This window comes from Pseudomonas sp. TAA207, assembly GCF_001529285.1.
GTDB classification, from domain to species: Bacteria; Pseudomonadota; Gammaproteobacteria; order Pseudomonadales; family Pseudomonadaceae; genus Aquipseudomonas; species Aquipseudomonas weihenstephanensis.
In genome coordinates, this window is the sequence record NZ_LLWJ01000065.1 from 1 (window position 1) to 115,343 (window position 115,343).

The 115,343-nt window shown below is 58.9% G+C and carries 101 protein-coding genes, 1 tRNA gene and 1 pseudogene (1 of these 103 running past the window's edge); 60 read left to right on the forward strand and 43 right to left on the reverse strand.

All coding sequences use genetic code 11. The features are described 5' to 3' along the window. Positions 1–356: 356 nt before the first annotated feature. Positions 357–815, forward strand: a complete 459-nt coding sequence (locus tag AP059_RS11115) for an REP-associated tyrosine transposase (protein WP_059765239.1) — start codon at positions 357–359, stop codon at positions 813–815. Here AP059_RS11115 and AP059_RS11120 read toward each other — a convergent pair. The 6 genes from AP059_RS11120 to AP059_RS11145 all read right to left on the reverse strand — a co-directional run bounded on the left by AP059_RS11120 (position 812) and on the right by AP059_RS11145 (position 8,519). Next, positions 812–1,636, reverse strand: a complete 825-nt coding sequence (locus tag AP059_RS11120) for an ABC transporter permease (RefSeq protein ID WP_059765241.1) — start codon at positions 1,634–1,636, stop codon at positions 812–814. The genes AP059_RS11115 and AP059_RS11120 overlap by 4 nt on opposite strands. A 10-nt stretch (positions 1,637–1,646) precedes the next feature. Further along, a complete protein-coding gene (locus tag AP059_RS11125) occupies positions 1,647–2,894 on the reverse strand; it encodes an ABC transporter permease (protein WP_059765243.1) in 1,248 nt (415 codons plus the stop codon). Positions 2,895–2,962: 68 nt separating this feature from the next. After that, on the reverse strand, positions 2,963–4,003 hold the full coding sequence (locus AP059_RS11130) for an ABC transporter substrate-binding protein (RefSeq protein WP_059765244.1): 1,041 nt from the start codon (positions 4,001–4,003) through the stop codon (positions 2,963–2,965). Between the two features lie 34 nt (positions 4,004–4,037). Further along, complete coding sequence (locus AP059_RS11135; protein ID WP_059765246.1) at positions 4,038–5,162, reverse strand: ABC transporter ATP-binding protein; 1,125 nt, start codon at positions 5,160–5,162, stop codon at positions 4,038–4,040. Between the two features lie 314 nt (positions 5,163–5,476). Beyond that, entirely contained in the window at positions 5,477–6,106 is a 630-nt protein-coding gene (locus AP059_RS11140; protein WP_048364243.1) for a response regulator, read from the reverse strand. 19 nt (positions 6,107–6,125) lie between these two features. Next, positions 6,126–8,519 carry a PAS domain-containing sensor histidine kinase gene (locus AP059_RS11145; RefSeq protein ID WP_059765248.1) on the reverse strand — a complete coding sequence of 798 codons (2,394 nt, stop codon included), beginning with the start codon at positions 8,517–8,519 and terminating at the stop codon, positions 6,126–6,128. Positions 8,520–8,593: 74 nt separating this feature from the next. Between AP059_RS11145 and AP059_RS11150 the strand changes: the two genes are divergently transcribed. Further along, positions 8,594–9,592: an alpha/beta hydrolase family protein gene (locus AP059_RS11150; RefSeq protein WP_059765250.1), complete on the forward strand. Its 999-nt coding sequence runs from the start codon at positions 8,594–8,596 to the stop codon at positions 9,590–9,592. Positions 9,593–9,595: 3 nt separating this feature from the next. On the opposite strand, the gene AP059_RS11155 is transcribed toward AP059_RS11150, so the two are convergent. Genes AP059_RS11155 through AP059_RS11165 form a run of 3 tightly spaced genes read right to left on the reverse strand, consistent with a single transcriptional unit; the run spans position 9,596 to position 12,055 of the window. Further along, a complete protein-coding gene (locus AP059_RS11155) occupies positions 9,596–10,360 on the reverse strand; it encodes a TerB family tellurite resistance protein (protein WP_059765252.1) in 765 nt (254 codons plus the stop codon). A 1-nt stretch (position 10,361) separates the two neighbouring features. Further along, entirely contained in the window at positions 10,362–11,033 is a 672-nt protein-coding gene (gene murU, locus AP059_RS11160) for an N-acetylmuramate alpha-1-phosphate uridylyltransferase MurU (RefSeq protein WP_059765254.1), read from the reverse strand. Continuing rightward, a complete protein-coding gene (locus AP059_RS11165) occupies positions 11,030–12,055 on the reverse strand; it encodes an aminoglycoside phosphotransferase family protein (protein WP_059765256.1) in 1,026 nt (341 codons plus the stop codon). Before AP059_RS11165 ends, murU begins: the two co-directional genes overlap by 4 nt. 131 nt (positions 12,056–12,186) lie before the next feature. Between AP059_RS11165 and AP059_RS11170 the strand changes: the two genes are divergently transcribed. The 11 genes from AP059_RS11170 (at position 12,187) to AP059_RS11220 (ending at position 26,238) form a co-directional block, all read left to right on the forward strand. Further along, positions 12,187–14,937, forward strand: coding sequence for an LPS-assembly protein LptD (locus tag AP059_RS11170; RefSeq protein WP_059765259.1), 2,751 nt, complete (start codon positions 12,187–12,189; stop codon positions 14,935–14,937). After that, complete coding sequence (gene surA / locus AP059_RS11175) at positions 14,912–16,252, forward strand: peptidylprolyl isomerase SurA (RefSeq protein ID WP_059765260.1); 1,341 nt, start codon at positions 14,912–14,914, stop codon at positions 16,250–16,252. The genes AP059_RS11170 and surA overlap by 26 nt, the downstream gene beginning before the upstream one ends. After that, positions 16,249–17,238 carry a 4-hydroxythreonine-4-phosphate dehydrogenase PdxA gene (gene pdxA / locus AP059_RS11180; RefSeq protein WP_059765262.1) on the forward strand — a complete coding sequence of 330 codons (990 nt, stop codon included), beginning with the start codon at positions 16,249–16,251 and terminating at the stop codon, positions 17,236–17,238. Before surA ends, pdxA begins: the two co-directional genes overlap by 4 nt. Continuing rightward, entirely contained in the window at positions 17,235–18,053 is an 819-nt protein-coding gene (rsmA, locus tag AP059_RS11185) for a 16S rRNA (adenine(1518)-N(6)/adenine(1519)-N(6))-dimethyltransferase RsmA (protein WP_048364234.1), read from the forward strand. The genes pdxA and rsmA overlap by 4 nt, the downstream gene beginning before the upstream one ends. 115 nt (positions 18,054–18,168) lie before the next feature. After that, complete coding sequence (gene apaG / locus AP059_RS11190) at positions 18,169–18,546, forward strand: Co2+/Mg2+ efflux protein ApaG (RefSeq protein WP_059765265.1); 378 nt, start codon at positions 18,169–18,171, stop codon at positions 18,544–18,546. Continuing rightward, positions 18,546–19,430 (forward strand): symmetrical bis(5'-nucleosyl)-tetraphosphatase, encoded by an 885-nt coding sequence (locus AP059_RS11195; protein WP_059765267.1) that lies wholly within the window; start codon positions 18,546–18,548, stop codon positions 19,428–19,430. The genes apaG and AP059_RS11195 overlap by 1 nt, the downstream gene beginning before the upstream one ends. 20 nt (positions 19,431–19,450) lie before the next feature. Then, positions 19,451–19,780, forward strand: coding sequence for a thiosulfate sulfurtransferase GlpE (glpE, locus tag AP059_RS11200; RefSeq protein ID WP_059765269.1), 330 nt, complete (start codon positions 19,451–19,453; stop codon positions 19,778–19,780). Positions 19,781–20,079: 299 nt separating this feature from the next. After that, positions 20,080–22,002, forward strand: a complete 1,923-nt coding sequence (locus tag AP059_RS11205; protein WP_048364230.1) for a PrkA family serine protein kinase — start codon at positions 20,080–20,082, stop codon at positions 22,000–22,002. A gap of 112 nt (positions 22,003–22,114) precedes the next feature. Beyond that, positions 22,115–23,389, forward strand: coding sequence for a YeaH/YhbH family protein (locus tag AP059_RS11210; RefSeq protein ID WP_059765271.1), 1,275 nt, complete (start codon positions 22,115–22,117; stop codon positions 23,387–23,389). Next, on the forward strand, positions 23,386–24,948 hold the full coding sequence (locus tag AP059_RS11215; RefSeq protein WP_048364228.1) for a SpoVR family protein: 1,563 nt from the start codon (positions 23,386–23,388) through the stop codon (positions 24,946–24,948). Before AP059_RS11210 ends, AP059_RS11215 begins: the two co-directional genes overlap by 4 nt. 60 nt (positions 24,949–25,008) lie before the next feature. Further along, positions 25,009–26,238 (forward strand): multifunctional CCA addition/repair protein, encoded by a 1,230-nt coding sequence (locus AP059_RS11220; protein ID WP_059765273.1) that lies wholly within the window; start codon positions 25,009–25,011, stop codon positions 26,236–26,238. A gap of 112 nt (positions 26,239–26,350) precedes the next feature. Here AP059_RS11220 and folK read toward each other — a convergent pair whose 3' ends face one another. Continuing rightward, positions 26,351–26,884 carry a 2-amino-4-hydroxy-6-hydroxymethyldihydropteridine diphosphokinase gene (gene folK, locus AP059_RS11225; protein ID WP_059765275.1) on the reverse strand — a complete coding sequence of 178 codons (534 nt, stop codon included), beginning with the start codon at positions 26,882–26,884 and terminating at the stop codon, positions 26,351–26,353. Next, entirely contained in the window at positions 26,875–27,228 is a 354-nt protein-coding gene (gene folB, locus AP059_RS11230) for a dihydroneopterin aldolase (protein WP_048364225.1), read from the reverse strand. Before folB ends, folK begins: the two co-directional genes overlap by 10 nt. A 74-nt stretch (positions 27,229–27,302) precedes the next feature. Here folB and plsY point away from each other — a divergent pair, with 74 nt between their 5' ends. Continuing rightward, positions 27,303–27,872, forward strand: coding sequence for a glycerol-3-phosphate 1-O-acyltransferase PlsY (gene plsY, locus AP059_RS11235; RefSeq protein WP_059765277.1), 570 nt, complete (start codon positions 27,303–27,305; stop codon positions 27,870–27,872). Between the two features lie 52 nt (positions 27,873–27,924). Here plsY and tsaD read toward each other — a convergent pair whose 3' ends face one another. Beyond that, on the reverse strand, positions 27,925–28,950 hold the full coding sequence (gene tsaD / locus AP059_RS11240) for a tRNA (adenosine(37)-N6)-threonylcarbamoyltransferase complex transferase subunit TsaD (RefSeq protein ID WP_048364223.1): 1,026 nt from the start codon (positions 28,948–28,950) through the stop codon (positions 27,925–27,927). A gap of 198 nt (positions 28,951–29,148) precedes the next feature. On the opposite strand from tsaD, the gene rpsU reads away from it, so the two are divergent. The 18 genes and pseudogenes from rpsU (at position 29,149) to AP059_RS11325 (ending at position 50,794) form a co-directional block, all read left to right on the forward strand. After that, positions 29,149–29,364 (forward strand): 30S ribosomal protein S21, encoded by a 216-nt coding sequence (rpsU, locus tag AP059_RS11245; protein ID WP_002551877.1) that lies wholly within the window; start codon positions 29,149–29,151, stop codon positions 29,362–29,364. 473 nt (positions 29,365–29,837) lie between these two features. Continuing rightward, positions 29,838–31,787, forward strand: coding sequence for a DNA primase (gene dnaG, locus AP059_RS11250; protein ID WP_059765279.1), 1,950 nt, complete (start codon positions 29,838–29,840; stop codon positions 31,785–31,787). A 67-nt stretch (positions 31,788–31,854) separates the two neighbouring features. Continuing rightward, positions 31,855–33,702, forward strand: a complete 1,848-nt coding sequence (gene rpoD, locus AP059_RS11255; protein ID WP_059765282.1) for an RNA polymerase sigma factor RpoD — start codon at positions 31,855–31,857, stop codon at positions 33,700–33,702. Positions 33,703–33,835: 133 nt separating this feature from the next. Then, positions 33,836–37,207: a bifunctional diguanylate cyclase/phosphodiesterase gene (locus AP059_RS11260; RefSeq protein ID WP_059765285.1), complete on the forward strand. Its 3,372-nt coding sequence runs from the start codon at positions 33,836–33,838 to the stop codon at positions 37,205–37,207. A gap of 15 nt (positions 37,208–37,222) precedes the next feature. Continuing rightward, a tRNA-Ile gene (locus tag AP059_RS11265) sits at positions 37,223–37,299 on the forward strand. 177 nt (positions 37,300–37,476) lie between these two features. Next, positions 37,477–38,392 (forward strand): annotated as a pseudogene (locus AP059_RS11270) (hypothetical protein). 135 nt (positions 38,393–38,527) lie between these two features. Further along, positions 38,528–39,079 carry a hypothetical protein gene (locus tag AP059_RS11275; protein ID WP_059765287.1) on the forward strand — a complete coding sequence of 184 codons (552 nt, stop codon included), beginning with the start codon at positions 38,528–38,530 and terminating at the stop codon, positions 39,077–39,079. 3 nt (positions 39,080–39,082) lie between these two features. Then, a complete protein-coding gene (locus AP059_RS11280; protein WP_059765289.1) occupies positions 39,083–39,523 on the forward strand; it encodes a type II toxin-antitoxin system YafO family toxin in 441 nt (146 codons plus the stop codon). A 316-nt stretch (positions 39,524–39,839) separates the two neighbouring features. Continuing rightward, the gene (locus AP059_RS11285; protein ID WP_048364213.1) at positions 39,840–40,292 is read left to right on the forward strand and encodes an Lrp/AsnC family transcriptional regulator; all 453 of its coding nucleotides are present in this window, start codon (positions 39,840–39,842) and stop codon (positions 40,290–40,292) included. A gap of 171 nt (positions 40,293–40,463) precedes the next feature. Further along, positions 40,464–42,146, forward strand: coding sequence for a flavin monoamine oxidase family protein (locus tag AP059_RS11290; protein WP_059765291.1), 1,683 nt, complete (start codon positions 40,464–40,466; stop codon positions 42,144–42,146). Between the two features lie 71 nt (positions 42,147–42,217). Next, on the forward strand, positions 42,218–43,012 hold the full coding sequence (locus AP059_RS11295) for a carbon-nitrogen hydrolase family protein (protein ID WP_059765293.1): 795 nt from the start codon (positions 42,218–42,220) through the stop codon (positions 43,010–43,012). 48 nt (positions 43,013–43,060) lie between these two features. After that, the gene (gene pqqF, locus AP059_RS11300; protein ID WP_059765295.1) at positions 43,061–45,505 is read left to right on the forward strand and encodes a pyrroloquinoline quinone biosynthesis protein PqqF; all 2,445 of its coding nucleotides are present in this window, start codon (positions 43,061–43,063) and stop codon (positions 45,503–45,505) included. A 152-nt stretch (positions 45,506–45,657) separates the two neighbouring features. Further along, positions 45,658–45,732: a pyrroloquinoline quinone precursor peptide PqqA gene (gene pqqA / locus AP059_RS22005; RefSeq protein ID WP_082149419.1), complete on the forward strand. Its 75-nt coding sequence runs from the start codon at positions 45,658–45,660 to the stop codon at positions 45,730–45,732. Positions 45,733–45,818: 86 nt separating this feature from the next. Beyond that, complete coding sequence (pqqB, locus tag AP059_RS11305; protein WP_048364209.1) at positions 45,819–46,730, forward strand: pyrroloquinoline quinone biosynthesis protein PqqB; 912 nt, start codon at positions 45,819–45,821, stop codon at positions 46,728–46,730. A gap of 103 nt (positions 46,731–46,833) precedes the next feature. Further along, positions 46,834–47,586, forward strand: coding sequence for a pyrroloquinoline-quinone synthase PqqC (pqqC, locus tag AP059_RS11310; protein ID WP_059765297.1), 753 nt, complete (start codon positions 46,834–46,836; stop codon positions 47,584–47,586). Further along, positions 47,583–47,858, forward strand: a complete 276-nt coding sequence (gene pqqD / locus AP059_RS11315) for a pyrroloquinoline quinone biosynthesis peptide chaperone PqqD (protein WP_059765299.1) — start codon at positions 47,583–47,585, stop codon at positions 47,856–47,858. Before pqqC ends, pqqD begins: the two co-directional genes overlap by 4 nt. A gap of 7 nt (positions 47,859–47,865) precedes the next feature. Continuing rightward, a complete protein-coding gene (gene pqqE / locus AP059_RS11320; RefSeq protein WP_238938233.1) occupies positions 47,866–48,996 on the forward strand; it encodes a pyrroloquinoline quinone biosynthesis protein PqqE in 1,131 nt (376 codons plus the stop codon). Then, positions 48,962–50,794 (forward strand): S9 family peptidase, encoded by a 1,833-nt coding sequence (locus tag AP059_RS11325; RefSeq protein ID WP_059765301.1) that lies wholly within the window; start codon positions 48,962–48,964, stop codon positions 50,792–50,794. The genes pqqE and AP059_RS11325 overlap by 35 nt, the downstream gene beginning before the upstream one ends. Before the next feature lie 64 nt (positions 50,795–50,858). On the opposite strand, the gene AP059_RS22010 is transcribed toward AP059_RS11325, so the two are convergent. Beyond that, complete coding sequence (locus AP059_RS22010) at positions 50,859–51,017, reverse strand: YqaE/Pmp3 family membrane protein (RefSeq protein WP_048364204.1); 159 nt, start codon at positions 51,015–51,017, stop codon at positions 50,859–50,861. 177 nt (positions 51,018–51,194) lie between these two features. Next, entirely contained in the window at positions 51,195–52,478 is a 1,284-nt protein-coding gene (locus AP059_RS11330) for an aspartate aminotransferase family protein (RefSeq protein WP_059765303.1), read from the reverse strand. Between the two features lie 229 nt (positions 52,479–52,707). On the opposite strand from AP059_RS11330, the gene AP059_RS11335 reads away from it, so the two are divergent. Then, positions 52,708–53,607: a LysR family transcriptional regulator gene (locus AP059_RS11335; RefSeq protein WP_059765306.1), complete on the forward strand. Its 900-nt coding sequence runs from the start codon at positions 52,708–52,710 to the stop codon at positions 53,605–53,607. Positions 53,608–53,898: 291 nt separating this feature from the next. Here the strand turns inward: AP059_RS11335 and AP059_RS11340 are convergent, their stop codons facing one another. From AP059_RS11340 to AP059_RS11350, 3 genes are all read right to left on the reverse strand, one after another. Next, entirely contained in the window at positions 53,899–55,677 is a 1,779-nt protein-coding gene (locus tag AP059_RS11340; RefSeq protein ID WP_059765308.1) for an acyl-CoA dehydrogenase C-terminal domain-containing protein, read from the reverse strand. Positions 55,678–55,802: 125 nt separating this feature from the next. After that, complete coding sequence (locus AP059_RS11345) at positions 55,803–57,095, reverse strand: GGDEF domain-containing protein (RefSeq protein ID WP_059765310.1); 1,293 nt, start codon at positions 57,093–57,095, stop codon at positions 55,803–55,805. Between the two features lie 362 nt (positions 57,096–57,457). Next, a complete protein-coding gene (locus tag AP059_RS11350) occupies positions 57,458–59,263 on the reverse strand; it encodes a phenylacyl-CoA dehydrogenase (protein ID WP_048402172.1) in 1,806 nt (601 codons plus the stop codon). A gap of 30 nt (positions 59,264–59,293) precedes the next feature. Here AP059_RS11350 and AP059_RS11355 point away from each other — a divergent pair, with 30 nt between their 5' ends. After that, positions 59,294–59,500 carry a hypothetical protein gene (locus AP059_RS11355; protein WP_059765312.1) on the forward strand — a complete coding sequence of 69 codons (207 nt, stop codon included), beginning with the start codon at positions 59,294–59,296 and terminating at the stop codon, positions 59,498–59,500. Between the two features lie 27 nt (positions 59,501–59,527). Here AP059_RS11355 and AP059_RS11360 read toward each other — a convergent pair whose 3' ends face one another. The 6 genes from AP059_RS11360 to bioB all read right to left on the reverse strand — a co-directional run bounded on the left by AP059_RS11360 (position 59,528) and on the right by bioB (position 64,469). Further along, positions 59,528–59,824 (reverse strand): hypothetical protein, encoded by a 297-nt coding sequence (locus AP059_RS11360; RefSeq protein WP_048364307.1) that lies wholly within the window; start codon positions 59,822–59,824, stop codon positions 59,528–59,530. Positions 59,825–59,944: 120 nt separating this feature from the next. Beyond that, the gene (gene bioD, locus AP059_RS11365; RefSeq protein ID WP_059765313.1) at positions 59,945–60,625 is read right to left on the reverse strand and encodes a dethiobiotin synthase; all 681 of its coding nucleotides are present in this window, start codon (positions 60,623–60,625) and stop codon (positions 59,945–59,947) included. Beyond that, the gene (bioC, locus tag AP059_RS11370) at positions 60,622–61,422 is read right to left on the reverse strand and encodes a malonyl-ACP O-methyltransferase BioC (RefSeq protein ID WP_059765315.1); all 801 of its coding nucleotides are present in this window, start codon (positions 61,420–61,422) and stop codon (positions 60,622–60,624) included. The genes bioD and bioC overlap by 4 nt, the downstream gene beginning before the upstream one ends. Further along, entirely contained in the window at positions 61,415–62,134 is a 720-nt protein-coding gene (locus tag AP059_RS11375) for an alpha/beta fold hydrolase (protein ID WP_059765317.1), read from the reverse strand. The genes bioC and AP059_RS11375 overlap by 8 nt, the downstream gene beginning before the upstream one ends. Beyond that, positions 62,127–63,299: an 8-amino-7-oxononanoate synthase gene (bioF, locus tag AP059_RS11380; RefSeq protein ID WP_059765319.1), complete on the reverse strand. Its 1,173-nt coding sequence runs from the start codon at positions 63,297–63,299 to the stop codon at positions 62,127–62,129. Before bioF ends, AP059_RS11375 begins: the two co-directional genes overlap by 8 nt. Positions 63,300–63,413: 114 nt before the next feature. Next, positions 63,414–64,469, reverse strand: a complete 1,056-nt coding sequence (bioB, locus tag AP059_RS11385) for a biotin synthase BioB (protein WP_048364193.1) — start codon at positions 64,467–64,469, stop codon at positions 63,414–63,416. 87 nt (positions 64,470–64,556) lie between these two features. On the opposite strand from bioB, the gene AP059_RS11390 reads away from it, so the two are divergent. The 9 genes from AP059_RS11390 to AP059_RS11425 all read left to right on the forward strand — a co-directional run bounded on the left by AP059_RS11390 (position 64,557) and on the right by AP059_RS11425 (position 73,855). Further along, entirely contained in the window at positions 64,557–65,297 is a 741-nt protein-coding gene (locus AP059_RS11390; RefSeq protein WP_059765321.1) for a ComF family protein, read from the forward strand. 57 nt (positions 65,298–65,354) lie between these two features. Beyond that, positions 65,355–66,116 (forward strand): TOBE domain-containing protein, encoded by a 762-nt coding sequence (locus AP059_RS11395; protein WP_059765323.1) that lies wholly within the window; start codon positions 65,355–65,357, stop codon positions 66,114–66,116. A 120-nt stretch (positions 66,117–66,236) separates the two neighbouring features. Continuing rightward, a complete protein-coding gene (locus tag AP059_RS11400) occupies positions 66,237–66,761 on the forward strand; it encodes an RNA polymerase sigma factor (protein ID WP_165599929.1) in 525 nt (174 codons plus the stop codon). Then, complete coding sequence (locus AP059_RS11405) at positions 66,758–67,735, forward strand: FecR domain-containing protein (RefSeq protein WP_059765325.1); 978 nt, start codon at positions 66,758–66,760, stop codon at positions 67,733–67,735. Before AP059_RS11400 ends, AP059_RS11405 begins: the two co-directional genes overlap by 4 nt. A gap of 120 nt (positions 67,736–67,855) precedes the next feature. After that, positions 67,856–68,851, forward strand: a complete 996-nt coding sequence (locus tag AP059_RS11410; RefSeq protein ID WP_059765327.1) for an acyltransferase domain-containing protein — start codon at positions 67,856–67,858, stop codon at positions 68,849–68,851. Positions 68,852–69,277: 426 nt separating this feature from the next. After that, entirely contained in the window at positions 69,278–71,692 is a 2,415-nt protein-coding gene (locus AP059_RS11415; protein ID WP_059765329.1) for a TonB-dependent receptor, read from the forward strand. A gap of 173 nt (positions 71,693–71,865) precedes the next feature. Then, positions 71,866–72,978: a PepSY-associated TM helix domain-containing protein gene (locus AP059_RS11420; RefSeq protein ID WP_059765331.1), complete on the forward strand. Its 1,113-nt coding sequence runs from the start codon at positions 71,866–71,868 to the stop codon at positions 72,976–72,978. Next, a complete protein-coding gene (locus tag AP059_RS22470; protein ID WP_165599930.1) occupies positions 72,975–73,151 on the forward strand; it encodes a hypothetical protein in 177 nt (58 codons plus the stop codon). The genes AP059_RS11420 and AP059_RS22470 overlap by 4 nt, the downstream gene beginning before the upstream one ends. A gap of 77 nt (positions 73,152–73,228) precedes the next feature. Then, positions 73,229–73,855: a glutathione S-transferase family protein gene (locus tag AP059_RS11425; RefSeq protein ID WP_059765333.1), complete on the forward strand. Its 627-nt coding sequence runs from the start codon at positions 73,229–73,231 to the stop codon at positions 73,853–73,855. Here AP059_RS11425 and rloA2 read toward each other — a convergent pair. Then, positions 73,852–74,352, reverse strand: a complete 501-nt coding sequence (gene rloA2, locus AP059_RS11430) for a retropepsin-like aspartic peptidase RloA2 (protein ID WP_059765335.1) — start codon at positions 74,350–74,352, stop codon at positions 73,852–73,854. The genes AP059_RS11425 and rloA2 overlap by 4 nt on opposite strands. A 204-nt stretch (positions 74,353–74,556) precedes the next feature. Between rloA2 and AP059_RS11435 the strand changes: the two genes are divergently transcribed. Continuing rightward, positions 74,557–75,444 carry an acyltransferase gene (locus AP059_RS11435; RefSeq protein ID WP_048364185.1) on the forward strand — a complete coding sequence of 296 codons (888 nt, stop codon included), beginning with the start codon at positions 74,557–74,559 and terminating at the stop codon, positions 75,442–75,444. A gap of 2 nt (positions 75,445–75,446) precedes the next feature. Here AP059_RS11435 and AP059_RS11440 read toward each other — a convergent pair whose 3' ends face one another. Beyond that, a complete protein-coding gene (locus AP059_RS11440) occupies positions 75,447–76,004 on the reverse strand; it encodes a DUF2780 domain-containing protein (RefSeq protein ID WP_059765337.1) in 558 nt (185 codons plus the stop codon). A gap of 199 nt (positions 76,005–76,203) precedes the next feature. Between AP059_RS11440 and AP059_RS11445 the strand changes: the two genes are divergently transcribed. The 3 genes from AP059_RS11445 to AP059_RS11455 all read left to right on the forward strand — a co-directional run bounded on the left by AP059_RS11445 (position 76,204) and on the right by AP059_RS11455 (position 78,114). Beyond that, the gene (locus AP059_RS11445; protein ID WP_059766187.1) at positions 76,204–76,839 is read left to right on the forward strand and encodes a sigma-70 family RNA polymerase sigma factor; all 636 of its coding nucleotides are present in this window, start codon (positions 76,204–76,206) and stop codon (positions 76,837–76,839) included. Beyond that, complete coding sequence (locus AP059_RS11450) at positions 76,836–77,510, forward strand: anti-sigma factor (RefSeq protein WP_059765339.1); 675 nt, start codon at positions 76,836–76,838, stop codon at positions 77,508–77,510. The genes AP059_RS11445 and AP059_RS11450 overlap by 4 nt, the downstream gene beginning before the upstream one ends. 94 nt (positions 77,511–77,604) lie before the next feature. Then, positions 77,605–78,114: an anti-sigma factor domain-containing protein gene (locus AP059_RS11455; protein ID WP_059765341.1), complete on the forward strand. Its 510-nt coding sequence runs from the start codon at positions 77,605–77,607 to the stop codon at positions 78,112–78,114. A 45-nt stretch (positions 78,115–78,159) separates the two neighbouring features. Here AP059_RS11455 and fdhA read toward each other — a convergent pair whose 3' ends face one another. The 6 genes from fdhA to AP059_RS11485 all read right to left on the reverse strand — a co-directional run bounded on the left by fdhA (position 78,160) and on the right by AP059_RS11485 (position 85,678). After that, on the reverse strand, positions 78,160–79,356 hold the full coding sequence (gene fdhA, locus AP059_RS11460; protein ID WP_048364180.1) for a formaldehyde dehydrogenase, glutathione-independent: 1,197 nt from the start codon (positions 79,354–79,356) through the stop codon (positions 78,160–78,162). An 83-nt stretch (positions 79,357–79,439) separates the two neighbouring features. Beyond that, complete coding sequence (purU, locus tag AP059_RS11465; protein WP_048364179.1) at positions 79,440–80,297, reverse strand: formyltetrahydrofolate deformylase; 858 nt, start codon at positions 80,295–80,297, stop codon at positions 79,440–79,442. A gap of 83 nt (positions 80,298–80,380) precedes the next feature. Beyond that, complete coding sequence (locus tag AP059_RS11470) at positions 80,381–81,013, reverse strand: sarcosine oxidase subunit gamma (RefSeq protein WP_059765343.1); 633 nt, start codon at positions 81,011–81,013, stop codon at positions 80,381–80,383. 53 nt (positions 81,014–81,066) lie between these two features. Further along, positions 81,067–84,084, reverse strand: coding sequence for a sarcosine oxidase subunit alpha (locus AP059_RS11475; RefSeq protein WP_059765346.1), 3,018 nt, complete (start codon positions 84,082–84,084; stop codon positions 81,067–81,069). Further along, a complete protein-coding gene (locus AP059_RS11480) occupies positions 84,081–84,413 on the reverse strand; it encodes a sarcosine oxidase subunit delta (RefSeq protein WP_059765347.1) in 333 nt (110 codons plus the stop codon). The genes AP059_RS11475 and AP059_RS11480 overlap by 4 nt, the downstream gene beginning before the upstream one ends. Before the next feature lie 14 nt (positions 84,414–84,427). After that, a complete protein-coding gene (locus AP059_RS11485) occupies positions 84,428–85,678 on the reverse strand; it encodes a sarcosine oxidase subunit beta family protein (protein WP_059765350.1) in 1,251 nt (416 codons plus the stop codon). 233 nt (positions 85,679–85,911) lie between these two features. Here AP059_RS11485 and AP059_RS11490 point away from each other — a divergent pair, with 233 nt between their 5' ends. After that, positions 85,912–86,952, forward strand: coding sequence for a threonine aldolase family protein (locus AP059_RS11490; protein WP_059765352.1), 1,041 nt, complete (start codon positions 85,912–85,914; stop codon positions 86,950–86,952). Between the two features lie 53 nt (positions 86,953–87,005). Here the strand turns inward: AP059_RS11490 and AP059_RS11495 are convergent, their stop codons facing one another. Together AP059_RS11495 and AP059_RS11500 are read right to left on the reverse strand one after the other, a co-directional pair. Next, complete coding sequence (locus AP059_RS11495) at positions 87,006–87,308, reverse strand: cell division protein ZapA (protein ID WP_048364173.1); 303 nt, start codon at positions 87,306–87,308, stop codon at positions 87,006–87,008. Next, positions 87,305–87,535: a hypothetical protein gene (locus tag AP059_RS11500; protein WP_048364172.1), complete on the reverse strand. Its 231-nt coding sequence runs from the start codon at positions 87,533–87,535 to the stop codon at positions 87,305–87,307. The genes AP059_RS11495 and AP059_RS11500 overlap by 4 nt, the downstream gene beginning before the upstream one ends. Before the next feature lie 279 nt (positions 87,536–87,814). On the opposite strand from AP059_RS11500, the gene AP059_RS23240 reads away from it, so the two are divergent. Further along, positions 87,815–89,440, forward strand: a complete 1,626-nt coding sequence (locus tag AP059_RS23240; protein ID WP_059765354.1) for a methyl-accepting chemotaxis protein — start codon at positions 87,815–87,817, stop codon at positions 89,438–89,440. Between the two features lie 65 nt (positions 89,441–89,505). Here the strand turns inward: AP059_RS23240 and gbcB are convergent, their stop codons facing one another. Further along, the gene (gbcB, locus tag AP059_RS11510) at positions 89,506–90,606 is read right to left on the reverse strand and encodes a glycine-betaine demethylase subunit GbcB (RefSeq protein WP_059765356.1); all 1,101 of its coding nucleotides are present in this window, start codon (positions 90,604–90,606) and stop codon (positions 89,506–89,508) included. A 271-nt stretch (positions 90,607–90,877) separates the two neighbouring features. Here gbcB and gbcA point away from each other — a divergent pair, with 271 nt between their 5' ends. Then, a complete protein-coding gene (gbcA, locus tag AP059_RS11515; protein ID WP_059765358.1) occupies positions 90,878–92,170 on the forward strand; it encodes a glycine-betaine demethylase subunit GbcA in 1,293 nt (430 codons plus the stop codon). 448 nt (positions 92,171–92,618) lie between these two features. Here gbcA and etfB read toward each other — a convergent pair whose 3' ends face one another. The 6 genes from etfB to AP059_RS11545 form a co-directional block, all read right to left on the reverse strand. Further along, entirely contained in the window at positions 92,619–93,389 is a 771-nt protein-coding gene (gene etfB, locus AP059_RS11520) for an electron transfer flavoprotein subunit beta (protein ID WP_059765360.1), read from the reverse strand. Between the two features lie 73 nt (positions 93,390–93,462). Beyond that, positions 93,463–94,674: an electron transfer flavoprotein subunit alpha gene (gene etfA, locus AP059_RS11525; RefSeq protein ID WP_059765362.1), complete on the reverse strand. Its 1,212-nt coding sequence runs from the start codon at positions 94,672–94,674 to the stop codon at positions 93,463–93,465. Further along, entirely contained in the window at positions 94,671–96,614 is a 1,944-nt protein-coding gene (gene dgcB / locus AP059_RS11530; RefSeq protein WP_059765365.1) for a dimethylglycine demethylation protein DgcB, read from the reverse strand. The genes etfA and dgcB overlap by 4 nt, the downstream gene beginning before the upstream one ends. A 34-nt stretch (positions 96,615–96,648) precedes the next feature. Next, positions 96,649–98,709: a dimethylglycine demethylation protein DgcA gene (dgcA, locus tag AP059_RS11535; protein WP_059765367.1), complete on the reverse strand. Its 2,061-nt coding sequence runs from the start codon at positions 98,707–98,709 to the stop codon at positions 96,649–96,651. Positions 98,710–98,724: 15 nt separating this feature from the next. Beyond that, complete coding sequence (locus tag AP059_RS11540; protein WP_059766189.1) at positions 98,725–99,255, reverse strand: DUF5943 domain-containing protein; 531 nt, start codon at positions 99,253–99,255, stop codon at positions 98,725–98,727. 145 nt (positions 99,256–99,400) lie between these two features. Continuing rightward, the gene (locus tag AP059_RS11545) at positions 99,401–100,378 is read right to left on the reverse strand and encodes a dipeptidase (RefSeq protein ID WP_059765369.1); all 978 of its coding nucleotides are present in this window, start codon (positions 100,376–100,378) and stop codon (positions 99,401–99,403) included. 223 nt (positions 100,379–100,601) lie between these two features. Between AP059_RS11545 and AP059_RS11550 the strand changes: the two genes are divergently transcribed. Together AP059_RS11550 and AP059_RS11555 are read left to right on the forward strand one after the other, a co-directional pair. Next, positions 100,602–101,003: a lysozyme inhibitor LprI family protein gene (locus tag AP059_RS11550; protein WP_048364162.1), complete on the forward strand. Its 402-nt coding sequence runs from the start codon at positions 100,602–100,604 to the stop codon at positions 101,001–101,003. 59 nt (positions 101,004–101,062) lie between these two features. Further along, positions 101,063–101,482, forward strand: coding sequence for a DUF3010 family protein (locus tag AP059_RS11555; RefSeq protein WP_048402198.1), 420 nt, complete (start codon positions 101,063–101,065; stop codon positions 101,480–101,482). Here the strand turns inward: AP059_RS11555 and AP059_RS11560 are convergent. Next, the gene (locus AP059_RS11560) at positions 101,468–102,475 is read right to left on the reverse strand and encodes a hypothetical protein (RefSeq protein ID WP_059765372.1); all 1,008 of its coding nucleotides are present in this window, start codon (positions 102,473–102,475) and stop codon (positions 101,468–101,470) included. The two genes, AP059_RS11555 and AP059_RS11560, sit on opposite strands and share 15 nt — an antisense overlap. Positions 102,476–102,638: 163 nt before the next feature. Further along, a complete protein-coding gene (locus AP059_RS11565; RefSeq protein ID WP_059765374.1) occupies positions 102,639–103,742 on the reverse strand; it encodes a GlxA family transcriptional regulator in 1,104 nt (367 codons plus the stop codon). 593 nt (positions 103,743–104,335) lie between these two features. Between AP059_RS11565 and AP059_RS11570 the strand changes: the two genes are divergently transcribed. The 3 genes from AP059_RS11570 to choV all read left to right on the forward strand — a co-directional run bounded on the left by AP059_RS11570 (position 104,336) and on the right by choV (position 107,361). Further along, positions 104,336–105,283, forward strand: a complete 948-nt coding sequence (locus AP059_RS11570; RefSeq protein ID WP_059765376.1) for a choline ABC transporter substrate-binding protein — start codon at positions 104,336–104,338, stop codon at positions 105,281–105,283. 69 nt (positions 105,284–105,352) lie between these two features. After that, the gene (gene choW, locus AP059_RS11575; RefSeq protein ID WP_048364157.1) at positions 105,353–106,198 is read left to right on the forward strand and encodes a choline ABC transporter permease subunit; all 846 of its coding nucleotides are present in this window, start codon (positions 105,353–105,355) and stop codon (positions 106,196–106,198) included. Next, positions 106,195–107,361: a choline ABC transporter ATP-binding protein gene (gene choV / locus AP059_RS11580; RefSeq protein WP_059765379.1), complete on the forward strand. Its 1,167-nt coding sequence runs from the start codon at positions 106,195–106,197 to the stop codon at positions 107,359–107,361. The genes choW and choV overlap by 4 nt, the downstream gene beginning before the upstream one ends. A gap of 151 nt (positions 107,362–107,512) precedes the next feature. Here the strand turns inward: choV and AP059_RS11585 are convergent, their stop codons facing one another. Then, positions 107,513–109,468: a BCCT family transporter gene (locus AP059_RS11585; protein WP_256209831.1), complete on the reverse strand. Its 1,956-nt coding sequence runs from the start codon at positions 109,466–109,468 to the stop codon at positions 107,513–107,515. A 491-nt stretch (positions 109,469–109,959) separates the two neighbouring features. On the opposite strand from AP059_RS11585, the gene betI reads away from it, so the two are divergent. From betI to AP059_RS11610, 5 genes are all read left to right on the forward strand, one after another. Next, positions 109,960–110,553 carry a transcriptional regulator BetI gene (gene betI / locus AP059_RS11590; RefSeq protein WP_048364154.1) on the forward strand — a complete coding sequence of 198 codons (594 nt, stop codon included), beginning with the start codon at positions 109,960–109,962 and terminating at the stop codon, positions 110,551–110,553. A gap of 109 nt (positions 110,554–110,662) precedes the next feature. Beyond that, positions 110,663–112,135 carry a betaine-aldehyde dehydrogenase gene (gene betB / locus AP059_RS11595; protein ID WP_048402204.1) on the forward strand — a complete coding sequence of 491 codons (1,473 nt, stop codon included), beginning with the start codon at positions 110,663–110,665 and terminating at the stop codon, positions 112,133–112,135. Positions 112,136–112,257: 122 nt separating this feature from the next. Next, positions 112,258–113,961 carry a choline dehydrogenase gene (betA, locus tag AP059_RS11600; protein WP_048364152.1) on the forward strand — a complete coding sequence of 568 codons (1,704 nt, stop codon included), beginning with the start codon at positions 112,258–112,260 and terminating at the stop codon, positions 113,959–113,961. Between the two features lie 242 nt (positions 113,962–114,203). Then, positions 114,204–114,899, forward strand: coding sequence for an RraA family protein (locus AP059_RS11605; protein ID WP_048364151.1), 696 nt, complete (start codon positions 114,204–114,206; stop codon positions 114,897–114,899). A gap of 91 nt (positions 114,900–114,990) precedes the next feature. Then, on the forward strand, positions 114,991–115,343 hold the 5' portion of the coding sequence (locus AP059_RS11610) for a TldD/PmbA family protein (RefSeq protein ID WP_059765383.1). Its footprint extends 1,090 nt past the window's final position; only the first 353 of its 1,443 coding nucleotides appear in the window; the start codon lies at positions 114,991–114,993; the stop codon falls past the right edge of the window.

The window sequence follows — 115,343 nt, forward strand, 5'->3', positions numbered from 1 at the left end:
GCCTTGCGGCCGCTACGCGACCGATCGCAGCCTTCGGCAGCGACTACATAGGCATACGCGACGCTGTAGTCGCTGCCGAAAATAGCGAAGGGCTGCATGACGCACCTTTTAGTGAGCTAAACACGGTGGCGCGCATGTATACCGCGCGCCCCGACGCGCACACCGCCTTGCGGCCGCTACGCGACCGATCGCAGCCTTCGGCAGCGACTACATAGGCATGCGCGACGCTGTAGTCGCTGCCGAAGGCTGCGATAAGGCCCAACAGCTTCCTGCAATATCTTGCCAATAAAGGCACAAGGCGTTGCCTGATAACCCATCTAACTTTAGAAAACATCCCTCTTCACGAAGGCAAAGGAATGCCAAAATCCTACAACAGCAAACAACTACTCAAAGGCCGCTACTCCGAACCCGGCCGCATCTATATGCTCACTACCGTCACCGACCAACGACGCCCCGTATTCAGTGACTTCCATCTGGGCCGCCTGGTGGTCAACCAACTCCGACAAGCTCACGACGAAGGCATCGTCAACTCACTCGCCTGGGTCGTAATGCCTGATCACTGCCATTGGCTCGTAGAGTTACGCACAAAGTCGCTGGGTGAGTTGATGTGCCGAATAAAGTCGCGCAGCAGCGTCGCTGTCAATCTCGCCACCCAATCCACAAACCGGCTATGGCAAAAGGGCTATCACGACCGCGCCTTGCGCCGGGAAGATGATCTCAAGGCCGCCGCCCGCTACCTTATCCAAAACCCGATCCGCGCTCAGTTGACCTCGCGGATCGGCGATTACCCCCTGTGGGACGCCTGCTGGATTTAGACCTGTGCTGTACGCAATTTCTCACTGCGCCCGCGCAACCACTCCAGCGTCAGTAGCAACACGACAGAGAACGCAATCAGCAGCGTGGCCGCTGCGGCAATGGTGGGGCTGAGGTTTTCACGGATGCCGCTGAACATCTGGCGCGGCAACGTCGCTTGCTCCGGCCCGGCCAGAAACAGCGTCACCACCACTTCATCAAACGAGGTGGCAAAGGCAAAAAGAGCACCTGAGATCACGCCCGGCGCAATCAGCGGTAAAGTCACCCGGCGAAAAGCGGTCAGCGGCGAAGCGCCCAAGCTGGCCGCCGCCCGCACCAGGTTTTGGTTGAACCCCTGCAACGTCGCCGACACGGTAATGATCACAAACGGCACGCCCAGCACCGCATGCACCACGATCAACGAGAAGTAGCTGTTACCCAGCCCCAAGGGCGCGAAAAACAGGTAGCTGGCCACACCAATAATCACCACCGGCACCACCATCGGCGAGATCACCAGCGCCATGACCAGCGCCTTGCCGGGGAAGTCACCACGGGTCAGTCCAATCGCCGCCAACGTGCCAAACACCATTGCCAATACCGTGGCCGCCGGGGCCACGATCACACTGTTTTTCAATGCGCGCATCCACTCGGCCGAGGCGAAGAAGTCCTGATACCAATGCAGCGAAAAGCCCTGCAACGGGTAAACCAGAAAACTTCCGGAGTTAAACGACAACGGAATGATCACCAGCACCGGCAAGATCAAAAACAACAGAATCAGCCCACAAAGGATGCGCAAGCTGAAGAACCACACCCGTTCAACGGGGGACATGTAAGGGCTCAGCATGGCGGCCTCCTTAATTCAGACGCAGGCGGGTGGCACCCACCAGCCAGTTGTAAATCAGGTACAGCACCACCGTCGCCAGCAGCAGCAAACCGCCCAACGCCGTGGCCATGCCCCAGTTGATGCTGGTATTGGTGTAGAACGCCACGAAATAACTGACCATTTGATCGTTAGGGCTGCCCAGCAATGCGGGGGTGATGTAGTAGCCAATTGCGATGATGAACACCAGCAGGCAACCGGCACCGACACCGGCATACGTCTGTGGGAAATAAACGCGCCAGAAGCTGGCAAATGGATGACATCCCAGTGAGATCGCAGCCCGCATATAGGTCGGCGAAATACCCTTCATCACGCTGTAAATCGGCAAGATCATGAACGGTAATAGGATGTGCACCATCGAGATGTAGACCCCGGTGCGGTTAAACACCAACTCCAACGGTTTGTCGATGACGCCCATGCTCATCAGGGCACTGTTGATCAGCCCCCCAGATTGCAGCAAGACGATCCAGGCCGCGACGCGCACCAGCACCGAGGTCCAGAACGGCAGCAGCACCAGAATCATCAACAAGTTGCTTTGGCGCGCGGGCAAGTTGGCCAGCAGGTACGCCAAGGGGTATGCCAGCACCAGACAGATGCAGGTGATGACCAATCCCATCCAAAAGGTACGGGCAAAGATGTCCAGGTAAATCGCCTGATCCGGTGTAGCCGGAGCCACTTCGCCGAGGTCATCAATACGGTGATCGACCGCTGCCAGCAGGTAAAACGGGGTCACGCTTGAACTATTGCGCTTGATCGCCTGCCAATACGCCGGGTCGCCCCAACGCTCGTCGAGGGTTTCCAGTGCGTCTTTGTAAGATGCCGGCACCGCCTTGAACGGCAGCGCTTTGGCAGTTTTCATCAACAGGCTGCGGTAGCCAGCCAACTCCATGTTCAGACGTTTGGACAAATCGCCCAATACTTGATTCTTGCGTGCCTCGGCCAAGTCCTCGCTGAGCGCCAGATACACCGGCTCAGCCGGTAAACCTTTGCCATCCCAGCCGTGCACCGCTACCACGGTGCGAGGCAAGCCTTCGACCACTTCCGGGTTGCCGACACTTTTGTACAACAGCGCAGCAATCGGCACCAAAAACACCAGCAGCAGAAAGATCACCAACGGTGCAATCAACGCCTGCGCCTTCCAGCGATTCACACGCTCGGCATGCGCCAGGCGCTTCTTCAAGCCGGGGCTGGGGACTTCGTTCAAGGGGATGGCGAGGGCCATGGCGAACTCCGCAAATCTTTAAACAAGGGCGACACGCCCTGACCGGGCGCGTCGGGTATCAGCGCGGCTTACTTGGCAGCCCACGCGTTGAAACGTTGCTCCAGTTGCTCGCCGTTATCAGCCCAGAAGCTGACGTCGATCTGCATCTGATCCTTGATGTTTTCAGGCGCAGTCGGCATGTCGGCTTGCACCTCTTTAGGCAGCAGCGGCATGGCCTCTTTATTCGCCGGGCCATACGCGATGTTTTGCGAGTACACACTCTGCTGTTGAGCTTTAAGCGTGAACTGCATGAACTTTTTCGCAGCCTCAGCTTTGGCCGGGCTCAAACCTTTCGGGATGGCCCACGCGTCGAAGTCGTAAATGCCCCCGTTCCAGACGATCTTCAGGTTGCTTTCTTTTTGCACCGCAGCGATGCGGCCGTTGTACGCCGAACTCATCACCACATCACCCGAGGCCAGGTACTGCGGCGGCTGTGCACCGGCTTCCCACCACTGGATGCTCGGTTTCAACTCGTCGAGTTTTTTGAAGGCGCGGTTCTGACCGTCCTTGCTCGCCAGCACCGTGTACACATCTTTGGGCGCAACCCCGTCTGCCATCAGTGCAAATTCCAATGTGTACTTGGCACCTTTGCGCAGCCCGCGTTTGCCGGGAAAGGTTTTGGTGTCCCAGAAATCCGCCCAACTGGTCGGCGCGGTTTTCAGCTTGTCAGCGTTGTAAGCCATGACCGTGGACCATACGAAGAAGCCTGCGCCGCATGACTGAATGGCGCCAGACACGTACTGATCGGGATTACCAAACAGTGCCGGATCCAGTTGCTCAAACATGTCTTCGTCACAACCACGGGACAGTTCGGGCGATTCAACCTCAACCAAATCCCACGAGATGCTTTTGGTGTCGACCATCGCTTTGATCTTGGCCATTTCACCGTTGTACTCACCGGCGATGATTTTGCCGTTGGTGCTGGCTTCCCAGGGCGCGTAAAACGCTTTGACCTGAGCGGCCTTGTTCGCCCCGCCAAACGAGACCACGGTCAGGTCGGTGGCCGCCAGCGCATTGGCGGCGCACAACAGGCCCATACTCAGGACCGATAATTTCAGGGATTTATGCATGGTGTTCTCCACAGGGTTGGTGAAGCCGGGGCGATTAATTCGCCTCTAAGAGAGGGTCCAGCGCACGTACGTGTTCAACCTGCCAACCGAGTGGCACCACGTCCCCGACGGCCAGCGTCGGGTCCAGTTCGGCGATCGGCTGTTTCACAAAAAAATCGTTCTTGCCGCAAACTTCCAGGCGCACCCGCACGTGGTCGCCCAGGTAGATGAACTCTTCAACTCGCCCCGAGAAACGGTTCACGCAGGACTCACTGGCGCCGTTGAGGCTGATGCGCTCCGGGCGGATCGACAGGGTCACCGGATCGCCGGTGCGCCCCACATTCACCGCCAGCGCTTGCACCTTCTCACCGCGGCTCAGTTCGACCACGCAGCGCTCGCCGTCCTGACTGTGCAGGCGGCCATTGAGGCGGTTGTTTTCACCAATGAAATTGGCGACGAAGGTGTTTTTCGGCTCTTCGTAGAGGCTTCGCGGCGGGGCAATTTGCTGGATTTCACCTTGATGGAATACCGCCACCCGATCCGACATGGTCAGCGCTTCGCCCTGGTCGTGAGTCACGTAAACCACGGTCACACCGAGGCGCTGGTGCAGATGCTTGATCTCCATCTGCATGTGCTCGCGCAACTGCTTGTCCAGCGCGCCCAACGGCTCGTCCATCAGCACCAGCTGCGGTTCGAACACCAGCGCGCGCGCCAGTGCAACCCGCTGTTGCTGGCCGCCCGAAAGTTGCGCCGGGTAACGTTGGGCAAACGCATCGAGCTGCACCATGCTCAACACACGCTTGACCCGCTCACTGATATCCGTGCGATTGAGGCCGCGCACCGACAGCGGAAAGCCCAGGTTTTCGGCCACGGTCATGTGCGGGAACAGCGCGTAGTTTTGAAACACCATGCCAATGTCGCGCTTGTGCGGCGGCACATTATTGATCGAGCGGCCCGCCAACAGGATTTCACCCGCGGTGGGCGTTTCAAAGCCTGCGAGCATCATCAGGCTGGTGGTTTTGCCCGACCCTGAAGGCCCAAGCAAGGTCAGAAACTCGCCTTTACGAATGTCCAGATTGAGGTCTTTGACGATCAGGTTTTCGCCGTCATAGCTTTTTTGCACGCCACGAAAGCTGACCAAAATGTCATTCGACCCAGCGCTTGCACCGACCTCACTCATAGCCACACCTTTTGTTTTGGACTGCTGTAGCCCAAGACTAAAGAAGGCGCCAGCCCGCAGAAATCGGGGCGCAGGAGAGATTCACATGAGGCAGTTGGAAGATTAGGGGTAGGGCGTGCCCTACACAGATGTCGCGTTTAAGACAGTGAGACGCTTATGGCCAAGCACGATGGCAAATCAATGATACAAAACTGTCGTAATCAGACACGCCCCACTCGGTAGTCGCTGCCGAAGGCTGCGATGGGCTACGGCATTTAATGATCGTTCACTCTTATCGCAGCCTGCGCCAGCGACGACCGTTGCGGTTTCGTATTTCACACCAGCTTGTGTTCCATCGCGTACTTCACCAACTCAGCCAGCGAGGTGACGTTGAGTTTTTGCATCAAGCGCGCCTTGTGCGTACTGATGGTCTTGCTGCTCAAGGCCAGTTGCTGCGCGATGTCATTCACGTTTACGCCCTGCGCCAGTCGCTCGAATACTGAAAACTCCCGCTCCGACAACGACGCATGTAACGGCCGCGAATCAGTCAGGCCCACTTCAAACACCATGCGATCCGCCAACTCCGGGTCGATGTAACGCCCCCCTGCCGCCACTTTTCGAATCGCCGTGAGCAGCAACGCCGGATCACTGTCCTTGGTCGCATACCCCGCCGCACCAAATTTCAATGCCCGCGCCGCCATCTGCGCTTCGTCGTGCATCGACAACACCAAGATCGCGGGCGGGTTGTTCAAGGCACGTATTCGCGGGATCGCTTCCAGACCGTTGACACCGGGCATCGAAATATCCAGCAGCACCACTTCGCACGGCACATGACGCAAGGTTTCCAGCAATTGCTCGCCATTGCTCGCCTCCCCCACGACCAGCAGGTCCTTGGCCAGGCCGATCAATTGCTTGATGCCTTCACGCACGATGGTGTGGTCTTCCGCTACCAGTACACGAATCACAGGTATTTCCTCATCAAGGTCATTTCGACGGCTGAACCAGCGGCACCCGCACATTCAGGGTGGTGCCTTCGCCCGGCACACTGTGCAACGACAGCGTACCCCCCAACATCAATACACGTTCGCGCATGCCCACCAGCCCGAAAGAGGTTGGCCTGCCGGTGGCGGGAACAAACCCCAGGCCATCATCGCTGATAGTCAGGCACAGCGATTGTTGTTCAATGCTTAAGGTCAACTCAACGGTTTGCGCCTGAGCATGGCGCATCACGTTGGTCAGCGCCTCCTGCAAAATCCGGAACAGACCAACTTCCTTGGCAGCACTCAGCGGTGGCAAATGTTCAGGCACCTGCACCAGACACGGAATTTGCGTACGTGCTTCAAAGCGCTGCGCCTGCCATTCGATGGCAGAACTGATGCCCGCGTCCAGAATGGGCGGGCGCAAGGCCGTGGCCACATCACGCACCAACTGAAACAGCTGAGCGATGAGCTTTTTCATACTGTTCAGGCGTTCGCGCAGCCCGGGGTCGAGGTCGGCATACGCCAGCTCACACATGGACGTTTCGAGTTTGAGCACGGTCAACATCTGCCCCAGCTCGTCGTGCACTTCGCGGGCGATACGTGCTTTTTCTTCTTCACGCACACTCTCAAGGTGCGCCGACAGTTCACGCAATTGACCACGCGAACTGTCGAGCTCCAGTTCAATGCGCTTGCTTTCGCTGATATCCCACACAATGCCGTCCCACACCACGGTGCCATCGCCCAGCCGCCGGGTGATGGCCTTGATCTCGGCCCAGCGCTGCTGACCATCGCGCGTAACAATGCGACCTTGCCACGCCCAGTCGCTGTCGCTGTCCAGCGCCAGGTCCTGCACGCGGTGGTAATCCGCCTTGTCGTCGGGATGTACCAGGCTGCGCAAACCGACTTCGCGTTTACGTAACGTCGCGGGCGAGAAGCCGGCCAAACTCTCACTGCCTTCACTGATGTAGGGGAAGTCCAACTCACCCGTAAGCAGTGAGCGCTCCAGACGAAACACCAGCCCCGGCACATTGGCCGCGATGCCTTGCAAGCGTGCATCACTCTCTTGCAGCGCGGCCTGCACGCGACGGCGTTCAGTGATGTCATTGAGGTACACGACCAAGTACTCCGCCGCCTGAAAACGCAGGAAGCTGAGGGTAATGTCCGCCGGAAACGTGCTGCCGTCGGCACGCACACATTGGCTTTCAAAGCGCTGCGCGCCGTCTTCACTGGCCCGTGCGCGCTTCCACAAACCGAGCCAGCGGTCCATCGTCAGCCCCGGCTCAAAATCACTCAAGGGTCGCTCAAGGACCGCACCCTGCGCACACCCGAGCATGTGTTCGGCGGCCTGATTGGCATAGCGCACGTGACTGTCCCAATTGACCCACAGAATGCCGACCGGGCTTTGGTCGATTGAAAACTGGGTCAAGCGCAACGCTTCGGCGCTCGCGACACGCAGCGCGATGTCTTCGCGAGCACTGAGCAGCGCCCGTTCCAGCGCGGTTTGCTGACGCCGCTGCCAGTACACAATCGCCATGCACGCCAACAACACTGCACCGATCAACAGGCTCAGGTTTTGCCAAAAGCCGGGCGAAGGGCCCAGGTGGGGGTATTTGGGCTGCAACCAGCGGGCATGCAGTTGCTCCATGTCGCGTGCAGGTATCGCATGCAGCCCGCGTTCGACGATCCCGGCCAGCTGCGGCCAATCGCGTCGGGTCGCCACGCGTAACAATTGCGGCAAACCGATATCGCCCACCACCGCTAACCCGGCGAACTCCGGCTCAACCGACAAGCGACTGAGTTGCGCTTCATCAATCACGGCATAGGTCGCTTGCTGGCTGAGCAACAATTGCAACGCCTGACGCTCCAGCGGCACGCCTTGCAAATTGAGTCCTGGGTAGCTGCTGCGTAAAAACTCCGCCGTCGCACTGGGCATGCGCACCGCCACGCGAGTCTGGCTGTCGAGCCGCTCCAGATCGACCGCTCCGTTGCCGTTGCGCTCGCCTACCACCAACTGCGGCACCCGCATATACGGGTCGGAAAACAGCCACAGGCGCAACCCTGCCGGTGTTTGGGTCAGGCCCGGCACCAGATCAATCTCCCCGGCGCGGGCCGCTGCTTCAAGGTGCGCCAGATCCGGATAATTGCGCCAGCGCAACTCAACGTTCAACGCCTGCGCCAGCCACTTCATCAGCTCCACATTGGCCCCGGAGAGCTGTTGCAAACGCTGATCAAATTTGGCGTAGGGCGCTTGCAGCACCAGGCCGACCCGCAACTCCGGGTGCTGCGCCAGCCATTGTTGTTGCTCAACGCTCAACTGCGCCGCAGGCACGGGCGCTGCATGGCTCATCAAGGGCAGCCAGAACCAGCCGATAACCAACAGATAGCAAAAACGTGTCATCTGAACGCTCACACCCTGACAAATACTGATCAACCCTTTAGGCTGCCGGGATTACTTCTGGCCTGGAAAAACTGATGTCTTCTTACCGTCTGGCGCTGCCAGCCCTGTGCCTGTCGTTACTACTGCCCTTGGCATTACCGGTCTACGCTGCTGAGCCGCAGCCCGCTGCCGAGCCTGCACAACCTCAACCTGTTGAGCGTCAGCCCTTGCTCGAACGCAGCCAGGAAGACGCGACTGCGCTTGAACGACAGCTCCCGCAGCACGAACAGCAACAGCTGCAAGCGGGTGACGACACCTTCCTTGCGCTGTGGAAACCCGCTAACAGCAACGACCCCAGCGGTGCAGTGATTATCGTGCCCGGTGCAGGCGAAACCGCTGACTGGCCGCTGGCTATCAGCCCGCTGCGCAACAAACTGCCGGACGCCAACTGGGCCAGCCTGAGCCTGAGCTTGCCAGACCTGCAAAGCGAAGCCAGTCAGGCGCGCACCGTCGAACCCGAGAAATTACCTACGCCACAAGCGCCAGACAGTAGCAGCAAAGACGCCAGCACCACAGCCAAACCTATCGAACAGGCAGCCAGCGTCGGCACTGAAAACCCGGCGCCGGACGTCACGCCCCTCGCCACGCGTGAAGAGATGAACACCGCCGATGCCGAGCGCATCTTCGCCCGTATCGAGGCAAGCATTGCCTTCGCACAGCAGCAGAATGTGCGCAGCATCGTATTGTTGGGGCACGGCACGGGGGCGTATTGGGCAGCACGCTATGTGGCCGAAAAACAACCCGCAAATGTGTCAAAACTGGTGATGGTGGCCGCGCAGACACCGGCTCAGGCCCAGGCGGACTTGAGCCAAATGACCCCGACGCTCAAAGTCGCCTTGCTGGACGTCTTCTATAAAGACAACGCTTTGGCGCGCAAAGCGGCCCTGCAACGGCTGCAAGCCAGCAAGCGGGTGAATGGCGGAGAGTTTAAACAGGTGGCGTTAGCGGCTATTCCAGGCAACCGCGAAGCCGAGCAAGAACAGTTATTTCGCCGAATTCGCGGCTGGCTCAGCCCGCAGCCTGTGGATAAGTAACGCTCAAAACCCGCGACGCTGGCGGATCAACGTGTAAGCGTGATGCAGCTCGCGGGTCGTCTCGGTCGCCTCAAGCACTTGAGAGGGGCTTGCACCCGAGCCTGCCACCTTGTCCGGGTGATGACGGCTGAGCAAACGTCGATAGGCGCGCTTGATCTGCGCCGGATCACTCTGGTCGGTGACGCCCAACAGCGTGAGCGACTCTTGATACGTGCCGCCACGCGTTGCCAGCGGTCTTTTTGGGGCCTCGTAATCAGCGCCCAACGCTTGAATCTGTTGCGGGGTCCAGCCCAGCCAACGCCCCCAGCGCACAATCAACTCACGCTCCCGGGTGTCGACCCGGCCATCGGCAATGATCATCCGCCAGCACGCGCGCAAAACACCTTCTGCAGCATGGGGCTGTGACTTGAGGCGCCGCAAATAACCGCGCAATGACTCATTGCCGGACTTGCCACGATTGAAGGCGCCAATCGCCCGTTTCTGCGCAGGCGCGCTCATGTCGAGCAAACGCATCTCTTGGCGCGCCTGCTCAATGTGTTTATCCACCACTCGCCCACCGCTTTTGGCCAGACGACCGAGCAACACAAACAGCAGTTCGTCATTGCGCAGCACTGCACGTCCGCCCAGGCGTTCGCGCAGATGCGCCCAGCTGTGCAGTTGCAGACGCCGGTCCAGCGCCTGCCCCAGCAATGCACCGAGCATGGCCCCCGGAATACTGGCTATCAAAAAGCCACCTCCGGCTCCGATCAGAGTCCCTGGCCACAGCATATTAGTGAGCGCCCTTGATCAAGGTCTCAACCTCAGCCAAACGCTCATGCGTACCTACATCTACCCAATGCCCTAGCAAACGCTCTCCTGATACACGGCCGGCGGCCATGGCTGTACGTAATAACGGCGCCAACTTGAACGCGCCGCCCGTGCAGCCGCTGAACAACTGGGGGCTGAGTACGGCGATGCCGCTGTAGGTCAGCGTGGGCGCGTTCGGTTGTGCATCTTTGATCTGCGAGTCCATCAGGCAAAAATCACCTGTGGGGTGGTGCGCCGGGTTATCCACCAGCACCAAATGCGCAAGCCCGGCAAGCGGCTGGCGCAGGGCGCTAAAGTCATAGTCGGTCCAGATATCACCGTTCACCACCACAAACGGGTTATCGCCCAACAACGGCAATGCTTTAAAAATCCCGCCGCCGGTTTCCAAGGGTTCGCCTTCAGCGGAGTACTGAATGCTGACCCCCAACTGTGAACCATCACCCAAGTGATCTTCTATCTGCTGACCGAGCCAGGCGTGATTGATCACGATCTCGGTAAAACCTGCGGCGGCCAGCGCACGCAGGTGGTACTCGATCAGAGGCACACCGCCCGCACAAATCAGCGGTTTTGGCGTGTGCAGGGTCAAGGGGCGTAAACGCTCGCCTTTGCCCGCAGCCAGAATCATCGCCTTCATAGGGGCGCCTCGGCCGGCTGACGCAGGCTTACAAACAGCTCACCCAATTGCGCCAGTTCAGGACGGCGCGCCAGTACCGCTTCTATATAAGAGAAGAAGCGCGGCACATCCGCCAGGTAACGCGGCTTGCCGTCGCGGTGGCAAATACGCGCGAAGATACCGATCACCTTCAAATGGCGTTGCACGCCCATCAGGTCGCTGGCACGCAAAAAGTCCTGCAAGACCGGCTGCACGGGAATCGCCAAATGACGCGCGCTCTCCCAATAGTTGCTCAGCCACTGCAATACCCGCTCCTCTGGCCAACTGAGGAATGCATCCTTGAACAAGCAGGTGATGTCATAGGTCACCGGGCCATATACCGCGTCCTGGAAATCCAGCACGCCGGGGTTGGGGATGCTCAACATCAGATTGCGCGGCATAAAGTCGCGGTGCACCAGCACTTTGGGCTGTGCCAGGGCGCTGTCGATCAACAGATCGCTGACCTGCTGCCACAGCGCCTGCTGTTGCTCATCCAGCTCAATGCCCAAGTGACGGCGCACGTACCATTCAGGGAACAACTCCAGCTCGCGGCGCAGCAAGGCCACGTCATAGCTGGGCAGTGGCTCGGTCATTGGCAACTGCTGAAAGGCCAGCAGCGCTTCAATGGCGTCGTCGAACAGCTCATCGGCGTTATCTTCATTAATAACGTCAAGAAAGGTTTTATTGCCCAGGTCATTGAGCAAAAGAAACCCACGTTCGAGGTCCTGAGCAAAAATTTTCGGCACATTTATTTCGCTTGTGCGCAGTAATTCGGCGATATCGACGAAAGGTTTGCAGTTTTCCTGGGGGGGCGGAGCGTCCATGACGATAAAACTGCGACCCTCGGCCTCCCAGCGAAAATACCGCCGAAAGCTCGCATCGCTGCTGGCCGCAGTCAACGTGGCCGGGGGGACGAGGCCCCAGCCTTGATTTAAAAACAGGGCAGATAATTGCTCATCGAGCCAAACTTTCAGGTGTTGCAGGCGTACATCTTGGTCAGGCATTGCGTGGGTCTCCGACGGCCCTAGCCGTCAAGCGGGTCATGCTTTATTATCCAGCATCTTTTCCAGACCATCGAGAGGCGTGCGGTCCCCCACCGCGGGCTGATGGCACGCAGGAAGCCCGGACTAATAAGATGGCATTGAAATCCCCCGCGTTTCGTAAAAAATTTCCGTTGCTGGTAACCGGCAGTTTGCTGGCCATGCAACCTTTAGCTGCGCCATTCGCTGTTGCCGAGGAGCAGTATGACTGTTCCGTGTCGGCTTCGGGCGGCTGGGATTGCGCACCGAAAGCGACGACGGCTCAATTGCCGCCGCGCCCGGTTCACAGCGATGCATCGGTCGGCGCCAGTGGCGAGACGATCGAGCAAGTCGCCCAGACCCCGTTGGTGACAGAAGCCAAAGGCCGTGGTCTGAAAGCGCGCAGTGCCGACTACAGTCACCTTGACTGGGTGGAGCGCGACAAGCTGACCCCTGCACAACTGGCCGAAACCGGCCCGTATTGCTCGGGCGCTTACATCGAGCCAATCCGTCCGGGCATGAATGACCCGACCAGCAAAAGCGACTCCCCGACCTTTATCGGCGCCAAGGCTTCCCGCTACCAGCAGGAAGAGCAGATCGCGACGCTGGCCGGTGACGTTGTCATGCGTCAGGGCAGCATGCAGATCGAAGCCGACGAAGCCAGCCTGTATCAGGCTGAAAACCGGGGCGAGCTGAACGGCAAGGTCCGTCTGCGTGACAACGGTGCGTTGATTGTCGGCGATCACGCCGATGTTCAGCTCGACACCGGCGCAGCCAAGGTCGACAACGCTGAATACATCCTGCACAAGTCGCGCATTCGCGGCAGTGCGCTGTACGCCAAGCGCGGCGAAAACGCCATCATCCGCCTCAAGGATGGTACGTACACCACGTGCGAACCGAACAGCAATGCCTGGCAACTCAAGGGCAACAACATCACGTTGAACCCGGCCACCGGTTTCGGTACGGCCACCAACGTGACGTTGCGGGTTAAAGACATTCCGGTCTTCTACACCCCGTACATCTATTTCCCGATCGACGACCGCCGTCAGTCCGGTTTCCTGCCGCCGTCCTTCAGCAGCAGCACCGACACCGGCTTTATGCTCGTGACCCCGTACTACTTCAACCTGGCGCCGAACTACGACGCCACGTTGTACCCGCGCTACATGACCAAACGCGGCTTGTTGATGGAAGGCGAATTCCGCTACCTGACCGAGTCGAGCGAAGGTCAGTTTGGTGCCGCTTATCTGAACGACAAGGATGACAAGCGCAAAGACCAGACCGACTACAAAGACACCCGCTACATGCTCAACTGGCAGCACAAGGGTGGCCTGGATTCGCGCGTACTGACGCAGGTCGACTACACCAAGATCAGCGACCCGTATTACTTCCAGGACCTGCAAAGCGATCAGATCGGGGTTGAAAGCCGCGAATACGTGAACCAGCAAGGTTCGGTGACCTACCGTGGTGACACCTACAACGCCACACTGAATGCTCAGGCCTATCAAATGGCCACCGTTACCCAGATCACGCCGTACAACAAGTTGCCGCAAATCACCTTCAACGGTGCATTGCCGTACCACCCGGGCGGTCTGGACTTCAAATACGACACCGAGATTGTTCGCTTTGAGCGCAGCTTGGAAAACGGCGACTACACCAACGAAGACGGCACGGTCGCTAGCCGACTGGATACCCGTGTCGCAGGCTTGGCCCGCGCCAATGGTACGCGCCTGAACCTTGCGCCGAGCATGAGCTTGCCGATGACCGCGAGCTACGGCTACGTGACTCCATCGCTCAAGTACATGTACACCCAGTACGATCTTGATCTGGACACCAAAGGCAAACAGACCTTGCTGAAAGGGGAGCAATACAATAGCTCTCAAACCCGTAGCGTCCCGATCGCCAGTATCGACAGCGGCCTGTACTTCGACCGCAACACTCAATGGTTCGGCACAAACTATCGCCAAACCCTTGAGCCTCGTGCGTTCTACCTGTATGTGCCCGAGCGCGATCAAAGCGACATTCCAATCTTCGACACCAGCGAAAGCACGTTCAGCTACTCCTCGCTGTGGCGTGACAACCGCTTCACCGGTTCGGACCGCGTGGGTGACGAGAACAAACTGTCGCTGGGCCTAACCAGCCGCTGGATCGAAGACAACGGCTTTGAACGCCAACGCGTCAGCGTCGGCCAGGCCTACTACTTCAAGGACCGCAAAGTTCAGTTGCCGGGCATCTCCGACGACCGTAAGGACGCGACCTCCAACGTTTCCCCGTATGCACTGGAATACGCCTACCGCTTCAACCGCGACTGGCGTGCAACCGCTGACTACAACTGGGACCCGGAAACCCGCAGCCCGCGTTCTGGCAGCGCGATGATGCACTACCAGCCTGAAGACAACCCGAACAAGGTGGTCAACGCTGGCTTCCGCTATCGCAACGACCAGGTTCGCTACGACCAGTACACCGGTAAGTGGACCGTTGGCGGAGGCGATTACCTGTCTCCAGGCCAGCCTGGCTACATCAAGGATTACTACAAGATCAAGCAGCACGACTTCTCGGTGATCTGGCCGATCGTGCCGCAGTGGAACGTGATCAGCCGCTGGCAGTACGACTACAACCGCAACCGTACACTGGAAGCCTTCGGTGGTTTCGAGTACGACAACTGCTGCTGGAAACTTCGTCTGATCAACCGTTACTGGGTCTCCAACGACGAATACACCCAAGAAGCCCCTCAAAACGAGAAGGGCGACCATGGTCTCTTCCTTCAAATTGTGCTGAAAGGTCTCGGTGGCGTTGTTGGCACCAAAGTAGAGAGCTTCCTCGACAAAGGCATCCAAGGTTATCGTGAACGTGAAGATCAAGCTTTCTGAGTGTCTGCGCCCGCTAGTGCTGGGCGCGTTGTTCCTGGGTACCGCGGCTCACGCCGCGGTTCAGCCTCTGGATAAAGTTGTGGCCATCGTCGATAACGACGTGATCATGCAGAGCCAACTGGACCAACGCGTTCAGGAAGTTCAGAAGACCATCGCCAAGCGCGGTCAGGGCGTACCGCCTGCCAGCGTTCTGGATCAGCAAGTGCTGGAGCGCCTGATTGTCGAAAACCTGCAATTGCAGATCGGCGAGCGCTCGGGCATTCGCATCACCGATGAAGAGCTGAACCAGGCTGTGGGCACGATTGCCCAGCGCAACAACATGACCATTGACCAGTTCCGTCAGGCGCTGGCTCGTGATGGCCTGTCGTATGAAGATGCCCGTGACCAGATCCGTCGCGAGATGATCATCAGCCGTGTGCGTCAACGCCGTGTGGCCGAGCGCATTCAGGTGACCGATCAGGAAGTGCAAAACTTCCTCAAGTCCGATCTGGGCAAGATGCAAATGTCCGAAGAGTTCCAACTGGCCAACATCCTGATTCCAACGCCTGAAAGCGCGAATTCGGAAGCGATCCAGAACGCCTACAAACAAGCGGTTGATATCTACAACCAGCTGAAAAAAGGCGCTGACTTCGGCCAAATGGCAATCGCACGCTCGGGCAGCGATACCGCGCTGGAAGGTGGCGACATGGGCTGGCGTAAAGCGGCTCAACTGCCACCACCGTTCGACCGACTGTTGAGTGAAATGCCGGTGGGCGACATCACTGAGCCTATTCGCACGCCAGGCGGTTTCATCATCCTCAAACTCAATGCCAAACGTGGCGGTGAGTCTGTGGTGGTGGACGAGGTGCACGTGCGCCACATTCTGATCAAGCCAAGCGAAATCCGTACCGAAGCGCAGACGCAAGAGCTGATCAAAAGAATCCACGACCGTATCGAAGCGGGCGAAGATTTTGCGACCTTGGCTAAAACCTTCTCCGAAGATCCGGGTTCTGCGCTTAACGGCGGCGATCTGAACTGGGTTAACCCGGATTCGCTGGTGCCTGAGTTCCGCGCAGCCATGGCTGATACCCCGCAAGGCGTGTTGTCCAAGCCGTTTCAGACCCAATACGGCTGGCATGTACTGGAAGTGCTTGGCCGCCGCGCCACTGACAGCACGTCTCAAGCACGCGAACAACAGGCCATGAACGCCCTGCGTAACCGTAAGTACGACGAAGAGCTGCAAACCTGGCTGCGTCAGATCCGCGATGAAGCCTATGTAGAGATCAAACTGCCTGGCGCCACCTCGCAAGAGAACGCCGACCAGGCAACACAGTGAAAAACCCGCGTTTTGCACTGACACCCGGCGAACCGGCAGGCATAGGTCCAGACCTTTGCCTGCTACTCGCCTCGCAACACCAGCCACATCCCCTGATTGCCATCACCAGCTGCGACCTGCTCACTGAGCGGGCCGCGCAGCTGGGTGTGGCTGTCACCCTGCTGCCGGTCAGCCCCAGCCACTGGCCTGAGCATCCGGCGCCAGCAGGCAGTTTGTATGTTTGGGATACGCCTTTGCACGCCCCTGTCACGGCGGGCACTCTGGACCAGGCCAACGCAGCCTTTGTGCTGCACACCCTGACCCGCGCTGCCCAAGGCTGCCTCGATGGCGACTTTGCAGGCATGATCACCGCCCCGGTACACAAAGGCGTGATCAATGAGGCCGGCATTCCCTTCTGCGGCCATACCGAATTCCTCGCCGACCTGACCCGCACTGAACAAGTGGTGATGATGCTGGCCACCCGCGGACTTCGCGTGGCGCTGGTAACAACGCACTTGCCGCTGCGTCAGGTCGCCGATGCAATCACCCCCGAGCGACTGATGCGCGTTACGCGTATTTTGCACGCCGACCTGCAACACAAATTCGGCATCGCCCAACCGCGCATCCTGGTGTGCGGGCTCAACCCCCACGCTGGCGAGGGCGGACATTTGGGCCATGAAGAAATCGACATTATTGAACCCACCCTGGAGCTACTGCGCAGCGAGGGCATGGACCTGCGTGGCCCGCTGCCTGCTGACACTCTGTTTACCCCCAAATATCTGGAACACTGCGACGCAGTGCTGGCGATGTACCACGACCAAGGCCTGCCCGTGCTGAAATACAAAGGGTTTGGCGCCGCCGTCAACATCACCCTGGGCTTGCCGATTATCCGCACCTCCGTAGACCATGGCACTGCCCTGGACCTGGCGGGCAGCGGCAAGATCGACACCGGCAGCCTGCAAGTCGCCCTGGAAACCGCCTACCAGATGGCCGAGACCCGTATATGAACGAGCAATACCAACACAAGGCGCGCAAGCGTTTTGGCCAAAACTTCCTGCATGACGCCGGTGTTATCGACCGCATTCTGCGTGCCATCAATGCCAAGGCCTGCGACCGACTGCTGGAAATCGGCCCGGGCCAAGGCGCATTGACCGAAGGCATCCTCGACAGCGGCGGCCAGCTCGACGTTGTTGAACTCGACAAAGACCTGATCCCGATCCTGAACCAGCAGTTTGCCGGCATGAGCAACTTCACCCTGCACCAGGGTGACGCGCTGAAGTTCGACTTCAAAAGCCTCAACGCCGCACCGCGCACTCTGCGCGTAGTGGGCAACCTGCCGTACAACATCTCCACACCGCTGATTTTTCACCTGCTGAAAAACGCCGAGCTGATTCGCGACATGCACTTCATGCTGCAAAAAGAAGTGGTTGAGCGCATGGCCGCAGGGCCAGGCGGTGGTGACTGGGGTCGCTTGTCGATCATGGTTCAGTACCACTGCCGCGTCGAACATCTGTTCAACGTAGGGCCGGGCGCATTCAACCCGCCGCCTAAAGTTGATTCCGCGATTGTCCGCCTGGTGCCGCACGAAGTCCTTCCGCACCCGGCCAAAGACCATCGCCTGCTGGAACGCGTGGTTCGCGAAGCCTTTAATCAGCGTCGCAAAACCCTGCGCAACACCCTCAAAGCCTTGCTCAGCAACGCTGAAATCGAAGCCGCAGGTGTCGATGGCAGCAAGCGTCCTGAGCAACTCGACCTCGCCGCCTTTGTGCGCCTGGCTGACAAGCTCAGCGAACAACCGGTCGCAGCGCCCGCTGCCGACTGATTGAACGCGCAAAACGGGTACAGGCCACATCTGGCCTAGTACCCGTGTCTTGGCCTAGACTCAGGCATCAGTTTTATCCCAAGCTGTGTCTCCGCATTCAAGTAAGGCCTTCAGAATGTCTGATCCCCGCTATCAGGTCGACGTCAGCGTCGTCACCCGTTACTTGCCAGAACAATCCCAACCCGATCAGGATCGCTATGCCTTCGCCTATACCATCACGGTGAAGAACAACGGCTCTGTGCCTGCAAAATTATTGTCACGTCATTGGGTGATCACCGATGGCGATGGGCACGTCGAAGAAGTGCGTGGTGCAGGGGTCGTGGGCCTTCAACCGTTGATTCAATCCGGTGAAGAGCACACCTACAGCAGCGGTTCGGTCATCACGACCAAGGTCGGCACCATGCAAGGCAGTTACCTGATGCAGGCTGACGACTATGAGTTCAAAGCCACCATCGCGCCCTTCCGCCTCGCTGTACCCGGAGCGTTGCACTGATGACGGTGTATGCCGTTGGCGACCTGCAAGGCTGCCTGCAACCGCTTAAATGCCTGCTGGAGCGGGTTGCGTTCAACCCGACCACAGACACCCTCTGGCTGGTGGGCGACCTGGTCAATCGTGGCCCCGAGTCACTGGAGACCCTGCGTTATCTGTACCGCATGCGCGAATCGCTGGTGTGCGTGCTGGGCAACCATGACCTGCACCTGCTTGCAGTGGGCCACAATATTGAGCGCCTGAAAAAAGGCGACACGCTGCGCGAGATCCTTGACGCCCCGGATTGCGCCGAGCTGCTCAATTGGCTACGCCAACAGCCGCTCCTGCACTACGACCTGGTGCGCAATACCGCACTGGTCCATGCGGGCATTCCACCGCAGTGGAGCCTGAAAAAAGCCCTCAAGTACGCCAGCGAAGTGGAACATGCACTAAGGGATGACAACCTGCTGGGGCCTTTTCTCGACGGCATGTACGGCAACGAACCGGCCAAGTGGGACAACGACCTGACCGGCATCGCACGCCTGCGGGTGATTACCAACTACTTCACGCGCATGCGCTTTTGTACCCGCGACGGCAAACTCGACCTTAAAAGCAAAGAAGGCGTCGGCAGCGCCCCACCCGGTTACGCACCGTGGTTCAGTTACAAAGAACGTAAAACTCAAGACCTGAAGATCATCTTCGGGCATTGGGCCGCACTGGAAGGCCACTGCAAGGAGCCGGGGATTTTCGCCCTCGACACCGGTTGCGTCTGGGGCGGGGCCATGACCCTGCTCAATGTCGACACCGGCCAGCGTTTAAGCTGCGATTGCGACGACCTCCACCTTGCGGCCCCTGTCACGGCTCACCCCCCTTTCCAACCTTTGGGCGCAGCCCCCACGCGCCCGTAGTCAGGCCACAGGAATTTCCCATGACCGAATTCAAACGTATCCCGCCCCAGCAAGCCCAAACACTGCGCGAAAAGGGTGCCGTAGTGGTTGATGTCCGCGACCCGCAAGCCTTTGCCGCCCGACATATCACTGGCGCCAAACACCTGGATAACCATTCGCTGCACGACTTCATTACCAAAGCCGATCTAGACGCGCCACTGATCGTCGCCTGCTACCACGGCAACTCCAGCCAAAGTGCAGCGGCCTATCTGGTTGGCCAAGGCTTTAGCGAGGTGTACAGCCTGGACGGTGGCTTCGAACTATGGCTCACGACTTTTCCGCAAGAAACGTGCGAAGGATCTGCCGAATAATTTTTAATAAACGCCAAGCCCGCGTATTCAGTGGGCTGGCGCCCCGCCAGACCAACGGTCTAACGCAACAAATCACGCATCTCGCCTTGACCTCTCCCATAACCAACTATCCTTTAGCTCAGGCCATCCGAATCTGGGGAGAGCCGGTACACCGGCGTATGGATCATCAGTAGTAACTTCAAAGGGTTAGCCCCTTTGATGGTGTCCTGGGGGGTACACAGCGACTGCAACGTTGCTGCATGCCAGCACTCGAACTGACCGATCAATCGCCGGCTCCACGTATCGAGCGAGGTGACGTCATGAGTATTTTTAGCCACTTCCAACAACGCTTTGAATCCACACGCCAAGAAGAGCTCACGCTCCAGGAATACCTTGAGCTGTGCAAAAACGACAAAAGCGCTTACGCCTCTGCCGCCGAAAGGCTGCTGCTGGCCATCGGTGAACCGGAACTGCTGGACACCTCGACCAACTCTCGCCTGTCGCGAATCTTCTCCAACAAAGTGATTCGCCGTTATCCGGCCTTTGCTGACTTCCATGGAATGGAAGAATGCATTGAACAGATCGTCTCGTATTTCCGCCACGCCGCCCAAGGGCTGGAAGAAAAGAAACAAATCCTCTACCTGCTCGGCCCGGTGGGCGGCGGCAAGTCCTCGCTGGCCGAAAAGCTCAAACAGCTGATCGAGAAGGTGCCGTTCTATGCCATTAAAGGCTCGCCCGTATTCGAGTCACCACTGGGGCTGTTCAACGCCACCGAAGATGGCGCCATCCTTGAAGAAGACTTCGGGATTTCCAAGCGCTACCTGAGCACCATCATGTCGCCGTGGGCCACCAAACGGCTGGCCGAGTTTGGCGGTGACATCAGCCAGTTTCGCGTGGTCAAGCTCTATCCCTCCATCCTCAACCAGATCGCGGTGGCAAAAACCGAGCCGGGTGATGAGAACAACCAGGACATTTCTGCGCTGGTGGGCAAGGTTGATATCCGCAAACTCGAAGAATTCCCACAGAACGACGCCGATGCTTACAGCTACTCGGGCGCACTGTGCCGGGCCAACCAGGGCCTGATGGAGTTCGTCGAAATGTTTAAAGCGCCGATCAAGGTGCTGCACCCGCTGCTTACCGCCACTCAAGAAGGTAACTACAACAGCACCGAAGGGCTGGGGGCGATTCCGTTTACCGGAGTCTTGCTGGCGCACTCCAACGAGTCGGAGTGGCACACCTTCCGCAACAACAAAAACAACGAAGCGTTTATCGACCGGATTTACATCGTCAAAGTGCCGTACTGCCTGCGCGTCAGCGACGAAGTCAAAATCTACGACAAATTGCTCTTCAACAGCTCGCTGGCCAAAGCCCACTGCGCGCCTGACACCCTGAAGATGCTCGCTCAGTTCACCGTACTGTCACGCCTCAAAGAGCCGGAAAACTCCAATATCTACTCCAAGATGCGCGTGTATGACGGTGAAAACCTCAAAGACACCGATCCGAAAGCCAAATCCATTCAGGAGTACCGCGATACAGCCGGCGTAGACGAAGGCATGAACGGCCTGTCGACCCGCTTTGCCTTCAAGATCCTGTCCAAGGTGTTCAACTTCGACCCGCACGAAATTGCCGCCAACCCGGTGCACCTGCTGTATGTGCTCGAACAGCAGATCGAGCAGGAACAGTTCCAGCCTGAAACCCGCGAACGTTATCTGCGGTTCCTGAAAGAGTACCTGGCACCACGCTATATCGAGTTCATCGGCAAAGAGATCCAGACCGCGTACCTGGAATCCTACAGCGAATACGGACAGAACATCTTCGACCGCTACGTGCTTTACGCAGACTTCTGGATTCAGGATCAGGAGTACCGCGATCCCGAAACCGGCGAAATCCTCAACCGCGTGGCGCTCAACGAGGAGCTGGAAAAAATCGAAAAACCGGCCGGTATCAGCAACCCGAAAGATTTCCGCAACGAAATCGTCAACTTCGTGTTGCGCGCCCGTGCCAACAACAACGGCAAAAATCCGACCTGGCTCAGCTACGAAAAACTGCGGGTCGTGATCGAGAAGAAAATGTTCTCCAACACTGAAGACCTGCTACCGGTCATCAGCTTCAACGCCAAGGCGAGCAAAGAGGATCAACAGAAACACAACGACTTTGTGACCCGAATGGTCGAACGCGGCTACACCGACAAACAAGTACGACTGCTCTCCGAGTGGTACCTGCGGGTCAGAAAATCGCAGTGATGCAGCGCCAGGCACCCAGCAGCAGGCTGCACGTAAAAAGCGCATAAGCCCCACACCGGGAGCGCTTCAACTTGCAGCTTGCCGCTCCCCCTTGAAGCTGCCCGGAGGGCTTATGAGCTATGTGATCGATCGACGCCTCAACGGCAAGAACAAGAGCACGGTAAACCGCCAGCGTTTCCTGCGCCGCTATCGCGACCACATTAAAAAGGCCGTCGAAGAAGCGGTCGGTCGGCGCTCCATTACGGACATGGAGCATGGCGAACAAATCAGCATTCCAGGCCGCGATATCGACGAGCCGGTGCTCCATCATGGCCGTGGCGGCAAGCAAACCGTCGTCCACCCCGGCAACAAGGAGTTCACCAGCGGCGAACATATCCAGCGCCCGCAAGGCGGCTCAGGCGGTGGCGGCGGGCCTGGCAAGGCGGGCAACTCCGGCGAAGGCATGGATGAGTTCGTGTTCCAGATCACACAGGAAGAGTTCCTCGAATTCATGTTCGAAGACCTCGAACTGCCCAACCTGGTCAAGCGCAACCTGACCGGCACTGACACCTTCAAAACCGTACGCGCGGGCATCAGCAATGAGGGCAACCCGTCCCGCATCAACATCATTCGCACCCTGCGCTCAGCCCACGCGCGGCGTATCGCGCTGACGGGCAGCAGCCGTAAAAAGCTTAAAGATGCCAAAGCTGAACTGGAGCGACTTAAGCGCGAAGAGCCTGACAACTTCGGCGATATCAAAGAAATAGAGAGCGAAATCGAGAAACTCAGCGCGCGGATTCATCGCGTGCCGTTCCTCGACACCTTCGACCTCAAGTACAACTTGCTGGTCAAACAACCCAACCCCAGCTCCAAAGCCGTGATGTTCTGCCTGATGGACGTTTCCGGCTCCATGACGCAGGCCACCAAAGACATCGCCAAGCGCTTTTTCATCCTGCTGTACCTGTTTCTGAAACGGAACTACGACAAGATCGACGTGGTGTTTATTCGCCACCACACCAGCGCCCGTGAAGTGGACGAAGAAGAGTTCTTCTATTCCCGGGAAACCGGCGGCACCATTGTGTCCAGCGCACTCAAACTGATGCAGGAGATCATGGCTGAGCGCTACCCCACCAACGAATGGAATATCTACGCCGCCCAAGCGTCCGACGGCGACAACTGGAACGACGATTCCCCCATTTGCCGCGACATTTTGATCAACCAGATCATGCCGTTCGTGCAGTACTACACTTACGTGGAAATTACCCCACGCGAGCATCAGGCACTCTGGTACGAGTACGAACGCATCAGCGAGGCGTTTAGCGACACCTTCGCCCAGCAGCAATTGGTCTCGGCCGGCGATATCTACCCGGTCTTCCGTGAACTCTTCCAGCGCAGGTTAGTGACATGACCGCCAAAGAGAATAAACGCCATCCCATCTCCACTGGCTCAGAGTGGACCTTTGAACTGATTCAGGCCTATGACCGTGAGATCGGACGCCTGGCCGAACGCTATGCGCTGGACACCTACCCCAACCAGATAGAAGTCATCACCGCTGAACAAATGATGGATGCCTACGCCTCCGTAGGCATGCCGCTGGGCTATCACCATTGGTCCTATGGCAAACACTTCTTGAGCACCGAGAAGTCCTACACCCGTGGGCAGATGGGGCTGGCCTACGAAATCGTCATCAACTCAGACCCGTGCATCGCTTATCTGATGGAAGAAAACACCATCTGCATGCAAGCGCTGGTGGTCGCACACGCCTGCTACGGCCACAACAGCTTCTTCAAGGGCAATTACCTGTTTCGCACCTGGACCGACGCCAGCTCGATCATCGACTACCTGGTGTTCGCCAAGCAGTACATCATGCAGTGCGAAGAACGCCACGGCATTGATGCTGTTGAAGACCTGCTCGACTCCTGCCATGCGCTGATGAATTACGGGGTCGATCGCTACAAACGGCCGTATCCGATTTCTGCCGAGGAAGAGCGCCGCCGGCAAAAAGACCGCGAAGAGCACCTGCAAAAACAGATCAACGATCTGTGGCGCACCATTCCCAAAGGCGCAGACAAGTTCAGCGAAAAAGACAACGCTCGCTTCCCCGATGAACCGCAGGAAAACATTCTGTACTTCATCGAAAAACACGCTCCGCTGCTGGAGCCTTGGCAGCGCGAGATCGTACGAATCGTGCGCAAAATCGCTCAGTATTTTTACCCGCAGCGCCAAACCCAAGTCATGAACGAAGGCTGGGCTACCTTCTGGCACTACACGCTGATGAACGACCTCTACGATGAGGGCCTGGTGACCGAAGGCTTCATGATGGAGTTCCTCACGTCCCACACCAGCGTCGTGTTTCAACCCGGCTTCGACAGCCCTTACTACAGCGGTATCAACCCCTACGCGTTAGGTTTTGCAATGTACCGCGACATCCGGCGTATCTGCGAAGCACCCACCGAGGAGGATTATCACTGGTTCCCGGACATGGCCGGCAGCGACTGGCTGTCGAGTATCAAGTTCGCCATGAGCAGCTTTAAGGACGAGAGTTTTATCCTGCAATACTTGTCCCCTAAAGTGATCCGCGACCTCAAGCTGTTCAGCATCATGGACGACGATCAGAAAGACGACTTGCTGGTCCCGGCCATTCATGACGAAAACGGCTACCGCATCATTCGCGAAACCCTGGCCGCTCAGTACAACCTGGGCAATCGCGAACCCAACGTGCAGATCTGGAGCATCGACCGGCGCGGTGACCGCTCGCTCACCCTGCGCCACCAACAACATGACCGCAAACCCCTGGGCGAGTCCACCGACGAAGTCCTCAAACACCTGCATCGTCTGTGGGGCTTTGATATCCACCTCGAAACCCTGCAAGGCGATCAGATCATGAAAGTCCATCATGTGCCGCCCAAAGGCGAGCATGGCGAGATGGACTACGCGCGACTGGATCTAAGCGCCCTCCACCTGTGACACAAGGGCCTCCGTTTGTGCGGCGCAGCGGTTATCCTGTCGCGCTAACGGAGGTTTTTTATGCAGATCTATAAAGTCGGCGGTGCAGTACGTGATCGCTTGTTGGGCAAACCGGTCACCGACATCGACTGGGTGGTGGTAGGCGCCAGTGCCGAGCAGATGCTCGCCAAAGGCTTTCGCCCTGTAGGCTCCGACTTCCCGGTGTTCCTGCACCCCAAGACGGGTGAAGAGTATGCGCTGGCCCGCACCGAGCGCAAAAGTGGTCATGGCTATGGCGGTTTTGTGTTTCATGCCAGCCCCGACGTCACCCTCGAAGAAGACCTGATTCGCCGCGATCTGACCATCAACGCGATGGCTGAAGATGATGCAGGCAATATTACCGACCCATATCATGGCCAACAGGATCTGGAAGCCCGGTTATTGCGTCACGTTTCACCCGCATTCGCCGAAGATCCGCTGCGAGTGTTGCGCGTTGCACGCTTTGCTGCGCGCTATGCCGGGCTGGGTTTCAAGGTGGCTGCCGAAACCCTGGAACTGATGCGCCAATTGTCTGCCTCAGGCGAACTGCAAGCCCTGACACCCGAGCGCTGCTGGAAAGAAATCTCCCGCGCACTGATGGAAGACCACCCACAGGTATTTATCGAAGTGTTGCGCAGTTGCGGCGCACTGCACGTGCTGTTACCTGAGGTAAACGCACTGTTTGGCGTCCCGCAGCCCCCTGCCCACCACCCCGAAATAGACAGTGGTGTTCACACCCTCAGCGTGCTCGAACAAGCCGCGCGGCATCATCAGCCCCTGACCGTGCGTTGGGCGTGTCTGCTGCATGACGTGGGCAAAGGGCTGACCCGCGAGAGCGAGTGGCCGCGGCACATCGCCCACGAGCACAAGGGACAGCGCCTGATTAAAGCCATCAATGAACGCTTTAAAGTGCCTCGGGACTGTCAGGAATTGGCCATGTTGGTCGGCGAATACCACACCCACGGCCATCGCGCGCTTGAACTCAAGGCATCGACCTTACTGGAGTTGTTGCAACGTTTTGACGTGTACCGTCGGCCGCAACGCTTTGAAGAGTTCATTGTGGCGTGCGAGATGGATGCCAAGGGACGGTTGGGGCTAGAAAATCGGCCTTATCCTCAAGCGGACTACCTGCGAAGAGCGGCACAGGCAGCCCTGAGCGTCGCCGTCCAACCCCTGCTTGAACAGGGTTTCAAAGGCCCGGACCTGGGAGAGGCTCTCAAGCGCGAGCGACTCAAGGCACTGCAAGCCTACAAAGACGCCGCCAAAAACTGACGCCGAAACAGGTTGCCACTACCTCGGACGCAAAACCTGTCGCTGACGCGTCATACGAGGCTGCTTGCGGGGGTGATGCTACCCCCGCCGCAGCCTCGCGCCTCGACTGCGACTACAACGGACAGGGGGGCAGCATGTTTGCCGGCGTCAACGGCACACCGCGCCATTCGAATGCGGCGGGTACGAGCACTTGGTCGATTTGCGCGTCTGCCCACATTTGGCCCAGCGTTTTACCTGTACCCGGATGAACCCTTTCCGTGGCCATTAGCGACAGCGGCCATAGCACGAAGGCATTGGTGAGAATTTCAGCGCGCGGCAAGATCAACCCGTCGAAATTGCCCGTGAGGTCACCGTAAAACAACACGTCGATATCCAGGGGCAAACCTTTGCGATCCTGAGCATATCGTCCGTTATCCGCTTCGATAAGTTTCAAACGTCGACTCAGCTCAGGCAACGAAAGATCCGTTTCAGCCGACACTACAAGGTTGAAAAAGGGTCCGCTTTTGATCCCCACCGGCTGACTTTCAAACACCGGCGAGCACTTCACGCCCCGAAGAAAACCCGCCAGCGCATCAAGACCTGCGCGCAAATGCGTTTCGCGCTGGACATTGCTGCCCAGCCCGAGAAAGACCTGAGTTAGCGACATCCGCGCTCTATCTCCACACCCACCCCAGTGGCCGCCGCAACGGCACCCGGTTTGGTCAATTTGAGATGCAGCCAGGGAATATTAAATTCGTTCATCAACACCTCGGCCAAACGCTCGGCAAAGGTTTCAACCAACTGGAATTGAGCCTGGTCGGCAAATGCCTGAATACGCGCCGACACACTGGCGTAGTCCAATGCCAGTGTCAGGTCATCCCCCGCAGCAGCCGGGCGGTTGTCCCACGCAAAACTCAGATCAAGGCGCAAACACTGACGGATGCCACGCTCCCAGTCATAAGCACCGATTACGGTGTCAACTTCCAGGCCTTCGATAAACACTCTGTCCAAGCACTCTTCTCCGCAGCACGACAAGGGCGCAATGCGCCGTTAGAATCAGGGCGTCCTCGCCCGGAATAGTTAGCATGTTTTGGTTACTGGCGATTATCGCCTACCTGCTTGGCTCGCTGTCCTTCGCCATTTTGCTCAGCCGCCTGACCGGTAACCCCGACCCGCGAATGAGTGGTTCAGGCAATGCGGGCGCGACCAATATGTTGCGCCTGGCCGGTAAAAAACTGGCCATCCTCACGTTGCTCGGCGACCTGTGCAAAGGCTTGCTGCCTGTCTTGCTCGCCAACCAACTCGACCTCGCACTCCAGCAACAAGCCTGGATCGGCGTCTGCGCCGTCATCGGCCACATGTACCCGGCCTTCTTCCGCTTCAGGGGCGGAAAAGGCGTCGCTACGGCTGCTGGCATGCTGCTGGCACTGTACCCGCCCGCTGCCCTGCTGGCCGTAGCTGCGTGGCTACTGACCTTTCAACTCACTCGCACCAGCTCACTCGCCGCCCTGATTGCCACGTCTCTGACCCTGCCATTACTGGCCTGGCAAGAACCCGCCGCCCTGCTGCCCATGTGCGCACTGACCGCACTGATTGTGTGGCGCCACCGCGGCAATTTACGCGACCTGCTGGCCGGGCGCGAACGGCATTTCTGAATGAGCCAAATGAAAAAAGCTCATATTCGGCAACGGCCGGGCCCGCTCAACCTCACAGCGGACTCAGTTGCTCCATTGGCCAGCGCGCCTGCACGCTGATTGCCAGGCTTTCGTGCTGACCGGCCTGCAAACGCTGGCAACCTGCAAACGCAATCATCGCGCCGTTGTCTGTACAGAACTCAGGACGCGCATAGAACACGTTGCCATTCATCTCGCCGAGCATTTTCTCCAGCGAAGCGCGCAACGCCGTATTGGCACTCACGCCACCCGCAATCACCAGACGCTTCATGCCCGCCTGCTTGAGCGCGCGCTTGCACTTGATGGTTAAGGTTTCGACCACGGCCTGCTGGAACGCCAGCGCGATATCGCTGCGCGTTTGCTCACTGTCATCGCCCGCCGTAACGCAGCGCTGCCATGTGTTCAAGGCGAAGGTTTTCAAGCCACTGAAGCTGAATGCAAGGCCCGGACGGTCCGTCATCGGGCGCGGGAACACAAAGCGCCCCGCAACCCCGTGAGCGGCCAGACGTGCGATTTCAGGACCGCCTGGATAGTTGAGCCCCATCATCTTCGCGGTCTTGTCGAACGCCTCGCCTGCGGCGTCGTCGAGCGTCTCGCCGAGCAACTCGTATTGACCGATGCCATCCACGCGCACCAGCTGCGTGTGACCGCCCGAGACCAACAAAGCGACGAACGGGAACTCGGGGGGCTGCTCCTCCAGCATAGGGGCCAGTAAGTGGCCTTCCATGTGGTGCACGCCCAGTGCCGGAATGCCCCAGGCAAAAGCCAGTGCCTGAGCGCACGAAGCCCCGACCAGCAAGGCCCCGACCAACCCCGGACCCGCCGTGTAGGCGATAGCGTCAATCTCTGTGGGCACGCAGTCTGCCTCGGCCAGCACCTGACGAATCAAGGGCAGCATGCGTTTGACGTGATCGCGTGACGCCAGCTCCGGCACCACACCGCCATAAGCGCGGTGCAGGTCGATCTGACTGAACAGCGCATCGGCTAAAAGCCCGCGTTCACTGTCGTATAGCGCGACGCCGGTTTCGTCGCAGGAAGTTTCTAATCCCAGTACTAGCATGGGTTTGCGCCTTGTAGAGGCTAAATTCGAAGGCGCGCATAATAGTCGCCACTACCGCCCCCGGCCAGCGGTTTTCGATCAGAGGCTTTGCATTCCGGGCGATGAGGGGTTAACATCCGCAACCCTTAAAAACCGACGTCTTCCAACGCGATTTTGCCTTGAGACGTTGACCCCGGTAATGAATGAAGGTAGCTCTGGATGCCAGCCGTCAAAGTAAAAGAGAACGAACCCTTCGACGTAGCTCTGCGTCGTTTCAAGCGCTCCTGCGAAAAAGCCGGTGTACTGGCTGAAGTTCGCAGCCGCGAATTTTACGAGAAGCCGACTTCTGAGCGTAAGCGTAAGGCAGCAGCTGCTGTTAAGCGTCACGCGAAGAAAGTTCAGCGCGAGCAGCGCCGCGCCGTTCGTCTGTACTAATACACAGACGTTCGTTGCACGCTTCTGCCAAGCCCGGCCTAAAGCCGGGCCGTAGGCAGTTGCAGCAAGTTACACGCACTATCGTCAAGGCCGCAGATGCGACCGCGACAAAAGCTACACACGTCAGACCTGGCCTATAAGCCAGCGGTGCACGTCTTTACTGACGAGCCTTTCAAGGCTACCGACGAGCACACACCTCTGATTTTCCTTAAAGACGATCAGCCCAAGGCATTTCTCCCCTGCCTGCTTATGAGCTATCCGAGACCAGCCATTGGTCAATGCCGGACTCAGAGCGTGACATTTTCGAACCCATTCACTCAGATTTAAACCCGAGTCTACGGAGCTTCGACAGATACACTTCCCGACATGACTGAGCAGACGCCACACGTTCGAGCAGCGCTTTCGCCTGCACGCCCTGATGACCAAGCCCATTTATTCGGCTATTTTTTTTGCGCTGAGATGACGAGAACGCTATGGCAGGGTTAATCCCCCAGAGCTTTATTGACGACCTTCTGAACCGCACCGATATCGTCGATGTCGTCAGCTCACGCGTGCAAATGAAGAAAGCAGGCAAAAACTACACCGCCTGCTGCCCCTTCCACAAAGAAAAGACCCCCTCCTTCAGCGTCAGCCCGGATAAACAGTTTTATTACTGCTTTGGCTGCGGCGCAGGCGGTAACGCTCTCGGCTTCATCATGGACCACGACAACCTGGACTTCCCCCAGGCCGTCGAAGAACTGGCCAAAGCCGCAGGCATGGAAATCCCCCGGGAAGAAAGCGGTCGCCCGCACAAACCACGCCAGCCGACCGACTCCCCGCTTTACCCGTTACTGACCGCTGCCGCCGACTTTTACCGTCAAGCCCTGAAAAGCCACCCGGCGCGTAAATCGGCTGTGGAGTACCTCAAAGGTCGCGGCCTGACAGGCGAGATCGCCCGCGACTTCGGACTGGGCTTCGCCCCACCCGGCTGGGACAACCTGTTCAAGCACCTGAGCAATGACACGCTCCAGCAAAAAGCCATGATCGATGCAGGCTTGCTGGTCGAAAACGCAGAGACCGGCAAACGCTACGACCGCTTTCGCGATCGCGTGATGTTTCCGATCCGCGACAGCCGTGGCCGCATCATCGCCTTCGGTGGCCGCGTACTGGGCGACGACAAACCCAAATACCTGAACTCCCCGGAAACCCCGGTCTTTCACAAAGGCCAGGAACTGTACGGGCTGTTCGAAGCGCGAAAATTCAATCGCAGCCTCGATGAAATTATCGTGGTTGAAGGCTATATGGACGTTATTGCACTGGCCCAACAAGGGCTGCGCAATGCCGTTGCAACACTTGGCACCGCGACCAGCGAAGAGCACATGAAACGTCTGTTTCGCGTAGTGCCCAGCGTATTGTTTTGCTTTGACGGCGACCAGGCAGGCCGCAATGCCGCCTGGCGCGCGCTGGAAGCCACGCTGCCCTGCTTGCAAGACGGCCGCCGGGCACGCTTCCTGTTTTTGCCCGAAGGCGAAGACCCGGACACCCTGGTGCGGTCCGAAGGCAGCGATGCATTCAAGGCGCGAATCAATCAGCACGCTCAGCCGCTGGCCGACTACTTCTTCCAGCAACTGAGGGAAGAAACCGATCCGCGCTCGCTTGAAGGCAAGGCCCACATGGCCACGCTGGCAGCGCCGCTTATCGATAAAGTGCCCGGCGCCAACCTGCGCAACTTGATGCGTCAGCACTTAAGCGAAATAACCGGTCTCAACAGCGAAGCGGTCAGCCAACTGGCGCAAAGTGCTCCTCCACCCGCGCAACCCGCCTACGACCCCGGCATTGATTACGACGCCATGCCGGATTACAGCGACTTCCAGCAGCCAGACGCCTACATCCCCCAACAGGAATGGACGCCGAAAAAAACCGGCGCTGGCGGCAAAAAGTGGGAAAACAAACCGTGGGACAAAAAGGGCAAGCGTGGCGGCGAGCGCGAACAGGCGTGGATCCCCGTGGGCGTTGAACCGCCCACCCTGACCGCCCTGCGCACACTGCTGCATCACCCTCAACTGGCTAAAAAAGTTGAGGATGCCGAGCACTTTGCAGCCGAAGATCAGACGAACAACCAGCTATTGATTGCACTGGTAGAGGCTGTACAGAAAAATCCTAAGCTAAGCTCTATCCAGTTACTGTCGCGCTGGCACGGCACTGAACAGGGTCGCTTACTGCAAAGGCTGCTGGAAAAGGAGTGGCTAATTGATGCCGATAACCTTGAACAACAGTTTTTCGACACCATAACAAGCTTGTCAGCTCGTCAACGCGAGCGAAATTTAGAGCAACTTCTTCGAAAAGCACGTCAAGGCGAGCTCAGTAGCGAGGAGAAAAATCAGTTACGCGACCTCCTAAGTCGCAATAATCCTGCATCAAACCCGACCTCAACTGGCGCGTGAGGTCATAGCTAAGGTATAATCCTCGGCTTGTTTTTTGCCCGCCAAGACCTTCAGTGGATAGGGTGTTATGTCCGGAAAAGCGCAACAGCAGTCTCGTATCAAAGAGTTGATCACCCTCGGCCGTGAGCAGAAGTATCTGACTTACGCAGAGGTCAACGACCACCTGCCCGAAGATATTTCAGATCCGGAGCAAGTGGAAGACATCATCCGCATGATTAATGACATGGGGATCCCCGTACACGAGAGTGCTCCGGATGCGGACGCCCTTATGTTGGCCGATGCTGACACCGACGAAGCCGCTGCTGAAGAAGCAGCCGCAGCGTTGGCGGCAGTAGAAACCGATATCGGTCGCACTACCGACCCAGTACGCATGTATATGCGTGAAATGGGCACGGTAGAACTGCTGACACGCGAAGGCGAAATTGAAATCGCCAAGCGTATTGAAGAAGGCATCCGTGAAGTGATGGGCGCAATCGCGCACTTCCCTGGCACGGTTGACCATATTCTCTCCGAGTACACTCGTGTCACCACCGAAGGTGGTCGCCTGTCTGACGTCCTGAGCGGTTATATCGACCCGGACGACGGTATTGCGCCGCCCGCAGCCGAGATTCCGCCTCCTGTCGACCCCAAGGTGAAAGCCGAAGGTGATGAGGAAGAGGACGATAAGGAAGAGGCCAGCGAAGAAGAGGAAGAGGTCGAAAGTGGCCCCGACCCAATCATCGCGGCACAGCGCTTTGGCGCCGTTTCCGATCAGATGGAAATCACTCGCAAGGCCCTGAAAAAGCACGGTCGCGACAGCAAGCAGGCAATTGCCGAGCTGGTTGCCCTGGCTGAGCTGTTCATGCCAATCAAGCTGGTCCCGAAGCAATTCGAAGGCCTGGTTGAACGTGTTCGTAGCGCCCTGGAGCGTCTGCGTGCACAAGAGCGAGCCATCATGCAGCTGTGTGTACGTGATGCACGTATGCCGCGTACCGATTTCTTGCGCCTGTTCCCGGGCAATGAAGTCGACGAAAGCTGGAGCGACGCGCTGGCCAAAGGCAAAAGCAAATACGCTGAAGCCATTGGTCGCCTGCAACCGGACATCATCCGTTGCCAGCAAAAGCTGTCGGCCCTGGAAGCTGAAACCGGCTTGAAGATTGCCGAGATCAAGGACATCAACCGTCGCATGTCGATCGGTGAGGCCAAGGCCCGCCGCGCGAAAAAAGAGATGGTTGAAGCCAACTTGCGTCTGGTGATCTCCATCGCCAAGAAGTACACCAACCGTGGCTTGCAGTTCCTCGACTTGATCCAGGAAGGCAACATCGGCTTGATGAAAGCGGTAGACAAGTTTGAATACCGCCGCGGCTACAAATTCTCGACTTATGCCACCTGGTGGATCCGTCAGGCGATCACTCGCTCGATTGCCGACCAGGCCCGCACCATCCGTATCCCGGTGCACATGATCGAGACGATCAACAAGCTCAACCGTATTTCCCGTCAGATGTTGCAGGAAATGGGCCGTGAACCGACCCCGGAAGAGCTGGGTGAACGCATGGAAATGCCTGAGGATAAAATCCGCAAGGTATTGAAGATCGCTAAAGAGCCGATCTCCATGGAAACCCCGATCGGTGATGACGAAGACTCCCACTTGGGTGACTTCATCGAAGACTCGACTATGCAGTCGCCCATCGATGTCGCCACGGTTGAGAGCCTTAAAGAAGCGACACGCGACGTACTCGGCGGCCTCACAGCCCGTGAAGCCAAGGTACTGCGCATGCGTTTCGGTATCGACATGAATACCGACCACACCCTTGAGGAGGTTGGTAAGCAGTTCGACGTGACCCGTGAGCGGATTCGCCAGATCGAAGCCAAAGCGCTGCGCAAGCTGCGCCACCCGACGAGAAGCGAGCATTTGCGCTCCTTCCTCGACGAGTGATCCCAAAACCCCCGGCCCTGCCGGGGGTTTTGCTATGTGCCCGCCACACGCTTCGCCTTCTTTTTCCCTCTGCACATCCTCGCGCCCTGCCCCCGTCTACACTCGACTCACCCGAGCGTAGAGCGAGACGCGCATGCCCCGACTGATAGCCCCCCTCTGCTTACTGTTCATCGCCTGGACGGCAACGGCAAACGCCCTGACGCTGACCGATGAAGAACGCCAATGGCTGGATAACCACCCTGAGCTGCGCCTGGGGATCGATGCTACGTGGCCGCCTTTCGAATTCCGCGATGACAAAGGTCTCTACACCGGTCTTGCTGCGGACTACGTGCAACTGATCAAAGACCGACTCGGCGTAACGATAAAACCCGTGGAGCCGTACAGCTGGAGCAACGTGCTAACGCTGGCCAAAGAGGGCAATCTGGATTGGCTGCCCGGCATCATGTCGACCCCCGAGCGGCAAAAAAGCCTGGCCTTTACCCGCCCCTACCTCGACTTCCCGATAGTGATCCTGGCGCACAAAGGCGGGGCTTCACCAAAAACCATCAAAGACCTGTACGGTTTAAAAGTCGCAGTGGTTGAAAACTATGCCCCCCACGAGCTGCTTCAGGCCCAACACCCCGACCTGAATCTGGTGGCACTGCCCAATGTCAGCTCCGCATTGCAAGCATTGGCCACCGACCAGGTGGATGCGATGGTCGGCGATCTGGCCTCCAGTGTGTGGAGTTTGCGCCAACTCAAACTGGATGGTTTATACGTCAGTGGCGAAACGCCCTACCGCTATCAATTGGCAATGGCCGTGCCTAAAGATCAAACCGTCTTGCTGCGCCTGCTCGATAAAGTCATGGCTGATATAAGCCCAGGCGAACTCCAGGCCATCCAGGAACGCTGGATCGGCAACACTAACGACTACGGCTCCCTGTGGCGCGGCGTGTTGCTCTATGTATTGCCGGGCATCCTGTTGTTGGTCAGCGTCTTGGTGGTGGTAATTCGGATCAACCGACGCCTGAGCTCCGAAATTTCCCGCCGTATCGCCCTTGAACAAGAACTGCGTAGCAGCGAATACCGCTACCGAGGGCTGGTCGAAAGTCTGTCGGCTATTGCATGGGAGGCGAATCTGGATGACTACACCTACACCTACGTGTCCCCTCAAGCCGAAGCGTTAATTGGTTACCCGCTGGCAGATTGGTTAGTACCAGGTTTCTGGGCCAAAATCGTTCACCCCGATGACCTGGAGCGAACCCAAGCCTTCTGCAACCAGGAGATCAGCGCGGGCCGCGACCACAGCATCGACTATCGCGTACTCACCGCTGACGGCAGAACCCTGTGGCTACGCGACATCATCAGCCTCACCCACCACAACGAAAAACCCGTTCTGCGCGGCCTCATGATCAACATCAGCGAAGCCAAACACACCGAAGAAGCCCTACGCCTGTCGGAAGAGAAGTTCGCCAAAGCCTTTCACGCCTCCCCCGATGGCTTATTGTTGAGCCGCCAAAGCGATGGCCTGCTGATCGAAATCAATGAGGGTTTCAGCCGGCTGAGCGGCTACGACACGGCCAGCGCGCTGAACCGCTCATCCCTGGACCTGAAGATTTGGGCCGACCTGCACCAGCGCAATGAATTATTGGCATTGCTGAAACAAAATGGCTTTGTCCGGGATTTCAGGTGCAACCTGCGGCACAAAAGTGGCCGCATTCGCTTGTGCGAAGTTTCCAGCCGTCCGCTGATGATAGGCCGCGAAGCGTGCATGCTGACCATCGCCCGCGACATCACCGAACGCCAACACATGCAGGAAAAACTGCAACAAACGGCCACCGTCTTTGAAAGCACGGCCGAAGGTATTTTATTCACCGATCCACAGCAAAAAATCACCGCCGTAAACCGCGCCTTTAGTGAAATCACTGGCTACAGCGAACGTGAAGCATTAGGCCATACGCCCCGAATACTTGCCTCCGGCCAGCACGACAGCGCGTTCTATGCCGCGATGTGGCACCAACTCACAAGTGAAGGCCACTGGCAGGGCGAAATTTGCAACAAACGCAAAAATGGTGAGTTTTACCCCAGTTGGATGACCATCAGCGCGGTGCGCACTACCGAAAATATCGTGACCCACTTTGTGGCCGTGTTTGCCGACATTTCCAGCCTCAAACACGCCCAGGCGCGCCTTGACTATCAAGCCCATCACGACCCGCTGACCGGTTTGCCCAACCGCTTATTGTTCGAAAACCGACTGCAACACGCCCTCAACGAGCACAGCGCACAAGGAAAATGCGGCGCCGTCCTGTTTCTGGACCTCGATCGTTTCAAAAACATCAACGACAGCCTGGGCCATCCCGTCGGCGATCTTTTGCTCAAGGGCATCGCAACGCGCCTGAAAGAGCAATTGCGCGATATCGATACCGTCGCCCGCCTGGGCGGCGACGAATTCATCATCCTGCTGCCGGGCCTGCACCAACCCCACGATGCCGAGCTGATTGCCGACAAGCTGCTGACGTGTTTCAACGCGCCCTTTGCTGCTGGCGAACACGAACTGTTTATCAGTGCCAGCATCGGCACCAGTGTTTACCCGGATGACGGCAGCGACGTTGCCACACTGGTTAAAAACGCCGATGCCGCCATGTACCGCTCCAAACTCAAAGGCCGCAACCGTGTCGAGCGCTACACCCACGATCTCACCTCACAAGCGCGTGAGCGCGTGGTGCTTGAGCAAGAGCTGCGGCGCGCCCTAGAACGCAATGAGCTGTCCCTGTTCTATCAACCCAAAATCAGCCTGCTTGATTTCACGCTGGTGGGCGCCGAAGCACTGATTCGCTGGACTCATCCCACGCTGGGCGTTATCCCACCCGAGCGCTTTATTCATCTGGCCGAAGAAAACGGCATGATCATCCAGGTGGGCGATTGGGTACTGGAGCACGCCTGCGCGCAACTAAACATCTGGAATCAGGGTTACGAACCTTTTGGCCCGGTGTCGGTTAACCTTGCCGGCGCCCAGTTGCACCAGCCTCGCCTTGTCGCACGCATCCGTCAGTTACTCAACAGTCACGGCTTGAAACCCGACTGCCTGCAACTGGAGATCACTGAAAACTTCATCATGAGCCAAACCGAAGAAGCGCTTAAAGTGCTGCACCAACTCAAACGCCTGGGCGTGCAACTGGCCATCGACGACTTCGGCACCGGTTACTCTTCGCTCAGTTACCTCAAGCGACTGCCGCTGGACACCCTGAAAATAGACCAATCCTTCATCCGCGGGCTGCCGGACGACCCACATGACGCAGCCATCGTGCGCGCCATCATCGCCTTGGGTCGCAGCATGCAATTCACCGTCATTGCAGAAGGCGTAGAAAACCTCGCCCAACAAGACTTCCTAGCCCAGGCAGGCTGCGAGCAAATTCAGGGCTACATCGTCAGCGTGCCTTTATCGGCAGAAGAATTCGCTGCGACATTTCTTCGTATCCCTATTTCAGACTTTTCGGATAGCACTGTAGAGAAACCATCGTTATAATCCGCGACCTACTGAGGGCCTATAGCTCAGTTGGTTAGAGCAGGGGACTCATAATCCCTTGGTCGTAGGTTCGAGTCCTACTGGGCCCACCATACTCAAAGCCGCGCACTGCGCGGCTTTCGTGTTTCTGGGGTTTGAAAAGTTGAAGCCGGAACATTGCAAAAAAGTGGTTCCGTCCAAGATTTGTCCAATTTCATTTTTGGATAGCTGGACTCACAGCCAATTTTTCGTCAGGTTCGGGTCTTCGTCCGGCTTGGTAAAGCCCGCCCCTGGTTTCGTTCTGGAGTACTTACCAGTTGGTCGCGGTGGCCGATGCCCCGAGCGGCGCAGGGATCTGCGACGACTTCCGCCCGCGCTATGCAGTCGACATCGAGGTCATGGGGCCAGACGGCGAGCCAGACACCCAACTGCCTACCTTGGCCGGAGTCCCGCTGCCGCTGCCCACAGGCGGTGAGGAAATGGCCATCTAGCCTTCCCCGAAGAAGGCACCCAAGTCGTGGTGTGCTTCGCTTACGGCCTGCCGCACAAGCCCTACATCCAAACCATTCTCCAGCACGGCCTGAGCATGCCCAAAGTCCCGAAAGGGGATCAGGTCTGGCAACACAGCGAAGCGTGCCAGCAGCGGGTCGATGCCGACGGTAACTGGCTGCGCCAAACCGATGGCAAGATCCAGGACAAAGCGATCGAGCGCGAAGTCGAAGCCTTGGACTACACCGAGACCTTCCAGAACCACACCAGGACGGTGGACGACCATTCAACCGAATCAGTGGGCGGGATCAAGAAAATAGAAGCGCTGGGCGCGCTCAAGCTGCTATCGGGCAGATCTGCGAGCCTGGCGACTGTGGATGATCTGCACCAAGCGACCGGCCGGGACTTCAATATAGTGGCGGGGCGCAAGCACAACGCCACCGTGGGTGGCGACATGCAGGAACGAATCGAAGGGCTGCGTAAAAGCGTGGCGGGGGTTAGCCAACGGTTGGTAGCCCCCAAAAACTGGATCGGGGCGGAAACGTGAACCTGTTCCAGGTGGTGTGTGATGTGCTCGATCTGGTGCAACAGATGAACACGCAACTGGCCGGGCATACGCATGGGCCGACGCCATTGCCCAGCAATGCGGCAGCATTTACCGCCAACGCGGGTATGGCCACGCTCATGGAGGGGGTGTTAAAAACCATTACCTTGTGAGTCCGTGAAGCCTTTTCAATACGCAGCAAACTAACCTGCTATTACGCCCATCGGAGGGTGGTGGCAAAGCCCGATCAACAATGAAATGATTAGCGCATTCAGCTGCCATGCGACACGCAGCAAAGGACATCAAGAATGACTACGAAATTACCCCCACAAAAGCAAAATGCGTTACGGGACACTGTTTCTACAGCGTGCCTTATGCTGGCATCTGCTTGTTTCTTTACCGCAGACCTGAACGCTTCAGGGGCCCAACTACAACCGTATTCAGAAACGATCTTGTCTCAGCTTGAGTCCTCTAGCTCCAAGCGAGAGTTGTTGGACACGCTTCCTCAGTTCCTCACAGCGGTGGAAGAGCTTAACGTCACTTTGGATCGCCTATACAACGGGCCGTTGCAGGTGAAGGTTATTGATGCACTCGAGATCAAATATCGACTGTCAGAAGCTCTGCTCAGTCAGATACTGTCCCTTCTAAAACCTTACAGGGGCAATAGTGATTTAGGGGCTGACGGCGGCGACAAACTGCTGACTGCCATTGCCGAGGCTCGTTACAAGGCCGATAGAAACCTGCATCAGATCCGTCAAGCCTCGACGCCTTCTAAAACCTTTATCAGTGTTATAGACCCTAATGGTCTTGTTGCCCTGGCAAAACAGGGTCGAGCGGTCGCAACGAACTACAGCTCTTAATCTATGGAGCCAGTAGACGTCTGCTTTCATCCAGCCACCTACGATCTTTTTTTCAAGCCTCTTGAGGTCAGCCATCCAGATCTGATGAATGTACTGCTTGATGACTTCCGCCGTTATCAACAGTCCATGCGCGAAGACCTTCCCCACTATTTCGGGTATGACGCAGAGTATGGCTCGCCCCGCGAAATTGCCGGGTGTATTGAGCATATTCACCTGTGCATCCCGCCTCGCACCTTCAAGAAGCGGCAGCGACAAATGGATCGAAAGTGCCGCATGGGTGAACCTGAGAATGACGTAGCGCTGGTTTACGCACGTGGCCTAATGGAATACCACAAGTTTTGCATCATCGGGATACTCATGCCCGATGCTCACCAGCAGAGCCGAAATAATGAATTGATGTTGTACCTGGGGCGCCTCGGTCGAGAATTTCGATACGCCAACTGACCTCACTAAACCGCCTGCGTCCCTAGTCCTCAAGTAAGGGCTTTTTTACATCGGTCGAAACTTGGGTGGCTCCACCCAGTCACTCCAATGTCCGGCTGGGTCAGCGGTTAAAAAATCGCATCAGCAATAAAAAACCAAAGAAAAAGCACTTATCCCCCTCCCGCAGACGGACTTTGCCTAGTTTTTTTGTGCAAACCCGAGGGCTAGTGCAATCACACCCCCAGACCGCGCCCTGTATGAGTCCTCTGCTGGACGCTCCCACCCTCAAGCGCTGTACCATGGCCGCCCCATATTGCTGACGTCATTGGAGCCTCTCTTGCCAGACATTCGCCCGCCCGCACTGGATGAAATTGACCGGCAGTTGATTGCCGCTTTGCAGCTCAATGCCCGTGAAAGTGTGGCAATGCTCGCCCGCCAGTTGGGCATCGCACGCACGACGGTGACCTCGCGGCTGGCACGGCTGGAAAAAAACAACGTGATTACCGGGTATGGCGTTCGGCTGGGGCAACGCCTGATTGATGGCGGACTGCAAGCGTATGTGGGGATCACCGTTCAACCGCGCTCAGGCAAGGAGGTGGTCAGGCGATTAAGTGCTATGGCGCAAGTGCAGCAACTGTGTGCGGTCAGCGGTGAGTTTGATTATGTGGCGTGGCTGCGCAGCGAATCCCCAGAGCAACTGGATCAATTGCTGGATCAGATCGGCAGCGTCGAAGGTGTCGAGAAAACCACGACCTCGATCATTCTCAGCAGCAAAGTCGATCGCGGATAAGCCTTTTTATCTGTCGCGCACTGCATTTCGCCTACAGCTTTCGTCATAACGCCTAAAAACAAGGCATAACGACGACACTTTGCGTCTTATTTATGTGTTGCGCGCTCCCTATCATGTTGCCTGTCTTTTCCTATACTCAGCGTTATGCGCGGGTCGCCAGCAAGGTCAGCCATGAACAAGAATAATCGCCACCCCCATGATGGCAAAAAACCAGTCACGATTTTCGGCCCGGACTTCCCGTTTGCCTTCGATGACTGGATTGAGCACCCGGCAGGTTTGGGCAGTATTCCCACGCACAAGTTGGGCGCAGAGGTGGCGATTGTCGGGGCAGGCATGGCCGGGATGGTTGCGGCGTATGAACTGATGAAGCTGGGCCTCAAACCCGTGGTGTATGAAGCCTCGAAAATGGGCGGGCGTCTGCGCTCCCAAGCCTTCGAGGGCAGCGAGGGGGTGATCGCCGAATTGGGCGGCATGCGTTTCCCGGTGTCCTCCACCGCGTTTTACCACTACGTCGATAAGCTGGGGCTTGAGACCAAACCTTTCCCCAATCCGCTGACACCCGCTTCCGGCAGCACGGTGATCGACCTCGAAGGCCAGACCTTCTACGCACAAAAACTGGCCGACTTGCCTGCGTTATTCCAAGAAGTTGCGGATGCCTGGGCGGACGCGCTGGAAGAAGGCTCGCGCTTTGGTGACATTCAACAAGCGATCCGTGATCGCGACGTCCCGCGTCTCAAAGAACTGTGGAATACCCTCGTTCCCTTGTGGGATGACCGCACGTTCTATGACTTTGTGGCCACCTCCAAAGCGTTCGCCAAACTCTCGTTCCAACACCGCGAAGTGTTTGGCCAGGTCGGTTTCGGCACCGGCGGCTGGGACTCTGACTTCCCCAACTCGATGCTCGAAATCTTCCGCGTGGTCATGACCAACTGCGATGACCATCAGCACCTGGTGGTGGGCGGCGTTGAGCAAGTACCGCTGGGCATCTGGCGCCATGCACCGCAGCGTTGCGCCCACTGGCCTGAAGGCACCAGCCTCAGTTCGCTGCATCACGGCGCTCTACGCACGGGTGTCAAAGCGATTTCGCGCACAGAGGACGGGCAGTTTTCTGTCACCGACATCCTGGGTGTAACCCGCCCTTACGAAGCGGTCCTGGTGACCTGCCAAAGTTGGCTGCTGACCACCCAGATCGAATGCGAAGAATCGCTGTTCTCGCAAAAGATGTGGATGGCTCTAGACCGTACGCGCTACATGCAATCGTCCAAAACCTTCGTCATGGTCGACCGCCCGTTCTGGAAAGACAAAGACCCTGACACCGGTCGCGACCTGATGAGCATGACCCTCACGGATCGCCTGACCCGTGGCACCTATCTGTTCGACCATGGCGACGATAAACCGGGCGTCATTTGCCTGTCGTACGCGTGGATGAGCGATGCGTTAAAAATGCTCCCCCACCCCGTTGAAAAACGCGTGAAGCTGGCACTCGACTCACTGAAAAAAATCTACCCCAAGGTCGACATTGCCAGCCGCATCATCGGCGACCCGATCACCGTGTCATGGGAGGCCGACCCGCACTTCCTGGGTGCCTTCAAAGGTGCGCTACCTGGCCACTATCGCTACAACCAGCGCATGTATGCGCACTTCATGCAGCAGGACATCCCCGGCGACCAACGCGGGATCTTCATTGCAGGGGACGATGTGTCGTGGACACCGGCATGGGTTGAAGGCGCAGTACAGACGTCATTGAACGCCGTTTGGGGCATCATGACCCACTTCGGCGGTAACACCCATGCCGACAACCCTGGTCCGGGCGACGTGTTTCACGACATCGGCCCGATCGCCCTGCCGGACTAATTTGAAACACCTGTGTAGGCGCCCGCTTGCTCGCGCCTGCACACATGCACACATGCACACAGGAGAACCCCATGCGCGTCGCCCTTTACCAATGCCCACCGCTGCCGCTGGACGTTGCCGGTAACTTGCAGCGCCTGAGTCTCGTCGCGCAGCAAAACAACGGCATTGATCTGCTGGTGCTGCCCGAAATGTTCCTCACGGGTTACAACATTGGCGCAGAGGCTGTCGCCCGATTGGCACAAGCCCAAGACGGCGACGCGGCCCGGCAGATTGCAGAGTTGGCCAAAGCCTGCAACATGGCCATCGCCTATGGCTACCCCGAGCGCGACGCGCTGGGCAGCATTTATAACAGCGTGCAATTGATCGATGCCCACGGCCAGCGCGTGCTCAACTACCGCAAAACCCATTTGTTTGGCGAACTCGACACAAACATGTTCTGCCCGGGTCCCGACGCGTTTCCCGTCATCGAACTCAATGGCTGGAAGCTCGGCGTACTGATTTGCTACGACCTGGAGTTCCCGGAAAACACCCGTCGTCTGGCACTGGCGGGGGCTGAGTTGATCGTGGTGCCCACCGCCAACATGGAGCCCTACGAGTTCATCGCCACTGTCACCGTGCGCAGTCGCGCGTTCGAGAATCAGTGCTACGTCGCCTACGCCAACTACTGTGGTCACGAAGGCGATATTCGTTACTGCGGGTTGAGTAGCATCGCCGCGCCCGATGGCACGCAAATCGCCCTGGCTGAGCAGGATGAAAGCCTGATCAGCGCCACCCTTGAGCACCAGCACATGACTGCCGCCAAGGCTGGGAACAACTACCTGGCCGACCGCCGGCCTGAACTTTACCGTGCGCTGAATGCGCGCTGATTGCTCGTAATCCGCTAGCATGAGCGCTTCTCTGTTACGGAAGTGCCCATGCCTGCGCCCAACCCTCCTCACGCTTCTCGCCTGACCTGTAACAACGGTCTGGCGCTGACCGTGCGTCATGAACCCCGGCTCAAGCACAGCGCCGCCTATTTGCGGGTTGCTGCGGGCAGTCATGACGTGCCCGCAGCCTGGCCTGGCCTGGCTCATTTTCTGGAGCATTTGCTGTTCCTGGGCACGGACCGATTCCCCCCGGCGCAGGGGTTGATGGCCTATGTGCAACAACAGGGGGGGCATATCAATGCCCGCACCAGCGAGCGCCATACCGACTTCTTTTTTGAGTTGCCACCCGCTGCGTTTGAGGGCGGTCTTGAGCGTCTGTGCGACATGCTTGCTCACCCGCGCATGAATACCGCGGATCAACTGCGCGAACGCGAAGTGTTGCACGCCGAATTTATCGCATGGGTGCGTGAGCCATCGACGCAGCATGAGCGACGCTTGTTTCAACCCCTGAATCCGGCGCACCCGCTGCGCGCCTTCCACGCGGGTAACCGCTATAGCTTGCCGGTCCCGCGTGCGGCCTTTCAGCAGGCATTGAAAGACTTCCATGAGCAGTACTACCAAACCGGGCAAATGACGTTAACCCTGGTGGGTCCACAATCCCTTGAAGAACTGATCACGCTGGCTGAACGCCACAGCGCGCCCCTCACATGTGGCGAACCCATGCGCCAGTGTTCACCGCCCCCGTTGTCGGTGACCGGTAAACAGCGTTATCAACACGTTGACGGCCGTCGCCTGAACCTGATGCTGGCGATGGAACGTTTGCCAGTTGCGAGCGACCAAGCGCTGGCGTTTTTGTGTCACTGGATTAATGCCGACAAACCCGGCGGGCTTGTCGCACAGCTGCGTCAGCTACACCTGATCGACACCCTGAACGCCAGCGTGGTGTACCTATTCGACGGCCAGGCGCTTTTTGACATCGCGCTCACAACACCGGCTGACAGCGCGCCGCATGCCCAGCAGATAATCGACGCCTTCGACGGCTGGCTGGCCTTTTTCAGCGCCCGGCAGCCGTGGCCTGCACTGCGTGAAGAGTACCGCTTGCTGCACCAACGTCAGCAGCAGGTCAGCAGCGCACTGGCATTGGCCCGCATTGAGGGTCAGCAATGTGCATCACACTTGTCAGACCAGGGTGTGCAAGCGCTGCGCGCGATTCTGACGCAGATACAGCCTGTGGCGCCGACAACGTTCCAGCATGACTGGCAATTGCCCACCCCCAACCCATTTTTGACATCGGAGAAAGAGCCCGTGAACGCTGGCCTTATTCGCGGACAAACCAGCGCCCACCGAGGCCTGCGCACCTTCGCCCAAGATCGCTTACGCAGCCGCCGCGACAGGTCGGCCATGACGTTCAGCGCAGTGATGCCCACTGACAGCGACGAAGCCGCCCTGCGCCTGCGCTGGCATTTCGCTACAGCCCACGAACCGACGTTTCTGTCGCAGGTTCAGCACTCACTGCAAACCCTAAAGCAGGACGCACATCACGCGGGGGTTGAGCTATCACTCAACGCTCAGGGCAATGACTGGCTGCTCAATATGCGCGGCGTGCAAGAACCCATGCCGACCATTCTTGAACACGTGCTGCGTTCACTTGACGCGCCCGTGCAACACCAGGCTCAAGGTTCGCCTGAGGCGCCGCTGATGCCTATTCGCCACTTGCTCAAGCGCCTGCCCGAACGGTGCCAGGCACAAGCGCTGCCTGCCATCAACGACCTGCAACACGGTTGGGCCTCGGCGCGCTGGGATGGGTTGGCTGTGGGCCTTGCTACCCGTACTCAAACCTTGATCACGGCGGTATTGAATAAGGCTCCCGGCATACCGGATACGGACCTTTCCCCCGCCGCTGCGCCCATGCGCACGCGGCAGTGGCACACCGAACCTTGTGCATCGAGTGAGCACGCCGTGTTGCTGTTTTGCCCAGCGCCCACCGCCGATATCGCTGATGAAGCCGCATGGCGCTTGCTCGCCCATCTTGCGCAACAGCCGTTCTATCAGCGCCTGCGCGTTGAGTTGCAACTGGGTTATGCCGTCTTCAGCGGCCTGCGCCAATTCAACGGGCGCACCGGCTTGCTGTTCGGTGTGCAATCCCCGCACGCAGCAACGACAGAAATCTTTGAGCAGATCAGACAGTTCATCGAACAACTGCCGACGCTTGTATCAACGCTCGATGAAACGTCCTTCATCCAGGCACGCGCCAGCTTGGCCCAACAGTTTTCGACAGAGGCTCTGAGCATGGCCGATGCTCGCGATCTGCTATGGCACGCCAAACAAGCGGGCCATTCGTCGGATTACCTCAAAGCGCTCTACACCGCACTTATGGCGCTCGAACCAAGCACTACACTCAACGCAGCTCAGCGCATCAACCAGCCCAATTGCGACTGGCTGTGCTTGGCCACGTCGCCCGAAACTGAAACGTTTAATCGAGGACGAAGCTGATCGTTACCAACGGTGTAATGAGCTTTCTTCGACTTTGGTCGTTCAGCAACAGTCAAATTTAGTAACATAGCCACCTAAGCATCTGAACATCTCCTTCGGGAGCTGGACTAAGTTAAAGACACCCCACCCACCCACTGCTAAGGAGTCACCTCATGGCTTGGACTAAACCTGCTTTCACCGATCTGCGCATTGGCTTTGAAGTCACCATGTACTTCGCAAGCCGTTGATCTGCCGCTTTTACTGAGCAGAGCAACCCAACGCCTCGGTTCGCCGGGGCGTTTTTATTTTCAGATTTGCAAGAGAACAGCCGCCCATGTTCGTCCAGATTCTAGGTTCCGCCGCTGGCGGTGGATTCCCGCAGTGGAACTGCAACTGCGTCAACTGCGCAGGTTTTCGTGATGGCAGCCTGCGCGCCACGGCCCGCACCCAGTCCTCGATTGCGATCTCCGATGACGGCGTGAACTGGGTGCTGTGCAACACCTCGCCCGACATTCGCGCCCAGCTGCAAAGCTTCGCCCCCCTGCAACCGGGCCGCGCCCTGCGCGACACCGGGATCAGCGCCATCATCTTGATGGACAGCCAGATCGACCACACCACCGGCCTGCTGAGCCTGCGCGAAGGGTGCCCGCATGAAGTATGGTGCACCGACATGGTGCATGAAGATCTCAGCACCGGCTTCCCGCTGTTCACCATGCTCAAACACTGGAATGGCGGTTTGAACCGCCAACGCATCGAGCTGCAAGGCTCGTTCACCATCGCCGCCTGTCCGAACCTGCGCTTCAGTCCACTGCCCTTGCGCAGCGCCGCGCCGCCGTATTCGCCGCACCGTTTCGACCCGCATCCCGGTGACAACATCGGCCTGATCGTTGAAGACCTGCGCACCGGCGGCAAGCTGTTCTATGCACCCGGCCTGGGCAAAGTCGATGCTCCGCTGCTGGAGATCATGGCCAGCAGCGACTGCTTGCTGGTGGACGGCACGATGTGGGACGACGACGAAATGCAGCGCCGTGGCGTGGGCACGCGTACCGGCCGTGAAATGGGCCACCTGGCGCAGAACGGCCCCGGCGGCATGCTCGAAGTGCTTGAGCAACTGCCCAAGCAACGCAAAGTCTTGATCCACATAAACAACACCAACCCGATCCTCGACGAAGACTCCGCCGAACGCGCCGAACTGGCCCGTCGGGGGGTTGAAGTGGCCTTTGATGGCATGAGTATCGAGTTGTAACACGCAAACCTTTGTAGCCGCTGCCCCGTTGTTTTGAAGGCCCTGCGGCCCTGATCGCAGCCTGCGGCAGCGGTTACAAAACCCATTTATTTGGAGGCACCTGATGACTCAAGCCCCACTCTCTACCGCCGAGTTCGAAGCCGCGCTGCGGGCCAAAGGCGCGTACTACCACATCTATCACCCGTATCAGGTGGCGATGTACGAAGGCCGCGCCACGCGCGAACAGATTCAGGGCTGGGTCGCCAACCGCTTCTACTATCAAGTCAATATTCCGCTCAAGGACGCTGCGATTCTGGCCAACTGCCCGGACCGCGAAGTGCGTCGCGAGTGGATTCAGCGCCTGCTCGACCACGACGGCGCCCCCGGCGAGGACGGCGGCATCGAAGCGTGGCTGCGTCTGGGGCAGGCCGTGGGCCTGGACCCCGACCAGTTACGCTCCCAAGAGTTGGTGCTGCCCGGCGTGCGTTTCGCCGTGGATGCTTACGTCAACTTCGCCCGCCGCGCCAGTTGGGAAGAAGCCGCCAGCAGCTCGCTGACCGAAATGTTTGCCCCGCAAATCCACCAGTCCCGCCTCGACAGCTGGCCACAGCACTATCCGTGGATCGACCCGGCGGGCTATGAGTACTTCCGCACCCGCTTGGGTCAGGCCCGGCGCGATGTCGAACACGGGCTGGCCATCACCTTGCAGCACTACACGACGTGGGAAGGCCAGCAGCGCATGCTGGAAATCCTGCAATTCAAACTCGACATTCTTTGGAGCATGCTCGACGCCATGACCATGGCCTACGAGCTTGACCGCCCGCCTTACCACAGCGTGACCGACCAGCGCGTGTGGCATAAAGGAATCACCCTATGAGCTTCGACCGCAGCAAAATCCCGGCCTGGCGCCCCGGCTACCGCTTTCAATACGAGCCCGCGCAAAAAGGCCATGTGCTGCTATACCCCGAAGGCATGATCAAACTCAACGACAGCGCGGCGTTGATTGGTGGCTTGATCGATGGCGAACGCAGCGTGGCGGCCATCATTTTGAAACTGGAGGAACAGTTCCCCGGTGTTCCCGAACTGGGCGACGACATCGAGCAATTTATGGAGGTCGCTCGTGCAGAGCACTGGATCGAACTTGCCTGACAGCCTGATGCCGCCCAAACCCGAGGTGGGCCTGCCGCTCTGGCTATTGGCGGAGTTGACCTATCGCTGCCCGCTGCAATGCCCGTATTGCTCTAACCCGCTGGATTTCGCCCAGCAAGGCAAAGAGCTGAGCACCGAGCAGTGGATCAAGGTGTTTCGTGAGGCGCGCGAAATGGGCGCCGCCCAACTGGGCTTCTCGGGGGGCGAGCCGTTGGTGCGTCAGGACCTGGCCGAACTGATTGGCGAGGCGCGCAAGCTTGGCTTCTATACCAACCTGATCACGTCGGGCATCGGCCTGACCGAACAAAAGATCAGCGATTTCAAAAAGGCCGGGCTGGATCACATTCAAATCAGCTTTCAGGCCAGCGACGAGCAAGTGAACAACCTGCTTGCCGGGTCGAAAAAAGCCTTCGCGCAAAAGCTGGAAATGGCCCGTGCAGTCAAGGCTCACGGCTACCCGATGGTGCTGAACTTCGTCACCCATCGGCACAACATCGACAAGATCGATCGCATCATCGAACTGTGCATCGCACTGGAAGCCGACTTCGTCGAACTCGCCACTTGCCAGTTCTACGGCTGGGCGCAGCTCAACCGCGTGGGCTTGTTGCCGACCAAAGAGCAACTGGTGCGCGCAGAACGCATCACCAACGAATACCGCGCCAAGCTGGAGGCCCAAGGCCATCCCTGCAAGCTGATTTTCGTCACCCCGGACTACTACGAAGAGCGCCCTAAAGCCTGCATGAACGGTTGGGGCAGTATCTTTTTGACCGTCACCCCTGACGGCACCGCCTTGCCGTGTCATGGTGCACGGCAGATGCCGGTCCAGTTCCCCAACGTGCGCGACCACAGCATGCAGCACATTTGGTACGACTCGTTTGGCTTCAACCGTTTCCGCGGCTATGACTGGATGCCCGAGCCGTGCCGCTCGTGTGACGAGAAAGAAAAGGACTTCGGCGGCTGTCGCTGCCAAGCCTTTATGCTCACCGGCGATGCAAGCAATGCAGACCCGGTATGCAGCAAGTCGCCTCACCATGACCTGATCCTCAAGGCGCGCGAAGAAGCCGAGCACGCCACCCAAACCATTGAGCAACTGGCCTTTCGAAATGACCGAAACTCACGACTCATCGCCAAAGGTTGAACCATTCAGCGCCGCCCTCGCCGTGGCCGCCGGGGTGGATTTCGCCGAACTCAAACACGGCCCGCTCGGCCTGTTCTGGAACGAATACCGCCCTCAGGATGCCGCTTGCCGCATCTGGCACTGGCGTGACGGCCAGGCACATTGCCTGACCCCCGACGGTTTCAGCGTGCGCAGCCGGGTGTACGAGTACGGCGGTGGTTCGTTTTGCCTGAGCGATGACGGCGTGGTGTTCGTCAACGAGTCTGATCAACAACTGTACTGGCAAGCACTGGACGGCACGGCGCCGCGCGCCTTGACCCAAGGCACCTGCCGCTATGGTGATGTGCAATGTGCCCAGGGCCGGGTGTTGGCGGTCGAAGAAGATACCGACCAACATCGCCTGGTCAGCGTTGACCCGGCCACACTAGAGCGCTGCGTGCTGGCCCAGGGTGCAGATTTTTATGCCGCCCCCACCCTCAGCCCCAGCGGCCAGCGACTGGCGTGGATTGAGTGGAGCCGCCCGCATCAGCCGTGGACATCAACCCGTTTGATGCTGGCTGAACACCACGCGGCAAGCGGCTGGCAGTTGCCCGTCTGTGTGGCGGGCAATGACCGCGAAGAGTCGTTGCAACAGCCGCGTTTTGATCAAAACAACCGCCTGTATTGCCTGACAGACCGTGGTGGTTTTTGGCAACCGTGGGCTGAGTCTGCCACGGGATTAGTGGCGTTGCCGAGTGCAGCAGCCGATCACGCGCCCGCACCTTGGCAACTGGGCGCCAGCACGTGGCTGCCGCTGGGCGACGGCGCTTACCTGGCCAGCTGGACCGAGCACGGGTTTGGACGCTTGGGCATACACGCGTCTGACGCCGACATTGACGACTTTACCGGCCAATACAGCCGTTTCCGTAGCCTGGCGCTGGACGATGACGCGCTTTATTGCATCGCCGCCTCACCTGTCAGCCCCTCTGCGGTCATCCGTATCGCGCGCGATACCCGGCAGGTTAACGTGCTTGCCGGCGGCATCGCGCCCTTGCCCCACGCACAGATCAGCCGTCCGCAAACCCTGAACTACCCGTCGGCAGGCAGCCAGGCACACGGTTTTTTCTACCCGGCCATGCACGGTGAAAGCCGACCGCCGCTGGTGGTGTTTATCCACGGCGGCCCGACTTCGGCCTGTTATCCAATGCTCGACCCGCGCATCCAGTACTGGACGCAACGCGGCTTTGCCGTGGCCGACCTCAACTATCGCGGCAGCACCGGCTATGGCCGCGAATACCGTCAGGCGCTGCACCTGAAATGGGGTGAAGTGGATGTCGAAGATGCGTGTGCGGTGGTCAGTTATCTGGCTGACAAGGGTCTGATCAATCCCGATAACGCCTTCATTCGCGGCGGCAGCGCAGGGGGTTACACCACGTTGTGCGCCTTGGCGTTCAAACATGTGTTCCGCGCAGGGGCCAGCTTGTATGGCGTCAGCGATCCGGTTGCACTGGCGCGCGACACGCACAAGTTCGAGGGCGATTACATGGACTGGCTGATCGGTGACCCTGAGCGTGATGCCGAACGCTACGCTGCCCGTACGCCGTTACTGCACGCGGCAAACATCCAGGTGCCGGTGATTTTCTTTCAGGGCGAACTGGATGCCGTGGTGGTGCCGCAGCAGACCCGCGACATGCTGCACGCCCTGCAACAAAACGGCATCCCGGCCAAAGCGCACTACTACCCTGACGAACGCCACGGCTTTCGCAAGGCCAGTAACCAGGCGCACGCGCTGGAGCAAGAATGGCAGTTTTATCAAGACGTCATGAACCCCAGCTCGTAGGCGCTGGCGCTGGCTGCGATCCATCACACGATCGCAGCCATCGTGGTCGAAAGTCGTAGAGGGCTTAGCGCTTGGCGATGATGTACACGGCGTGAATCACGCCGGGGAAGTAACCCAACAGCGTCAGCAAAATGTTCAGCCAAAAAGCGCCCGCGAAACCGACCTGCAAAAACACGCCCAGCGGCGGCAGCAAGATGGCGATGATGATGCGAATAATGTCCATGTGTTCCGTCCCCAATCAAAGGTGGGCTCAATAAAGCCCTACGATTAATCGACTCTGAGCCACGGCGAAAGGTTCAGTTGTAGTTTTGCACAGGCAAAAAAACGCCCCGTGCCAAACGAAACAGGCACAGGGCGATGCGTTATACCGCGAGACGGTTCTTTAAATTCTGTATGACGCTTAGATCACTGCTGCACGACGGCACTGCAACTGCGCAGTGCGGACACGGGCAAACGCTCGGGCCAGACGCAACAGCATTTCATCGATGTTGCCTTTGCTGACGCACAGCGCCGGGGTGAAACGCAGGCAATTGGGCTGTGGCGCTGTAATCAACAAACCTTCATACAACGCAGCTTTTACCACCTCATTTGCCGAGTTATCCGACAGCGTCAGCCCCCACATCAGGCCCTGCCCCCGCAATTCACCCTGTGCATAACTATTGGCCAATCGGCCCAGCCCCTCGCGCAGGTGCTGCCCCGCATCGCGAACCTGCTGCAAAAAACCTTTCTCCAGCACGGCATCGAGCACAGCGCTACCTGCGCCAGTCATCAAGGCATTGCCGTGATGGGTGCCGCCCAACTCGTCGGCTTCCAGGCAACACGCTTGACCGCGCGCCAGCAGCGCCGCGAGCGGCACACCACCGCCCAAACCTTTACCCAGGGTGATGATGTCGGCACGAACGCCGTAGTGCTGCTCTGCCAACAAGGTGCCGCAACGGCCCATACCGGTTTGTACTTCATCAAGGATCAGCAAAATGCCTAACTCACGGCACAAGCGCTCAACACCCTTGAGGTAATGCTCGGTGGCCGGGATCACCCCTGCATAGCTCTGCACCGGCTCCAGCATGATGGCCACGGTTTGCGCGTCGACCGCTGCGTGCAAGGCAGGCAAGTCGTTGAACGGCACATTGATAAACCCCGGCAATTGCGGCTCGAAGCGGTTATCAAACGTAGCGCTGCCCGAGGCCGACATCGCACCGAAGCTGCGGCCATGGCAACTGTGCGTCGCGGTGATGATGCGATGCGCGCCGCCACGATGCAGTTGGCCCCATTTGCGCGCCAGCTTGATCGCGCCTTCGTTGGCCTCAGCGCCGGTATTGAGAAAATGCACCTGATCGCTGCCCGTGCTGTGACACAACCGCTCAGCCAGGCTCAACATGCCGCGATTGAAAAAACCCGACCCCGGGTTGATCAACGATTGCGCCTGCTCAGCCAGTGCCTTGATCAACACCGCCGGGCTATGACCCAAGCTGTTTGCGGCACCGCCCTGGGTAAAATCCAGATACGCGCGGCTTTCGCTGTCCCACATCCACGACCCTTGACCGCGCACAAAAATCTGCGCCGGACGCTCGATGCTGGGCATCAGGCAATCGCGGGACACATCGTTATTCATCGTTTGAGACAGAGGCTCAATCGCCAACTCATCGAAGCTGGGGGATTGGCGCCGCAGGTTAAACAGGTTCATGCACGCTGACCTTGTGACCATAAGCCGAATCGATTTGCAACTGAGCGTCATGCTCGTGCGCGGTTAAACCCTCTGTGGGGTTTTCTGCCTTGCCTATGTAAAACAGGCCTGCACAATCGCTTTTCATGACCTTCTCTGGTGCTACGAGCCCTTTGGAATGGGCGTAGACTAGGCGCCTGCCGGCCTTTGAGCCATTTCGTTTTTTAAGCATTTTCGATAAGTAATACTTATGGATTTCAAACAACTGCGTTATTTCGTCGCGGTGTACGAAGAAGGCCATGTGGGCCGAGCTGCCGAGCGCCTTTCCATCTCCCAGCCGGCACTCTCGCAGCAGATTCGCCAGCTCGAACACAACCTGGATGTCAGCCTGTTCGAGCGCAGCAGCAAGCGCTTGCTGCCAACCCTTGCCGCGCACACGCTGTACAACCATGCGTTACCGCTCCTTGACGGTTTGCAACGCGCCAAAGAGGCGTTGCGCAACTTTCAAGGCCACGCGCTGCGGACTCTGGCCATCGGCGTGCTGCAAACCGTACATACCAGCCTGGTGCCGCAAATGCTCGAACGCGTGCGTCAGGCGCAACCGCATTTGGTGGTACAGATTTACGAACTGACCGGGCTTGAGATTGAGCGGCGTTTGCTCAATGGCTCACTCGACATCGGCATCAGCTACCTGCCGCCCCGCCAGCCTGGCTTGCACGGCGTGTTGCTGTACGAAGATGAGCTGCAGCTGGTCATCCCGGCAGACCATCCGCTGCGTGAATTCAAAAAGGTGTCGTTAAGCCAGGCGGCCGAATTGCCCATGCTGCTGCTCGGGGAAGAGTTTCAGGTGCGCCAGATCTGGCAGAGCCAACTGGCCAATCTGGGCCGACGGCCGCAAGTGCAGGCTGAACTCAATACGATGGCCGGGATTCTCGACAGCTTGCCGCACAGCAAGTTGGCCACGGTGCTGCCGGGGCGTTCACGTCACGAACACGATGACAAGGCGCTGCTGTGGAAGCCGCTGAGTGAGCCGAGGGTGCCGCTCAAAGTGGGGCTGGTGTGTCGCGATGTGCAGCGCCAACAAGCCACGCTGGGGTTGTTGCGCACCCTGCTTGAGGATGTGATGCAGCGTGAAGAAGCAACGCTGTAGGTCACGTTTATTGACCCGCTGCATGAGGGCGTGCGAACAAGCTCGCTCCTACAGCGCATATACATATTTCTGACGCACAAAAAGAAAACCCCGCCGAAGCGGGGTTTTGCAGACTGTTTCCCTGACATCCTTTTCACTCCGCCATCCTGGCAGAATCCTACGTGTCCCTGTTATTTCTTTGAGCTTCCTGCTCGACGTCCATGTGAAGTAGATTACCGATGGATCCAATTCTGCGATATGGACGATTGCCAGCACGTTATGTAAGCAAATGCTTACATAACGTTAAACAGCTTAAAAGTGTGCTTCATCCAGCAAATACAGCGACTCGCTACCGGCCTTGACCGAAGCACTCAGCGAGTGGATACGCGGCAGCAAACGTTGGAAGTAGAAGCGCGCCGTGCCCATTTTGCTGACATAAAACGCGTCCTCGGACTCCTTGCCCTGCGCAGCCTTGGCCATCAGCGCCCACATGTAGGCATACGTTGTGTAACCAAAAACATGCAGGTACTCGACGCAAGCCGCGCCAATTTCGTTGGGATTAATTTTCGAATGTTCCAAAACCCAGGCCGTCAACTCATCAAGTGTGTCCAAAGCGCTTGCCAGCGGTGCGGTGAATTCATTCAAGTCGCCACACGACGAGGCGATGAACTGACGAACCTCATCGGCATACAAACGGTAATACGCCCCGTTGTTGCCCACTATCTTGCGCCCCACCAGGTCCAGCGCCTGAATACCGTTGGTGCCTTCGTAGATCTGCGTAATACGCACATCACGTACTAACTGCTCCTGCCCCCATTCACGAATGTAACCGTGACCGCCAAACACCTGCTGACCGTGCACGGTGGTTTCAAGCCCCAAATCGGTCAAGAACGCTTTGGCGACTGGCGTCAGCAAAGCCACCAGGCCATCGGCCCGCTCACGGGCGGCCGGGTCCTGACTGAACTTGGCAATGTCCAACTGGTTGGCGACATAGGTGGAGAACGCACGCCCGCCTTCGTTGCACGCTTTCATGGTCAGCAACATACGGCGCACATCGGCGTGCACAATGATCGGATCAGCGGCTTTATCTTTGGCTTGAGCACCGGTCGCAGCGCGGCCTTGCAAGCGATCACGGGCATATTCCACTGCGTTCTGGTACGAACGCTCACCCGAAGCCAGCCCCTGGATACCGACGCCCAAACGCTCGTAGTTCATCATGGTGAACATCGCCGCCAGACCACGGTTAGGTTCGCCGACCAGATAACCCACCGCCTCGTCGAAGTTCATCACGCACGTTGCCGACGCTTGAATACCCATTTTGTGTTCAATGGAACCGCAGGTGACCGGGTTACGCTCGCCCAGGCTGCCATCGGCATTGACCCTGAATTTGGGTACCAGAAACAGCGAAATACCTTTGGGGCCAGCCGGCGCGTCCGGCAACTTGGCCAGTACCAAATGGATGATATTTTCCGTCAGGTCGTGCTCGCCACCGGTGATGAAAATCTTCGTACCGCTGAGGGTGTAGGAGCCATCGGCTTGAGGTTCGGCCTTGGTGCGGATGATCCCCAAGTCAGTGCCCGCATGGGGTTCGGTCAGGCACATGGAGCCAGCCCACACGCCCGAATACATATTGGGCAGGTACATCGCCTTCAGTTCTTCGCTGGCATGCGCATTGATCGACACGCACGCACCCGCTGTCAGCATCGGGTACAAGCCGAACGCGAGGCTGGAGGAGTTGATCATTTCTTCGACTTGCGCCGAGACCGCTTTGGGCATGCCCATGCCGCCGAACTCAGGATCGCCACCGACGCCCACCCATCCGCCTTCGGCGTAGGTTTTATAAGCATCAACGAAACCTGCGGGGGTGGTTACGACGGTATCGTGCCAGTGGCATCCTTCTTCATCGCCGCTACGGCTGAGCGGGGCGATACTTTTAGCGGTGACTTTGCCCGCTTCTTCAAGAATTGCTTCTACCGTCTGCGCATCTACCGTGTCTGCCAAAGCAGGCAATGTCCCCCAAAGCGCTGCAACATCGAACACTTCATTAAGGACGAAGCGCATATCGCGCAGGGGCGCTTTGTAATCAGCCATGACAAACCTCGCAATTACTACCAGTTAAGCCCGAGCCGGGCCACGTTTTGCTGTGGCCAGTCTAACTTAACAACGATTGCGATACATAGGGTCCGGTAGTGACTCAAATTTAATACACGGTCACGCTACGCAGGAATTTCTGTCGTGCGCACCGCCCCCCGTCGGGTTTGCCCGTAGGCAACGACGCAGTTACGCCCGGCACTTTTCGCGCTGTAGAGCGCCTTATCCGCCGCTTTTAGCACCTCCTCGGCCGTGCGCTGTTCTGGCATGCGTTCGGCCACACCAATACTGACCGTCACCGACACGCTGGTAGCCCGCGTACCGGCTCGGCGCTGACGACCTTGCTGGTCGTCCTGCGGGCGGTTTTCCTGATTGCGTAAATGGATGTTGTAAACCGCAATGGCTTCACGCAACTCATCCAGATGCGGCATGCACTCATCCAGCGTTTTACCTGCAAACACCAGGGCGAATTCTTCACCGCCATAGCGATAGGCCCGACCGCCACCGCTGACTTTGGACAGTTTGCTGGCGACCAGTCGCAGCACCTGATCGCCCACATCGTGACCGTGGGTGTCGTTGAATTTTTTGAAATGGTCGACGTCACTCATCGCCAGCACGTAATTGCGCCCCAAACGCTGCAAGCGTTCATTCAGTGCGCGACGCCCCGGCAGGCCGGTCAGCTCATCGCGAAAGGCCATTTGATACGCCTCATGCGCTACCGCTGCGGCAATCATCAACATCACCTGGCTGCACATGATGTTAAGGGTGAACGGCAAGATAAACGTCTGCGGCAGCATCCAGAACAGCCCTACCAGCCCTACCAGCTGGGCGGCATGCAGGGGCCGCGGGTTGCGCCAGTATTGCCAGCCCAGCAGCACAAAACCGATGAAAAACACCGGATACGACAACTGAATCAAGCTCATCCAGCGGCCATGCAGTGCGGGCCAACGGATCTCGGCCAGCCAATTGAGCAGCGCCTGTGGGTAACTTTGCTCCAGCCCCAGCGCGACACTGCCGATGGCCAACAGCACCGCAAAACGCGCCACCAGGTCCTGAAACAGATGTGTGCGCTCCTCCCAGGCCGCGTACACGCTGTACAGCAACGGCAATAACAGCGAGCACACATGAAAGATCACCGCCGCGTCCGGGCGCACAACGCCGTTATCGCGGTAGTAATCGGTCTGGGTATCGAGCAGGAAATAGGCGATATACACCGTAAGCATCAAGAACAATTCACGCTGGCGGCGGTAAACCGCGCAGTAAGCGCCTCCCAACAACAGCACCAGGGTGGGCAGCACGTTGAAGAGTGAGGTGAAGAACACATTGAGGTCTTTGACGTAGGCAGCCGCAAGCCCTGCGATAAGCAGCAGCAGAGACGGCAAAAAGTGACTGACACATGCAGCAGAAGAACGCGACAAAAGTAAAGCTCCAACCCGAACAACCAAGTAATGGCATTGTGCCTGCTTTTACCGCAGTTAAGCACACTTGGAAACGTCCCGGTCGCCTCAGCCATAGGTTTTAACGGCTGGAAAGGCAAAAGGCTTAACGCATTTGTCGGATTAAAAAAGACTCACGGAGGCGTTCTGCATTTTGTCGCTGTGGCCCAATGTGACAGGCGATTACGCCACAATCGTGCACCTTTGACCGGGCGTGATCTCAGGTTGTACGACAGCCCTGCGGCCGAACGTGGTGTTGGCTAACTGCTACGCAGAATCCGCGCATAAAAAAAACCGCTTCACCCAGAGGTGAAACGGTTTTTGGGAAGGTGACGCGCTTGAGCTTAGTAGCCCAGGTCGAAGTCTTCTTCTTTCATGTCCATCAGGTTGGCAGCGCCTGACAACATGGTTGCAACGTGTGTACGGGTACGCGGCAGGATGCGCTGGAAGTAGAAACGCGCCGTCTGCAATTTAGCTTTGTAGAAGGCTTCTTCCGACGTGCCAGCAGCCAGTTTCTCTGCGGCCAAACGCGCCATGTCAGCCCAGAAGTACGCCAGGCAGGCATAACCGGAATACATCAGGTAGTCGACCGAGGCCGCGCCCACTTCTTCACGGTCTTTCATGGCCGCCATACCGACCTTCATGGTCAGCTCACCCCATTCTTTGTTCAGTGCAGCCAGCGGTGCGACGAACTCTTGAACGCCTTCGTTGCCTTCGTTGGTCTGGCAGAATTTGTGCACGATCTTGGTGAAGCCTTTGAGCGCTTCGCCTTGAGTCATCAGCACTTTACGGCCCAGCAGGTCGAGTGCCTGGATGCCGGTGGTGCCTTCGTACAGCATCGAAATACGGCTGTCGCGAACGTTCTGCTCCATGCCCCACTCAGAGATGAAACCGTGGCCGCCGTAGATTTGAACGCCGTGGTTGGCGGATTCAAAACCCACTTCGGTCATGAAGGCTTTGGCAATCGGCGTCATGAACGCCAGCAGTGCGTCGGCTTTCTTCTTCTCTTCTTCATCAACGCCGTATTTCACGATGTCGACTTGCTTGGCTGTGAAGTAAACCATCGCACGGTTGCCTTCGGCGAATGCCTTCATGGTCAACAGCATGCGACGTACGTCCGGGTGAACGATGATCGGGTCGGCGGCTTTTTCCGGGAATTTAGGGCCGGTCAGCGAGCGCATTTGCAGGCGGTCACGGGCGTATTTCAAGCCGCCCTGGAAACCGATTTCGGCGTGGGACAGGCCTTGCAGCGCGGTGCCCAGACGTGCGGTGTTCATAAAGGTGAACATGCAGTTCAGGCCTTTGTTCGGCGGGCCGATCAGGAAACCTGTCGCGCCGTCGAAGTTCATCACACAGGTGGCGTTACCGTGGATGCCCATTTTGTGCTCAAGGGAGCCACACGATACGGCGTTACGCTCACCGAGCGTGCCGTCAGCATTGGCCATGAACTTGGGCACGATAAACAGCGAAATGCCTTTGGTGCCAGCCGGTGCATCCGGCAGGCGGGCCAGAACGATGTGGACGATGTTGTCGGCCATGTCGTGTTCACCGGCCGAGATGAAGATCTTGGTGCCGGAAACTTTGTAGGAGCCATCAGCTTGAGGTTCGGCCTTGGTGCGCAGCATGCCCAAGTCAGTACCGCAGTGCGATTCGGTCAAGCACATGGTGCCGGTCCATTCACCGGTAACCAGCTTGCTCAGGTAGGTCTCTTGCTGCTCGGGAGTGCCGTGCTCGGAGATGGTGTTCATCGCGCCATGCGACAGGCCCGGGTACATGCCCCACGACCAGTTGGCTTCACCCACCATTTCGCTGACCGCCAGGCCCAGCGACTCAGGCAGGCCCTGACCGCCGTGGGCAACGTCATGCGCCAGGCTCGGCCAGCCACCTTCAACAAATTGCTTGTAGGCTTCTTTAAAACCGGTAGGGGTTTTAACCCCGGACTCACTCCAGGTGCAGCCTTCGGTGTCACCCACACGGTTCAGAGGTGCCAGCACCTGCTCACAAAACTTGGCGCCTTCTTCAAGAATGGCGTCAACCATGTCTGGAGTAGCGTCCTGGCAAGCCGGCAGGCTCTGATAATGCGCTTCGTAACCGAGCAGTTCGTCACGAACGAAGCGAATATCACGCAAGGGGGCCTTGTAATCAGGCATAGCGATAAACCTCTGCTGATGAATCCGGGAATGAACAACCGCGTAGAATTTGTTATTGCGGTCAAACAGGTGTTTGAAACATACGTTTACGCCCATTTATTGTCAAGCAGGCGCAAGGAGCCGTTCGTCCCGAAGGGTGAACAGCTGCGAATTCTCAAAAGACTGTTGAATGTCACGCCACCAGCATCGCTGCAGGCGAAAGCGAAGTGCGGCGGCGCAGCAGGCGTCAGGCAGTAACGCTGAGGCTGCGAGGGCACGCCAGGATCAGGCGTAGGTATCGATCAGCGTACCGACCATTTCGTCAGCGGTGCGTACCACTTTGGCGCCGAGTTCGACTTGCGCTTTGCCTACGCTTAAATCAGCCACATCACTGGCAATATCTGAGAGCTGACTACGGTCGACGGCGCGCATGCGGTTGACCTGTGTGTCGGAGGATTGGCTCGCGACCGAGCGTTCAACCGTGGCATTGGCGATGTGCCCGCCCGCTTGATCGACACGGTTCTGCCCCGCCTGAATGGAACTTAGACCTGCGTAGAACGCGGTGCTTCCCGAGATTTCCATGAGCGACATCTTCCCTTTCAAGGTCATCAGGCTTCATTGAAGCAGACATACTGGCAAAAGGCCCGTCAAAAAACCTGATGGTTGCGCGCCCTTCAATAGCCCTGAGCAATAGCGCCGCACTCAGTCCAGCAGGTCCAGTTGCACATGCTCGGCCACCGCCTGCGCCGTGGGTGACGTGAGCGCGGGCACCCGGCCAAGGCAGGGTGCTGGCAAGCGTTCGGCCAGGGTTGCCAGGTTTTCTTCAAGCCGTGCGGTGTGCGGGTCGATGATATTGGCCACCCAGCCCGCCAGTTGCAGACCATCTTGAGCAATCGCCTCAGCGGTCAGCAAAGCGTGGCTGATACAGCCCAACCTCACGCCTACCACCAAAATCACCGGCAGTCCCAGCCCTTGGGCCACGTCAGACAGGCTGTCCTGCCCCGACAAAGGCACGCGCCAGCCACCCGCCCCCTCTATCAGGGTGAAATCGGCGTGTTGCGCCAAAATATGGCGCATCGGTGCCAGCAATGATTCAACCGTCAGCGCCACACCCGCCTCGCGCGCAGCAATATGCGGGGCGATGGCAGGTTCGAACGCCAGCGGGTTCACCTCGTCATACTTCAAGCCAATCGTGCATTGAGCCATCAACGCCAGCGCGTCAGCGTTGCGCAGCCCTTGGGCGGTTTTTTCGCACCCAGAGGCCACAGGCTTGCCCGCTGCCGTGCTTAAACCCGCCGTGCGGGCGGCGTACAACAAACCTGCTGCAACCGTGGTTTTGCCCACGTCCGTGTCCGTGCCGGTAATGAAATAGGCAAGGCTCATCGCGTTTTCTCCAAGATGCCGTAGACCACTTGATACGTCGCTGGCAGCCCCAGTGGCTGACGAAATTGTTCATAGGCCGCGATTAACCCTTGAACCCGCGCCCTGCCGGTCAAGCCTTCAGGTCGCCCCGGATTAAGGTTGTGCGCGCCCAGTGCTTTTAGCTCATGGGTCAACTGGCGCACCTGCGGGTAATGCAGCACATGGGGCTGCGTGTGCAAGCTTTTGACCTGCAAACCGCTTCCTGCACACAGCTGTTGATAAGCCGAAAACTCGCGAAACCGGTTGACGTGAACCTGCCCGTCAACCGCCTTCCAACTGTCACGCAGCTCACTCAACGTGCCCACGCACAAACTGGCGAAAGCCAGTACACCGCCCGGTTTGAGCACCCGCTGTGCCTCGCTGAGCACTGCGTCAAAGTGCGCGCACCATTGCAACGCCAGGCTGGAAAACACCACGTCGCAACTGTTGTCTTGCAGCGGCAGGCACTCGGCATCACCCGCGATGAAGTGCTGGGCACCCCCCAATGGCCGGGCGTAAGCCAGCATGCCTTGTGCGATATCCAGCGCCAGCCCTTCGCTGTGAGGAAAGTGCTGACCCAACACGCGACTGAAGTACCCCGTGCCACAGCCCACATCCAACCAACGTTGTGGGTTTAAGCCCACAGGTAAACGGTTCATCAGTTCATGACCGACGTCGCGTTGCAGTTCAGCCACGCTGTCATAACTGGCCGCCGCGCGGGAAAACGAAACCGCCACCAGACGTTTGTCCGGCAGGCTTGCCACACTCAAATCAGTCATCACCCAACCCGGTTAAAAAGCTCTGAATCGCCGCCGCCAATTCGTGGGGTGCTTGCAGAAGAAACGCATGACAGGCCTGCTCCATCAGGCCCACTTCAACATCAGGCAATAACGCCAGCACATCACTGGCGACTGACGCCGGCACCAGCTCATCCTGCCCGGCAAACACGTGAAACTGCGGGCCATTAAAGTGTTGCAGAGCGGGTCGCGTGTCCATCTTGGCGAGCAGCTCCAGCCCTGCAAGCAAGGTGTCTGGCTCAGCCTTCGGCGCACCATTGAGGAGTAAGCTCGCCATACCCCGACCTTCACTGCACAACAAAGAAAAGCGCTTAAGCGTCGTATTGGGTGCCTTACGAAAACCGTCGATAAAATCCTCGAAGGTGGCACACGGCATTGCGTTGGGCCAATCGTCGCGGCTGACAAAACACGGGTTACTGGCCAGCGTCACCAACCCGCAACACCGCTCGCCGCGCCGCGCGGCCAATTCGCTGGCCAACATGCCACCCAGTGACCAACCCCCCAGCCAGACGTCATCCGGCAACGCCGCGTCCAACTCATCCAGCCAGTCATCCAACTGCGCCGAAGCGAGCACCGGCAAGGGTTCTATTTCCACCCGCAGGCGCGCGTCCAGGCCACGCAGTGCAACCGCCAAAGGCTCCAGCGGTGAGATACCCAACCCCCAGCCGGGGAGCAAAATCAAACGATCACGCATGCTCGGACTCCGGTTTTCGCCAACAGTCGTTCAATGCATTTAACAGTAGCTGCACCTGCGCCTCTGTGTGGGCGGCAGACAACGTCACACGTAACCGCGCGCTACCGACAGGCACCGTGGGTGGGCGGATAGCGGTGACCAGCACGCCGCGCTCACGCAATTGCTGCGACAAGCGCACCGCCTCTGCGCTGTCGCCAATCATGATCGGCTGGATCGGCGTAAAGCTGTCCATCAGTTGCAGGCCGATCTGCTGGGCACCGGCACGGAACTGGCGGATCAGGGTATTCAAATGCTCACGGCGCCAGTGCTCGCTGCGTAACAACTCAAGGCTTTTGAGCGTGGCGCACGCCAACGCGGGCGGCTGGCTGGTGGTGTAGATATAAGGACGGGCGAACTGGATCAGGCTTTCAATCAACGCTTCGCTGCCGGCCACAAAGGCGCCGCTGGTGCCAAAGGCTTTACCCAGAGTGCCGACCAGCACAGGAACGTCGTGCTGGCTCAAGCCGAAATGCTCGACAATTCCACCCCCCGTGGCACCCAGCGGACCAAAACCGTGGGCATCGTCGACCATCAACCACGCGCCCTTAGCGCGAGCTTCATGGGCCAATGCGGGCAAATTGGCCACATCGCCGTCCATGCTGAACACGCCATCGGTCACCACCAGCGTATGGCCGACAGCTTTCTCCAGACGACTGGCCAAACTCGCGGCGTCGTTGTGCAAATAACGGCTGAACCGTGCCCCGCTCAACAAGCCCGCATCCAGCAAAGAGGCGTGGTTGAGACGGTCTTCCAGCACCGTGTCGCCCTGACCTGCCAGCGCTGTGACAGCGCCCATGTTCGCCATGTAACCATTGCTGAACAGTAGCGCGCGCGGGCGAGCGGTGAACTCGGCGAGCGCTTCTTCGAGGGCGTGATGCGGGCGACTGTGGCCAATGACCAAGTGCGACGCCCCGCCGCCCACGCCCCAGCGCGACGCACCGGCTTGCCACGCTTCGATCACCTGCGGGTGATTGGCCAGGCCCAGGTAGTCGTTGCTACAAAAGGCCAATAAAGGCTGACCGTCCACCACCACCTGCGGGCCTTGCGGGCTTTCAAGCAAAGGGCGCTGGCGATACAAATTGGCGGCACGACGCGCGGCCAGACGAGCCGTTAAATCAAAAGACATGAGAAAAAGGTCCCCTGTAATCGCTGCCGCAGGCTGCGGTGGGCAGCCCCCCATAAACAAGGTGCTGCGGCCTTTATCGCAGCCTGCGGCAGCGACTACAAAAATGCGGCGCGGTTAAACCGCAGCGTTATAAAACTGCTCGCTGGATTTTTGGTCCATCAAGGCGTGCTCAATGGCCGCCTGATGCACTTCGTCGGCATGGTCTTCGTGTGCTTCAGGGAGGATGCCCAGGCGGCTGAACAGCAACATGTCCTTGTCCGCTTGCGGGTTGGCGGTGGTGAGCAATTTATCGCCGTAAAAGATCGAGTTGGCACCGGCAAAGAACGCCAGCGCCTGCATTTGCTCGTTCATCGCCTCACGCCCGGCCGACAGCCGCACATGGCTTTGCGGCATCATGATGCGTGCTACCGCCAGCATGCGGATGAAGTCAAACGGGTCGATGTCTTCGGCGTTTTCCATCGGCGTACCGGCCACTTTCACCAGCATGTTGATCGGCACCGACTCCGGATGTTCTGGCAGGTTGGCCAGCTGGATCAGCAGATTGGCGCGGTCGTCGAGTGACTCGCCCATGCCCAGAATCCCGCCGGAGCAAATCTTCATCCCGGCATCGCGCACATAGCTCAAGGTTTGCAGACGCTCGCTGTAGGTGCGCGTGGTGATGATGCTGGTGTAGAACTCTGGCGACGTGTCGAGGTTGTGATTGTAGTAATCCAGCCCCGCGTCAGCCAAGGCAGCGGTTTGCGCCTGATCGAGCTTGCCCAGGGTCATGCAGGTTTCCAGCCCCAGCGCCTTGACCCCTTCCACCATTTTCAACACGTAGGGCATGTCTTTGGCAGACGGGTGTTTCCACGCCGCCCCCATGCAGAAACGTGTCGCACCAATCGCCTTGGCGCGCGCGGCTTCGTCCAGCACCGCTTGCACCTGCATCAGCTTCTCTTTGGCCAGGCCGGTGTTGTAGTGGCCCGACTGCGGACAATATTTGCAATCTTCCGGGCAGGCGCCGGTTTTGATCGACAGCAGCGTCGAGACTTGCACCCGATTAGCGTTGAAATGCGCACGGTGAACCGTCTGCGCTTGAAATAGCAGGTCATTGAACGGTTGCGTAAACAACGCCCGCACTTGGGCTAAAGACCAATCATGACGCATGGTGTTAAAGGTGCTGGCGCTCATCGGCGTTTCTCTTGTTTATGCTGGACTTGAACCTGAAGCGATCACTTCAGGCACGGCACGGATGCCCGGCATGTTTAAGGATGCGACATGAGCTGTCAACCCAGTCTATTTAGCAAGGTTTACATCTGGCTATTTAATAACCAGCATTGTTTATTGTGTGACGGGCAGGCCGACTCCCTCCACAGCGTGTGCGTCGATTGCGAGCATGAGCTGCCCTGGCTGGGTGAAGGCTGCCAACACTGTGCGTTGCCGCTGCCAGGACCAGGCATGATCTGCGCCGATTGCATCAAACATCCTCCCGCGTTTGAGCGTGTACACGCGGCCTGGGTGTATGACTTTCCGGTGGACGGCCTGATCGTGCGCTTCAAGCACCACGCAAAATGGCCTTATGGCCGCCTGTTAGCCGAACTTCTGAGTCAATCGCTACTCAATCACTACGCACACGGCCATGCCCGGCCCGACCTCCTGCTGCCGGTCCCCCTGTCACTGCACCGCCAGCGCCAGCGTGGGTTCAACCAAGCCGCCATGCTCGGCGAATGGCTCGCTCAGCGCCTGGGCATTGCATGCCCTGCGCACTGGCTGATGCGCACCCAAGACACCCCCGCACAACAAGCGCTGGATGCCAAAACCCGTCGCCGCAACTTGCTGCACGCCTTTGCTCTTGCTCCCCAGGCACACGTTTGCGGGCGGCATCTGGCGTTGGTCGATGACGTGCTGACCACCGGCGCAACGGCTCAAAGCCTCGCCCGGCTGTTGCTCAAGGCGGGCGCCAAACGGGTTGACGTGTATTGCCTGGCGCGCACGCCCAAGCCCGACGGGCCGCCTTGACGGCAAGACGGTGAGCGGGCACTTTGCCAGACCCTGACACCTTACGAATCCATCGCCATGCACGTGCCCGCTTTGCTTGCGCAACACATTGTTCGTCGTCCGCAGCGTATTGCCTTGTTGCAGCACATCAGCGAGCAAGGTTCGATCACCCGCGCCGCCAAAAGCGCAGGTATCAGCTACAAGGCCGCGTGGGATGCCATCGACGAACTCAACAACCTGGCGCAAACACCGCTGGTGGAGCGCAGCGTGGGCGGCAAAGGAGGGGGCGGCGCGCGGTTATCCGTCGCTGGCGAGCGTGTGCTGCGCCTGTATCAGCGTTTGCACGCGTTGCAACACCAAGTGCTGGAAGCCGCAGAAGATGCCCAAGACCTCGATTTACTGGGGCGACTGATGCTCAGAACCAGCGCCCGCAACCAGTTACACGGCACGGTCGGCGCCATCCGCAACCAGGGCCATAACGATTTGATTGCGCTTGAACTGGCAGGCGGGCTGCTGTTGCATGCGCAGATCACGCACGACAGCACGCTACGGCTGGAGCTGGAGGTCGGCACCCCAGTCGTCGCGTTGATCAAGGCAGGTTGGTTACAACTGATTGCGCCCCAGGACGTCATCGCAGATCACAACCACTTAGAGGGCCAGATTGAACAGGTCCTGCATGCCGACAATGGCCCCAGCGAAGTGCGCATCAGCCTGCCCAATGGCCAAACCCTGTGTGCCCTGACCGAAGCGCAACACCTGGCAACACTTGGACTAAAGGCCGGGAGCCAGGCCCATGTGCAATTTGCGCCCTCGCTGGTGTTGCTCGGCACACCGCTCTGACTCAAGCCCGTCTGAAAGCACAGGCGTCTTGTCGGCCATCCGATGAGCGTCAATTGCGCATGGCTTTTGCCTCTGACACAATCGCGAATAATTATCGTTAGTTAAAACTTGCATTCGGTGATGCCTTTGTCGTCAGTCCAAAATCCCCACAGTGAGCTGGTTGGATCGCTTTACCGCGACCATCGCGGCTGGCTGCTGGCGTGGTTGCGGCGCAACGTGGCCTGCCCGCAACGGGCTGAAGACTTGAGCCAGGACACTTTTGTACGCCTGCTGGGCCGCACCGAACTACAAACACCGCGCGAGCCGCGCGCCTTTTTGGCCGCCATCGCCAAGGGCCTGCTGTTTGATTACTTTCGCCGCGCCGCACTGGAGCAGGCTTATCTCAACGAGTTGATGCTGATCCCGGAGGCCGAGCAACCGTCGCCCGAAGAACAGCAACTGATCCTTGAAGACCTCAAAGCCATCGACCGTCTGCTGGGCAAGCTGTCGAGCAAGTCTCGCGCCGCCTTCCTTTACAGCCGCCTCGACGGCTTGACCCACGCCCAAATCGCCGCACGCCTTGGCGTGTCGGTGCCACGCGTGCGTCAGTACCTGGCCCAAGGCATTCGTCAGTGCTATATCGCGCTGTATGGCGAGCCGACATGAGCCAGGCCAACACCAAGCCGGTTTCGGCCCGTGTACTGGACGCCGCCATTGCCTGGCAATTGTGTCTGGACTGCGGCAACGGCAGTGAGGTCGAGCAAGCCGAATTCGCCAAGTGGTACGCCGCCAGCGAAGAACATGCCCGGGCCTGGCTGCAACTGGGCATGCTCGACCATCGTTTCAGCACCGCCAGCGTCCCGGCCCGCAATGCATTGCTCAAGGCCCGCAACAGTGCGCACCAGCGCATGCGCAAAATCGGTGGTGGCGTGGCGAGCCTTGCGCTCGTGATCGGGCTAACGCTGTTCGCGGGTAAAAACTACTTGCCGGTTGATTACTGGATGGCCGACCAACGCACCGCCACCGGAGAACAGCGCGTACTGAGACTGGCCGACGGCACCTTGATCAACCTCAACACCCACAGCGCCGTGGATGTGCGATTCGACGACAAAACCCGCCTGATCGTGCTGCACGAAGGCGAAATCATGGTGCAGACCGGCCATAACGACGCTCGCCCGTTTATCGTACAAACCCGCGATGGCAGCCTGCGTGCGCTGGGCACACGGTTTTTGGTCAAACGCGAAGACGACGGCACACGGCTCAGCGTCCTACAATCGCGCGTTGCTGCCCGCCCGCAAAGCAGCGCCGACGAAACCCTCTACAACGAAGGCCAACAAGTGTTGATGCACCGTGATGGCTTGGGTCAGATGTTCGCCGTCACCCCCGCAGCAGACGCCTGGACCCACGGTATGCTGGTGCTCGACAACGTGCGACTGGCTGACATGGTGCGCGAACTCAACCGCTATAAACGTGGCCACTTGGGCGTTGACGACGACGTGGCCGACCTGCGCATCACGGGCAGCTTCCCGCTGAACAACATCGAACTGGCGCTCAACGCCTTGCTGCCCACCCTGCCCGTGCAAATCAAGCAACACACACCGTGGTGGATCACCGTCAGCGGCAAACCGCAGGTCCATTAATCGGCGCGGCACTACCAGTGATCGCTTTATCGCCCCTTGACCGGCCATGACGCAGCCTTGTGTCTATGCTCGCTTTCGCGCTGCTCAAAGCGCGAACACTCAATAGCCGAGGAAGGATCCATGCCGCTATTACCTGAGATCAACCGTCGCCCCATCGTCTTTTTATACCCCGGCCAAGGCAGCAGCCCTCAAGGCATACTGCAAGAGTTGTATCAACTGAACGCCGACATACAAAACACCATCGACGCAGTGCTCGACGCGGTCGACAGCGTGGTTCAAGAACGCCAGCAACAAGGTCATGCCATTGCCCCCGACATGCTGCGCGAGGTACTGCTAACGCCGGACACGGGGGCGTCCTTGCCCTATGGTTTGAATCAGTTGGCGCTGTATACGGGTGCGGTGGCGTTATCGCACGTCTTGCGCCGCTCAGGCTTACAACCCAAGGCGGCACTCGGAGAAAGCTTTGGCGAAATCGCCGCGCGTGAATGTGCAGGCAACGTCAGCATTACCAACGGAGCGCGCATGGCCTGTGCGCTCAACGATGCTTATCGCCCAGTGCTGAACCAAGGCAGCATGCTGTTGGTCAACGCCAGCGAAGAAAAAACCCGCGCCACGTTACGTAAAATCAATCACCCTGATCTGGCGCTAGCCACTGTCAATTCGCCGACCCACACGGTAGTCAGTGGCTCTCATGACGCACTTCAAGCCATGATCGATGCCACGCAACCGGGTACGCCACCTCCGCGCAAACTCAACATTGCGTATGCCTCTCACCATCCGCAACACACAGGCGTCCAGCAAGAAGCGCTTCGCACCATGCCAGGTATTCCACGGTCACCACTGACCCTGGCGCTCTATTCCACCGTGCAACAGCGGGCATATACCGTTCAGGATGATTTGATCGCAGGGTTTATCGACAACACCATCAAACCCTGCCATCTGCCCAACACGCTGAACGCATTAGTCCGTGACATAGCAAACCCGCTGTTCATAGACCTGGGCAGCAACGGCTACATGGCCCGCTGCGTCAGCAAAATATTACCCGGCGCGCAGACGTATGCGCCCTTGACCCAGAACGCCATCGACCTGCGCACCCACCTCAGCGGTTTGCTGTAGTCGCTGACGAGTAATGCGAGGCTGCGTCCGGGCGCGTAGCGGTCGTAAAACCATTCACCGCAGGCAATCGGACGTCGCCTTCGGCAACGGCTACACCCACCTCAGCGGTTTTCTGTAGTCGCTGACGAGTAATGCGAGGCTGCGTCCGGGCGCGTAGCGGTCGTAAAACCATTCACCGCAGGCAATCGGACGTCGCCTTCGGCAACGGCTACACCCACCTCAGCGGTTTTCTGTAGTCGCTGACGAGTAATGCGAGGCTGCGTCCGGGCGCGCAGCGGTCGTAAAACCATTCAACCGCAGCTTTAAAATCAGCAACGACGACAAGGCTCAACCTGAATACAAATAATTTTCGATCAGCCCTATCACTTTTCCAAACTCGTTCGGCATAGAGGCATTGAGAAACATTTCCATTCAGGAATTCGCCGAATGTCCCGTACCCTCGACACGTTATTGCGCCCCAGCTTGCTCGCCATTGCCATTGCCCTGAGCGCTCCGCTGACCAGTCCCGCGCTGATGGCCGCCGAACTCAGCGCAACCGCGCGCAGCTACAACCTGCCTGCCGGGCCTTTGGCGTCGACACTGAACCAGATCGCCAGCCAGGCCGGGATCACGCTGGCGATTGACGCCTCGTTACTGGCGGGCAAAACCTCAGCCCCGGTCAACGGCCAGTTCGAGCCGACCACGGCGCTGCGCGAGGCGTTGCAAGGGAGTGGTTTGCAGTTGCAGCAAAGCGCCAGCGAGTCGTACACGTTGCTGCCTATCGAGGAAGGCACCCTGACCCTGGGCGATGTGAATATCAACGCCACAGCGGTGGCCGAAGGTTCCGAAGCCGCGGGCTATGTCAGTGAAAACGTCAACAACGTCGGCGCACTGGGCGGGATGAAGCTGCAAGACACGCCGTACTCCATGAGCGTGACTTCGCAAGATTTTCTGAAAAATACGCAGGCCACTTCGCTGGATGATGTGTTTAAGCGCAACCCGTTCACCCAGGTGTTTTCCCCCACGGGGGCTGGTTATGCCAGCGCCGTGAACATCCGGGGCTTCAGCGCACCGGGTAACTTGAGCATTGCCAACGATGGCCTGCGTTTCTCAACCTTGGCCGACGCCGGTAACTTTCTCGAAGAAACCGAGCAACTGGAAGTGGTCACCGGCCTGACCGGGTTTCTGTATGGACCTGCATCGCCAGGCGGCTTGGTCAACTACGTGCTCAAACGCCCCACCTACGAAAACTATCGCAGCGTGACGCTGGGCAATGCCGGTGGCGATAACTATTACCTGCACGGTGACTTCGGCGGCAAGATCGACGACGAAGGCCAGTTTGCTTATCGCTTGAACTTGCTCACCCAAGATGGCGAAACCGCCATCGATATGCAAAAACGCCGTCGCGAGCTGATCAGCCTCGCGGTGGACTGGAACGTCAGCGACGACCTGCAAATCCAATTCGACGCCTCGCACAAAAAAACGCAAGTGCGCGGTTTGACCAGCTACTGGTACTTCAGCGATCAAGCGCTGCGACCGCGGGCCTCAGTGCTGGACAACGACAAGCTGTACAGCCAGCGCTGGTCATTCTCGGACAACGAAACCGACAAGGGCGGCGTCCGCGCCAAATGGCGCCTGAACGACACCTTTACCTTGCGCGCTGCTTTCTCTGCTCAAAAATTCACCGAAGAAAACACCTACACCGGCCCGACGGTCTCCAGCGCGGGGGTCTATACCCAGCCGCTGTATGCGTTCGCCCCCATCGAGCACCAGGAAAATTCCGGTTACCTGTTCCTGGATGCTGCGTTCAACACAGGCGCCATCGGCCACAAGATGACCTTGGGTTATCAGGGCAATAACGCGCGTATTCGCATGTACGAAGACCACATCCCTACAAACGGCACGCAGTATGGCGACGTCGGCGGTGGTGCTTTGCCTTTCGGCACGTCAGAGCAAGTGAGCAAACCCGCATACTCCGTAGGACATGGCAACCAGCGGTTGTCGAACACCTCCCAGACCAATAACTTCCTGATTGGCGACGTCATCACCTTCAACGATCAATGGTCGAGCATCCTGGGCGTGACCCGTACCCAGATCAAGTCCTATGCCAACGACTTCGTCTACTCCGCCACCGACAAGAAAACCCGTTACGACGCCAGCAAAACTTCGCCCAGCGTGTCTTTGATCTACAAACCCGTGCCGTGGCTGACCACGTACGCGACTTATATTGAAGGCTTGCAAGCAGGCGGCACCGCACCGTACAACGCCATCAATGTGGGTGAAATCTTCGCGCCACAAGTCAGCAAGCAATACGAAGTAGGCGCTAAAGCGACCGTGGGCGAAACCTTGTTCACCCTGGCGCTGTTCAACATCGAAAAGCCTAACGGCTACCTCGGTGAGTCGATGATTTACAGTGAAAGCGGCAAGCAGGTGAACAACGGTCTGGAGTTCAGTGTCACCGGCAAGGTCACGCCTGAGCTGACCGTGGTCGGTGGTTTCACCTTGCTCGACCCGAAAATAAAAGACGCCAACGTCAAAGCCAACGACGGCAATGCGCCGGTGGACGTGGCCAAGCAACTGGCCAAGGTGTACGCCGAATACGACATCAACGCGGTGCCCGGTCTGGCATTGACTGGCGGTGCGTTCTACACCGGCAAGCAATACACCGACGAAGCCAACGACTATCAGTTGCCCTCCTTCACCACCTTTGACGCCGGCGCGCGGTATCGCATGAAGGTGTCAGAAAATGACCTGACCTTGCGCATGAACGTCAGTAACCTGGCCAACAAAGATTACTGGCTCAACAGCCACTACCTGGGCGATCCACGCACCGTCCAGTTCTCGGCGCAGCTAGAGTTCTAAGCAGCCTCGCCTGAATTCCTAGCCGTTGCCTAAGGCTGCGAGCGGCTGAGTCGCCGTAAACTCAGGGGCCGCTGAGTGCCAGTTAAACCTGGCACTCAGGTTTTACGAGCGCTTCGCAATCGAACACAGCCTTCGGCAGCGGCTACGACATGTCGCGTCATTTTTGGAATGTCATGAAAAGCAAAACCATCCGCCGCTGGTCTTTTATTCATACCTGGACCAGCCTGATTTGCACCGCGTTTTTGCTGTTGCTGGCATTGACCGGTTTGCCGTTGATTTTTCACCATGAAATCGATCACTTGCTCGGTGACAGCCCCCAGCTTCGGGAGATGCCCGCCGACACGCCACGCCTGAACCTGCAACAACTGGTCAAGGCTGCCGAGGCCCACAGGCCGGATGAGGTGATGCAGTACTTTGGCAGTGAAGACGACGAGCCAAACGCGGTGATCGCCATCATGGCCGCCACCGCAGGCACCGAACCCAACTCGTCGCACACGTTCATGCTCGACGCCCGTACCGGCGAGGCGCTGGAGATGCCGTCGGCCAATGGCGGCATCATGATGGTGATGCTGCGCCTGCATGTGGACATGTTCGCCGGGCTGCCCGGCAAACTGCTGCTGGCGTTCATGGGTATTTTGTTCGTGCTGGCAATCATCTCGGGCGCGGTGCTGTACCTGCCCTTTATGCGCCGCCAGACCTTCGCCACGGTGCGCACCGACAAGTCCACCCGCCTGCGCTGGCTCGACCTGCATAACCTGATCGGTGTCGTTACGCTTACCTGGGCGTTGGTGGTGGGTGTCACCGGCGTCATCAGCGCCTGTGCCGATTTGATCATCGCCGCGTGGCGCACCGACAGCCTCACCGCCATGGTCGAGCCGTATCGCAACGCACCGCCGCTGACGCACCTGGCGCCTGCCAATCGCCTGCTGGACATCGCCGCCGACGCCGCCCCCGGCATGCGCCCGGACTTCATCGCATTCCCCGGTACACGTTTTTCCAGCGAGCATCATTACGCGGTGTTCATGAAGGGCAGTACGCACCTGACCTCCCATTTGCTGACGCCGGTGTTGATCGACGCCAGCACCCTTGAGGTCACGGCCGTAGGCAGCCGGCCGTGGTACATGGATGCGATGGGCATGTCGCAACCGCTGCACTTCGGCGACTACGGTGGCATGCCGATGAAAATTCTGTGGGCGGCCCTCGACCTGTTGACTATCGTCGTGCTCGGCAGCGGTCTGTACCTGTGGTGGGTACGGCGCAAAGCCGCAAAGGAGGCCGCGCGATGAAACCGCGTCAATCCAATTTCTGGAAAGTGTTTTCCATCCCGCTGGCCATCGGTTTGCTCAGCGCGATGGGATTATTCAGCGCGCTGCTCGATGACGGCGCCTGGGATGTATTGAGCTGGATCGGCCTGGGAGTACCGGTGTGGATTTGCGCGCGTGGCCTGCTCAAGCGCTGAATCGCGCGCCGGTTTTTTTGGCGCGCCGCTCTGTCAGTGTCTAGGCTAATTCGATCCACCCTTGTCGAGTCAGCACCATGTCCCTACCGAGCATGACCCTGTTCAACAACCCGGCCTCGCCCTTTGGCCGCAAAGTCCTGGTGATGCTGCACGAGACCGGCCAGCAGAATCGCGTCACCCTGCATCCGGTCACGCTCACACCCACCGCCCCCGATGCGGCGCTCAACTGCGCCAACCCGCTGGGCAAACTGCCCGCACTGCAATTGGCAGACAGCTCGGTGATTCACGACAGCCGGGTGATCCTCGACTACCTCGATCAACAACACGTCGGGAACCCGCTGATCCCGGCCATCGGTGCGGCGCGCTGGCGGCGTTTGACGCTGGCGTCCACGGCGGACGGGATCATGGATGCGGCCGTGCTGATGCGTTATGAGCGCGGCTTGCGCCCCGTGGAAAAACAGTGGGACGACTGGTTCAACGCGCAGGCTGACAAAATCCATCGGGCGCTGGCAGCCCTTGAGCAGGACGCCATCGCCGAACTGGCCAGCCACTTCGATATTGCGGCCATCAGTCTGGCCTGCGCATTGGGTTATCTCGACCTGCGCCTGCCCCAATTCGACTGGCGCACGCCTAATGCGCAGTTAAGCGCGTGGTACGCCGAGGTGAGCAAGCGCCCTTCGATGCAGGCCACGCGGCCTGCTTAGCAGTCCGGCTTGTCGGCGGTATAGCGACGAGCCGGGTTGACCGCCGCTCCAAACTCTCGCAGCGCCTTGGCGCCAATCAACAGCGGGTAGTTGAAGCTGCTGCGGTCCGTCAGGTTGACCTCGACCGTGCGTTTGACATCACCCAGGCACATTTCCAGGTCGACCACCGGGCGCTTGGCGCTTACCGGTTCGTCCTTGTCTTCATCTTCGTCGGCGCGACTTTTGATTTTGCTGATGCGCGCCACTTTGTGCTCGTACACCTTGCTGCTCGCGCCTTTGGTTGCGAGTACAAAGCGCACCCACTCTTCACCGTCACGGGTGAACAACTCGATGTTTTTGGCCGACAACGAAGCAGTCAGGGCGCCGGTGTCCATTTTGGCCTGAAGGGTTTCACCGATCTCCGGCAGCTTGATGTATTCATAACGCCCGTACAGCGTCGGCTCTGCGGCCATCACCGGCAAGGCCAATACGGACAGCAAGGCAAGAACGGATTTCATGAGACAGCTTCCTTTTGAGGGGGGCAGTGTTCACGCCATCGGTGGGCGCGAGCGGGGGCATGCGCTTCAGACAGCCCGGTAGGTCATAGAGTTGCGTGGCGTCAGGTTAACCCAACCGGTGTGAAACATTTGTCAGCACACCGATTTGGCGTTATGCGGTGCGCTGCTTATCATTGGCAATCCTTAAACGTTCAAGAGTTGCTTATGCGCCGCCTGCTCACCGGCTGTTTGGTCACCTTATTGTTACTGTGCAACACCTTAATCCTGTTCGGCCCGTTGATGCTGTTTGCCGTGTTCAAACTGCTGTCATCAGGCCGCCTGCGCGACCTCAACTCGCGGGCAGTGATGTGGATCGCCGAGACGTGGTCCGAGATCGACAAACGCATTTTCGCGCTGTGCCTGCCTACGCAATGGGACATTCGCGGCGCCGAAGGCTTGAGCCGCGATACCTCGTATCTGGTGATCAGCAACCACCAGTCGTGGGTGGACATCCCGGCGCTGATGCAGGGGCTGAACCGGCGCACGCCGTTCTTCAAATTCTTCCTCAAGAAAGAGCTGATCTGGGTGCCGTTTCTGGGCCTGGCGTGGTGGGCGCTCGACTACCCCTTCATGAAGCGCTATTCCAAAGCGTTTTTGGCCAAGCACCCGGAACTCAAAGGCCAGGACCTGAAAATCACCCAGGCGGCCTGCGAGCTGTTCAAGCGCCAGCCGGTCACAGTGGTGAACTATTTGGAAGGCACCCGTTTCACCCCGGCCAAAAGCGCCCTGCAACACTCGCCCTACACCTACTTGCTCAAACCCAAGGCGGGCGGCGTGGCGTTTGTGCTGGCGGCGATGGGTGAACAACTGGATGCCGTGCTGGATGTGACCGTGGTGTATCCACAGGCCAGGATTCCGGGATTCTGGGAGTTGATCAGCGGGCAGGTGCCCAAGGTGATTGTCGACATTCAGACCCGCGAGCTGGATCCGGCGTTGTGGCAGGGTGATTACGAGAACGACCCGGTGTTTCGTGAGCAGATCCAGAGCTGGGTCAACCAGCTCTGGATCAAGAAAGACCAGCGCATCAGCACTTTGCGTGCCGAGCGCGGCTAACGTTAAACGCCCCAGGCGCTGCCCAGTTTGCTCAGCAGCGAAGTGCTGACGTTCTGACCTTTGAAGTAGTCCAGCAGCACCGGTGCAAACTTGGCCACCATACCGTCTTGCATGCCCAGCGCAGTGAAGGCGGCATTCAATTGATCGGTGTTGGCAACGTTGCTGACGGCGCTGGTTGCTGTTTCGGATACGCCCTCAGATTTACCCAGCAAACCGCCAAGCTGGCTCAACTGACCCAGCGCGCCGGCACCGGCCAATTTGTTAATCCCCGGCACTTGCTTGGCCAGTTCGCTGTAGTCGGAGCCGCTCAGCTGGTTTTTCGCAAGGCTCAGCATTGCACCCACGCCACCGGCCGCTTGCTCTGGCTTGACGCCCAGTTCATTGACTTTGCTCAGCATCTGTACCGCTTGCACTGATTTGTCAGTGGAGGCGCCATTGCTATTTGCGCCTTGCACCTGGGCCGCGACGTTCGCCACATCACCCAGGCTGAAACCCGCAAACACAGGGCTTGCCGCCACAGTCATCAATGTTGCCAGTGCTACGCCGCTCAACTTTTTCATCAATTCAACCTCTAGAACCTAAAAAACCGCTCGCCAGCAGGGAGCAGCAAAACTGTGGTTTTGACTCAAAACAATGGCCGTTGTTCCCAAGTGCCACTATCGAATCGACCGGGCGCCAATCTTAGTGGAAAAAAAACCCGAATGTCCTGCATCCAATTGATGCGCGATGTACGTATATCAAGGCAGTGAGGACTCAGCCATGAATGGAACAACCGTACATCGTGGACTACGCTCAGGCATCAATTGGCTCAATGCCTCAGCCTCAATGGACGGGAGAACGGTTATCAGCCTCGCCGACGCCGATCATCTGCAACAGTTATTGGCCCAATGTTCGCTGGGCAACCGCCGCGCCTTTGAAAGCCTTTATCGCACTGTCGCCCCGCGCTTGCATGCGGTGGCGCTGCGTTGCATGAGCGGGCGGCATGATCTGGCCGAAGACGTGCTGCAAGAGAGCTTTGTGCGCATCTGGCATAACGCTTCACGCTACGAAGCGCACCTGTCGGCGCCGCTGACGTGGATGACCCACATCACCCGCAACCTGGCCATCGACCAACTGCGCAAACACCGTGAACTGCCGTTAAGCGACCCGCAACAGGCGGCGCTGGCCGATGACAGCCCCGACGCCCATACGCAGCTGGACAGCAACCGTGAGGCCCATGCACTCAATCACTGCATCGAGCAACTGGATGCCATGCAGCGCCAATCCATTACCATTGCTTATTTCCATGGGCTTAGTTGCAGCGAGCTGGCCGATCAGTTGCACGCGCCGCTGGGCTCGGTCAAATCCTGGATTCGCCGGGGCATGGAACGCCTGCGCAGGTGCCTCGAAGCATGAATTATCAAACGCCAAGCCTGCGCCGGGCGCTCGCAGCCGATTACGCCATCGGCCTGATGCCGCCCCTGGCGCGCAGACGCTTCGAACACTTGCTGCTGGAAGATGCGGCCCTGCGCGCTGAACTCGGCCGCTGGCACACTCACCTGATGAGCCTGAGCCAGCCACTGACCGAACACCCGGTGCCCGAGCAAGTGTGGCAGGCCATCGTGGCGCGCATCGAGCCGCAAAAGCTCCACGTTCCGCAAAAACGCCCGTTCTGGAACAGGCTGCGACTCAGCGCTGCTCTCTGTACCCTGGTCATAGCCCTGAGCGTGGGCGTGCTCTATACCCGCGACAACGTGCAGTACAACGCCACCCTGCTCAGCGGTACGGCGCAGCCGGGCCTGCGGATCGAAGCCCACGCCGATTACCTGCGGGTACAACCGCTGCAATTGGCCGCCATCGAGCCTGGGCGCAGCCTGGAGCTGTGGGCGCTCCCGGTGGAGGGCAAACCGGTGTCGCTGGGGCTGATCCCGACCGGGGGCGAGGGAATGATCGGCCTGAGTGACAGTCAGCAACAATTGCTCAAGGCATCTGTGGTGCTGGCCGTCAGCCTGGAGCCACGCGCAGGGTCGCCGACCGGGCAGCCGACCGGGCCGGTGCTTTACCAAGGCCCACTGGCGGCACTCTAGTCGCCGTCGTGACCTGTCAGTTCTGACAGCTAGGCACCTGTCACAAACCGCTGGATGCTAAGCGCTCAGCCGGCTTGTTTCACAGGACTTTTACATGTCGACCGCGCCTCGCCTCACGCTGTACCACAACCCCTACTACAGCTCGTTGCGACAGGGAGCCACGCCTGAAAACGCCGCAAAAAAAACCGCATGGCGGCGTATGTCTGTCTGGGTTTATGCCAGCCTGCTGATCGGGGTGTTGGCGCTGATCGTGATCTGGCAAAACGAGCGCCTTCAACGCCAGGTCATGTTGTTGGACGCCAATGCCCGACCCGTGATCCGCGTCGACATTTACAACGACTACCTGAAGATGTATCCCCAGCAAGCCATCATGACCGCCAAAAGCAGCGATCTGGAGCTGTGGGCTTTGCAAGACAATGCCAGCCCGGTGTCTCTGGGGCTGATCTCACCCCAGACCGAGGACTGGGCAGGCATCAACTTCGTGCAGCAAAAAAGCCTCAAAGGGGCGCGCCAACTCGCTATTACCCTGGAACAACGCGGCGGCGCCAAACATGGCCAGCCGCAGGGCCCAACGTTGTACATCAGCACGCCACTGCGCGAATGAGCCGTAACAGCGAGCACGCTCACTGTTGCGACTCAGTGTTGCGCTCTAGGCGCTGAACAGGCGGTGCGGGTCAATCACAAACTTCTTCGGCACCCCGGCATCAAACTCGCCGTAGCCACGCGGCGCGTCATCCAGGCTGATGACCTCAACCCCCACAATGTCGGCAATTTTAATGCGGTCCCACATGATGGCCTGCATCAGTTGGCGGTTGTATTTCATGACCGGGGTCTGGCCGGTATGGAAGCTGTGGGATTTGGCCCAGCCCAAGCCAAAGCGAATGCTCAGGCTGCCCTTCTTCGCGGCGGCGTCTACGGCGCCCGGATCTTCAGTGACATACAGCCCCGGAATACCGATTTTGCCCGCCACCCGCACCACGCCCATCAATGAGTTGAGCACCGTGGCCGGGGCTTCGTGTTTGGCGCCGTCATGCCCGTGGCCACGAGCCTCAAAACCTACGGCGTCTACCGCGCAATCCACTTCGGGTTCGCCCAGCAGCTCAGCGATTTGCTCATGCAGCGGCGTGTCTTTGGACAGGTCGGCAATCTCAAAGCCTTGCGCCTTGGCATGCGCCAGTCGAATCGGGTTCACGTCCCCGACAATCACCACGGCGGCACCCAGCAAACGCGCCGACGCGGCCGCCGCCAGCCCAACTGGACCTGCGCCTGCAATGTAGACCGTGCTGCCGGGGCCAACACCCGCGGTGACGGCGCCGTGGTAACCGGTGGGCAGAATGTCCGACAGGCAAGTCAGGTCGCGGATTTTTTCCATCGCCGCATCGCGATTTGGCAACTTGAGCAGGTTGAAATCGGCATACGGCACCAATACATATTCAGCCTGACCGCCCACCCAATCGCCCATGTCCACGTAACCATATGCGCCGCCGGGACGGGCCGGGTTGACGGTCAGGCACACACCCGTGTTCTGCTCCTTGCAACTGCGGCAACGTCCGCACGCTACGTTGAACGGCACCGAGACCAAATCACCGACCTTGAGATGTTCCACATCGCGCCCGGCTTCGATCACCTCGCCGGTGATCTCATGGCCCAGTACCAGACCGGTTTGCGCCGTGGTGCGCCCGCGCACCATGTGCTGGTCAGAGCCGCAGATATTGGTCGACACCACCCGCAGAATCACGCCGTGGTGAATCGCTTTGCCTTGAGGGTTTTGCATCTTGGGAAAAGGAATGGATTGCACCTGGACCTGTCCATTGCCCAAATACACCACGCCGCGATTGTCAGCCATCGAGTTCACCCTTGTTGTTATTGAGAGGGGTGATCGGCCAGCCGCAAGCCGATCTTCTTGCAGCTTAGTTGGCGAAGCGGCGCCTACAGCACCACCGTACGACCTCCATTTAGGAAAACGCGCCGCTCAATGTGATAGCCCACGCCCCGGGCCAGTGTTTGCGCCTCGATATCGCGGCCTTTGGCGATCAGGTCTTCGGGGTAATGACTGTGGTCTACCGCTTCCACGCCTTGAGCGATGATCGGGCCTTCGTCGAGGTCGTTGTTGATGTAATGCGCGGTGGCGCCGACCAGTTTCACCCCCTTTTCATAGGCTTGGTGATAGGGCTTGGCGCCCTTGAAACCCGGCAGCAACGAGTGGTGAATATTGATCGCCTTGCCATCGAGCTTGCGGCACAGCTGGGGTGACAGCACTTGCATATAGCGGGCAAGGATCACCAGTTCGGCGCCGGTGTCCTCGATCACCTGCCAGACCCTGGCCTCTTGGGCGAGTTTGTCGTTCGGATCGAGGGCGAAATGGTGGTATGCAATGCCGTGCCAGCGCGCCAGCGGCTCCAGGTCGGGGTGATTAGAGACCACGGCCACGACGTCCATCGACAACTGGCCGATGCGCTGGCGATACAGCAAGTCGTTCAGGCAGTGGTCAGACTTGGACACCATGATCAGCACTTTGGGCCGGTAATGCGGGGGGATGAGTTCGGACACCATGTTAAACGCATGACCACGTTCGGCGAGGCCCGCACGAAAAGCGTGTTCATCGAAGCCGTCAGGTTGGCGGAATTCGACGCGGATGAAAAAACGCCCGGAGCGTTGATCGTCGAAGGAATGGTGCTCGGTGACGTAGCACTGATGCTCAAACAGGTGGCGTGTGACTGCATCGACGGTGCCGAGCCTGCTGGGGCAATCGGCAGTGAGAATCCAGGTATCCGGGGCGCGGCTCATGCAGGTTTCCTTGTGGGGGTCAGGTGAAAAAGCAAAATCCCCTCTTCCTCCGCGAGAGGGTTGGGGTGAGGGCCAGCCGTCACTCAGGTCTCAACCCTCAACCCATATTCAGCCGCCGCATCTTGCAACCATAGCCACCAATACTGCGAGAAGCTGCGCCGAATCAGCAGCTCCCACGTGTCTTGCGCGGTATGACGAATCACCAGCTGCGACTTGGCAAACACCGTGCCCACCGCCTTGCCCTCCGGGAAGTTGTCGGGGTGCACGTCGTAGCTGGTCGACTTCATCAGTACCTCACGCACCTTCGGCCCGCTCAGCTCCAGCAATTGCTGGCCGCCACTGACATTCACCACGCTGATGTGCAGCCCGGCCAACGCGTGGCGCAGGGCTGTTTCAAGCGCAAATTCCTGGCCGCCCGGCACGATCAGTAGCCATTCATCCGGCCCCATCCATTGCACTGACACCTCGCCCGCCACCGCCAGCGTTAGCGCCACCGGCAACTCAAGGCCCAGCACGTGATGCACCCCTTGGCTAAACGCCGGGTCTCGGGCGTCGCCACGCAAGGTCAGATGGCCCAGCAGTTTTTTCTCGCGCACGATCACGCCGGGTTGTTGCGCGCCCTGGCCGATCAGGTTGGCCAGGGTGCTGTGATGCAGTGATGACTCGGCTTTGGCCGCCGCGTCCGGGCGCTGCTGATATACGTTGGCTGTGGTCATGAACTCACCCGTTGCAAATGTTGTGGTTGGTCGCGCCTGCACACATCACACACTCAAATATTCTGCCGCTCGCCCTTGGGATCGAAAAACACCGAAGACACAATCTCGGCTTCGATCACGCGGCCATCCGCCAACGGCGCAAATACCCGCTCGCCCATGCGTTTGAGGCCACCTTTAACCACGCCCATCGCAAATGAATACCCCAGCGAGCCGCAGGTGTAGCTGGAAGTCACGTGGCCCACCATGCTCATCGGGATCGCCTGTTTGGGGTCCAACACCAGTTGCGCGCCTTCAGGCAGCCATTGCCTCGGGTCGACCGGTTTAAGCCCCACCAGTTGTTTGCGCTGTTCACGCACGCAGTCTTGGCGGTTCATGCCTCGCCAGCCAATCCACGAAAACGGTTTGGTGCGGCCCACGCACCACCCCATGTTCAGGTCATCGGGGGTCATGGAGCCGTCCGTGTCCTGGCCGACGATGATGAAGCCCTTCTCGGCCCGCAAGACGTGCATGGTTTCAGTCCCGTAAGGGGTCAGGTTGTAGGCTTTACCCGCCTCGACGATCTTCTCCAGCACGCCCATCGCGTAATCGGCCTGAATGTTGATTTCGTACGACAACTCTCCGGTGAACGAGATGCGGAACACCCGCGCAGGCACACCCCCGACCCGACCTTCTTTCCAGCTCAAAAACGGGAAGGCTTCACGGTCAAGATCAATGTCAGTCACCTCACTGAGCAATAGGCGGCTGTTGGGGCCAGACAAGGTCAGGGTCGCGTAGTGGTCTGTGACCGAGGTGAAGTACACCTTGAGGTCCGGCCATTCGGTCTGTTGATAAATCTCCAGCCATTGCAGCACGCGCGCCGCGCCACCGGTGGTGGTGGTCATCAGGAAATGGTTATCGGCCAGGCACGCGGTCACGCCGTCGTCGAAGACCATGCCGTCTTCTTTGCACATCAGCCCGTAACGCGCTTTGCCCACGTCCAGTTTGGTCCAGGCGTTGGTGTAGATACGGTTCAAAAATTCGCGCGCATCCGGGCCCTGAATGTCGATTTTGCCCAGCGTGGAGGCATCCAGAAGGCCCACGCTGTCTCGCACCGCCTGGCACTCGCGCTTGACGGCGGCATGCAGGTCTTCGCCACCGCGCGGGAAGTACCACGGGCGTTGCCACTGGCCGACGTCTTCAAATGCTGCGCCTTGCTTGACGTGCCAGGGGTGCAGTGCGGTGTAACGCACCGGCTCGAAAAGAGGGCCGCAATGACGCCCTGCCACGGCACCAAAGGTGACCGGTGTGTAGTTGGGCCGAAACATGGTGGTGCCCATCTGCGTGATGCTCACGTTCAGCGAGCGCGCAGCGATGGCCAGCCCGTTGACGTTGCCAAGCTTGCCCTGGTCGGTGCCAAACCCCAGCGCGGTGTAACGCTTGACGTGTTCCACCGACTCAAAGCCTTCACGGGTCGCCAGTTCGATGGCTGCCGCCGTGACGTCGTTTTGCAGGTCGACAAATTGTTTGGGCGCTCGCGCGGTGCCCTTTTCATGCGGCACCTGAAACAGCGCCAGCGTCGGTTCTTCGTAGTGTTTCAGCGCTTTGGGCAGCCCCCCTTCGACGGCTTTAAACCCGGCTTCGCTGGCCGCGCGCACGCCGCCTTCAAAACCGTCAGCCAGTGTGTCGCCGAGGCTGTAGACGCCATTGATACCGCCCACGCACACGCGCTTTTGCGGCGCTTCACCGGGCACAAACCCGAGGATGTCTTCACGCCAGATCGGCCTGGCGCCCAAGTGCGAGGCCAAGTGCACCACCGGGCTGTAGCCGCCCGAGGTGGCAATCAGATCGCAGTCGAGCATCTCGCCGGGGCTGGTCACGCGGTGGGCTTTGAGGTCAATTGCCGCCACCCGCCCGCCGGTTACGCGCTTGCTGCCCCGGGCTTCGATCACCGCGCTACCGGTCAAAATGCGGATGCCTTTAGCCCGCGCTTCTTCGACCAGCGCACCGCGCGGGTTGCTGCGGGCATCGGCAATCGCGACCACTGGCAAACTGGCATCGAGCCAGTCCAGCGCCACACGGTAGGCATGATCGTTATTGGTGCTCAGCAGCAACGTACGGCCCGGCGCCACGCCGTAGCGACGCACATAAGTGGACACCGCCCCGGCAAGCATGTTGCCCGGTACATCGTTGTTGCCATACACCAACGGCCGCTCACAGGCGCCGGTGGCCAGCACCACGCGCTTGGCGCGCACCCGATGGATACGTTGACGTACCTGGCCGGCCGGCGCGCGGTCGCCCATGTGGTCGGTCAATCGTTCGTGAATCGTCACAAAGTTGTGGTCGTGATAGCCGTTGACCGTGGCACGCGGCAGCAACACCACGTTGGGCAATGCGTTGAGTTCGGCCAGCACGCTGGCAACCCAGGCCATCGCCGGCTTGCCGTCCAGGCTTTCGCGACTGTCGAGCAAACTGCCGCCGAACGCTTCCTGCTCATCGGCCACGATCAGCCGGGCGCCGCTGCGCGCTGCCGCCAAGGCCGCCGCCAGCCCCGCAGGCCCGGCGCCGACGATCAGCACGTCGCAGTGGTGGTTCATGTAGTCATAAGTATCCGGGTCATTTTGCGTCGGCGAACGGCCCAAACCTGCCGCCTTGCGGATGTACTTTTCATACGTCATCCAGAACGACTTCGGATACATGAACGTTTTGTAGTAAAACCCCGGTGGCATCAACGTGCCACCGACTTTGCCCAAAATGCCCATCATGTCGGTGTTCACGTTGGGCCAGCCGTTGGTGCTGGTGGCCACCAGGCCCTGATACAGCGCCTGCTGCGTGGCGCGCACGTTGGGGATTTGCGTCGCCTCGGTGGCGCCGATTTGCAGCACCGCGTTCGGCTCTTCGGCGCCCGCGGCATAAATACCCCGTGGCCGCGAATATTTGAAGCTGCGCCCAATGATGTCGACACCGTTGGCCAACAGGGCGGCGGCCAGGCTGTCGCCTTCGTAACCTGAGTAGGGTTGGCCGTTGAAGGTAAAGGTCAGCACTTTGCTGCGATCCACACGGCCGCCATTGGCCAGGCGATGGGTCTGGCTCATACCTTTTCTCCCTGCACGCGGGTGGCAGTCGCGGTCGCCGGGGACCGCTGTTCAGTGAATTGCGGCGCGGTACCTATGGGGTAGGTTTCCAGTATTTCGTAGGTCACGGTATTGCGCGTGGCGTTGAAAAACTGACGGCAACCGGCCACGTGGTTCCACAGCTCGTGGTGCAGCCCGCGGGGGTTGTCACGAAAGAACAGGTAGTCGCCCCACTGCGCGTCGGTGCAGGCATCAGGGTCAAGCGGGCGAGGAATGTGCGCCTGACCGGCCGCGTGAAACTCCTCTTCCGAGCGCAGTTCGCCGCAATGAGGACAGAAGATATGCAGCATCGGTGTTTCTCCTGTTAGTGAGCGACCGCGGCGGCGCCGTGTTCGTCGATCAACGCGCCGTTGTGGAAACGTTCGAGGCAGAACGGCACCGCCAGCGGGTGCATTTCACCGGTGGCCAAACTGGCCGCAAACACATGGCCCGAGCCAGGCGTGGCCTTGAACCCGCCCGTCCCCCAGCCGCAGTTGAAGAACAAGTTAGGCACCGGCGTTTTGGAGATGATCGGGCAGGCGTCGGGGGTGGTGTCGACGATGCCGCCCCATTGACGGTTCATGCGCACACGGGACAACACCGGGAACATCTCAACAATCGCCTGAATCGTGTGCTCGATCACCGGGTACGAGCCGCGCTGGCCATAACCGACCCAGCCATCGATGCCCGCACCGATCACCAAGTCGCCCTTATCGGACTGGCTGATGTAGCCGTGCACCGCGTTGGACATGATCACGCTGTCGATAATCGGTTTGATCGGCTCGGACACCAGCGCTTGCAGCGGGTGCGACTCAATCGGCAAGCGAAAGCCTGCCTGGCGCGCCATGTGCCCGGAGTTACCGGCGGTGACCACCCCCACGCGTTTGGCGCCAATAAAGCCCTTGCTGGTCTCGACGCCGATGCACACGCCGTTTTCCTTGCGAAAGCCCAGTACTTCGGTTTGCTGGATCAAGTCCACCCCCAGCGCATCGGCCGCCCGGGCAAAGCCCCAGGCCACCGCATCGTGGCGGGCCACACCGCCACGCCGCTGCACGGTGGCGCCCATCACCGGGTAACGGGTGTTTTTAGAGCAATCGAGGTAGGGGATTTCGTCTGCCACTTGTTGCGCGTTGAGCAATTCGCCGTCCACGCCGTTCAGGCGATTGGCGCTGACACGTCGCTCTGAGTCGCGCATGTCTTGCAGGGTGTGGCACAGGTTGTAAACGCCGCGCTGGGAGAACATGACGTTGTAGTTGAGGTCTTGGGACAAGCCTTCCCACAGCTTCATCGCGTGTTCGTACAAGTGCGCCGACTCGTCCCACAAATAGTTGGAGCGCACGATGGTGGTGTTGCGTGCGGTGTTACCGCCGCCCAACCAGCCTTTTTCAACCACCGCCACGTTGCAGATGCCGTGGACTTTGGCCAGGTAATACGCCGTGGCCAAACCATGCCCGCCGCCGCCGACAATCACCACGTCGTAGAGCTTTTTTGGCGTGGGCGTGCGCCACATCTTTTGCCAGTTTTCGTGGTGGCTGAGGGAGTGTTTGAACAGGCCGAAGCCTGAATAGCGTTGCATAGGCTGTACTCCCGGCGCCCGCGCGCCATGGTCGGTGAGGGCTTGCCCTTTAAGACCGATGGTAGAGCTGGCGCGGGGTGACCAAATGCCCAAGGACGCCACGCAAGGGTGCATTTACGACATGCACCCTCAAACAGTTCCTTGTAGGGTATTTCCGGGTTTTAAACCGCAACTGTGCACTCGCGGGTTTCTTGGCTAAAGTGCACGACAATCTTCGACCATGGAACCGGGAAATGACTGACAAGAGCCAACAATTCGCCAGCGACAACTACTCCGGTATCTGCCCCGAAGTCTGGTCTGCCATGGAAAAAGCCAACCACGGCCACCAACGCTCTTACGGCGATGACGAATGGACGCTGCGCGCAGCAGATGACTTTCGCAAACTGTTCGAAACCGACTGCGAGGTGTACTTCGCGTTCAATGGCACTGCCGCCAACTCGCTGGCCCTGTCATCACTGTGCCAGAGCTTTCACAGCGTGATCTGCTCCGAAACCGCCCACGTTGAAACCGACGAATGCGGCGCGCCCGAGTTTTTCTCCAACGGCTCAAAACTGCTGATCGCACGCACTGAAAACGGCAAGATCACCCCCGAGTCCATCCGCGAAATCGCCCTCAAGCGCAAAGACATCCACTACCCCAAGCCACGCGTGGTGACCATTACCCAGGCCACAGAAGTGGGCAGTGTCTACCGCCCCGAAGAAATCCGCGCCATCAGCGCCACCTGTAAAGAACTGGGCTTGCTGCTGCACATGGACGGCGCGCGTTTCTCCAACGCCTGCGCGTTCCTCGGTTGCTCGCCTGCCGAGCTGTCGTGGAAAGCCGGGGTCGATGTGCTGTGCTTTGGTGGCACTAAAAACGGCATGGCGGTGGGCGAAGCGATTCTGTTCTTCGATCACAACCTGGCTGTGGACTTTGACTACCGCTGCAAACAGGCCGGGCAACTGGCGTCGAAAATGCGCTTTCTGTCAGCGCCGTGGGTCGGCCTGCTGGAAAACGACGCCTGGCTTAAACACGCGCGCCACGCCAACCACTGCGCACAGCTGCTCAGCGAGCTGGTGAGTGACATTGCAGGGGTGGAGTTGATGTTCCCGGTAGAAGCCAACGGTGTGTTTTTGCAACTGTCGGAACCGGCTGTTGCCGCGCTGACCGCCAAGGGCTGGCGTTTCTACACCTTTATTGGCAAAGGTGGCGCACGGTTCATGTGCTCGTGGGACACCGACGAAGCCCGCGTACGGGAATTGGCAGCCGATATTCGCGAAGTCATGGCAGGCTAAGCCCCCCGTAGCCGCTGCCTCCAGGCTGCGGCTACGCAGAGCGTGGCGAATTCTCAGGACTGCCCGAGCGTTCGCTCTATCACATCGACCGTGGCGCTGACTTGCTCTTGATAACGGTCGAGTTCCTGCTTGTGGCTCAGTTGCAGTTCAATCTGTTGCGAACACAGATTCAATGCTGCCAGCACCAACAGCTTGTCCCCGATCAGGCTCGGGTACTTTCTTTTCGTTTCGGCCAGGGCGGCTTTCAACATGACTGTGGCGGCCATCAGGGTCTTTTGTTCCCCCTCCGGTGCCTTGATCGTGTAGTCGTTACCCAGAATCGAGACGACATTTACACCGTCTCTGTCCACGCTCATGCGTTGACAGGGCTCACGCTTACGCGCTCAACCAATGCCTGAATGCGGGCTGCGGTGGCGCCTTGCTTCTCTTCCTGTTCCATCAGGCTCAATTGCAGGCTTTCGTTTTCGTCTTTGGCCTGGGCCAGTTCGGCGCTCAGCTGCGTGTTGGTGTCCAGCAGCTCTTGCTTTTGCTGAACCAGGTCGCTGACCAGTTGTTCCAGTTTGCTAAGGGATGACTCAATCATGGGGAAGATCTCAAGCAGTTTCAGAGGGCGCGTACGATAAAGAAAAGTCACCTTCTAAGCTAGGGTTATTCAGGCCCAAAGGCCCGATTTAGCGCGGGGCGACCTTCCTTTGCCCCTTAAAGACTGTGCTTTGTGAACTAGGTTCCCGCCCCCGGTCGCCCAAGGCCTGTGTGCGACAAAATCGCACAGGGCATTCAAGACTTTAGTCTTATGACCGATAGGTCATATACACCCCGCATTGACGCCGCACGGATCGCGCCTCTCCCCCCAGGAAACATCATGTCTTTACGCAATATGAATATCGCCCCGCGCGCCTTTTTAGGGTTTGCGTTGATCGGCACACTGATGCTGATTCTGGGTGCAGGCGCACTCCTTCAAATGAGCCAAATCCGTTCTGCCGCCGAGGAGATCAGCACCAGCAGCGTGCCGAGCATTCAAAACCTGGACGAGTTCACTCAACTGGCCCTGCGCCTGCGGGTGTTGTCGTACCGCTTGCTGATTAACCGTGAGCCGGAAGTTCAGCAAAAAACCATGGAGTTGCTGGACCAGCGCAATCAGCAAATCCGCGCGGCCCAGAATGAGTACGAAAAGTACATCAGCGGTCCTGATGAACAGGCGGTATACGATCACTACCAAACGCTGATGAGCCAGTACCGCCAACTGGAAGACCGCATGCGCAGCTTGTCGCGCAACGGCGAAGTCGACAAATTGCGTGATTTGCTCAACACCGAGCTGTTGAACAACTCCGAAGCTATCAACAAAGAACTCAACGACCTGATGCGCATCAATGGTCAGCAGATCAGCGATGCCAATCAACACGCCAGCGACATGTACGCAGCGGCCATCAAACTGGTGGTGTTCCTGCTGCTCCTGGCCACCGCTCTGACCGTTCTGTGCGCGTTGCTGCTGACCCGCAGCATCACGCAACCTATCGCCCAGGCGCTGGAAGCCGCCGAAGCCATTGCTGAAGGCAACCTCACGCGTCCGATTAAAGTGGACGGCAGCGATGAAGCCGGGCGCTTGCTGCAAGCGATGGCCAAGATGCAAAGCAAGCTGCGCGACACTTTGCAGCGTATTTCGGGCTCAGCCACTCAACTGGCCTCGGCGGCGGAAGAGCTGAACTGCGTGACCGAAGAAAGCGCCAAAGGGCTGACCCAGCAAAACAACGAAATCGAACAGGCCGCCACCGCCGTCAACGAAATGACCAGCGCCGTGGAAGAAGTCGCGCGTAATGCCGTCAGCACCTCCGAAGCCTCGAAAAGTGCAACGGCGTCGGCCGGTGATGGTCGCGACCTGGTAATGGAAACCGTCAGCGCCATCGAACGCATGAGCGGCGATGTGCAAAGCACCGCCACCTTGATTGGTAACCTGGCGGCCGAGTCGCGGGACATCGGCAAAGTGCTGGATGTGATTCGCGGCCTGGCCGACCAAACCAACCTGCTGGCCCTGAACGCCGCCATCGAAGCCGCTCGCGCCGGTGAAGCGGGCCGTGGTTTTGCCGTGGTTGCTGACGAAGTACGCGCCCTGGCCCATCGTACTCAGCAGTCGACCAGCGAGATTGAACGCATGATCGGCAGCATTCAGGGCGGCACCGAACATGCCGTGGACTCGATGCGCAACAGCACTGAGCGCGCTGAATCGACGTTGAACATCGCCAAAGGCGCCGGGTTGGCGCTGGAGACCATCAACACCGCAATTGTGGAAATCAACGAACGCAACCTGGTGATCGCCAGCGCGGCCGAAGAGCAGGCGCAAGTGGCACGCGAAGTGGACCGCAACCTGGTCAACATCCGCGACTTGTCTGTGCAATCGGCGACCGGTGCCAGCCAGACCAGCTCCGCCAGCAATGAGCTGTCGCGTTTGGCCGTTGACCTGAACAGCATGGTTTCGCGGTTCAGCGTGTAAGGCCCAGCCCCTCAACCCAACTCTCTGCCATCGTGCGGGGGTTGGGGTGAGGGCAAACAGGCGCCCTAAAACTCAATCCGCACGTCGCCCTTGGGCACGCTGCAACACGACAAAATGTAGCCCTCTGCCACGTCCTCATCGGTTATCCCGCCGTTGTGCTCCATGTCCACCTCCCCGCCCAGCTTCAACACTTTGCAGGTCCCGCAGATGCCCATGCCGCAGGCTTTGGGAATCATCAGCCCCAGTTTGGCCGCCGCGGCATGCACGGTTTCTGCTGGCCCCACGCGAATGCTTTTGCCTGACGCGGTGAACTCCACCTGGTTCAAGTCCGCCACATCCAGCTGCGGCGCATCGGCGGCTTGTTCGGCTTGCTCCACGGCATCGGCCCGCACTTCAGGGGGTGTCGCGCCAAACGATTCTTCGTGGTAGCGGCTCATGTCGAAACCATTGGCTTGGAGCAGGCGCTTGACCGCGCTCATGTACGGCGTCGGCCCGCAACAAAACACCTCGCGCTCAAGAAAGTCGGGCGCCATCAGCTCCAGCATTTTGTGATTCAAATAGCCGCGATAGCCCGCCCACGGCTCGCCCAGCCCGTGCTTTTCGCAGATCAAGTGCAGGCTGAAGTTATCGATGCGTGAAGCCATGTGCTCCAGTTCACGGTGGTAAATGATGTCTTTGGGCGAGCGGGCACTGTGGATAAACACCATGTCGACATTGGCGTTGGTGTCGTAAAACCAGCGCGCCATCGACATCACGGGGGTAATGCCCACGCCGCCGCTGAGGTACAACACTTTGGGGCTGGGGGCGTCGATGGCATTGAACAGCCCGACCGGGCCGTGCACCGCCAGCTCCTGACCTTCGGCCAGGGTGTCATGCAACCAGTTCGACACGCGCCCGCCCGGCACGCGCTTGATGGTCACCGAAAAACTGTACGGCACCGAGGGCGCGCTGGAGATGGTGTACGAGCGCATCACTTGTTCGCCGTCGATCACAAGTTCCAGGGTCACAAACTGCCCCGGCTTGAAAAAGAACAGGATCGGCTGCTCGGCCATAAAGCAGAAGGTGCGCACGTCCCAGGTTTCCTGAATCACTTTCACGCAGCGAACGGTGTGACGACCGTTGGCCCACGTCTGGGTCGTGACCGGGTTCAGAAAGCTATTGGACATACGCTTCTCCACGGCCGACTGCCAGCCTCTTTTACTGGCGATTCTGCGCACGGGCCGGGGCGGGCATTTATCTATTCACGACATTCACATGCTTATCGCGACCAGCCCCTGAAAACAGGCGCTCAGGCGTCGGGAACAGATGGGGCCATGTCGCCCGCAGATATGGCCTCGCAGCACTTGGAACGCACACTCAGCGTCAATGGCTTTACCTTGCGTCGCACCCTTGATCAGCCACTTGAAGGCCGTACCCCATGGCCATGAGGACTACACGATGGACGTCACCGCAACCTTGAGCCTGGGCGATCCACTGGAACCTGCACGCAAGGCCACCGCCCAGATGTTGCAGAACCGCGAGCGCACCTTTTCGTTGCCACAGCCGTTCTACAACGACGAACGGCTGTTCGCCATCGACCTGCAGGAAATCTTCCAGAAGGAGTGGCTGATTGCAGGCATGACCTGCGAGATACCCACCAAGGGCAACTTCATGACCCTGCAAGTGGGCAACAACCCGATCATCGTGATTCGCGGGGCAGAGGGGCAGGTGCATGCGTTTCATAACGTATGTCGCCATCGCGGCTCGCGGCTGTGCACCACGGCCAAAGGCAAAGTCGCCAAACTGGTTTGCCATTACCACCAGTGGACCTATGAACTGGACGGGCGACTGTTGTTCGCGGGCACTGAAATGGGTGCAGGTTTCGACATGACGCAGTACGGCCTCAAACCGGTGAACGTTAAAACCGCCGGCGGCTACGTGTTTATCAGCCTGGCCGAGCACCCACCGGCCATCGACGAGTTCCTCGCCACGCTGAACCACTACATGGAACCCTACGACATGGAGAACACCAAGGTGGCGATCCAGACCACCCTGGTGGAGAAAGCCAATTGGAAACTGGTGCTGGAAAACAACCGCGAGTGCTACCACTGCAACGCCTCGCACCCCGAGCTGTTGAAAACGTTGCTGGAGTGGGATGACGTCACCGATCCGCGTGCCGATCAGGGGTTCAAGGACCACGTTGCCGCCAGCGCGGCGGCGTGGGACGCCGAAAAAATCCCTTACGCGCACGCCAGTTTCGGCCTGCGCAACCGCATCGTGCGCATGCCGCTGCTCAAGGGCACCGTGTCGATGACCCTGGATGGCAAACAGGGCTGTGCAAAACTCATGGGGCGGATCAAAAACCCGGACCTGGGTTCGATGCGCATCCTGCACCTGCCGCACTCGTGGAACCACTGCATGGGCGACCACATCATCGTCTTCACGGTGTGGCCGATCAGCGCGCAAGAAACGCTGGTGAGCACCAAATGGCTGGTGCACAAAGACGCGGTAGAAGGCGTGGATTACGACGTGGAGCGCATGCGCAAGGTATGGGACGCCACCAACGATCAAGACCGTCGACTGGCCGAAGAAAACCAGCGCGGCATCAACTCCAGCGCCTACCAGCCGGGTCCGTACTCCACCACCTATGAATTCGGCGTGGTCAATTTTGTGGATTGGTACAGCGAAAGGTTGCTCAACAATTTGGGGGCAGCGCCTGCGCCCTACCTCAAAGGGGTGATCGCGCAGTAGTGCGGACCTCGCCCTGACCGCCCTGATCATTTTTTAACCAAAACCGTACAGAGCACGCAGTGAGTGGCCCGCAGCCACTCACGAACACGTTATCCACAGGCACACCCACAGCAATTGTGGGGAAGTGGATAATTCATCCCTGAAACGTCAATTGGTTGTTTTTCATACAACCAAGCCAAAGCCACGTTCTACGTGGCCTACAGCTAACCGCGAACATGTTATCCACATATCCGCCAACAGAGAATGTGTGCAACTTATGCACTGGCCCTTCGTGCTGTGGAAAAGCGGCGCAAAGCACTGGATTTCAAGGCTTTAGTGACGCATCAGTGGATAACCACAGCATTTGATCGTTTTTTAGCCAAAAGCTTGAAAGGCCCGTTTTATATGGCGCTCAGCCGACAACGAACATGTTATCCACATAAGCGCTAACAGACTTTGTGGGCAACTCTCAGCGCAGCACACCCTCTTCAATCAGCAGGTTCAAAATGGCCTGTGCACTGTCTTCGGCGCTGATCCCTTGCAGCACCTGTCCTTGCCCGCCTGCCGCCTTGGCGGTAGCAGCTTTCATGCGCTCGGCGCCGCTTTTGGCTTTGATCACCTTAAGGCGCTTGGGCCTGGGTTTTGCCGGTTGCAAAACGGGCAATGTGGATAAGTCACCGTCCATTACGTCAACCGCCTGGACGTCGACCGATCCGCGAGTGGCCGGGCCATACGCGCTTTGCCGTGCCTTGGGGGCCGCGTTATCCACCGTGGCCATGAACGGCAGGCGCACACTCAGCCGACGACGCTGGCCACGGGGCAACGCTTGCAGCACATGGGCCATGCCGTTGTGCACAGATTCAATTTGCGCCACGCCCACCAGGAGCGGCCAGCCCAGTTGCTCGGCCAACAGATACGGGAGCATGCCCGAGCCTTCACCGGTTTCTGCCTGGCTACCGGTTAGCACCAGTTGCACGCCAGCTGCGCGCAGGTACTCGCGCAAAACCGGCAACGCATCGGCGCCAGCGGGCTGTTCAAGGACGTGAAGCTCGTCCACGCCCATGCCCAGATAGGCGCGCAAAGCCGGTTCCTGCGGGTCGCCTGCATGCAGCACATGCAGGTTATCCCCAGCCAGTTGCAGGCCCATTTCGACCGCCCGGGCATCTTGTTCAGCCCGCCGGGGGCGACCCGAGGCAGGGTGGACACCGATTGAAACCAATACCACGGTGGGAATGCTCATCCACTCTTCTCCCAATCAAAAGCCCCTCACCCCAACCCTCTCCCACCGGGATGGCGTTGGGGTGAGGGCGTCATTAAGCTGCATCACGTTTAACACCCCGGCGCCACTTATCCACAGCCGCAATCAAGGCTTCAAGAACCGCCGCACTGTCACCCACCACCGACAAGTCCGCACGCTTAACCATGTCGCAGGCCGGGTCGAGGTTGATCGCCACCACCTTGTCGCACGCAGCAATCCCTTGCAGGTGCTGGATCGCGCCACTGATACCGACCGCCACGTAAACCCGCGCCGTGACCCACGTACCACTGGCGCCCACCTGCCGCTCACGGCCCATAAAACCGTCGTCCACCGCCACACGCGAGGCGCCTTCTGTTGCGCCCAACGCGAGCGCCGCCCTGTGGAAAAGCCCCCAGTCTTTCACCCCGTTGCCGCCGCTGAGGATAAAAGGCGCTTCGGCCATCACAATCGCGGACGGGTCGACCTCGACAGCGCCCATGTCTTCAATCCGCGCCAGGCACACGGTAACGGCTGTGGATAACTCAACCGCTTGCACCTCATGCCGGGTTTCGCTCACAGGCTCGGCGCATTCGGCAGCGGCCAGAATCAGCCGGGGAAGGGCTTGCTCCACGTCGTGCAAGCCCGCACCCGCGCGCCCGATGCAGCGACCCTCGCGGATTTGCCACACCCGCGTGGCAGGCCGCTCGCCGACACGGGCGGCAAAACGCCGACCGCGCTCGGCACCCGCGTCCCGGCTGTCGGGGAACAACCAATGGCGCGGAGCAAATTGGTTATCCACAGCCCGTAGGGCCAGCATCTGGCGCTCCGGTGCATAACCGTGGTTGTCGAGCACCAACACGCGGTCAACCCCCGCCGTACTCAGCGTCGTGTCTTTGTGTTCACCCAACACCACCGCCAACACCGCGCCCTCGCTGCCTGCCAACTGGTGCGCCAACCCGAGCACATCACGGTCATGGCTGCTCAAACGACCGCCCACCATGTCCGGCACCACAGCGATGTAGAACGCAGGCGACGCCACCTGATGCAGCGGCAATTGCACCTCAGCGCGGGCTGTGCGCCCACGGGCGCCCCCTTGCTGCGCACCGCTGCGATCAATGCGTTTAAGGCCATTGGGGCCAATGAAACCGACACCGTGCACGTTTTTGCGCAGGACACCGCTCGGCCCCATCCAACGCTGCAAAACGGGCTGCGAAGCACCATGCAGTGGGTGCAGGCGGTTGCGGGCAATCCACTCGGCACGCGGATCGCGGCGGATCAAGTCACTCATGCGATCACCTCAGGCGCTGCTCTTTTCAACGGTTTGAGACGGTTGGGTGCGTCAATCAAGGCATCCGCCACCAGCTCCGCGAGGTCTTTGACCAACGGCCGGGGTTCAACCACACCTTCAAGCATGGCGGTGCATTGCGGGCATCCGACAGCCACCCGCTCAGCGCCGGTTTCGCGGATGTCAGCCATGCGCATATCAGGGATACGTTGCTTGCCGGGAATGTCGGTAATCGGCGCACCGCCACCGCCACCGCAACAACGGGAGCGCAACCCCGAGCGCTGCATCTCGATGACCTCAAGCCCCAGGGCGCGCAGCACCGACCGCGGCGCTTCATATTCGCCGTTGTAACGGCCCAGATAACACGGGTCGTGGTAGGTGACGCGGCCCCCGCTATCGGGCGCGAGGGTGAGTAATCCGGCCTCAATCAACTCGGCCATACAGGTGCTGTGATGCTGCACCCGGTAGTCACCACCAAAGGCTGGGTATTCGTTTTTCAACACATGCAAGCTGTGCGGGTCGCAGGTGACGATGCGTGTAAAGGTGTACTGCGCCAGCGTCTGAATGTTGCGCCTGGCCAGGGCCTGGAACGTTGCTTCATCACCCAGGCGTCGGGCCACATCGCCCGTGTCGCGCTCCTCCAGCCCCAACACGGCAAAATCGACCCCGGCCGCTTGCAGCACTTTGACAAAGGCGCGCAGGGTGCGTTGGTTGCGCATATCGAACGCGCCATCGCCGACCCAAAACAACACGTCCACCGACGGCTTGTCGCGCATCAGGTCCAGGTTCAGGTCGGCCGCCCAGTGCATGCGTCCACCGGGGGCGAAACCGCCGGGGTTGTCGGTGGCGATCAGGTTGTCCAGCACCTGCGCGCCGGTGTTGGGCGTCGCGCCTTTTTCCAACGTGAGGAAGCGGCGCATGTCGACGATGGCGTCAACGTGTTCAATCATCATCGGGCATTCTTCGACACAGGCACGGCAGGTGGTACAGGCCCATAACGTATCAGCGTCAACCAGGCCATTGACGATGGGTTGATGCGCGTTGCCGCCATGTGCGCCAAGCGGTTTGCCGGGGTAAGGGCTGCCAGCGAAGTGCGCATCGGTACCGCCTGCAAGCCCGACCACCATGTCCTGAATCAGTTTTTTCGGGTTTAACGGCTGGCCCGCCGCAAAGGCCGGGCACGCGGCTTCGCACTTGCCGCATTGCACGCAGGCGTCAAAGCCCAGCAGTTGGTTCCAGGTGAAGTCTTTGGGTTTTTCTACCCCCAGTGGCGCGCTGCGATCGCTCAGGTCCAGCGCTTTCAGACCGGTGCAACGCCCGCCGCCAAAGCGTTCGGGGCGGCGGTGCCAGGCCAGATGCAGCGCCCCTGCAAAGGCATGTTTCATGGGGCCGCCCCACGTCATGCCGAAAAACAACTCAGCCACCCCCCAGGCCACGCCAACGCTTAACAGCGTGGCCAGCAGCCAGCCGCCAGTACCTTGCGGTAGCAGGCCTGCCACGGGCAGGGTCAGCATGAAAAAACTGGCGGCAAACACCAACAGGCTTTTGGGCAGGCGCATCCACGGGCCTTTTGACAGGCGACTGGGCGGGTTCACACGGCGCATGAACACACACACGGCGCCGATAAACATCAGCAGCGTGGCGCACAGCAAGGCATAGCCAAGGAGGCGCTGATGCACCCCCAGCCCGTGAACCAGAATCGCCAACAGCGCGGCCAGGACAAAGCCGCCAGCGGTAGCGACATGGGTGTTGGCCATGTATTTATCGCGCGCGACGACGTGGTGCAGGTCGACCATGTAGCGGCGGGGCATGGCCAGCAGGCCGCCGAGCAGGTCAACCTTGGCAGGGCGGCCCTGGCGCCACAGGCGCAGGCGGCGAATGGCGCCGATGAAGGCCAGCCCCAGCGCGGCGAAGATCAGGACGGGAAGCAGAACGTTCAGCATGGATGGCTCCCGGCAACAATGGTTATGTGTGACCTCAAAAGTCCTTGCACAGCCGCAGCGCGTCATAGATCGCCGCGTGCACGTTGCGTTGCGCCACACAGTCACCGATGCGGAACAATAAATACCCATCCCCCGCCCCACTCAGGCATGGCTGTGGCTGGATCGCGAACAACGCTTCAACGTCGATCTGCCCTTTGTTGCGCGAGTCAGGCTTGAGCGCGTAATACAAGGCTTCGTCCGGGCGCACGCCGTTTTCCACCACCACCTGGTCCACCACGCGTTCTTCCTTGGCCCCAGTGTATTCGTTCTCCAACACCGCAATCAGCTTGTCGCCCTCGCGGTAGACCTTCTCCAGCATCATGTCGCCGGTCATGATCACGTCTTTGGGGTACAGGCTGCGGTAGTACGTGGGGAAAGACGTGCCGCCAATTGCCACGCCCGGCTTGGTGTCGTCGGTGACAATTTCGACCTGCGCGCCTTTGTCGGCCATGAAGTCCGCCACCGACATGCCGGTAAACTCGCAAATGGTGTCGTACACCAGCACGTTTTTACCGGGCGCAACCTTGCCGTCGAGCACGTCCCAACTGCTGACCACCAACCCCTGCGCTGCGCCCCAGTGTTCGTTCTGTTCGATATAGGCATGCCCGCCCACTGCCAGCACCACGATGTCAGGCCGCAAGTCGAGAATCGTGGCCGTATCGGCCGCCACGCCCACACGTAAATCAACCTTCAGGCGCGCCAGCTCCAACTGAAACCAGCGGGTGATACCGGCCATCTGGTCACGCTGCGGGGCTTTGGCTGCCAGGCTGATTTGCCCGCCAATGGCCTCACGCTTCTCGAACAGGGTCACGTCATGCCCGCGCTCGGCCGCCACTCGCGCCGCTTCCATGCCTGCCGGGCCTGCGCCCACGACCACCACTTTGCGCGTTGGCCCAATGGACTTCTGAATCAGGTGCGGCACCCCCATGTATTCGCGCGAGGTGGCAGCGTTTTGGATGCACAACACGTCCAGCCCCTGATATTGACGGTCGATGCAGTAATTGGCGCCCACGCATTGTTTGATCTGATCGACCTGGCCCATTTTGATTTTCGCGATCAAATGCGGGTCGGCAATGTGCGCGCGGGTCATGCCCACCATGTCCACGTACCCGCCCTCAAGAATGCGCGTGGCTTGCGTCGGGTCTTTGATGTTTTGCGCGTGCAACACCGGCGCCTTGACCACTTCTTTAATACCGGCTGCCAAGTGCAGAAACGGCTCCGGCGGGTAGCTCATGTTCGGGATCACGTTGGCCAGTGTGTTATGCGTGTCGCACCCCGAGCCAACCACGCCAATGAAGTCGAGCATGCCGGTGTCGTCGTAGTACTTGGCAATCTGCTTCATGTCTTCGTGGCTCAAGCCATCGGGGTGAAATTCGTCACCACACAGGCGAATGCCCACGCAGAAGTCCGGGCCGACCTGCGCGCGCACCGCTTTAAGCACTTCGAGGCCAAAACGCATGCGGTTTTCAAAACTGCCGCCCCACTCATCCGTGCGCTTGTTAACCCGTGGGCTCCAGAACTGGTCGATCATGTGCTGATGCACTGCCGACAGTTCCACCCCGTCCAGCCCCCCCGCCTTGGCCCGGCCTGCGGCACTGGCGTAGTTGCCGATGATGCGCCAGATCTCTTCAGGCTCGATGGTTTTGCAGGTGGCGCGGTGCACCGGCTCGCGTACGCCCGAGGGCGACATCAAGGTGGGCCAGTTGAACCCGTCCCAACGTGAGCGACGCCCCATGTGGGTAATTTGGATCATGATTTTGGCGCCGTGCTTGTGCATCGCATCGGCCAGGTTCTGAAAGTGCGGGATGATGCGGTCGGTGCTGAGGTTGACCGAACTCCACCACTCTTGCGGGCTGTCGATGGCCACCACTGATGAGCCGCCACAGATGGCCAGGCCAATGCCGCCTTTGGCCTTTTCTTCGTAATACCGCACGTAGCGCTCGGTGGTCATGCCACCGTCGGTGGCGTACACCTCGGCGTGGGCCGTGCTGAGCACACGGTTGCGGATGGTCAACTTGCCGATTTGAATCGGCTCAAACATCGCTTCGAACGCCATATCCCGCTCCTCGTTTTACAACGGCTTGACGCTAAACAGGCCGTGCTCGTGGCCCTCTTCCGATGCGCTGTACACCTGCTGCGCCACGGTGCGGATTTGACTGCCGCGCGCGCTCAAAATCTGATCGATGGCCCCCGCGAACCAGCCAGTGAACATGTAGTCGACCTTGCGCCCGACCTTGCCGTACACGTAGACAAAACAGGAGTGTTCGAGCTTGACCGTGGCCGTACCGGCGTCCAGGTCAATGTCCTGAATGTGAAACAGGCCCCAGCCACGTTGCGACAGGCGTTTCATGTAGTGCTCAAACACCGCGCCCCCTTCAAGACCGTGGCACTCGGCTTCTTTTTCGCACCAGTGCCAGGCCGATTTGTAGCCCGCTTTGTAGAGGATGTCGGCGTAGGCCTGCGCGCCGATTACGGCTTCAATGCCCATGTGGTTATTAACGAAAAAATGCCGCGGCACATACAGCATCGGCAACGCGTCAGAGGTCCAGACGCCGGTTTCACTGTCGACTTCGATGGGCAATTGCGGGGCGATTTTTGCCATTGGGCATACCTCTAAAAAATAAGTCACTGCGTAGTCGCTGCCGAAGGCTGCGAAGGTCTGAGAAACGCTCGCTTGCTCGAAGGCCATCCGATCCCTGTCGCAGCCTTCGCCAGCGACTACAAGCTCAATGCTGCGGGCCGTGCCGCTACTCGCCCCACACCTCTTTGAGCACGTTGACCCAGTTTTCACCCATGATTTTGCGCACCACGCGTTCGCTGTGGCCGCGTTTGAGCAGCGTTTCAGTGAGGTTGGGGAACTCACCCACGGTGCGAATGCCCAGCGGGTTGATGATCGTGCCGAAACGGGTCAGACGCCGGGCATAGCCTTTGTCGTGGGTCAGCATGTCGAAAAACGCCTGATCGTGGCCCTGGGTGAAGTCGGTGCCAATGCCGATGGCGTCTTCGCCCACCAGGTTCATGGTGTATTCGATGGCCTCGGCGTAGTCGTCAATGGTGGCGTCAATGCCTTTGGCCAGAAACGGCGCGAACATGGTCACGCCCACAAAACCGCCATGCTCGGCGATGAATCTAAGCTCGGCGTCGGATTTATTGCGCGGGTGCTCTTTGAGGCCCGAGGGCAAACAGTGCGAATAACAGACCGGTTTTTTCGACGTCAAAATGACTTCTTCGGAGGTTTTAGCGCCTACGTGCGACAGGTCGCACATGATCCCCACACGGTTCATTTCAGCCACTACTTCGTGGCCAAACCCCGACAACCCGCCATCACGCTCGTAACAGCCGGTGCCCACCAGGTTTTGCGTGTTGTAGCACAGCTGCACCACCCCCACGCCAAGCTGCTTGAAGATGTCGATGTAGCCCAACTGGTCCTCGAATGCATGGGCATTTTGAAAGCCCAGGATGATCCCCGTCTTGCCCTGCTCCTTGGCGCGGCGAATGTCTGCCGTGGTCTTGACCGGGAGCACCAGGTCACTGTTTTCACGCATCAGGGTTTGGCTGGCGACGATGTTATTGATGGTGGCCTGGAACCCCTCCCACACCGACACTGTGCAGTTGGCCGCCGTGAGGCCGCCCTTGCGCATGTCTTCGAACAGTTCACGGTTCCATTTGGCAATGATCAGCCCGTCGATAACGATGCTGTCGGCGTGCAACTCGGCTGGGCTCATCAGGCGTCCCCTTATGGCGAATGCTGCGCCGAATCGTCTGCCGGCGCTTTGGGCCAGCATAGGCTTGGGGTTAAAAGCAGCCGGGTGCAAAAGCGACAGCGCGATTGCAGAAAGCGTCAAGCACGGTCAAAGCGCTCAGCAGGTAGGAAATTGGCCGATGTTGCGTGGCTTTTGATGCACGCTTAAGCCAGAATCCGTCCCAACTCTGGATTAGGAAGCCGCAATGAAATCGATTCTCCTGGCCTTGGCGTTGATCACAAGCGGCGCATACGCGGCCGATGATGCCGACTTCAACCCGTGTGATGCCGTCGAAAACGACCAGCAAACCCTCGCGTGTTCGGTGTACAGCCGCAACGCTGCCGAGCAGTTGTTGACTGAAAACTACGAAGCCTTGCAAGCGCGCATGACCTCGCTGTACGGCAGCAACGCGACCCAGCTCAACAACATCACCAGCAAAATCAAAACCGCCCAGTCGCTGTGGTTGCACCAGCGGGATGCCGATTGCTCGGTGGTGGTCTTCCCGGCCACGGCGGGGACAGAGGCGTTCAACATTGCGCAAAACGACTGCATTGCTGCCGTGAGCGATGACCGGTCGGAGTTTTTAGAGTCGATCGGGCAGCAATAAGGTTCGCAGGCGCACTTCATTTACGCAGCATCAGCGCACTAATGACGGATTGGGGATTTATGACTATTTGCGGTATCGACATTAAAGGCAGCGAAGCCATCTTCGCCTTGGCCCGTCAAGGCCAGGCCGGCCTTGAGCACGTCACCATCAGCACCAAAAAAATCGCCCTCGACGACGATGAAGACGCCGCGAACGTCAAAGCCTTCGCCGCTCAGGTGGCAGCATTTGTCGCGGCCAATGGCATCACTCGCATCGCCATTAAAAAGCGCAGCAAAAAAGGCGAGTTCGCCGGTGGCCCCACCACCTTCAAGATCGAGGGCATCCTGCAACTGCTCGATGAATGCGAGGTGCAGTTGCTGTCACCGCAAACCCTGACTGCGCAATTCAAGAAACATGCATTCGAGCTGCCGGCGTCGTTGAACAAGTATCAACATGACGCTTATAAAGCCGCGTGTGCGGCCTTGCTAAAGAAGGGCTGAATGTGCCGAGGGCAATGCGCACGCCTGGCGCTCGAACGCTGGGGGAATAGTCAGGTCTTGTTCAAAGAACGCCTGCACGCTGTCGATGCTCACCGGGTGAGGATCAATCAACACAACATTCTGGCTGGAGCCAATAAAGACCACCGCATCGGCAGAAGGAATGTTGGCGCACAGATGCCGGTTATTAAAGTCCAGAATATGCGCCAATTTGTACGCGACTTCTGGCAAGCGCTCGTCACTCAGACGAGTGCCTCCCCACCCCCAATAAAACCCCATGACCAAAATCGAAAAAATAAAAAAGACTGCCGAACTCACCAAAGGCCCGGTCGGGATATCTCCTTTGGCGAACGCCTTGAGCCACACCGCGATGATGAGGACGTGGACCAACGCCAGCAAACCAATCAAGAAAACGAACGGAGACAGGTATTTGAAAAATATAAACCCGGTCATGAACGTCAAACTCAGCGGTAATGCGGTTGAATCAACCCCGAAAACGCCATTGATAACCCCGGCGGCCTTGCCTGTAGAAAAAACCAGCAACGCTGAGGCACCGATAGACACTATGAGTTTGGTGAAGCCATACCCCCACAGCACTTTGAAAAAGGCCATTCGCTCGATCTGAATCATTAGAAAAATGAATGCCAGCAGGGTGCCCGTCAATTTGAAAGAAAAGCGTTTTTTATCCAGCCAAGCCCAGCCGCTGGCCTCTTGATTACCGAGAACAATCAGGGCTAAAGCAGCAACCCCCAATAGAACCAGCGCCCGCCAAAACTCCACCTCTTTTTCCTCTACCTCATCCCGTGTCTTGTTCTTGGCGCCTCGCAGGTGCTCGACGATTTCAAGGACATAGGCTTTAAGGGTTTTTTGCATGACGGCAGAATCTTTCTCAGCGCCGCTGGCTAGCTCTTCATACAACGCCTCGACATGCTCCTTGGTATCGCCCGGTTTTTTGAACTGGTACTTGCGCTCGTGGCCTGATTTTTCTGAGAACACACTAATATCCTTATTTGGCGGACCCGATGTTTAGCATCCATCGACACATCACCGCTAGCCACCGCCGTGTAGGCGCGAGCTGGACTGCGGTGGCTTTATACGAGGGTCGGATGCTACAGGTGCCTGCACGCGAACAGGCTCGCGCCCACACAATCGTGCCGAGTCACACCCTCACGCTGGCAAACGTTGACTCGTTGCGTGCCTGGTTCAACGCTGACATCGGCCCCGCAAGCGGACTTAACAGCACTGATTGCGCGATTGGCGCCAGGCGGGTGTGTTGCGCAGTGTTGGAACCCACGCGCTCGTCGCGTGGCGGTATGCCGAAATACTCGCGGTAGCATTTTGAGAAGTGGGGGGTGGACACGAACCCGCACACCGCCGCCACTTCTATAATCGACATCGGCGTTTGCTTGAGCAGTTGCCGCGCTCGCACCAGCCGCAGCTTGAGGTAGTAGCGCGACGGCGAACAGTGCAGGTATTTCTGGAACAGCCGCTCCAGCTGACGGCGCGACACGGTGACGTACACCGCCAGCTCATCGAGGTCGATGGGTTCCTCGAGGTTGGCCTCCATCAGCGCCACGATTTCCTGCAACTTGGGCTGGTTGGTGCCGAGCATGTGCTTAAGCGGCACGCGCTGATGGTCTTGCTCGTTACGAATGCGCTCATACACAAACATTTCTGAAATGGCTGCCGACAACTCGCGGCCATGATCGCGGCTGATCAGGTGCAGCATCATGTCCAGCGGGGCTGTGCCGCCCGAGCTGGTGAAGCGGCAGCGATCAAGGGTGAATAAACGCGTGCTCATCGACACCCGCGGAAAGGCTTCCTGCATCGACGCCAGGCACTCCCAGTGCACGCTGCAATCAAAGCCGTCGAGCAAACCTGCGTATGCCAGCGCCCAACTGCCGGTGCATACCGCGCCCAAACGCCGGGATTGGCGCGCCTGCGTTTGCAGCCACGACACATGCTCGCGGGTGACGGTGCGTTGAATGCCGATGCCGCCACACACCATCACCATGTCCAGCGCCGGGGCCTTATGCATGCTGGCGTCGGGGGTCACTTGCAAGCCGTCACTGGCCCACACCTGGCTGCCATCTGCACTGAGGGTGCTCCAGCGGTACAACTCGCGGCCGGACAATTGATTGGCCATGCGCAAGGGTTCTATCGCGGAAGCCAGGGAAATGAGCGTGAAATTATCCAGCAGCAAAAAGCCGATGGATTGAGGCGCACGGTTCTGGGGTTGGGCCCCGGAGTTGAACGACGTCATCGCGGTATCTCCTCATACAATGCTGAGAATGGCCCAGGCGCAGGCTCTTGTTATTGCCCGCTTGGCTGGGGGCTTTAAGATCACAACGCAAATGCCATGCCCAAACTTGAATGGCCATTCAATAAATCCTGAAAACGACGTCGCAAAGTGTCTGGGCGGGTCATGGCAAAACCCTGTTCAAAGACCCTTTAAACAGGCCGTTGGCGAGTCGCCAGGCACTGTTGAGCAAATAGGTAGCACTTGTGGGAAGCGTGTAGGAGCGAAGGCAAGATGAAGTGTCACGAAAGGCACAAATGCGCCAAACAGGGTCGGCGTGCGCTTAAAAAGTGCTGGGGTTAAAGACGGTTCAGACCCATCAAAAACCGGCTATCGACCCAGAAAATCTCCAGATACGACCTCTCCGGCATCAGATACGACCCTCCCTGTACTGGATGCGACGCCCCCTGTAGGCGTTTGATTTTGACTGTTACATGATCGGTCTCGACTCGATTGCAAGATGCTCGGTCAGCCCGTCGGCCCGGCATCGTCCAACCGCCACTGATACGTACGGTTTTACCCGCCAAAACCGCCCACCGAACTCCAGGAGTCGCCCCATGAGACATTCCCGATCAGTGTTGTTGGCTGCCCTGCTGAGTCTGCCGGTCATCACCCAGGCAGCCGAACCCGCGCAATGCGCCACGGTTAATTTTTCGGATGTCGGCTGGACCGACATCACCGTGACCACCGCCGTGGCCAGCACCCTGCTGGACGCCCTGGGTTACAAAACCAAAACCACGATGATTTCCGTACCGGTCACCTACAAGTCGCTGGCCGATGGCAAGAACATGGACGTGTTTCTGGGCAACTGGATGCCGACCATGGAAAACGACATCAAGCCTTACCGTGACGCTGGCACCGTCGACACCGTGCGCGCGAATCTGGAGAACGCCAAATACACCCTCGCCGTGCCCGAAGCCCTCTATAACAAGGGTTTGAAAGACTTTGCCGACCTGCCCAAATTCAAACAGGAACTGGACGGCAAAATCTACGGCATTGAGCCGGGCAACGATGGCAATCGCATGATCCAGACCATGATCGACAAGAACGCATTCGGCTTGAAAGACGCGGGCTTCAAAGTGGTGGAGTCCAGTGAGGCCGGGATGCTGTCGCAAGTGGAGCGCGCCCAGCGGCGTGGCACTGACGTGGTGTTTCTGGGCTGGGAGCCACACCCGATGAACACGCGTTTCAAGATGAAATACCTCACTGGCGGCGATGACTTCTTTGGTCCCAACTACGGGCAAGCCACCATCTACACCAACACCCGCAAAGGCTACGTCGAGCAATGCAGCAACGTGGGCCAGCTCCTGAAAAACCTGGTGTTCAGCCTGGACATGGAAAGCAGCCTGATGGGCGAGGTGCTGGACAAAAAAATCAAACCCGACGTTGCGGCCAAAGCCTGGCTTAAACAACACCCGCAGGTACTCGACACATGGCTGGCTGGCGTGACGACGATTGACGGCAAACCGGGTCTGGAGGCCGTGAAAGCCAGCCTCGCGCAGTAATTGCGGGCGCCGTACGGCCCCCCCCGTGCGGCTCCGTTTCACTCCCCCTGCATGCGGATGTTCACTACCATGCTGATCGATCAAAAAATCCCTTTAGGCCAGTACATTGCAGGCTTCGTTGAATGGCTGACGCAACACGGCGCCAGCACGTTCGATGCCATTGCAATGACGCTGGAAACGATGATCCACGGCGTGACGTTTGCGCTGACCTGGTTCAACCCCTTTGTGTTTATCGGCTTGATCGCCCTGCTCGCCCACGCCATTCAACGCAAATGGGGGCTGACGGTGTTTGTGGCGTTTTCTTTTCTGCTGATTTTGAACCTGGGTTATTGGCAAGAAACCATGGAGACCCTGGCTCAGGTGCTGTTTGCCACCTTTGTGTGCGTGATCATTGGCGTGCCGCTGGGGATACTCGCGGCGCACAAACCGATGTTCTACACCTTCATGCGCCCGGTGCTGGACCTGATGCAGACCGTGCCAACCTTCGTTTACCTGATCCCCACCTTGACCCTGTTCGGGCTGGGGGTGGTACCGGGGCTTATTTCAACCGTAGTGTTCGCCATTGCGGCGCCCATTCGTCTGACGTATTTGGGCATCCGTGACGTACCGCACGAGCTGCTCGACGCAGGCAAAGCCTTTGGCTGCTCGCGGCGTCAGTTGCTCACGCGCATCGAACTGCCCCACGCCATGCCCAGCATCGCGGCGGGCATCACGCAGTGCATCATGTTGTCGTTGTCGATGGTGGTGATCGCCGCTCTGGTCGGCGCCGATGGCTTGGGCAAACCGGTGGTCAACGCGCTCAACACCGCCGACATCGCCCTGGGCTTTGAAGCCGGGCTGGCGATTGTGTTGTTGGCCATCATGCTCGACCGGATCTGCAAGCAGCCGGACGCCAAGAAAGGAGCTGACGCATGAGCATTATCCGTTTCGATAACGTCGACGTGATTTTTGCCAAAGACCCGCGCGCGGCCCTTGCCCTGTTGGACCAAGGCATGAGCCGCGATCAGATCCTGAAAAAAACCGGGCAGATTGTGGGCGTTGAAAAGGCCAGCCTGGACATCGACAAAGGCGAAATCTGCGTATTGATGGGGTTGTCCGGCTCGGGCAAGTCCAGTTTGCTGCGCTGCATCAACGGCCTGAACACGGTGAGCCGTGGCCATCTGTACGTGGAGCATGAAGGCAAGCAGATCGACATCGCTGCGTGCACGGCGGCCGAGCTGAAAATGATGCGCACCCGGCGCATCGCTATGGTGTTTCAAAAATTCGCCTTGATGCCGTGGCTGACCGTGCGCGAAAACATCAGCTTCGGCCTCGAGATGCAGGGCCGCCCCGAAAAGGAGCGGCGTACGCTGGTGGACGAAAAACTGGAACTGGTGGGGCTGACCCAATGGCGCAACAAAAAGCCCGATGAGCTGAGCGGTGGCATGCAGCAGCGTGTTGGGCTGGCGCGGGCATTGGCGATGGACGCCGATATTTTGCTGATGGATGAACCGTTCTCGGCCCTCGACCCGCTGATCCGTCAGGGCTTGCAAGACGAACTGCTGGCGCTGCAACGCAAGCTGAACAAGACCATTGTGTTCGTCAGCCATGACCTGGATGAAGCGCTGAAACTGGGCAGCCGCATCGCGATCATGAAGGACGGGCGCATTGTTCAATACAGCAAGCCGGAAGACATCGTGCTCAACCCGGCCGATGACTATGTGCGCACCTTCGTCGCGCACACCAACCCGCTGAACGTGCTGTGCGGGCGCAGCCTGATGCGTCCGTTAGGCAACTGCAAACGGGTGAGTGGTTCGGTGTGCATTGATCCTGGGGATGACTCCTGGATTGATCTGGCAGAAGGCAACACCGTGCACGCGGCACAACAGACTGACTTGCAGAGCTGGACGCCGGGGCAAGCGGTAGAAAGCCTGGGCCGCAGGCCTACGTTGGTGGATGCAGGGATCGGGATGCGCGATGCCTTGCAGATTCGCTACCAGACCGGCAACAAACTGGTGCTGCACGACAATCAGCAGGTGGTAGGCATTTTGGGAGATACAGAGCTGTATCACGCGTTATTGGGCAAAAATCTGGGTTGAAGCTGTGGCTGACGGGGCACGAAAGCTGCGGTTGAGGGCGCGGCCCCGTAGACCTGCCCCCCTGATTCACGACGGCTATGCCGTCGATCGCAGTCCTCGCTCCTCGTCAGCGACATGAGCAGGGCTTGCATCACCCTGCTCTGAGCGTGCCTCAGCTATAAACCCGGCCAAGGAGTTGGCGATGGCTTTCAAACTGATCGAGCACGTCACGGGTGATTTGCTCATCCGTGAAGCCCATCAAGTCGTACTCTTGGCTGCCGTTGTGCAAGTACACTTCGGCACGGTAGTAACGACTGCGCACTTCTTCATCCGTCGCGGCGTCTTGCGTCGACTCGCTTGGCGCGGCCAGGTAACCGTCCAGGCTGACTTCGTAAACGAACGGGTTGCCCTCGTCCATTTCCACCCGCACACCCATGCAACGTTTGGCCTTGCCCAGCAGGGTCTGCACGCTCATGCCCTGGCTGCGCAGTTGCACGGCCGCTTCTTCCAGTGCAGGTGTGACGTGTTTGTCCATGAAGCGCTGCACCACCGCCTGGGTCGGTTGCAACTCCTGGGCGGTCAAACGCTCGCTGAAGAAACCACGACGACCACGCGCCGCCAACTCCGCTTGCTCCAGCTCCATTTGGGTGTCCTGACGCATTGCTTTGTGCAGGCCAAACATAAACAGAACCAGCACCACCGAGAACGGCAGCCCCGCCAACACCACCATGGTTTGCATCGCCGCAAAGTTACCGGCAAACAGCAGACCAATGGTCACCAGCGTGATCACGACCGACCAGAAGATACGCAACCAGTGCGGGGCATCTTCGTCCACATCACCGCCTTTGCACGACAGGTTGGCCATCATCACCGCGCCAGAATCCGCAGGGGTCAGGAACAACACAAAACCGACAAAGATCGACACGCCAATCACGATTTTCGACGCCGGGTAATGCTCAAGCAGTTGGTAGATCGCCATCGACGGCTGTTCCAGCGCCGTCTTGCCCAGTTCTACCGCACCGTGGTTAACCACCAGATCCAGTGCCGAGTTACCGAAGATCGACAACCAGGCCAAGGTAAAGCCCAGCGGGATCAGCAACACCCCAGCCACCAGCTCACGCACGGTACGGCCACGGGAAATACGCGCAATGAACATGCCTACGAATGGGGCCCAGGAAATCCACCACGCCCAGTAGAACAGGGTCCACAGGCCCAACCAGCCTTCGGTTTTTTTGGTGTCGCCTTCGTACACGTACAGGTCGAAGGTTTTCATGACGATACCGTTGAGGTAATCGCCGGTGTTCTGCACAAAGCCGTTGAGCAGGTGCAAGGTGGGGCCAAACAACAACACGAAAATCAGCAAGCCACTGAACAGCACGATGTTCAAGTTGGACAGGCGACGGATGCCGTTTTCAACGCCCGAAACGGCAGCGATGGTGGCCACGGTGCTCATCACGATGATGACGATCAGCAAATTGGTATTGCTGTGTTCCATACCGAACAGGTTTTCCAGCCCGGACGACACTTGCATCGAGCCAATCCCCAGGTTGGTCACCAGGCCGAGCAGGGTCACGAACATGCCGAAACCATCCACCGCATGGCCCGCAGCGCCTTTCACCCAACGCTCGCCCATCAAGGGGTACAACGCCGAACGCAGCGCCAGCGGCTGGTTATGACGGTAGGCAAAATAGGCCACGGCCAAACCGACCAGTGCGTAAATCGCCCAGCCGTGCAGGCCCCAATGCAGGAACGTCAGTTGCAGCGCCTGACGCGCGGCTTCATGGCTGCCCGACACGCCTTCTGGCGGGTTGAAGTAGTGGTCCAGCGGCTCGGACGCGCCGAAGTACAGCAACGAGATGCCGATACCCGACGAGAACAGCATCCCGGCCCACGCGCCATAGCTGAAGTCCGGGGTGTCTTGCTTGGTCCCCAGTTTCAGTTTGCCGTACGAAGAAAACGCCAGACCGACCACAAAGATCAGGTAAGCGGCAATCACCACCATGTAGTACCAGCCAAAGGAGCGCGACAGCCACTCTTGGGCAATGCCCAGCAGGCGGCCGGCTTCTTCTGGCGCGGCAATCAAAATGGCAGTCAACAACAAGATCAAGGCAGTGGAGGTGTAAAACACCCAACCGTTGACCGTCACCTTTTGCGGTGGGGTCTTTATAAGAGAAGCAGAACTCATTGCACGGATGCTCCAGGCAGCGCGAGAGAAGAACTTGATGCAAAGCAACACCCGACCAAACGCTTAGATAGCGACCAACGGTCGAGTGATATAAAGGCACCGCAAAAAAACTGGACCCGTTCATGTGCTCAGCCAACGCACCGTGTGCAGGCGTGAGCGTGGTCGCGATCGTCTCAACAGCACCGTGCCTGCTCGGCTACCGCGCGTATCGGTAAAGACCTTCGCGACCCCGTTCGCTCCTACAGACGTAAGGGATTCAGAAGAAATTACAGTGTCGTTTGGCGCCATTCATGCGTAGGGAAACGGCATCAATCGCGACGAATTGTCGCAGATAGTATTCTTTGTTGATTGAACGTTCAATCAAAACAAAATAGACTGGCCGCCGTTCAGTGATCTTTCCTGCACTGTCCGCCGGCCCAAGGAGATGAGCAAAAATGCCCAAGGTCGGTATGCAACCCATACGCCGTCAACAGTTGATCGAAGCCACATTGCAGGCCGTCGATCAGGTTGGCATGGCGGATGCCAGCATTGCGCTGATTGCCCGTTTGGCCGGTGTGTCGAACGGCATCATCAGCCACTATTTTCGAGACAAGAACGGTCTGATTGCCGCCACCATGCGGTACTTGATGAACGTCTTGATCGACAACGTCACCGAGCGCCGCCAAGCGCTGGACGACGACAGCCCGAGGGCGCACTTGCAGGTCATCGTTGAAGGCAACTTTGACGCCAGCCAAGTCAGTGGCCCGGCAATGAAAACCTGGCTCGCCTTCTGGGCTGCCAGCATGCACCAACCGTCGTTGCACAGATTGCAGCGGATCAACGATCACCGCCTGTATTCCAATCTGTGCTGCCAGTTTCGTCGTGTGTTGCCGCAGGCCGAAGCCCGCTCGGCAGCGCGCGGCCTGGCGGCCCTCATCGATGGACTATGGTTGCGTGGCGCCCTGTCGGGAGATGCTTTCGACACAGAACAGGCGCAACGCATCTGCTACGAATACATGGATCTACAACTGGCGAAACAGGTGAGTTAAGCCTCAATTAACGCTTAACCCCTGAACTGTCGTGAATCTGAGTTGCCCCAGTTAGATGGCATCCCGCTCCACGATCAACGCCAACCACTTATGCACTTGCGAGGATTTTATGGCCCGTTTCGAACTGCAAAAACTTTACATCGACGGCGGCTACACAGACGCCAGCAGCGATGCAACCTTCGATGCCATCAACCCGGCTAACGGCGAAGTCCTCGCACAAGTGCAACGTGCGACCAAGGAAGACGTTGAGCGCGCAGTTGTCAGCGCTGAAAAAGGCCAGAAAATCTGGGCTGCCATGACCTCCATGGAGCGCTCGCGCATCCTGCGCCGCGCGGTGGACATCCTGCGCGAGCGCAACGATGAACTGGCCGCGCTGGAAACCCTGGACACCGGCAAGTCGTACTCCGAAACCCGCTACGTTGACATCGTCACCGGTGCTGACGTGCTGGAGTACTACGCTGGCCTGGCGCCTGCGATTGAAGGCGAGCAAATCCCGCTGCGCGACACCTCGTTCGTCTACACCCGTCGCGAGCCGCTGGGCGTTGTGGCCGGTATCGGCGCGTGGAACTACCCGATCCAGATCGCCCTGTGGAAATCCGCACCGGCGCTGGCAGCGGGCAACGCAATGATCTTCAAGCCAAGCGAAGTCACCTCGCTGACCACCTTGAAACTGGCTGAAATCTTCACGGCTGCGGGCCTGCCAGACGGCGTGTTCAACGTACTGACCGGCAGCGGCCGTGAAGTCGGCACCTGGCTGACCGAACACCCGCGCATCGAAAAAATCTCGTTCACCGGCGGCACCGACACCGGCAAAAAAGTCACCGCCAGCGCCACCAGTTCTTCCTTGAAGGACGTGACGATGGAGTTGGGCGGCAAATCGCCACTGATCATTTTTGACGACGCCGACCTGGACCGCGCGGCTGACACCGCGATGATGGCCAACTTCTACAGCTCGGGCCAGGTGTGCACCAACGGCACCCGCGTGTTCGTGCCGACTGCACTCAAAGCCGCATTCGAAGCCAAGATTCTGGAGCGCGTTGCGCGCATCCGCATCGGCAACCCGGAAGACGAAAATACCAACTTCGGCCCGTTGGTCAGCTTTGCCCACATGGAAAGCGTGCTTGGCTACATTGCCAAGGGTAAAGAGCAAGGCGCCCGCGTACTGTGCGGCGGCGAACGCCTGACCGAAGGCGACCTGGCCAAAGGCGCATTCGTGGCACCGACCGTGTTCACCGATTGCACCGACGACATGACCATTGTTAAAGAAGAAATCTTCGGCCCGGTGATGAGCATCCTCACCTATGACACCGAAGAAGAAGTGATCCGCCGCGCCAATGACACCGAGTTCGGTCTGGCTGCGGGCCTGGTGACCAAAGACCTGAACCGCGCTCACCGCGTGATTCATCAATTGGAAGCGGGTATTTGCTGGATCAACGCCTGGGGCGAGTCCGACGCAAAAATGCCGGTGGGCGGCTACAAGCAGTCGGGCATTGGCCGTGAAAACGGTATCAGCTCGCTGGCTCAGTACACCCAGATCAAATCGGTACAGGTAGAGCTGGGCGATTACGTCTCGGTGTTCTAAACCTACCTGACAGCCGATTACTTGTCGTCGCTGCCGCAGGCTGCGAAGGGTTGCACAGCAAGCCTTCGCACCAGCCCTGGGCAGCGACTACAGCGTTCTTTATTTATACGAGGGTGCATTTTATGTCCCAAGAATTCGACTACATCATCATTGGTGCCGGTTCTGCCGGTAACACCCTGGCGACCCGTCTGACTGAAGACCAAGGCGTCACCGTGCTGCTGCTTGAAGCTGGCGGCCCGGACTACCGTTTCGACTTCCGCACGCAAATGCCTGCGGCACTGGCATTCCCGCTGCAAGGCCGCCGCTACAACTGGGCCTTCGAAACCGATCCAGAGCCACACATGGATAACCGCCGCATGGAATGTGGCCGTGGCAAAGGTCTGGGCGGCTCGTCCCTGATCAACGGCATGTGCTACATCCGCGGTAACGCAATGGATTACGACGGCTGGGCGAAAAACCCGGGCCTCGAAGACTGGACGTACCTGGACTGCCTGCCGTACTTCCGCAAGGCTGAAACCCGTGACATCGGCCCGAACGACTACCACGGTGGCGACGGTCCGGTCAGCGTGACCACGCCTAAAGCCGGGAACAACGTGCTGTTCCACGCCATGGTTGAAGCCGGTGTACAAGCGGGCTACCCGCGCACCGAAGACTTGAACGGCTACCAACAGGAAGGTTTCGGCCCGATGGACCGTACCGTGACGCCGAACGGCCGTCGCGCCAGCACCGCCCGCGGTTACCTGGACACGGCCAAGCAGCGTTCGACGTTGAAAATCGTCACCCACGCCTTGACCGACAAAATCCTGTTTGAAGGCAAGCGTGCCGTTGGCGTGTCCTACATGGTCGGCGACAGCGACACCCGCATTCAGGCCAAGGCCCGTAAAGAAGTGCTGCTGTGCAGCGGCGCCATCGGTTCGCCGACCGTGCTGCAACGCTCCGGCGTCGGCCCGGCCGAGTTGCTTAACAGCCTCGACATCCCGGTGGTTCATGACCTGCCAGGCGTGGGCCGGAACCTGCAAGACCACCTTGAGCTGTACCTGCAATACGCCTGCACCCAGCCGGTGTCGCTGTACCCGTCACTGTTGTGGTGGAACCAGCCGGCAATTGGCGCTGAGTGGATGTTCCTGGGCAAAGGCATTGGCGCGAGCAACCAGTTCGAAGCCGGTGGTTTTATCCGCACCCGCGAAGAGTTCGAGTGGCCAAACATTCAGTATCACTTCCTGCCGGTCGCGATTAACTACAACGGCAGCAACGGCGTGAAAGAACACGGCTTCCAGGCACACATGGGTTCCATGCGTTCGCCGAGCCGTGGCCGGATCAACGTGAAGTCCAAAGACCCGCGTGAATACCCAAGCATCTTGTTTAACTACATGGCCGCCGAGCAAGACTGGCAAGAGTTCCGTGACGGCATCCGCCTGACCCGTGAAATCATGCAGCAGCCTGCGCTGGACGCTTACCGTGGCCGTGAAATCAGCCCCGGTATCGACAAGCAGACGGACGAAGAGCTGGACACGTTTATCCGCGAACATGCCGAGACCGCGTTCCACCCCTCTTGCTCGTGCAAAATGGGCACCGACGAGATGGCCGTGGTAGACGGCGAAGGCCGTGTGCATGGCATGCAGGGTCTGCGTGTGGTCGATGCCTCGATCATGCCGCTGATCACCACCGGTAACCTGAACGCCCCAACGATCATGATCGCCGAGAAAATCGCCGACAAGATCCGTGGTCGCCAGCCGTTGCCGCGCAGCACCGCTGACTACTATGTGGCAGGTGATGCACCGGTACGCGGCAAGCCGCTGCGTGACGTGAGCCGTACCGCGCAGTAACAGCGATCAATAGGCAGTCGCTGCCGCAGGCTGCGAAGGGGGGGTTGTCCCCCCGTATTCTTGAACCCGCCACACCCCTCATCGCAGCCTTCGGCAGCGACTACGGGGTGGGTGTCGTTCATTGTTTCATCTTCCCCCCGCTTGCCCCGGCCTCAACGCAGGCCTAATCTAGTGCCTCGTTTCGCGCCTCACCCCCCCGCCCCACCCGACACGCCAGCACCTGCCTGGCCAAGAGGTTTTCTATGTTTGATGTTGTCTCTTCGAGCAAATGGCCAACCGGCTTCCTGATTAATCCAAACGCAGAACCTCTCGATCCAAAATGGCTGACCGAGTTCAGCAAGATCCCTGCCGCCGCTGTCAGCGACTGCCTGGGCCGCAACGTTGGCGGCCTGGGTCTCAAGTCGTTCCACGGCAACCGCCCGATGCTCGGCAGCGCACTGACCGTGCGCGTGCGTCCCGGCGACAACCTGATGATTCTCAAAGCCATGCAAATGGCCCGCCCCGGCGATGTGCTGGTGATCGACGGCAGCGCCGACCTGACCCGCGCTGTATTTGGCGGCATCATGCGCGCCATGGCCCTTAAAGCCGGCATCGTCGGCGTTGTGATCAACGGTGCCCTGCGCGACCTTGACGAGTGGCAAACAGGCGAGCTGCCGGCTTACGCCATCGGCGGCGTACACCGTGGCCCGAGCACAGACGGCGGCGGCGAAATCAACGTGCCGATCTCGTGCGCGGGCATGTTGGTCATGCCTGGCGACCTGATGATTGGCGATGGCGATGGCGTGGTTGCCGCATCACGCACTGAGCTGCCAGAGTTGCTGATCCGCTGCCACGATCTGTTGGCGCGTGAACAAGCGACCCTCAAGGCCATTGAAGAAGGCACGCTGGACCCGGACCGTTTTGACGCCATCCTGCGCGCCAAGGGTTGCCCGGTTTAAATCGCTGCCCTGAGTCCCCCTCACCCTGTCCCACGCCTGCGGGAGTAGGTTCGGGTGAGGGCGCTTTCGCTCTCAACCAGGAGGTCTGTGCATGTTTGATTTCTACCCTCAGCTCAAGCAGCGCTTCGACGCGCTGCGCACCCGGGCCGAGTTCTTTTCGTTACGTTATGTGCGCGAGTCCGGGCAATACCTGTCGGTACGCAAGCATGTCGCAGAACCGCCTTCTTTCAATCACGACCAAGGCGCAATGCTGACCGTGCGCATCAACGGTGTCGAGGCTTATGCCGCCACCAATGACCTGTCGCAAGCCGGTTTGCAAGCCGCGCTGGAACGGGCCGAAGCGCAGGCCAGCCTGATCGCCCCCCACACGCTGCTCGACCTGAGCCAAGAGCCGGTGTCGGGCGAACGCGCCGATTACTGTTCGCCCAACCTCGACCAACCTTT

Excerpts from the sequence above, each read along its gene's own strand:
- AP059_RS11115 (WP_059765239.1), top strand. The coding sequence starts at position 357 with ATGCCAAAATCCTACAACAGCAAACAACTACTCAAAGGCCGCTACTCC.
- AP059_RS11120 (WP_059765241.1), bottom strand. The coding sequence starts at position 1,636 with ATGCTGAGCCCTTACATGTCCCCCGTTGAACGGGTGTGGTTCTTCAGC.
- AP059_RS11125 (WP_059765243.1), bottom strand. The coding sequence starts at position 2,894 with ATGGCCCTCGCCATCCCCTTGAACGAAGTCCCCAGCCCCGGCTTGAAG.
- AP059_RS11130 (WP_059765244.1), bottom strand. The coding sequence starts at position 4,003 with ATGCATAAATCCCTGAAATTATCGGTCCTGAGTATGGGCCTGTTGTGC.
- AP059_RS11135 (WP_059765246.1), bottom strand. The coding sequence starts at position 5,162 with ATGAGTGAGGTCGGTGCAAGCGCTGGGTCGAATGACATTTTGGTCAGC.
- AP059_RS11145 (WP_059765248.1), bottom strand. The coding sequence starts at position 8,519 with ATGACACGTTTTTGCTATCTGTTGGTTATCGGCTGGTTCTGGCTGCCC.
- AP059_RS11150 (WP_059765250.1), top strand. The coding sequence starts at position 8,594 with ATGTCTTCTTACCGTCTGGCGCTGCCAGCCCTGTGCCTGTCGTTACTA.
- AP059_RS11155 (WP_059765252.1), bottom strand. The coding sequence starts at position 10,360 with ATGCTGTGGCCAGGGACTCTGATCGGAGCCGGAGGTGGCTTTTTGATA.
- murU (WP_059765254.1), bottom strand. The coding sequence starts at position 11,033 with ATGAAGGCGATGATTCTGGCTGCGGGCAAAGGCGAGCGTTTACGCCCC.
- AP059_RS11165 (WP_059765256.1), bottom strand. The coding sequence starts at position 12,055 with ATGCCTGACCAAGATGTACGCCTGCAACACCTGAAAGTTTGGCTCGAT.
- AP059_RS11170 (WP_059765259.1), top strand. The coding sequence starts at position 12,187 with ATGGCATTGAAATCCCCCGCGTTTCGTAAAAAATTTCCGTTGCTGGTA.
- rsmA (WP_048364234.1), top strand. The coding sequence starts at position 17,235 with ATGAACGAGCAATACCAACACAAGGCGCGCAAGCGTTTTGGCCAAAAC.
- apaG (WP_059765265.1), top strand. The coding sequence starts at position 18,169 with ATGTCTGATCCCCGCTATCAGGTCGACGTCAGCGTCGTCACCCGTTAC.
- AP059_RS11195 (WP_059765267.1), top strand. The coding sequence starts at position 18,546 with ATGACGGTGTATGCCGTTGGCGACCTGCAAGGCTGCCTGCAACCGCTT.
- glpE (WP_059765269.1), top strand. The coding sequence starts at position 19,451 with ATGACCGAATTCAAACGTATCCCGCCCCAGCAAGCCCAAACACTGCGC.
- AP059_RS11205 (WP_048364230.1), top strand. The coding sequence starts at position 20,080 with ATGAGTATTTTTAGCCACTTCCAACAACGCTTTGAATCCACACGCCAA.
- AP059_RS11210 (WP_059765271.1), top strand. The coding sequence starts at position 22,115 with ATGAGCTATGTGATCGATCGACGCCTCAACGGCAAGAACAAGAGCACG.
- AP059_RS11215 (WP_048364228.1), top strand. The coding sequence starts at position 23,386 with ATGACCGCCAAAGAGAATAAACGCCATCCCATCTCCACTGGCTCAGAG.
- AP059_RS11220 (WP_059765273.1), top strand. The coding sequence starts at position 25,009 with ATGCAGATCTATAAAGTCGGCGGTGCAGTACGTGATCGCTTGTTGGGC.
- folK (WP_059765275.1), bottom strand. The coding sequence starts at position 26,884 with ATGTCGCTAACTCAGGTCTTTCTCGGGCTGGGCAGCAATGTCCAGCGC.
- plsY (WP_059765277.1), top strand. The coding sequence starts at position 27,303 with ATGTTTTGGTTACTGGCGATTATCGCCTACCTGCTTGGCTCGCTGTCC.
- tsaD (WP_048364223.1), bottom strand. The coding sequence starts at position 28,950 with ATGCTAGTACTGGGATTAGAAACTTCCTGCGACGAAACCGGCGTCGCG.
- rpsU (WP_002551877.1), top strand. The coding sequence starts at position 29,149 with ATGCCAGCCGTCAAAGTAAAAGAGAACGAACCCTTCGACGTAGCTCTG.
- dnaG (WP_059765279.1), top strand. The coding sequence starts at position 29,838 with ATGGCAGGGTTAATCCCCCAGAGCTTTATTGACGACCTTCTGAACCGC.
- rpoD (WP_059765282.1), top strand. The coding sequence starts at position 31,855 with ATGTCCGGAAAAGCGCAACAGCAGTCTCGTATCAAAGAGTTGATCACC.
- AP059_RS11260 (WP_059765285.1), top strand. The coding sequence starts at position 33,836 with ATGCCCCGACTGATAGCCCCCCTCTGCTTACTGTTCATCGCCTGGACG.
- AP059_RS11275 (WP_059765287.1), top strand. The coding sequence starts at position 38,528 with ATGACTACGAAATTACCCCCACAAAAGCAAAATGCGTTACGGGACACT.
- AP059_RS11280 (WP_059765289.1), top strand. The coding sequence starts at position 39,083 with ATGGAGCCAGTAGACGTCTGCTTTCATCCAGCCACCTACGATCTTTTT.
- AP059_RS11290 (WP_059765291.1), top strand. The coding sequence starts at position 40,464 with ATGAACAAGAATAATCGCCACCCCCATGATGGCAAAAAACCAGTCACG.
- AP059_RS11295 (WP_059765293.1), top strand. The coding sequence starts at position 42,218 with ATGCGCGTCGCCCTTTACCAATGCCCACCGCTGCCGCTGGACGTTGCC.
- pqqF (WP_059765295.1), top strand. The coding sequence starts at position 43,061 with ATGCCTGCGCCCAACCCTCCTCACGCTTCTCGCCTGACCTGTAACAAC.
- pqqB (WP_048364209.1), top strand. The coding sequence starts at position 45,819 with ATGTTCGTCCAGATTCTAGGTTCCGCCGCTGGCGGTGGATTCCCGCAG.
- pqqC (WP_059765297.1), top strand. The coding sequence starts at position 46,834 with ATGACTCAAGCCCCACTCTCTACCGCCGAGTTCGAAGCCGCGCTGCGG.
- pqqD (WP_059765299.1), top strand. The coding sequence starts at position 47,583 with ATGAGCTTCGACCGCAGCAAAATCCCGGCCTGGCGCCCCGGCTACCGC.
- pqqE (WP_238938233.1), top strand. The coding sequence starts at position 47,866 with ATGCCGCCCAAACCCGAGGTGGGCCTGCCGCTCTGGCTATTGGCGGAG.
- AP059_RS11325 (WP_059765301.1), top strand. The coding sequence starts at position 48,962 with ATGACCGAAACTCACGACTCATCGCCAAAGGTTGAACCATTCAGCGCC.
- AP059_RS22010 (WP_048364204.1), bottom strand. The coding sequence starts at position 51,017 with ATGGACATTATTCGCATCATCATCGCCATCTTGCTGCCGCCGCTGGGC.
- AP059_RS11330 (WP_059765303.1), bottom strand. The coding sequence starts at position 52,478 with ATGAACCTGTTTAACCTGCGGCGCCAATCCCCCAGCTTCGATGAGTTG.
- AP059_RS11335 (WP_059765306.1), top strand. The coding sequence starts at position 52,708 with ATGGATTTCAAACAACTGCGTTATTTCGTCGCGGTGTACGAAGAAGGC.
- AP059_RS11340 (WP_059765308.1), bottom strand. The coding sequence starts at position 55,677 with ATGGCTGATTACAAAGCGCCCCTGCGCGATATGCGCTTCGTCCTTAAT.
- AP059_RS11350 (WP_048402172.1), bottom strand. The coding sequence starts at position 59,263 with ATGCCTGATTACAAGGCCCCCTTGCGTGATATTCGCTTCGTTCGTGAC.
- AP059_RS11355 (WP_059765312.1), top strand. The coding sequence starts at position 59,294 with ATGAACAACCGCGTAGAATTTGTTATTGCGGTCAAACAGGTGTTTGAA.
- AP059_RS11360 (WP_048364307.1), bottom strand. The coding sequence starts at position 59,824 with ATGGAAATCTCGGGAAGCACCGCGTTCTACGCAGGTCTAAGTTCCATT.
- bioD (WP_059765313.1), bottom strand. The coding sequence starts at position 60,625 with ATGAGCCTTGCCTATTTCATTACCGGCACGGACACGGACGTGGGCAAA.
- bioC (WP_059765315.1), bottom strand. The coding sequence starts at position 61,422 with ATGACTGATTTGAGTGTGGCAAGCCTGCCGGACAAACGTCTGGTGGCG.
- AP059_RS11375 (WP_059765317.1), bottom strand. The coding sequence starts at position 62,134 with ATGCGTGATCGTTTGATTTTGCTCCCCGGCTGGGGGTTGGGTATCTCA.
- bioF (WP_059765319.1), bottom strand. The coding sequence starts at position 63,299 with ATGTCTTTTGATTTAACGGCTCGTCTGGCCGCGCGTCGTGCCGCCAAT.
- bioB (WP_048364193.1), bottom strand. The coding sequence starts at position 64,469 with ATGAGCGCCAGCACCTTTAACACCATGCGTCATGATTGGTCTTTAGCC.
- AP059_RS11390 (WP_059765321.1), top strand. The coding sequence starts at position 64,557 with ATGAGCTGTCAACCCAGTCTATTTAGCAAGGTTTACATCTGGCTATTT.
- AP059_RS11395 (WP_059765323.1), top strand. The coding sequence starts at position 65,355 with ATGCACGTGCCCGCTTTGCTTGCGCAACACATTGTTCGTCGTCCGCAG.
- AP059_RS11400 (WP_165599929.1), top strand. The coding sequence starts at position 66,237 with ATGCCTTTGTCGTCAGTCCAAAATCCCCACAGTGAGCTGGTTGGATCG.
- AP059_RS11405 (WP_059765325.1), top strand. The coding sequence starts at position 66,758 with ATGAGCCAGGCCAACACCAAGCCGGTTTCGGCCCGTGTACTGGACGCC.
- AP059_RS11410 (WP_059765327.1), top strand. The coding sequence starts at position 67,856 with ATGCCGCTATTACCTGAGATCAACCGTCGCCCCATCGTCTTTTTATAC.
- AP059_RS11415 (WP_059765329.1), top strand. The coding sequence starts at position 69,278 with ATGTCCCGTACCCTCGACACGTTATTGCGCCCCAGCTTGCTCGCCATT.
- AP059_RS11420 (WP_059765331.1), top strand. The coding sequence starts at position 71,866 with ATGAAAAGCAAAACCATCCGCCGCTGGTCTTTTATTCATACCTGGACC.
- AP059_RS22470 (WP_165599930.1), top strand. The coding sequence starts at position 72,975 with ATGAAACCGCGTCAATCCAATTTCTGGAAAGTGTTTTCCATCCCGCTG.
- AP059_RS11425 (WP_059765333.1), top strand. The coding sequence starts at position 73,229 with ATGTCCCTACCGAGCATGACCCTGTTCAACAACCCGGCCTCGCCCTTT.
- rloA2 (WP_059765335.1), bottom strand. The coding sequence starts at position 74,352 with ATGAAATCCGTTCTTGCCTTGCTGTCCGTATTGGCCTTGCCGGTGATG.
- AP059_RS11435 (WP_048364185.1), top strand. The coding sequence starts at position 74,557 with ATGCGCCGCCTGCTCACCGGCTGTTTGGTCACCTTATTGTTACTGTGC.
- AP059_RS11440 (WP_059765337.1), bottom strand. The coding sequence starts at position 76,004 with ATGAAAAAGTTGAGCGGCGTAGCACTGGCAACATTGATGACTGTGGCG.
- AP059_RS11445 (WP_059766187.1), top strand. The coding sequence starts at position 76,204 with ATGAATGGAACAACCGTACATCGTGGACTACGCTCAGGCATCAATTGG.
- AP059_RS11450 (WP_059765339.1), top strand. The coding sequence starts at position 76,836 with ATGAATTATCAAACGCCAAGCCTGCGCCGGGCGCTCGCAGCCGATTAC.
- AP059_RS11455 (WP_059765341.1), top strand. The coding sequence starts at position 77,605 with ATGTCGACCGCGCCTCGCCTCACGCTGTACCACAACCCCTACTACAGC.
- fdhA (WP_048364180.1), bottom strand. The coding sequence starts at position 79,356 with ATGGCTGACAATCGCGGCGTGGTGTATTTGGGCAATGGACAGGTCCAG.
- purU (WP_048364179.1), bottom strand. The coding sequence starts at position 80,297 with ATGAGCCGCGCCCCGGATACCTGGATTCTCACTGCCGATTGCCCCAGC.
- AP059_RS11470 (WP_059765343.1), bottom strand. The coding sequence starts at position 81,013 with ATGACCACAGCCAACGTATATCAGCAGCGCCCGGACGCGGCGGCCAAA.
- AP059_RS11475 (WP_059765346.1), bottom strand. The coding sequence starts at position 84,084 with ATGAGCCAGACCCATCGCCTGGCCAATGGCGGCCGTGTGGATCGCAGC.
- AP059_RS11480 (WP_059765347.1), bottom strand. The coding sequence starts at position 84,413 with ATGCTGCATATCTTCTGTCCTCATTGCGGCGAACTGCGCTCGGAAGAG.
- AP059_RS11485 (WP_059765350.1), bottom strand. The coding sequence starts at position 85,678 with ATGCAACGCTATTCAGGCTTCGGCCTGTTCAAACACTCCCTCAGCCAC.
- AP059_RS11490 (WP_059765352.1), top strand. The coding sequence starts at position 85,912 with ATGACTGACAAGAGCCAACAATTCGCCAGCGACAACTACTCCGGTATC.
- AP059_RS11495 (WP_048364173.1), bottom strand. The coding sequence starts at position 87,308 with ATGAGCGTGGACAGAGACGGTGTAAATGTCGTCTCGATTCTGGGTAAC.
- AP059_RS11500 (WP_048364172.1), bottom strand. The coding sequence starts at position 87,535 with ATGATTGAGTCATCCCTTAGCAAACTGGAACAACTGGTCAGCGACCTG.
- AP059_RS23240 (WP_059765354.1), top strand. The coding sequence starts at position 87,815 with ATGTCTTTACGCAATATGAATATCGCCCCGCGCGCCTTTTTAGGGTTT.
- gbcB (WP_059765356.1), bottom strand. The coding sequence starts at position 90,606 with ATGTCCAATAGCTTTCTGAACCCGGTCACGACCCAGACGTGGGCCAAC.
- gbcA (WP_059765358.1), top strand. The coding sequence starts at position 90,878 with ATGGACGTCACCGCAACCTTGAGCCTGGGCGATCCACTGGAACCTGCA.
- etfB (WP_059765360.1), bottom strand. The coding sequence starts at position 93,389 with ATGAGCATTCCCACCGTGGTATTGGTTTCAATCGGTGTCCACCCTGCC.
- etfA (WP_059765362.1), bottom strand. The coding sequence starts at position 94,674 with ATGAGTGACTTGATCCGCCGCGATCCGCGTGCCGAGTGGATTGCCCGC.
- dgcB (WP_059765365.1), bottom strand. The coding sequence starts at position 96,614 with ATGCTGAACGTTCTGCTTCCCGTCCTGATCTTCGCCGCGCTGGGGCTG.
- dgcA (WP_059765367.1), bottom strand. The coding sequence starts at position 98,709 with ATGGCGTTCGAAGCGATGTTTGAGCCGATTCAAATCGGCAAGTTGACC.
- AP059_RS11540 (WP_059766189.1), bottom strand. The coding sequence starts at position 99,255 with ATGGCAAAAATCGCCCCGCAATTGCCCATCGAAGTCGACAGTGAAACC.
- AP059_RS11545 (WP_059765369.1), bottom strand. The coding sequence starts at position 100,378 with ATGAGCCCAGCCGAGTTGCACGCCGACAGCATCGTTATCGACGGGCTG.
- AP059_RS11550 (WP_048364162.1), top strand. The coding sequence starts at position 100,602 with ATGAAATCGATTCTCCTGGCCTTGGCGTTGATCACAAGCGGCGCATAC.
- AP059_RS11555 (WP_048402198.1), top strand. The coding sequence starts at position 101,063 with ATGACTATTTGCGGTATCGACATTAAAGGCAGCGAAGCCATCTTCGCC.
- AP059_RS11565 (WP_059765374.1), bottom strand. The coding sequence starts at position 103,742 with ATGACGTCGTTCAACTCCGGGGCCCAACCCCAGAACCGTGCGCCTCAA.
- AP059_RS11570 (WP_059765376.1), top strand. The coding sequence starts at position 104,336 with ATGAGACATTCCCGATCAGTGTTGTTGGCTGCCCTGCTGAGTCTGCCG.
- choW (WP_048364157.1), top strand. The coding sequence starts at position 105,353 with ATGCTGATCGATCAAAAAATCCCTTTAGGCCAGTACATTGCAGGCTTC.
- choV (WP_059765379.1), top strand. The coding sequence starts at position 106,195 with ATGAGCATTATCCGTTTCGATAACGTCGACGTGATTTTTGCCAAAGAC.
- betI (WP_048364154.1), top strand. The coding sequence starts at position 109,960 with ATGCCCAAGGTCGGTATGCAACCCATACGCCGTCAACAGTTGATCGAA.
- betB (WP_048402204.1), top strand. The coding sequence starts at position 110,663 with ATGGCCCGTTTCGAACTGCAAAAACTTTACATCGACGGCGGCTACACA.
- betA (WP_048364152.1), top strand. The coding sequence starts at position 112,258 with ATGTCCCAAGAATTCGACTACATCATCATTGGTGCCGGTTCTGCCGGT.
- AP059_RS11605 (WP_048364151.1), top strand. The coding sequence starts at position 114,204 with ATGTTTGATGTTGTCTCTTCGAGCAAATGGCCAACCGGCTTCCTGATT.